The following is a 108,153-nucleotide window of genomic DNA, read 5'->3' as shown; positions in this document are numbered from 1 at the left end:
AGCGCTTCCTGTGGCTCGATCCGGAGTTGAAGCGGATCCAGGCCAAGATCGACAAAGCACTGCCCGCCACGGTCAACGAGATCGTCTCCCGCTCGCGCGACGAATCCAAGCTGCTGATCTATGCGAGCAGCGCATCCGATCCCGGCGCCTATTTCCTGCTCGATCCCAAGACCTTGCGGATGAGCATGATCTATGCCCCGCTGGGCCGGATCAATCCGGATCAGATGTCGGCGACCACTCATCTTCGCTACGCCGCCCGCGACGGCCTCAGCATTCCGGCCTATCTGACCCTGCCAAAGGGTTCGGCGGGCAAGAACCTGCCGACCATCGTCATGCCCCATGGCGGGCCCTTCGTTCGCGACAGCTGGGAATATGACGCCTTTGTGCAGTTCCTCGCCAGCCGCGGCTATGCGGTGTTCCAGCCGCAGTTCCGCGGCTCCACCGGCTATGGCAAGAGCTTCGTCGAGAAGGGCTATGGCCAATGGGGCCGCGCCATGCAGGACGATCTCGATGACGGCCTCGACCACCTGATCAAGACGGGCGTCGCCGATCGGGCACGGGTGTGCATCGTGGGTGCGTCCTATGGCGGTTATGCCGCGTTGTGGGGGGCGATCCGCAATCCGGAGCGCTATCGCTGCGCGGCCAGTCTTGCCGGGGTCACCGACCTCGACGCGCAGCTCAAGGCCAATCGCAAAAGCTTCAGCGCGACCCGCTATTTCCGCGAGTGGAAGACCAAGGTCGCGGGCGAAGAGAAGATCGATCTCGCCACCGTGTCGCCGTTGCAGCAGGCGGGCCGGCTCAGGGTGCCGGTGCTGATCGGGCATGGCGAAAAGGACGAGGTCGTCCCCGTGCGCCAGGGCCGCGCGATGGTGCAGGCGCTGCAGGGCGGACGGGCCGACGTCACCTCCGTCTTCTACGCCAAATCAGAGCACAATCTCGAGGGCGAAGGCGACCTTGCCGATTACCTTGCCCGGCTCGAGGCGTTCCTGCACAAGCATAATCCGGCCGGCTGACGTTCGGCGGGTTGTGGGCCAGGGAGTTAGTTTCCGCTTTCGACCCATTTGCGGACAGCCAGGCCGAACGGCCGGGTTCGACCCATTGCTGACATTCAGCCGGTCTGAAATGCTGACAAGATGACCGACGGCGATTGTCACTGGAGCTTATCAAATCCGGGTCCGTAGCCGCTTTCCGTCTGGCTTGAGCCATGGGCTGACGAAGTAGAGGTTCCGGCCCGTTCAACGATCACCCTGACCGTCGTGGGCGGTATGCAGGACTGTTTAGTCAGTGAGGTGGAATGGTCTCCTGACCATCTCGTCGTGTGGGCAAGAGCGCCCATGATCGAGGCGCATGTTGATGGCGTCCTACAGCACACTGGGTCGGCAATAATTCCCGCCCCAAAAGAACTGACTAGAGCTATGCTCGAGGTCGTCTTCCGCAGGCAGCCATCTGCGCGGCTCGCTGGTCGGCCTTTTCCCACATCCAACCGCCGGTCGTGGTGGCAGCGGGCACGGCGCGTGTTTAAGCTATGACCGGCGTGCAACGATCAGCCCCAAGGCAGCAATATCTTGCTCCGCTTCTAATGTCCGCTTTCCACCCATTGCTGATATTCGCGAGCGGCGTCCCTGGCGAGGGGGATGCCGGCCTTCGCAGGGTGGCGGACAGCGGGCACGCGTGCCGCCGGCTGCATCCGCTGCCGCGCCTGCTCCGTAGCTTCCCCTGACGGCGACGAGGCCGAACGGGAGATTGATACGATGACGATGTCGAAACTGGCGATGCTGAGTGTGATGGCGGCGGCGCTTCCGCTGGGAGCGTGCATGACGATGGCCGATGATGGATCGATGGCCTCGATGCAGTCCGCGCAGACGGTCACCGTCGGCGGGGCGCCGATGTATGCATCGCGCAACATCATCGAGAATGCGGTGAATTCGGCCGATCACACCACGCTGGTCGCGGCGGTCAAGGCGGCGGGGCTGGTCGATACGCTGTCGGGCCCGGGGCCCTTCACCGTGTTCGCGCCGACCAACGCCGCCTTTGCCGCGCTTCCGGCGGGCACGGTCGACATGCTGCTCAAGCCCGAGAACAAGGCGATGCTGCAGACCGTGCTGACCTATCATGTCGTGCCCGGCCGGGTCACCGCCGCCGATCTGATGCAGCAGATCCGCGCCGGCGGCGGCAGTGCGCGCCTGACCACCGTGCAGGGCGGCACGCTGACCGCGCGGATGCAGGGCAACAATATCGTGCTGGTCGATGCCAAGGGCGGCACCGCCACCGTGACGCAGGCCGACGTGATGCAGTCGAACGGCGTCATTCATGTCACCAACGCGGTCTCGCTTCCGGGCTGAGCCGCGCCGGGTGCCGGCCCGGCCTTCCTCCTGACGGGTCGGCACCCCTTGAAACTGCAAAATTGCCTTCCAAAATTCTCGTTGCCGGACGCCTCAATAAGGGTCCGGTGACGGGCCGGGGGCTTGTCGCTCTTTCGGTCCGCCTTGTTGCTCACTCAAGCAAAGGAGGACAAGAAATGCGTAGTGCGTTCGATTTCACGCCCTTCCGGCGCAGCGCCGTGGGGTTCGACCGGTTGTTCGACATGCTGGAAAGCAGCGCCGCATCCGGAGCGGGCGAAAATTATCCGCCATTCGATCTCATCCGGACCAGTGAGCATGAGTATCGTATCGAGCTTGCGGTGGCCGGGTTCCGGCGGGACGAGATCGAGATCACCAGCCATCAGAACGTGCTGATCATCCGCGGCCGCAAGGGCGAGGAAAGCAGCGCCGATTATATTCACCGCGGGATTGCCACCCGCAGCTTCGAGCGGCGCTTTGCGCTGGCGGATCATGTCAATGTGACCGGCGCGGCGCTTGCCGATGGCATGCTTGCGCTGACGCTCACGCGCGAAATCCCCGAGGCGATGAAGCCGCGGCGGATCGAGATCGGCGGCGCGGCGAGCGCTCCGCAGCATGACCGGATCGAGGCAAAGGCCGAGCCTGCGACCGAGGAACGGTCGCCCGAAAGCGTCTGATCTCAGTTGAAAAAAGGGCTCCGGAGGCAGATGCTTCCGGAGCCCATTTGTCGTTCGGTAAAGCCCGGATCAGCGAACCCGCGGACCGCCATAAGGCAGCGGCGGGGGCGGGCGGCGGTCGCGGCGGGGGAGCTGGGCCTGATAGGCGACGCCGCAATGCTGGACGCAATATGGATAGCCGGGATTGGCCTGCTGCCCGCAGAAATGAAAGTCGGGCTCACCCGGGTGGCCGAGCGGCCATTTGCAGATGCGATCGTTCAATTCGAGCAGGCCGGTCTTGTCCGCCATTTCGGGCGATGGCTTGGCCGGAACGAGGCGGCGCGGCGGGGCGGGCGGGATCGGCGGCTGCTGGTCGCCGGGGCCTTGGCGAACGAAGCCGCCCGGACCGATCGAGCGATACACCATGACCGGCTCGCCGGCCTTGCCGGAAGCGGGAGCGGGCGCGGCCGCAGCAGCAGCGGGCGCGGCGGCGGCAGGAGCTGCCGCGGCGGCGGGGGCCGGGGCGGGCTTCAGCTCATCCTCGGGCATCGGCGCGGCGGCTTCGAGAATGGCGGCGATGGGCGGCTTTTCGCGCACCCGCGACGGGGTCGCGCGCTCGGTCACCGGGGCAGCGGCGGCAGGGGTCGCGGCGGCTGAGGGAGCCGTCTTGTCCTCACCCGCCTTGACCGGCGACGGGCGCGAATCGAGGCCGAGGCGATGGGCCTTGCCGATCACCGCGTTGCGGCTGACCCCGCCAAGTTCCTCGGCGATGGCGCTGGCGGTCTTGCCCTCGGCCCACATGGCCTTCAGCCGATCGATGCGTTCGTCAGTCCAGCTCATTCTTGTTCCGTCGCTTTGCTTGTTCGGGTTAACCGTTGCCGTTCCAGCCCGCAGCCGATAGGCGCTGAAGGCGTGAACGACCAGCCCTCATCCCTTCGCATGATCCCAGGCCAGGCCCGTCTGACGGGCGTCAACTGGGGCGGGCTTCGGACTCTCTATGTCAAGGAAGTGCGCCGGTTTTTCAAGGTGCAGACCCAGACGGTGTGGGCGCCGGCGGTCACCACCCTCCTGTTTCTGGTGATCTTTTCGGTCGCTTTGGGGGGCGCCAAGCGCGAAGTCATGGGGGTGCCGTTCCCGAGCTTCATCGCGCCCGGCCTGATCATCATGGCGATGATCCAGAACGCGTTCGCCAATTCGAGCTTTTCGCTGCTGGTCGGCAAGATCCAGGGGACGATCGTCGATTATCTGATGCCGCCGCTGTCGGTCGGCGAGCTGATCGCCGGGCTGGTCGGGGCATCGGTGACCCGCGCGATCCTGGTCGGTTGCGCGGTGTGGCTGGCGATGGCGCTGTGGCCGGGCGTCGATGTGACGGTGCGGCATCCGCTGAGCCTGATCTGGTTCGGGCTGATGGGCTCGCTGCTGCTCAGTTTCCTCGGCCTCATCACCTCGATCTGGGCGGAGAAGTTCGATCATGCCGCGGCAGTGACCAATTTCGTGGTCGCGCCCTTGTCGCTGCTGTCCGGCACCTTTTATTCGGTCGAGGCGCTGAGCCCGCTGTTCCGGGCGATCAGCCATGCCAATCCGTTCTTCTACGTCATCTCGGGCTTCCGCCACGGGTTCCTCAGCGAAGCCGATTCGCCGATCCTGTTCGGGGCCGGGCTGCTGCTGGCGTTGAACCTGGCGCTGTTCGCCCTCTGCTACGGGCTGCTGAAGAGCGGGTGGAAGATCAAGAACTAGGCTTTTCAGCCACTTGGTCGTTTCGGTGCGTGAACGAGAGATAACCGCGGTGTTCAGCCTGCGGAATTGGGGCGGCGCGTAGAACCTCCTTCATCAAGCCTCGATGAGGGAGAAGACACGATGAAGAAGTTCCTGTTCGCCGCCGCCGGTCTTTCGATCCTCGGCGCCGCCGCTCCGGCCGCCGCCCAGGGTTACTATGGTCAGCAGCCGGGCTATTATCAGCAGTACGGTTATGGCCAGCCGGGTTATGGCTATGGCTATCAGAACCAGCGCCAGTTGACCGCGGTCTATCTGCAGCGCGCCGACCAGCTTCGCCGTCAGGTCGAGCGGTTCGACAACCGCGACCGGATCAGCGAGCGTGAGGCCCGCCGCCTGCGTGCCCAGGCGATCGACCTGCAGAACCGCACGCGTGCCTTTGCCCGCAACGGCATCGACCCGCGTGAGCAGCGCGATCTCGACCTGCGCTTTGCCCAGTTGCAGCAGCGGATCGCCTATCAGGCCCGCGACGGCAACAACCGCTACGGCAATGGCTGGGGCCAGGGCTATGGCGGCGGGCGTGATCGCGACCGGGATGGCGTCCGCGACGGCCGCGACGGCTGGGTCGACAACAACCGCAACGGCATCGACGATCGCCGCGAGGGTTATCCCTACCGCCGCTAAAGGCTGAGGCGGAGGGTTCAAACTTTCCGCCGCCCGGCTATAGAGAGGGCGCGGCTCCACGCACGGGGCCGCGCCCTTTTTCTTGTCCGTTCTTCAGGAGCCGTTTCATGGCCATCACGCCGCTTATGCCCGTCTATCCGCGCTGCGAGGTGCGGCCGGTCCGAGGCGAGGGCGTGTGGCTGATCGGCGAGGGCGGCGAGCGTTATCTCGATTTCGCCAGCGGCATTGCGGTGAACTTGCTTGGCCACAGTCATCCGCATCTGATCGGCGCGATCCAGAAGCAGACCGAAACCCTGATACATGTGTCGAACCTTTACGGGTCGCCGCAGGGCGAGGCGTTGGCGCAGCGGCTGGTCGACCTGACCTTTGCCGACACGGTATTCTTCACCAATTCGGGCGCCGAGGCGGTGGAATGCGCGATCAAGACCGCGCGGCGGTATCATCATGCGGCGGGCAATCCGCATAAGAACAAGCTGATCACCTTTTCGAACGCCTTTCACGGGCGGACGATGGCGACGATCTCGGCCACCGATCAGCTCAAGCTGCGCGACGGGTTCGCGCCGTTGCTCGAGGGCTTCGAGGTGGTGGCGTTCGATGATCTGGACGCGGCGCTGGCGGCGATCGACGACACGACCGCCGGCTTCCTGGTTGAGCCGGTGCAGGGCGAGGGCGGTATTCGCCCGGCTTCGCAGGAATTCATGAAGGGCCTGCGCACGGCGTGCGACGAGCATGATCTGATGCTGGTGCTGGACGAAGTGCAGTGCGGCGTGGCGCGGACGGGCAGCCTCTATGCTTACGAGCAGTACGGGATCGAGCCGGACATTCTGGCCACCGCCAAGGGCATCGGTGGCGGCTTCCCGCTCGGCGCTTGCCTTGCCACCGAAAAGGCCGCGAGCGGGATGGTGATCGGGACGCATGGCTCAACCTATGGCGGCAATCCGCTGGCGATGGCGGCGGGCAATGCGGTGCTCGACGTCGTGGCCAACCCTGAGTTCCTGGCGCAGGTGCGCGAGACCGGCCAGCGGCTGCGCGCGGCGCTGGAGCAGATGATCCCCAACCACGACGGCCTGTTCGAAAGCGTGCGGGGCATGGGCCTGATGCTCGGCATCAAGATGAAGACCGACAGCCGCGCCTTCGTCGGTTACCTGCGCACCCGCGGTATCCTGACGGTGGCGGCGGGCGACAATGTGGTGCGCGTGCTGCCGCCGCTGATCATCGACGACAATGACATCCGCGCGTTCGTAGATGGGCTGAGCGCGGCGTCGGCGGACTATGAGGTGCCGCAGGCGGCCTAAGCCAGCCGCGCTTCATCGTCGATGACGGTGAGGCGGGCGCCGTTGCCGGTCCAGCGCCACAGGACGATGTTAAGATCGTGCGCGTCCGCGCCGCGGGCGAAGCTTCGGACGAGGAGGCCGGGGTGGCCGGCGGCGATCAGCGCCAGGGCGAAGTCCTGCGTCGCGGCGCGGCCGCCCCTGCGCATCGCTTGGCGCCAGGCGGGATCGGCGAGGGTGTCGGCGGTCATGCCGAAATCAGCCAGCGCGGCCGTGTCGCGGCAGTCGAACAGGTTGGTCAACGTGGCGCGATAGGCGACCAGCGTGGTGGGCTGGAGGTCGCCGACCTGATTGGCCTCGCGGATGGCGGTGGCGATGGACAGCGCGGTGTAGAGCGCCGGAGTGCCCTTGGGATTGAAGCGACCGCCGAAGCGAGCGGCACCTTCGCCCGACAGCGGCTGGCGGGCGTAGAGCGGGTTCAGGGAGCGGTAGAGTAGCCCGTCGAAATCCACCTCAGGCGAACACCCCGGCGTCGACCGCATCGATGTAGGCGAGGACGTCGCCCGCGCGGCCTTGCTGGACCAGGGTCATCGCGGTCTGGTTGGCGAAGCCCGCGAGCGGTTCGGAGCGATACCAGGCGAACGCCATGAGGGGCGAGCCGAAGCGCGGTTCGACCTTGTTCAGGATCTCGATCATCTCGCGCAGGCGGCCTTGGGTCCGGGCGGACTTCAACCGCTCACGGCGCTGCACCGCGTCGCGGGCGAGACCGGCCGATGCCGCCACTTCCTGGCTGGTGGTGCGCAGCAGATCGGCAATCTTCGCGGGGGCAAACAGCCCTCCTTCGGCATATTGCGCTAGGCTCATGCGCCACCTCCTTTGACGCAATATAGCGTCAGTTCGCGTGGGAACAAGGAGGTGGCGGGTTGGAGCCGAGCTTACTTTTCGAAGGCGGCGGTGATCTCGAGGTTCACGTCGTCCGAGACGTTGGGCACCGCGTAGCCCAGGTTGAAGTCGCTGCGCTTCAGCTTGGCGGTGGCGGAGAAGCCGACGGTTTGTTTCTTGTTCATCGGGTTGGCGCCGGTGCCGTGGAGGCGGGCGGCGAGGGTCAAGGGCTTGGTGATGCCGCGCAGGGTGAGGTCGCCAAGGATGGTGGCCTGGTTACCGCGCACAGACACGCTGCGCGAGACGAAGCGGGCGGTCGGGAATTGCGCGACGTCGAAGAGGTCGGCGGTGGCGAGATGCTTGGCGAAACCGGGCGAGGTGACGGTAAGGCCCGACAAGGGGATGTCGATCGCGACCTTGGCGGCGGCGGGCCGGGCGGGGTCGATGTCGAGCGTCCCGCTCATCGAGCCGACCATGCCGTAGAGGCGCGAAAAGCCGAAGTGATCGACCGACCAGACCACCTGCGTATGGTTGGGATCGACCTTGTAGCTGCCGGCCTGGACCTTGGCGGGAGCGGCGGTGGCGGCCGGCGCCTTGGGCTGAGCGGCGAGGGCGGTTGTTCCGGCGAGGGCAAGGGCGGCGAGAAGGGCGAGGCTCTTGGTCATGGGATCGAGGCTCCTGTTGGGCGGTATGGATAAATGACCTTGTCACTGCGCGTGCCCGGGCGATCAGGCAAGAAGGCACAGGCTTGTGCCTCGGACCCGTAGCGCGCCGGTGGCCCCGAGGTTGTAATTTTTGCCGATTGGGCGCATATGGACAGGGCTATCAGTCGCAAGTTTTGACGGTCTACGGCGCTTTGCGGCTCCTTTTTCCTTCTCTCCTCGCTGCTCCTAGCGTGCTGCCCGGCACTCGGGTGGCGCTACGAGAAGGACTACCAAAATGATTACCGGAACCGTCAAATTCTTCAACGCCGACAAGGGCTATGGCTTTATCTCGCCCGAGGACGGAAGCGGCGACGCTTTTGTTCACATTTCGGCGGTGGAAGCAGCCGGCATGCGCACGCTCGATCGCGACCAGAAGGTCCAGTACGAGCTGCAGAGCGGCCGCGACGGCCGCGCGAGCGCAGTGAACCTGCAGAGCGCCTGACGCCAATTTTTGGGAGCGGCCCGCCTGCGTGATGGCGTGGCGGGCCGCTTCCCGATTTTTCGCCGCAACCCCCTAGCCCCGAAGGAAGACAGCCCCCGATGTCCACCCTCCAATTCTATGCTGAGCGCGCCGCCGAATGCCGCCGCGATGCCGCCGCAGCCAATCTCGAAAATGTGAAGCGCCGCAATCTCGAAGCCGCCGAGGCGTGGGAAGCCATGGCCAACCGGCTGGAGCGCACCAATGCGCACCGTGACGCCAACGAAGCCGCCCGCGAGGCGCGCGCCGTCTGAGACGGTGCCCGGCGTCCGTATCGGATTGACCGGTTGAGGTCGGGGGAGGGGGTTCCTATCTCCTTCCCATGACCCCTGACATCACTAATCTCGATTCCGCGCTTGGCGTGACCGTGCCGGCGCGCCACGCCCGTGGCCGGGCCGCCCGGATCGGCCCCTCGCTCGACGCCATCCTGTCCGCGCACAATTATCCCCCGCCGATCGAACGAATGCTGGCCGAAGCGCTGGTGCTGACCGCGCTGCTGGGCTCGCTCCTGAAGGATCCGGGCGGGCAACTGACGCTTCAGGCGCAGACGCAGGGCGGAGTCGTCGACCTGCTGGTCTGCGACTACAAGGGCGGCGAATTGCGCGGCTATGTCCGGCACGATCCGGTGAAGCTGGCCGACGCGGCGCATGCACCGACGCTCAAGACCCTGTTCGGCGAGGGCTATCTGGCAATTACCTTCGACCAGCCGGCGACCGACGAGCGTTATCAGGGCATCGTGCCGCTGGAAGGCGAAAGCCTGGCCGTCGCCGCGCAAAGCTATTTCGCCCAGTCCGAGCAGATCCCGTCGATCGTCCGCCTGGCCGCCGAGAAAAAGGCGGATGGCTGGGTGGCGGGCGGAATCCTGTTCCAGCATCTGCCCGAGGGCGAGGAAGGGCGCGAACGGCTACACACCCGGCTCGACAATCCCGAGTGGGACCATGTCGCGGTGCTGGCGGGCTCGGTAAAGGCCGAGGAATTGACCGACGAAAACCTGCCGCTCGACGGGCTGGTGTGGCGCCTATTCCACGAGGAAGAGGAGGTCCGTGTGCTGGCCGGCGCGGCGCTGAGCCGCGGCTGCCGCTGCGATCCCGATTATGTTCGCTCGGTTATCGCCCGCTTTCCGGAAGAGGAGCGCGAGGAGATGAAGGACGAGGAAGGCGTGATCCGGGTCAATTGCGAATTCTGTTCGACCAGCTTCCCGCTGTCGTTCGATTAAGGGCGGGCGTTTTAGAATGACCGCGATGAGAAGAGTCGCGCCTTTCGTGCTGCTGCTGTCGGCCGCCGCCGTGGCGCAGCCGGCGCAGGCGCCGAGCGTGCTTCCGGGGGTCGAGCCGGGCCTGTGGGAAGTGAGCCGCGATGCGACCGGCAATGGGGCGCGGCGGGGCTGCCTGAAGGACTTAACGCTGCTTGCTACCTATGCGCATGCCGGCGACCGCTGCCAGCGCACGATCCTTGTCAATTCGCCGCGGCGACTGCTGATGAGTCTCGAATGCGGGCAAGGCGAATTCGGGCGGTCGGAGATTACCGTGACGACGCCGCGTTCGCTCAAACTCGACACGCAGGGCTTCCGTAGGGGCGAGCCGTACGACTTTTCGGTTTATGCGCGGCGTGTCGGGGAATGTCCTCTTTCGTCAGGTCGTTAAGGCGTCGTTTAACCATAAGCGGATATAGAGGTGGCTGTGCCTGACCGATTGGAATGGCACGCTTTCCTCCCTGACGGGCCATCGCGCCCGAACCTGGGCCGCCTTTCGGGGCGGCCCTTCTTTTTTCGGCGTCCGCCGTTCGGGGCGGGCTTTCATTTTTTGCCTTTCGGAGAGCCTCGTCCTATGGGCGCGCGCGCCATGACCGACCCCCGTCCCATCGCCATTGTCCTGCTTTCGGGCGGGCTTGATTCCATGGTCTGCGCCGCGCTGGCGCGGGAGCGAGGCTTTTCGGTCTCGGCGCTGACGATCGATTACGGGCAGCGCCACCGAGTGGAATTGGAGGCGGCCAAGCGGATCGCCGCCGATCTGGCCGACCGGCACGTCATCCTGCCGATGGACCTGCGCGCATTCGGCGGGTCGGCGCTGACAAGCGATGTGGCGGTGCCCAAGGACGGCGTGGGCGAAGGCATTCCGGTAACCTATGTGCCGGCGCGCAACACGATTTTCCTGAGCCTCGCGCTCGGCCTTGCCGAGGCAAGCGGGGCGTGCGACCTGTTCGTAGGGGTCAATGCGCTCGACTATTCGGGCTATCCCGATTGCCGCCCCGATTTTGTCGCGGCGTTCGAGCGGCTGGCCAATCTCGCCACCAAGGCGGGGGTGGAAGGCGATCCCTTCACCATTCACGCGCCGTTGCAGGACATGACCAAGGCCGAGATCGCGCGCGAAGCGGCGCGGCTGGGGCTCGACGCGGGGCAGAGCCATAGTTGCTATGATCCAGGCGCCGACGGCGGCGCGTGCGGGACGTGCGATGCGTGCCGGCTGCGCGCGATGGGGTTCGAGCAGGCCGGGCTGCCCGACCCGACCCGCTACGCCGCCGCCCCATGACCTATGCGGTGAAGGAATGCTTCCTGACGCTGCAGGGTGAAGGCGTGCAGGCGGGGAGCCGCGCGGTTTTCTTGCGCTTTGCCGGGTGCAATCTGTGGAGCGGGCGCGAGCAGGATCGCGCCACCGCCCAGTGCCGGTTCTGCGATACCGATTTCGTCGGGACGGACGGGGTGAACGGCGGCAAGTTCAGGACCGCCGACGCGCTGGCCGATCAGGTCGAGCGCTTGTGGGGCGCTGGCGCCGAGCAGCGGCTGGTGGTGGTGACGGGGGGCGAGCCGATGCTTCAGCTCGACACCGCGCTGATCGATGCGCTGCACGCGCGAGGGTTTCGGGTCGCGGTGGAAAGCAACGGGACGCTGCCGGTGGTGGCGGGAATCGACTGGCTGTGCATCAGTCCCAAGGCCGGGACCGAGGTGGTGCAGCGGGCCGGCGACGAATTGAAGCTGGTGTGGCCGCAGGAGGGGATCGATCCGGCGGCGCTGGAAGGCTGGGACTTCGGCCATTTCCTGGTCCAGCCGATGGATGGGCCGGAGGGGTCGGTCGAAGCCGCGATCGCGCTGGCGATGGCCCGGCCGCGCTGGCGGCTCAGTCTTCAGGCGCACAAAGTGGTGGGCCTGGCCTGACCTTTGTCGTCAGGCTTCGTTGTCGCTCGAGTTGTTGCCGGCGCTGTTGTTGCCCTCCTCGTCGAGCGCGGGCGGGGCCATGTCGTTCGCCATTTGCGCATCGTCGGCGGTGGCGGCGTCGATTGCGGTGACGTCGCCGGCGACCACGTTCTCCTGTTCGAGCCCGCTGTCGCTGACGGCTTCGTTAACGGTGGCGGGCTGCTTGTCGCCGCAGGCCGCAAGAAGCAGCAGGGCGGCGAGCGGAGGGGCAAGGCGGATCATGCACACTGGGCTAGCGGCTTTACCGCCAACAGAAAAGGGGCCGCCGGCGTGATGCCAACGGCCCCTTTCCGTGAGAACTCCGGGTTCCGCAAAGGATCCCGGAAGCGACTTACATCGCGTTGTTCATCATCATGTTGCCGTCGTTCGACATCATGTTGGTGTCGTTCATCATCATGTTGCTGTCGGCAGCCATGTTGCTGTCCATGGTCATGTTCGAGTCCATGGTCATGTTGGCGTCCATGGCGTTCATGTCGGCGACGGCGTTGGTGTCGACGGCCATGTTCTCTTCCATGGCGGTGTTGTTGGCGGCTTCATTGCTGCTGCAAGCCGACAGAGCGAGGGCCGCGGTGGCGACCAGGATCAGAGCACGCATTCGAATCACTCCCTAGAAAATTCGATCTGGCGTGGCTGTCCCACGTCGCAAATCACCGCGCTGTGTAGTGAAAGGTCAGCCATCCGCCAAGAGGGGGATCGAAGGACCTAGTTTGGCGAGGAATTCGGGCAGCCGCTTTTCGAGCGCGTGATCGACGTCGGCAAGCGTGGCGGCGACCCCCAGGGCAGCCAGGCTGGTCACGCCGTGAGTGGCGATCCCGCACGGCACGATGCCGCCGAAGTGCGACAGGTCGGGATCGACGTTGATCGAAAAGCCGTGCAGCGTGACCCAGCGTTTCACCCGCACCCCGATGGCGCCGATCTTGGCTTCGGATGGGCCGCTGCCGGTCCAGATCCCGATTCGCCCTTCCGAGCGATGGGCGGCGACGCCGAGGTCGGCGAGGGTATCGATCACCCAGCCTTCGAGCGCATGTACGAAGCAGCGGATGTCCTTGCCGCGTTTGGCGAGGTCGAGGGTCAGATAGCCGACCCGCTGGCCCGGTCCGTGATAGGTATAGCGCCCGCCGCGCCCGGCTTCGAACACCGGAAAGCCTTGCGGATTGAACAGTTCGGCCGGGTCCGCGCTGGTGCCGGCGGTGAACAGGGGTGCGTGTTCGAGCAGCCATACGCGCTCGCCCGCTTCGCCCGCGCGGACGGCGGCGGCGCGGGCGTCCATGTCGGCGAGCGCTTGTTCGTAGGGGACGAGGTCGTGGCTGACCCGCCATTCGATGCCTTTCACGGTGCGCATGGGATCCCCAAGCCATGAAAAGTGGCCAAGGGGCAAGAGGGCGGCTAAGCCCCGCTCATTGGAAGCCAAGCAGGGTGGGACGCGGAATGAAGCTGTCGATCGGTCAGGCGTGGGACGAGGCGCGCGGCGTGTTCCGGGCCGACGGCGGGGCGATCTTCGCCGTTGCGCTGGCCTTGACGGTGGTGCCGGGCGCGATCCTCGAGACCTTTGTGCCGAGCAGTACGCGGACCGCGGACACGCATTGGGCGATCGGCTTGTTCGGCCTGATCGCGGCGCTGCTGAGCCTCACCAGCCAGATCGCGGTGAGCCGAATCGCGCTCGGCCATCCGTCCACCGTCGGCGGCGCGCTGGCGCACGCGTTCCGGCGGATGCCGTCGCTGCTCGGCGCGCTGATGCTGGCGATCCTGCCGTTTGCGCTGGCGATCAGCGTGCTGAGCATGTCGGCGGGCGTGACTCAGACGCTGGCCCCGGAGACCGTACCGGCACCGGTGCTTGCAGCGATGTTGATCCTGATCCTGGCGATGCTATTCGTGCTGGTGCGATTGGCCTTCATGACCCCGCTGGCGGCGGACTCCGACTTCGGTCCGATCAATCTCCTCAAGCAGACCTGGGCCAAGACCCGTGGGCACTTCCTCAAATTGTTAGGGCTGATCGTGCTGCTGATGGTGGTCGGCTTTCTGCTGCTCGGCGGGCTTGGCGGCGCCTTGTCGGCGGCGATCATCCTGGCGTTCGGCGCGATCGAGCCGGGCAGCCTCAGCGCAGCGCTGGTGGCGCTGATTCAGCAATTGCTGGCTGCCGCCGTGTCGGTATTGTTCGTGGTGGTCGCCTGCCGCCTGTATCTGCAGGCGACTGGCGGCGGCGAGGCCAATGTATCGGTGCCCCACGCGGGGCACGGCGAGGGCTAGGTCAGCTCCACTTTGCCAGCGGGGGCAGGCTCATCAGGATGGCGTCGACGTTGCCGCCGGTCTTGAGGCCGAAGATCGTGCCCCGGTCGTAGAGCAGGTTGAATTCGGCATAGCGGCCGCGAAACTCGAGCAGGCGGTTCATGTCGGCCTCGTCGAACGGTGTGTCCATGCGGGCGCGGACGATCTGCGGATAAGCGGCGAGAAAGGCTTCGCCGACGTCGCGGGTGAAGGCGAAATTGTCGGCGAAATCGCCTTCCAGTCGGTCGTAGAAAATTCCGCCTACCCCGCGCGCGACCTTGCGGTGGGGAAGCCAGAAATAGTCTTCGCACCATTTGGAATAGCGCTCGTAATAGTCGGCGCCGTGGGCATCGCAGGCGGCTTTCAGCGCGGCGTGAAAGCTTTGCGTATCTTGCGGGTAGGGAATCGCCGGGTTGAGGTCGGCGCCGCCCCCGAACCAGCGGCGGGCGGTGCACAGGAAGCGGGTGTTCATATGTACCGCGGGGACGTGCGGGTTGGCCATGTGCGCGACGAGGCTGATCCCGGTGGCGAAAAAGCGATTGCCGTTTTCGCTGGAGCCGGGAATCGACTTTGCGAATTCCTCGGTAAAGGTGCCGCCGACGGTAGAGACGTTGACGCCGACCTTTTCGAACACGCAGCCCTTCATGACGCCCCGAACGCCGCCGCCGCCCGGCTCGCCCGACGGATCTTCGCGATCCCACGGGGTGTATTCGAAGGAGGCGTCGGAGCCGGCTTCGCGCTCGATCGCTTCGAACTCGGCGCAGATTCGATTGCGCAGAGATTCGAACCAGGCGCGGGCGGCGGATTGTTGCTCGTCGAGGGCTTGCATGGCGCGCGTGGCTAGCCGGTCGGGGGGCGCTCGCCAAGAAACGAGATCACACCCCTTGGTCGTTTCGGCATTGAAGCGTCCATTGCACCCTTGAGGAGAGATGAACGCCCCGCTATCAGGCGCGGCGATTAGCCCGTTCCGCGTCGCCGGGGCGGCTTCACGTCATGCTCCCGTTTAGGGCGCCAACAAGCGAGCTCAAGGACCCGTTGATGGCCACCGTTGAACAAACCCAGCCGCGGATGCCCGGCGAGCCGACCCCGGCCGAAGCGGGCGATCCGGGCGTTCGCCGCCGCGATTTCATCAACATTGCCGCGGTGAGCTTTGCAGGCGTCGGCGCGGCGACCGCCGTGGCGCCGCTCCTGATGCAGGCCAGCCCCTCGGCCGACGTGCTCGCGCTGTCGTCGATCGAGGTCGACATCTCCAAGATCCAGCCGGGCCAGGGCATCAAGACCAGCTGGCGCAAGCAGCCGGTGTTCATCAAGCAGCTGACCCCGGCCGAAATCCAGGCTGCCAATGCGGTGCAGCTGAGCGAACTGCGCGATCCGCAGTCGCTCGCCGACCGCACCAAACCCGGCAAGAATCAGTGGTTGATCACGCTCGGCGTCTGCACCCACCTCGGCTGCGTGCCGCTCGGCATCGGCGAGGGGGAGACCAAGGGCGATTACGGCGGATATTTCTGCCCGTGCCACGGCTCGCACTACGACACGGCCGCACGCATCCGTAAGGGTCCGGCGCCGCTCAATCTCGTTGTGCCCGACTTTGAATTTGCTAGCGACACCGTTGTCCGGATCGGTTGAGGACTGACACCATGAGCTTTGCCTGGGCCAAGCCCTACGAACCCACCTCGCCGTTCATGAAGTGGATGGACCAGCGTCTGCCGGTCCCGCGCCTCGTTTATGGCGCCATCGGCGGCGGTTATCCCGTGCCGCGCAACCTCAACTATTTCTGGAACTTCGGCGTCCTCGCGGGGCTCGCGCTGATGATCCAGATCATCACCGGCATCGTGCTGGCGATGCATTATTACAGCTTTACCGGAGGCGCGTTCGACAGCGTCGAGCGCATCATGCGCGACGTGCCGGCGGGCTGGGTGCTGCGCTACGTTCACCAGAACGGCGCGAGCTTCTTCTTCGCCATCGTCTACATCCACATCTTCCGCGGGCTTTATTACGGTTCGTACAAGGCGCCGCGCGAGATGGTGTGGCTGCTGGGCCTCGTCATCTACCTTCTGATGATGGCGACCGCCTTCATGGGCTACGTCCTCCCCTGGGGCCAGATGAGCTACTGGGGCGCGCAGGTCATCACCGGCTTCTTCTCGGCCATTCCGGTGGTCGGCGAGCCGCTGCGCGTGTTCATTCTCGGCGGCTATGCCCCCGACCAGGCCGCGCTGACCCGCTTCTTCTCGCTCCACTATCTGCTGCCGTTCGTGATCGCGGGCGTCACCATATTGAAGATCTGGGCGCTTCACATCCCGGGGTCGTCGAACCCGACGGGCGTGGACGTCAAGAACGAGAAGGACACGCTGCCTTTCCACCCGTTCTACACGGCGAAGGACGGCTTCGGCATCGGCGTCGCGCTGATCATCTTCGCGCTGGTGGTCTATTTCTTCCCGTACAGCCTCGGCCACCCCGACAACTACATCGAGGCGAACCCGCTGGTGACCCCGGCGCACATCGTCCCCGAATGGTATTTCTGGCCGTTCTACGCGATCCTGCGCGCCTTCACCGTCGACTTCATCCTGCCCGCCAAGCTGTGGGGCGTGCTGGCGATGTTCGGCTCGATCCTGCTGTTGTTCTTCCTGACTTGGCTGGACCGCTCGCCGATCCGTTCGACCAGCTACCGCCCGGTCTACAAGATCTTCTTCTGGGTGCTGGTGGCGGACATCATGGTCCTCGGCCTGTGCGGCGTCATGCCGGCGGAGCAGCCGTGGATCGCGCTGAGCCAGATCTGCGCGGCTTATTATTTCGCGCACTTCCTGATCATCCTGCCGCTCGTCTCGAAGTTCGAGAAGCCGCGGCCGCTCCCCAACAGCATCTCCGAAAGCGTGCTGCACGGTGAAAAGGCGGAAAGCCGGCCCTATGGCCTGGCTCCGTCGGGTTCGACCACCGCGCCGCAGCCGGCCGAATAAGAAAGACATCAGACCCATGGTCCGCATCATCGGTTTCTTCGTCGGCGCAGGGTTCGTTTTCGTCCTGCTCTGGTCGCTGGTCGTCAACGGCTTGGATTATTTCCGCAATCCACCCGAGCACGCCGCTTATTATTACTTCCACAAGGACCCGCGCGACGCGGAGCTTCCTTCGGACGGCATGATGGGCAAGTTCGACCGCCAGCAGCTGCAACGCGGCTTCCAGGTCTACAAGGAAGTGTGCGCGGCCTGCCATGGCATGAAGTACGTCAGTTTTTACCAGCTGACCGACCTTGGCTATTCGGAAGCCGAAGTGAAGGCGATCGCCAATCAGTGGGCGATCGAGGTGCCGTCGGTGAATCCCGATACGGGTGAAGCGGCGACCCGCAAGGCGCTGGTGTCCGACCGCTTCCCCTCGCCGTATCCGAACGAGACGGCGGCGCGTGCGGCCAACAACAATGCCTATCCGCCCGATCTCAGCCTGATCACCGAAGCCCGGCACGACGGCGCGAACTACGTTTACTCGCTGCTGACCGGCTATGCGAACGCCGACACCTACCGCAATGCGGAAGGCAAGCCGGTGCCGAACGATGCGAAGCCGCCGCAGGGACTGCACTTCAACCCGTATTTCGCCAACCTCAACATCGCCATGCCGGCGCCGCTCGTGTCCGATGGGCAGGTGACTTATGCCGACGGCACCAAGGCGACCGTCGATCAGATGGCCAAGGACGTGTCGGCGTTCCTGGTCTGGACGGCCGAGCCGACCCTTGAGGCGCGTCATCGTGCGGGCTGGGCGGTGCTGGTGTTCCTGCTGATCGCCACGGTGCTGGCCTACATGGCGTATCGCAACATCTGGGCGAATGCGAAGCGCCAGGTATCGATCCGCGGCCCGCTGGACCCCGAGTTCCGCGAGCGGATGGACGAGGCCAAGGCCGACAGCGGCATCGCTGGCTAGGCCCTCCGCCACCGGCTTTCAAAAGAAAGGCCCTCGTCCGCGTGACGGGGGCCTTTCTTCTTTGGAAAGAGACACAAGCGATGACCCGAGACGAATTGCAGAGCCTGGTGCGGACCATCCCGGATCATCCCAAGCCCGGGATCCTGTTTCGCGACGTGACGACCTTACTGCTTCATGCGGAAGGCTTTGCGGCGGCGATCGATCATCTGGCCGACACCGTGGACGGGCGCCCCGATCTCGTCGCAGGAATGGAAGCGCGCGGTTTCGTCGTCGCCACTGCGCTGGCGCTGAAGCTGGGCGCCGGGCTGCTGCTGATCCGCAAGGACGGCAAGCTGCCCGGCGCCACCATCGCCGAGGATTACGCGCTGGAATATGGGACCGACCGGCTGGCGATGCACGTCGACGCCTGCGCGCCGGGTGCCACGGTGCTGCTGGCCGACGATCTGATCGCCACCGGCGGAACCGCGCTGGCCGCGGCGCGGCTGGTGCGCAGGGCGGGCGGGGTGGTGACCGGCGCGCGATTCCTGATTGACCTGCCTGATCTCGGCGGCGCGGCCAGTCTCGAGGCCGAGGGCGTGGCGACGCAGAGCCTGCTGGCGTTTCCCGGACACTGAGACGGCTTTCCGACCAGCGCTGAAGGGTTGCGGTTCGGGTTCGCCGAGCCATATGGAAGGGCAGGATCATGACCCTCTCGGACTCCAGCCGGCCAGCCGCGCACCGCAGCCTCGCGCTGCTGCTTGCCCTGTTCTACGGGATCCTGACGGGTGCCACCCTATCACCCGTACCGGTCGAAGCGCAGCCGCACGCTGCCTCGGCCTTTGCCAAGCGCCTCGTCATCGCGCCTGCCGGGAACGACGGCCGCGCGGCGATCAAGAACCAGCGGCACGATCCCGATCCCGTCATTCTCCCGCCGTTCGCCAGCGAGGTCAGGACGAGTGTCCTGCGTCCCGTCGGCGAGCAGGCTCTTGTCTCCCGCCGTGTCGACGCCGTCGCCGGCGGCGCGCCGTATCGCGCCAGGGCACCTCCAGCCGCCTGATCGATCCTTTCCAAGCATCGAACAGCCATGCCGCAGCCGATCGTGCTGACGGCAGCAATGGAGATTTGCCATGTCGACCCAGACCCTGCGGCTGACCACGCTCAGCTATGTCATCGACCGTGCGCTTGCGGGTGAACTGCGGCGTGAGCGGCCGAGCCCGCTTCGCGTGTTCCGGCTGCGGCGCCTGAAACAGGTGATCAGGAGCCGCTTCGAGCGTCTGCTTCGCCGCCGCCGCTGACGGCGCCCTTTTCTGACTGATTGAACCGGCCCGGGTGCGATGGCGCCCGGCGCCGCTGGAGTTTTGCATGTTATCGAACGAAGACGCAGGTCGCGCCCGGTGGGCGGACGACCTTCAATCCCTGACGCGCCTCGAAGAATTGCTGTTGCGCTATCCCGAGCTCGATCCCGAAGAGCATCGCGAGGTCGGCGAGCGGCTGGTGGCAACCGGCCCGCTCGACATGGGGTTGCTATCCGCCAACCGGGCGGCGTGGAATCAGGCCGAACAATATCGGGCGGACAATCCGCACGTATTCAGGATGAGCCTTGGCAAACGCCTGATGCTGACGGCGCTGGCGGTGATGGCAGGCGCCATCATTTGGTGGCTGTCGGATATTGGGCTGCCGTAGATTACTATCGGCAAGGGCAGGACAGGTCGGTTTTCGCGATCCGTAACAATAGTGCCGGATCGATCGCTCGGATCTCGACTGTTCCATTTTGGACAATACGATCAACTGGCGCTCGATTTCCGGTAATTATCACTTTACCACCCACTGTTGAACGATAGCGCACCATGCTCGGGGTCGCACTGTTGTGCACATGGGGATGGTGCTCGCGTATGACTCCGAGAATAAGTGCGGCTGGGCAATTCCAGGCGCCAAGACTTGAACTGATGACAGTGCGCGGGATCGCCTGTCTGGCGCTGGTTTTTTACCATGTCGTCGGGCCGACCAGCGACAACGGAATGCATTTGCCGGAAGGCAGTGCCTGGAGGCAGGCGATGAGCAGCCTCGACTTCCTGCGCATGCCGACCTTCGCCTTGCTTGCCGGTTTTCTTTACGGTTCCCGGCGAGTCACCTCGTCCAATCTCGGACATTTTCTTGGGAAAAGAGCGCAGAGGCTGGGATTGCCGCTGCTTTTCGCGACGCTCTTCACGGTTGTCGCGCGTCGAATGGTCTATGGGGATCAGACCGTCCCGCTGGAGGCGATCTTTTTCCATTACCAGCATTTCTGGTTCCTGCAGGCGATCCTTCTGATCTACTTCTGCATGGCGATCTGGGACAGCAAGAGCCGACCGGGATGGTCGACCCTGCTGATCGTCGGGTTCGCTGCGACAATGTTGTCGCGGACCTTCTTCACGACGACGTTTCTCAGCTTCAATGGTGCGCTGTACCTGCTGCCCTACTTTATCGTCGGGATGATCCTTCAGAATCATTTGCACCTGCTTGCCAGGGCGGAACTGAGCAGATTGGCAATTGCGCTGGTCGTGACGGTTCTTGTGCTCCAGTGGACAGCGCAAACGGCGGGAGGAACCGAGTTTCATCGCCGGATGCTGTCGGCGACCATGTGCGGGATTGCCGGCGCCTATCTGATGCTGGTGCACTGCCCCCGGATCGCATTCGCGCAGTGGATTGGCCGCTACAGCTATACGATCTTTCTGTGGCACTCGATTTCAGGTGCGGCGGTTCGGCATTTGCTTGAGCGGTTGGTCGTTCTGCCAACCGCGCTGACGTTTGTTGTGTTGTCTGCTGTGTCCATCCTTATCCCGGTCGCGATTCATCTGGTCGTGCAGCGACTTCCGGGGGTGTCGCTGCTGGTCGCCGGAATTCCGATCAAGAAGGCTGTGCCGGGCACCGGACGACGCTGGCTTGCGCCGACAAACTATCTTTCCGCCAGGTCATCAATGCGACTGAAGGACCAAAGCGTCGGTCAGCCGTTGAAGAAGGAGCAGCAGGCGGAAATTGTCGCGGCAGTCGCCCCGTAATCGTAACGGGGTTGGTTGATCAGTCGGCGAATCTCTGAGGAGCTCAAACGTTGAACTTGAAGTGCAGCACGTCGCCGTCTGCAACGACATATTCCTTGCCTTCCTGGCGCAGCTTGCCGGCGTCGCGGGCGCCCGCTTCGCCGCCCACGGCGACATAATCGTCGAAGGCGATGGTTTCGGCGCGGATGAAGCCGCGTTCGAAGTCGGAATGGATGACCCCCGCGGCCTGCGGGCCCTTGGCGCCTTTCTCGACCGTCCAGGCGCGGGCTTCCTTGGGGCCGACGGTGAAGAAGGTGATGAGGTGAAGCAGCTCGTAGCCAGCGCGGATCACGCGGGCGAGGCCGGTTTCCTTGAGGCCCATTTCGGCGAGGAATTCGAGGCGCTCAGCCTCGTCCATGCCGACCAGTTCGGATTCGATCGCGGCCGAGACGACCACCGCGGTGGCGCCTTCGGCCTTGGCCTTGGCGAACACCTGCGCCGACAGCGCGTTGCCGTTGGCGGCATCTTCTTCGTTGACGTTGCAGACGTAGAGGATCGGCTTGGCGGTGATCAGTTGGGCCTGCGCGAAGACACGCGCTTCTTCCTCGTCCTTCGGGACGGTGAGGCGCGCGGGCTTGCCGTCGCGGAGCAGTTCGAGCGCCTGGGTCAGGACACTAGCGGCGATCTTCGATTCCTTGTCGCCCTGCTGGCCCTTCTTGACGAGGTTGGGAACGCGCTTTTCAAGACTTTCGAGGTCGGCGAGCAGAAGTTCGGTTTCGACCACTTCGGCGTCGGCCAGCGGGTCGACCTTGTTTGCGACATGCTGAATGTCGTCATTCTCGAAGCAGCGCAGGACGTGGACGATGGCGTCCACCTCGCGGATGTTGCCAAGGAACTGATTGCCGAGCCCTTCGCCCTTGCTGGCGCCCTTCACCAGGCCGGCGATGTCGACGAAGCCCAATTGCGTGGCGATGATCTTGGCCGATTTGGCGATCTCGGCCAGCTTGTCGAGGCGGGGATCGGGTACCGCGACCTGGCCGACGTTGGGCTCGATCGTGCAGAAGGGATAATTGGCCGCTTGCGCCGCCTGCGTTTCGGTGAGCGCGTTGAAAAGGGTCGATTTGCCGACGTTCGGCAGGCCGACGATGCCGCAGCGGAAGCCCATGGGTGTTCTCGATTGTGAAGGAAGTCGCGGCCGTCTAGCTTGCAGCGGCGGGACGGGCAATGTCCGGTGCCAGTTTCATCCGAAATGGCTACTGATACTCACGCGCCATTAACTGCAATCCGCCATCACCCCCCTTGATGACTTCGACGACATTGCTTGCTCGCCAATGGATGCTGGCGCTCGGATATGCGCTGCTGGCGGGGCTGGCGGTGACGCTGACCCGGTTCGACGGCGGGGTCGCGTTCCTGTGGGGTGCAAGCGCGCTGCTGATCGCGGCGCTGGTGCGCACGTCCCGGCGCAACTGGTGGGCGCCGCTGCTGACCTGCGGCGTGGTGGGCGCGCTGGTCACCGGGACCCTTGGGCTCGGCTGGGCGATCGCGCCGTTCCTGCTGGTCGCCAATCTGGGCGAGGCGCTGATCGCCGGCTATCTCCTGAAGCGCGATCGCAGCAGCGGCGAATTGATGGCGAGCCTCAACTGGTTCGGGCGGTTCTTGATCGCGATGATCGTCGGACCGATCGTGATGGCGCCGGTCGCGGGGGCGATCCTGTGGGCGTTCGGCGGCAGCTTCGCCCCGACGATCAAGCATTTCGCGATCGGCCATGCGCTGGGCAATCTGGCGCTGACCCCGATTGCCTACATGATGACCGGCCGCGCCGCGCAACAGGAAACCCGGCGGATCCTGCAGCGGCACCGGACATCGGTCTTGTGGCTTCTGCCGACGGTCGGACTGATCGTTTTCTTCACCTTCTGGCAGACCAGCTGGCCGATCCTGTTCCTGCCGGTGATGTGGGTGGTACTGGTGACCTTCCGGCTCGGCCGCCTGGGCGCCGCGGTCAGCCTTGCGCTGCTGACGGGGATCGGCGGCCTGCTGACTGCCAAGGGTTATGGCCCGGTGTCGCTGACCGCCGCGTCGCTTGGCGACCGGATGCAATTCTTTCAATTCTATCTGGCGGCAACGGTGCTGACGGTGATCCCGATCGCGGCCGACCTGCATAACCGCCAGAAACTCCATCGCAGCCTGCGGCGAAGCGAAGCCGAGTTCCGGCTGCTGGCGGAGCATTGTACCGACGTCATCATGCGCATCTCGACCGACGGCCGGATCCTCTACGCCTCGCCTTCGGTCGAATTGGTCACCGGTTATCGTCCCGGTGAACTGATCGGTGGCCACAGCCGGATGCTGATCGACAAGGCGGATTTCGCCTACGTCCGGGATGAACATCGTGCCACGCTGGCCGCTGGGGGTGAGGCGCGGACCTACAGTTATCGCACGATAATCAAGAGCGGCGAGCAGCGCTGGTTCTCGACCCACGGGCGCGCGCTCCTGGACGAGGACGGCGAGCCGATCGAGCTATTATCCTACATTCGCGACATCACCGGCGCCAAGGCCGACGAGCGCGAATGGGTGCAGGCGGCGCTGACCGACAGCCTGACAGGGCTGCCCAATCGCCGGGCGTTCGAACGGGCCACGGCGAGACGCGTGGCGGACGGGGCGGCGGGGCGGACCTGCGTCGCCTTGTTCGATCTCGATCATTTCAAGACCATCAACGACCGCTTCGGCCACGATGTGGGCGACGAGGTGCTGAAGAATTTTGCCGCTCGGGCGCTACGGTCGACAAGGCCGGTCGACATGCTGGCACGGCTGGGCGGTGAGGAGTTCGCCCTGTTGATCGAGGACGCCGACATCGACCAGGCCTACGACATCTGCGAGCGGATCCGGCAGGACGTCGCGAACAGCCTTATTCCGGCGTCGCCCGGGGCAGTGCGGCTCACAGTCAGCGGCGGGGTGGCGGAGCTGGGTCCGGAGGGGCTGGGGGCCGCGCTCAAGGCCGCGGATGAGGCGCTCTACCGCGCCAAAAGGAGCGGGCGCGACCGGTTGCTGCTGGCCGCTTAGGCGAAGTTGAAGCTGACGCTCAGCCGCTCACCGCGGGCGGTGCCGGGCAGGACCTCGTGACGCAGCCAGCTTTCCCATAGCAGGAGCTGGCCCGGGCGAGGGTGCACGGTGACGAAGGGGCGCAGCGGTTCGTGCGCGTCGGGGCGGCGGGTCGGCGCGGCCATCATCATCGGCAGGCGCGGGTCCTCGAAACGGATTGCGCCGGCGCCGTCCGGGATCTCCACATAAAGCGTGCCCGACAGGATCGAGTGCGGGTGGATGTGCGCGCTGTGGTGGCCGCCGGGCTTCAGCTTGTTGACCCACAAGCTGTCGAGCTTGGGCTTCACGTCCCACGCGAGATCGCGGGCGAAGCTTGCGGCATGGCGGGTCAGCGCCTTGGCGAGGTCGGCGAAGACGGGGTCGCGGCGCGGCAGGTCATCTAGCGAGGCGTAGCTGGTGTAGCCCTTGTAGCCATGCTCCCTGGCCCAGCGGCGCCCGGCGCCGTCGTCTTCGGCGAGGCTGTGGATCGAGTGGGCGAGTTCGTCGATATCGAACTTCAGATCGGCTTCGTAAAGCGGTGTGGCGAAGAGCTGGCGCATCGTCAGTCGTGGTGCAGCCGCATGGCGACGTCGCTCATGAAACGGACATCGTCGCCTTTCGCCAGCCAGTCGGCTTCGGCGGCGAGGGCGGCGAGCAGGTCGGACAGGGGCTCCATCTCGCTCTTGGCGTAATTGCCGAGCACGTGGCCGGTCACCCGGTCCTTGTGGCCGGGGTGGCCGATGCCGATGCGCACGCGGCGGAAGTCGGGCCCGACCGAGGCGTTGATCGAGCGCAGGCCGTTGTGCCCGGCGAGGCCGCCGCCGACCCGGACCTTGACCTTCATCGGGGCGAGATCGAGCTCGTCATGCAGGACCGTGAGCGCGTCGACGTCGAGTTTGTAGAAGTGCAGCGCCTGCTGAACCGAGCCGCCGCTGTCGTTCATGAAGGTCTGAGGCTTGAGCAGCAGAACCTTCTGCCCGCCGATGCGGCCTTCGGAAATGAGGCCGCGATGCTTCTTCTGCCAGGGCGAGAAGCCGTGGATTTCGGCAATGGTGTCGACGGCCATGAAGCCGACATTGTGCCGATGCAGCGCATATTGCGCGCCGGGATTACCGAGGCCGGTCCAGATCTGCATCGAAAGGGAAACTCCCCTCCCGCGCGGACACGGGAGGGGAGGAACCGATTACTCGGCGTCGCCGGCGGCTTCTTCGCCTTCGCCGTCGACGGTGGTATCACCCTCGTCGCTCTTCAGCGCCGACGGAGCCACGATCGTCGCGATGGTGAAGTCGCGGTCGGTGATGGTCGGGGTCGCGCCCTCGGGCAGGGTGACGTTCGAGATGTGGATCGAATCGCCCACGTCGAGGCCCTTGAGGCTGACTTCGATGTCGTCGGCGATTTCCGACGCGTCGCAGACGAGCTCGATCTCGTGCTTGACGATGTTAAGCACGGCGCCGCGCTTGATGCCGGGGCTTTCCTCTTCGTCGGTGAAGCGCACGGGCACGTTGACGGTGACCTTGCTGTGCTCACCGATGCGCAGGAAGTCGACATGGACCGGGCGGCTGGTGACGGGGTGGAACTGCACGTCCTTGGGAAGGGTGCGCGTCGTCTTGCCGCCGGCGTCGATCATCACGACCGAGTTCATGAAGTGGCCGGTCGACAGCATCTTGGCGAGGACCTTTTCCTCGACGTGGATGCTCAGCGGCTCCTGGTTGGCGCCATAGACAACGGCGGGGACTCGGCCCGAGTTACGCAGCTCACGGGAGGCTCCCTTGCCAGCCCGGTCGCGCGTTTCGGCGGTCAGCGTCAGCTGTTCGCTCATACGTGCATTCCTTTGAAAAAGAGTGTTGTACCGCTCCCCACGCCTCCAGGGATGACCATGCAGGAGCGGGCGGGCGCATAGCGCGGGTAGGTCGCAAAGGCAACGTGCCCGCCCGCGATCAGGGCTGGCGCGAATCCTTTGTCGCCGGCGTCTTCAGCGTCTGGCGGAAGCGGAACAGTTCCTCGCGCTGGACTTCGCCGACCTGGCCGGGCTCGAGATCGAGCATGGTGAAGGGGCCATAGCTGACCCGGATCAGGCGGCTGACCTGAAGCCCGAGATGTTCGAGCACGCGGCGGACTTCGCGGTTCTTGCCTTCGGTCAGGGCCAGTTCGATCCAGCAATTGGCACCGGTACGGCGTTCGAGATTGGCGTCGATCGAGCCGTAGCGCATGCCCTCGATCTCGATTCCGTCGGCAAGCTCCTCGAGCTGGGCCTGGCTGATCTCCCCAAACGCGCGGGCGCGGTAGCGGCGGACGACGGCCGTGGCGGGAAGCTCTAGCTGGCGCTTCAGTTCACCGTCGTTGGTGAGGAGCAGCAGCCCTTCCGTCATATAGTCGAGCCGCCCGACCGGCATGACCCGCGGCAGGCCGCCCGGCAGGCGGTCGTAGATGGTCGGCCGGCCCTTGGGGTCGTTGGCGGCGGTGAGGCAGCCGGCGGGCTTGTAGAAGCGCCATAGCCGGGCCGCGGCGGGCGGAGCGACGGGCTTGCCGTCGACGGTCACGCCGCGCAGGTTTTCGAGCAGGGTAGCGGGCGTGGTCAGGATTTCGCCGTCGAGCGCGATCCGGCGTTCCTCAATCATCCGTTCAATATCGCGGCGCGAGGCGACGCCGGCGCGGGCCAGCAGCTTGGCGATACGCTGCGGGCCGGTTTCGCGCGGCGGTCCGGGCGGCTTGCCTCGCGGGCCGCTCGGAAATGGCCGCGCAGGCCGTGCGCCTGTGGCGGGCGGGGCACGACGAGAAGTTTTCGCGGGGCCTTGCGGCGGGCGGGGACCGCGGGGACCCGTCGGTCGTTGGGGGGGCACGATTCAATCCTCTTCGAAGGTAATGCGATGCTGTTCGGCACCCGGGAACGTCACGTCAAGCGCATCCTGATCGTCGAGGACGAGCCGCTGGTGGCGTTCGACAACGAGACCATGGTGGCCGCTGCGGGCTACACGGTCGTGGCGACGGTGGATAGCGTGCGCGAGGCGCTGGCCGTGCTGGAGCGCGAAGCTGCCCCTTCTGCCGAAGAAAGCGAGGAAGCCGAGGGCGGGGTCGATCTGATCCTCAGCGACATCCAACTGACGGGCAAGCGCACCGGCATCGATCTTGCGGCCGAAGCGCAGGCGCGGGGCATTCCCCTGTTGCTGGCGACCGCCAATCCGCCCGAAGTGGGCGATGGCAATTCGCTAGGCGTGTTGTGCAAACCCTATAACGAGCGGCGGCTGAAAGCGGCGCTGAAGATGGTCGAACAGATCCTCGGCGGCAAAGCCAAGGTGAAGGCGCCGGACGGGGTGATCCTTTACGCCCGGCCGCTCGCCGCCTGAGGATCAGTCCGACAGGGCCGTGTCGATCATGGCGTGGAATTCGGCGAGGCCATGCTCGAGCGTGCCGAGCGTGATGTCTTCGATCAGGCCGCTCGCCAATCCGCAGTGACAGAGCGCGGCGGCGCGGAAATCCTCGGCGGCGAAGGTGCCTTCGTCGAGCAGGGTCCAGCTCTTGTCCCAATGCCGCTCTTCTTCCGCGTCGCGCGGGGGCGCGGGGATCAGCATGATGTCCTCGACCGCCGTGTGCCCGACGTCCTGCGGCCAGCAGGTGAGGATGTTGAGATAGTCGGGGCTCATCACGAGGATGGCGTTGGGAAACAGGTGATAGGTGAAGGTCATCGCCCGCCGCAGCTGGCGCCAGTCGTCACGGTCGATGCGGCCGAGATAGTCGGTGCGCCCGACCGCCGCGCGCTGATGTGGGCCGATGCGATCGGCGACGGTGATGCCGTCGGCGAAGAACGGCGCGATGGTCTGCGCGTGGAGGCGCTGGACGTGATAGCTTTCGAGAAAGGCATCGACGATCAGCTTCCAGTTGGCGGCGACCTCGTGGGTGCGGCGACGGTAGAGGTGGAGGTCGGGAAGGCCGAAGGCATCGAGGTCTGGCGCTAGGGCCTCTGCCGAGGCGAAGTCGGCGGCGGGGTCCTGCGCAAACCAGATCAGGCCGCCGCTTTCGATGGCGGGGAAGCGGCGCAATCCCATGTCGCCTTTGTCGAGGCCGGGGAAGCAGTCGGCGCGGGGCAGCCCGGCGAGCGCGCCGTCGGGTCTGTAGGCCCAGGCGTGGTAGGGGCAGACGATCCGCTTGGCCGGGACGATGCCGGTGCCTTCGACTAGCCGGGTGCCGCGGTGGCGGCAGGCATTGGCGAGGATGTGGACCTGGCCATCCTCGTCGCGGCTGACGATCAGCGGGACCCCATAGCCGTCATGCGCGACTGCGGTGCGGGGAGAGGGCAGCATGGCCGAGGGGCCGAGCACCAGCGGCAGGCGAGCGAAGAGGCGTGTCCGCTCCGCCTCGAACCGCGCGTGGTCGGTGTAGACGCTGGCCGGAAGGCGGACGATCCCGTCGCCCAGCATCTCGCCGCCGCCCGCCAGCCGTTCGGCAAGAACGAGCTGGCCGGGGGTCGGGCGGATCGACTTGGCCGGGGCATCCATCGCGGCAGACTGCGCCTGAGGCCGGGCGGGCGCAAGCACTCACGGGCTGTTCAGGCGAAATGCGGCTGCTAGACGAGTGACAGGGCAAGAAGCGGGAAGGGAACGGTCCTTGGCGACAGCGGCGGCAGCGGACGACACGGCGAAGGTGGAGCAGCCCAAGGGCTGGCGGCTGATCAGGACGGCGCTGTCCAATCGCAAGACGGCGGTGATGCTGGCGTTCGGGTTCGGCGCGGGGCTTCCCTTCACGCTGCTGATCGGCACGCTGAACGCGTGGCTTGGCGAATGGCAGATCGACCTCGCCACCATCGGCGTGCTGTCGTGGATCGGCCTTGCCTATGCCTTTAAGTTCCTGTGGTCACCGCTGGTCGACCGGGTGCGCTTGCCGGGCCTGGAGCGGCTTGGGCGGCGGCGCGGGTGGCTGCTGCTGTGCCAGATCATCCTGACCCTGACCTTTTTCGGGCTGTCGCTGTCCGATCCGCGGCTGGCGCTTGGGACCTTTGCGCTGATCGCGGTGATCGGGGCGTTCGCCTCGGCGACGCAGGACGTGGTTATCGACGCTTGGCGGATCGACGTCGCCGACGAGGAAGCGCCGGTCGAGATCCTGTCCTCCATCTACCAGCTCGGCTTCCGCATCGCCGCGCTGATCGGCGGCGCGCTGGCACTGGTGTTGTCCGAACGGATGAGCTGGCCGGCGGTCTATGCGGTGATGGGCGTATTCATGGGGCTGACCCTGATCGCGACCTTGCTGGCGCCCGACACCCCGCGCACCGCGTCCGAAGAACAGCAATCGGCGCTTCGCCGCGCAGGCGCCATTTCGCCCAAACTGCGCGCGATCGGGCTTGGCATCGTCGGGCTCGGCTGGGCGTGGGCGATCTGGACGGTGGGCGCGTTCATGGCGGACATGCTGGGCGGCGCGGTCGATCCAGCAACCGGCAAGCCGCCGAGCGTCGGCGATTTCACCAAGACCTACGGCCCGCTGATCGTTGCCGCGACCGTGCTGATCCCGGCAATCGTGGCGGCGGTGTTCAACTGGCTGGCGGCGCGGCCGCATTATGTGCTGGAGCGCGATGTGCCGGCCTCGAGCGGGCTCGAGCGCACAGCCGACCATGCCTATGGCGCGCTGATCCTGCCGCTCGCCGAGCTGGTGCGCCGCATGGGCTGGGGCGTGATCATCGTGATGGGGCTGATCCTCAGCTACCGAATCACCGACAATATCTGGGGCAGCTTCGCCTTCCCATTCTATCTTCAGGAACTGCAGTACACCGGGGACGAGGTAGCGTTCGCGTCGAAGATCTTCGGCGTTTTCATGACCATGGCGGGGATCGCGATCGGCGGGATCATGTTCGCGACCGTGGGGCGGATGCCGACCCTGATGATCGGCGCGATCGTCGCGGCGGCGAGCAACCTTCTGTATGCTGACCTGGCGTCGGGCGCGCCGTATATCGATGCCTTTGCCCGGACCTTCGGGCTGGACGCGTTCGGGCATGACCTGCGGATGGTCCGGCTGCTGATCGCCATTTCGGGCGAGAATATCGCGGGCGGTCTCGCCGGGGCGGCGTTCGTCGCTTACCTGTCGTCGATAACCAGCCGCGAATTCAGCGCGGTGCAATATGCGCTATTGTCGTCGCTCACCTTCCTGATCGGCTCGCTCGGCCGGGCGGCCTTGGGCGAGATGATCGATCAGGTCGGTTATGCGCCGGTGTTCTACCTGACCGCGACGATCGGGCTGGTCGCCGTGGGGTTTGTCGCGCTGGAATGGGCACGCCAGGGCTGGACCGGGCGGCAGTCGCGGGCGAGCGGGCCGGTACCGGCAGGCGATGCGGCCCGCGCGGCGCAAGGCGATACGGCCTAGTCCGGGGCTTCGTCGTTGAGGGCGAGGACCTCGCCGGCGAGGTAGAGCGAGCCGGCGATCAGGATCGCGGCACCGGGCGGCACGCTGGCCAGAGCGGATCGGAAGTCGGCGTGGGCGTGCGCGGGAAGACCTTGCGCGGTGGCGGTGACGGCGAGGGCGTCGGCGGTCATCGCCAGCGGGTGGTCGAAGCCGATGGCGAGGACTTGGCTCACCAAGCCCCGGAAGGGGGCGAGGAGGCCGGCAGCATCCTTAGTGGTGAGCGCACCGACGATGAGGTGGAGCGGGCGGCCGGCGGTAAGCTCGGCGATGCTGGCGGCGAGGACCGCCGCGGCTTGCGCATTGTGGCCGCCGTCGAGCCAGACGTCGCGGATGCCGATCAGCGGACCGGGACGGAGCTTCTGGAGGCGAGCAGGCCAGCGGACATCGGGCATGGCGCGGGCGAGGGCGGCGTCGGGCATGGCCAGTGCCGACTGATGGCGCAACATGGCGATGGCCAGCGCGGCGTTGTCGGCCTGATGCGCGCCTGGGAGCGCGGGGAGGGGGAGGTCGAGGCTGCCCTGCGCGTCGCGATAATGGAGGCGGTCGTCGGCGACGCGGCTAAGCCAGTGTTCGCCTTGCACGAACAATGGCGCGCTGCGTGATTGTGCGACAGCGCGGACTCGAGCGGCGGCTTCGGGCGGAGACGAGAGCGTGACAAGTGGAACGCCTGCCTTGGCGATGCCGGCTTTCTCGGCCGCGATGTCCGCCAAGCTTTCGCCCAGCCATTGCTGGTGATCGAGGCCGAGCGCGGCGATTCCGGTGACGGCGGGGCGCTCGACCACGTTGGTCGCGTCGAGGCGGCCGCCCATGCCGACTTCCAGCACCAGGGCGTCGGCGGGGGTGCGGGCGAAGGCGAGCAAGGCGGCGGCAGCGGTGGCCTCAAAGAAGCTGGGGGCGATGTCGCTGCCCGCGTCGAGCACTTCGCCAAGCAGCGCGGCGAGCGCCTCGTCGTCGATCAGGTGGCCGGCGAGGCGGATGCGTTCGTTGAAGCGGACGAGGTGGGGCGAGGTGAAGACATGGACGCGCGCGCCCGCGGCTTCGAGCGCGGCGCGCAGGAACGCGCAGGTCGAGCCTTTGCCGTTGGTCCCGGCGACATGAAACACCGGCGGCAACGCCGCTTGCGGATTGCCGAGGCGGTCCAGCAGCTCGGTGATCCGCTCGAGCCCGAGGCGATCGCCGCCCGGGCTAAGCTGCGTCAGCCGGTCGAGCTCGGCCTGCACGCCCGGATGGTCCGAGCGGGCCCCGTCGGCCATCAGGCGGCCGCTTGGCTCGCCGGCGCGAGATAGTCGATCAGGCTGCCAAGCGTGGCGCGCAACTCGCGGCGATGGGTGACCATGTCGATCATCCCATGCTCGAGCAGATATTCGGCGCGCTGGAAGCCGTCGGGCAGCTTTTCGCGGATGGTCTGCTCGATGACGCGTTGGCCGGCGAAGCCGATCAGGGCGCCGGGCTCTGCCAGCTGCACATCGCCGAGCATCGCGTAGCTGGCGGTGACGCCGCCGGTGGTCGGGTCGGTCAGCACCACGATATAGGGGAGGCCCGCATCGCGCAGCATCTCAATCGCGACGGTGGCGCGGGGCATCTGCATCAGGCTCAGAATGCCTTCCTGCATGCGCGCGCCGCCGGCGGCGGTGAAGATGATGTAAGGCAGCTTGGCGGCGATCGCAGCCTTGATCCCGGCAACAAGGGCCGATCCGACCGCCACGCCCATCGATCCGCCCATGAAGGCGAAGTCCTGCACCCCGACGATCGCCTCACGCCCTTCGATCTTGCCGCGGGCGTTGAGAAAGGCGTCCTTCTCCTCGGTCGCGGTGCGGGCGGCCTTGATCCGGTCGGTGTATTTCTTGGTGTCGCGGAACTTGAGCGGATCCTCGCGCACGTCGGGGCTGGCGAGGAGCGTGTATTCGCCCTCGTCGAACAGCTGCGCGAAACGGGTGCGGGCGCGGATGCGGTCGTGATGGTCGCAGCGCGGGCAGACCTGCAGATTGTCTTCCCATTCCTTGGTGAAGACCATCGCGTCGCACTTCTTGCACTTGTGCCAGAGCGTGTCGGTAGTCTGGCGCTTGGGCAGGAAGGAAATGGAATTACGGACCCGGGTGAGCCAGCTCATAGGTTTGTCCTTGGGAAGAACGTCAGGCGCCGGCGGTTAGCGCGGGGCGTGAGAGGAGGGAAGCCGCGACGGATCGCGCGGCCTCGGCCGGGTCCGCGGCGGCGGTGATCGGACGGCCGATGACGAGAATGGAGGCGCCTCGGCCGAGGGCGTCGGCCGGGGTCAGAACGCGCTTCTGGTCGCCGAGGTCGCTTCCGGCGGGGCGGAGGCCGGGGACGACGAAGGTGCCGCCGGGCCAGCGGACGGCGGCACCCGCGACTTCTTCGCCCGAGCAGACGATCCCGTCGCAGCCCGCGTGGCGGGTGAGGTCGGCGAGACGCTCGACCTGCTCGGCGGGGGAAGAGGTTACGCCGATGTCGGCGAGGTCGGCCGAATCGAGGCTGGTCAGCACGGTCACCGCGACGACCTTGCAGCCTGCGGGCGCGGCGGCCTTGGCGGCTTCCAGCATGGCGCGGCCACCGGCGGCGTGAACGGTCAGCACGGCAGGCGAAAGCGGGGCGAGGGCGGCGACGGCCTTGCCGACGGTGTTGGGAATATCGTGGAGCTTGAGGTCGAGAAAAATCGGAAGCCCGGTCTCACCGAGCGCGCGGACCCCGGACGGGCCATTGGCGGCGAAGAATTCAAGGCCGAGTTTCAGCCCGCCGACGTGCGGCGCAACCGCCTTTGCCAGCGCTTGCGCGGCGGCGAGGTCGGGCGTGTCGATGGCGACGAAGACCGAATTGCTCACAGCGCGAAGTCCCTGTCGGCGGCGGCCACGGTGGGCGCGATCTGCGGGGCCGGGGGATTGGCGACCGACAGCCGCCGTTCGAGCCGCCATTGCCGCGCGCGCATCACGAGAAATGTCGGCAGGAAGCCGAGCAAAAGCGCGATCAGGACCAGCAGCGGCAGCTTCACGTCCGCTTGCAGTGAGCCCCACAGGTTGATCGTCACGTCGAACCAGTTGTTGCGGGCGATGATCGCCAGAAACACGGCCAGCACGACCCAGAAGAGCGTTCGCAGGAACTGCATGACGTTGCGACTTAATGGCGATGGCTCTTCTTGACCAGAGTTGCGCCGCTTCGTCGCTGACAGGCTTCGCTTCGCCGCAGCTGGCATGACCGGACAGTTGAGCGCCGCGCCCCTTGGCTCCAAGCCGCGACGCGGGGAGGACAGGTCACTGAAGAAGCGCGTCATCGCTGGCGCGGGCGCCGTCTTGTTGATGGGCGCCGCCATTGCCAGCATCCGGGTCGTCGAGCCCGTCGGCACCGCAGAAAGCAAGGCGGCGCAAGTGCGCGCCGCGAGCCTGCAGCTCGCCAAGGTCCAGCCGGCCGCGCGCCAGCGGGTCGATTATGCGCGTCTCGATGCGCGGCTGAAGCGGCTGGCCGAGAAGCCGACGGTGGTGGGTCTGGCGGTCGGCGTGGTCGAGAACGGCCGGATCACCTTTCTGTCGGGCTATGGCGAGACCCTGGAAGGGTCGGGCGAGAAGGTGACCCCAGACACGGTGTTCCGCTGGGCTTCGGTCAGCAAGGGCGTCGCGGGAACGATGGTCGCCAAGCTGGCCGAGCAGGGCAAGATCAGGCTCGACGCGCCGGTGGTGAATTATGCGCCGGGGCTGAAGCTTCCGGGCGGCAACGAGTATCGTGCCAGCGTAACCGACGTGCTGAGCCACCGGCTGGGCCTGTATCGCAACGCGCTCGACAACAAGCTGGAGGAAGGGCAGTCGCCGCAAATCCTGCGGGCACAGCTTGCCAGCCTCAACGCCATTTGCCCGCCCGATACCTGCTGGTCCTATCAGAATATCGCCTTCGACGCGGCGAGCGACATGGTCGCGCGGGCGACGGGCATCCCGTATCAGGAAGCGGTGCGGCAGCAGTTGTTCGGGCCGCTGGGCATGACCAGCGCGAGCTTGACCCGCGAGGGGCTGGTCAGCGCCAGGAGCTGGGCGCGGCCGCACACGGTCGGGCGCCGACCGCTGGAGGTACTGGAGCCTTATTACCGGGTGCCGGCGGCGGGCGGGGTCAACAGCAATATCAAGGACATGTCCTTGTGGATGATCGCGCAGATGGGCGGCATGCCCGCGGTGCTCGACCAGAAATTGCTCGACACCATTCACGCGCCGCTGGTGAAGACGCCGGGCGAACGGCAGCGGTTGCGCAAGTTCCTCGAGCGGATCGGCGAAGCGCAATATGGCCTCGGCTGGCGCTCCTATGATTATGCCGGGCGGCGGATCGTCGGCCATCGCGGCGGGGTCAACGGTTATCGTTCGCTGATCCTGTTCGATCCCGCGATGAAGAGTGGTGTGGTGGCGCTGTGGAACAGCAATACCAGCCAGCCGGGCGGGCTCGAATTCGAGGTGATGGACATGCTCCACGGCCTGCCGTTCCGCGACTGGATGGAGATCGACAAGGCAGGCGGCCCGGTGCCCGAACCGGCGAGCGAGGACACTGCCAGCGTGGGGAACGGCGACCGGCGCTAGAGCGCCGGAACCATCGCCTCGCCCGTCCTGTTTGCTCTTCTGAATCTATTCCGGAGAGAACTCATGGCCGACAAAGCCCCCGACGCGATCACCTTGCTCAAGAACGACCACCGTGAGGTGGAGGACCTGTTCAAGAAATACGAAAAGGAAGAAAGCGCCGCCGCCAAGCGCAAGATCGCGACCGAGATCGCTAGCGCGCTGATCGTCCACACCAAGATCGAGAACGATCATTTCTATCCGGCGTGCGAAGGCCATGTCGACGAAGCCAAGCTCAAGGAAGCCTATGTCGAGCATGATGCGGCGACCGTTCTGATCGCCGAGATCCTGGCGAGCGACAAGGGCGACGAATATGCCGAAGCCAAGGTCAAGGTGCTGAGCGAAGAGATCGAGCATCATGTCGGCGAGGAAGAGCGCTGGCTGACCGGCATCTTCAGCCAGGCCAAGCGGCATGGCGTCGACATGGACGCGCTGGGCGTCGAACTGGCCGAGGCCAAGACGCGCTATGAAGCCGAAATCGCCAAGGACGGCCCGCAGGCGCATCTCGACGCGTTGAAGAAAACCAAGCTGGCGACGGCTTGAGGGGAAACGTCATCCCGGTTTCAGCCGGGACGACGTTTTTGCATCAGGCGTGCGCGCTCAGGAATTTCTCGAGATCGCTGCACCCGCCGATGGTTTCGCCGTCGATGACGATCAGCGGCGTGGTCGACAGGCCGTGCTCGGCCTTGAAGGCATCGGTTTCTTCGCGGGTCGTGAGCTGATGCTCTTCGACCTCGAAGCCGTTGTCGTTCAGCAATTCGAGCGCACGGCGGCCGAATGGGCATTCATGGTCGGGAAGGACCATGCGGGTGATCTGGGCTTTGGGCATGGGAATGACTCTCCTTGAAAGAGCATCGAAGCGCCCGGAAGTCGCCCCCGGTTCCGCGCCGGTGGTCTTTCGCAACGTTTCGGCCTATGGGCGGCGCCATGCTTCATGAACATCTCCCTTCGGCGCTCGCCCGGGCGCTCGAAACGCGCGGCTATGAAACGCTGACCGAAGTCCAGGACGCGGTGTCCACGCCCGAAGCGGCGGGCCGCGATCTCCTCGTGTCCGCCCGCACCGGGTCGGGCAAGACCGTCGCCTTCGGCCTTGCGATGGCCGGCGACCTGCTGGGCGAGGCCGAGCGGCTGCCCTTTGCGCTAAAGCCGCTGGCGCTGGTGATCGCCCCGACCCGCGAGCTTGCGTTGCAGGTGTCGACCGAATTGCAGTGGCTGTACGAGCCCGCAGGCGGACGCGTGCTGACCTGCGTCGGCGGCATGGACCCGGTGCGCGAGCGCCGTGCGCTCGAAAATGGCACGCACATCGTGGTCGGCACGCCGGGCCGCCTGCGCGACCACCTTGAACGCGGGGCGCTCGACCTGTCGAGCCTCAAGGTCGTGGTGCTCGACGAAGCCGACGAGATGCTCGACATGGGCTTCCGCGAGGAGCTGGAGGAAATCCTCGATGGCGCTCCGGCCGAACGCCGGACTTTGTTGTTTTCCGCCACCCTGCCCAAACCGATCGTCGCGCTTGCCCGGCGTTACCAGCGCGACGCGTTGCGGATCAGCACGGTCGAGACCAGCGCCGGGCATGGCGACATTGCCTATCAGGCGGTGACCGTCCGCCCGACCGACGTAGAGCACGCGGTGGTCAACCTGCTTCGCTTCCACGAGGCGGAAACGGCGATCCTGTTCTGCGCGACGCGCGAAGCGGTTCGGCGGCTGCACGGCAGCCTCTCGGAGCGCGGCTTCACCGCCGTCGCCTTGTCGGGCGAGCATAGCCAGGCCGACCGCAACCGTGCGCTCCAGGCGCTGCGCGATAAGCGGGCGCGGGTGCTGGTCGCGACCGACGTCGCGGCGCGGGGCATCGATCTTCCTTCCGTCAGCCTCGTGATCCACGTCGAATTGCCGCGCGATGCGGAAGCCTTGCAGCACCGCTCAGGCCGCACCGGCCGTGCCGGACGCAAGGGCACGGCGGTGCTGATCGTTCCCAACATGCGCCGCCGGCGGGTCGAGGGCATGCTTCGCCTGGCCCGCATCCCGGTCGAATGGACCGAGGTGCCCAGCGCCGAGGCGATCCGCGATCAGGATCGGGCGCGCCTGCTGGCGCAGTTCGACGAGCCGCAGCCGCAGGACGAGGGCGACGCCAACCTGGCCGCCGCTTTGCTCGACCGGCTTGGGCCGCAGGGCGTGGCGCAGGCGCTGGTTGCGCGGCTTCATGCCGATCTGCCCGCTCCCGAAGATCTGCTCGAAGGGCCGGGCGACGACGGACCGCGTCATGGCGGGTTCGAAGGCGCGGGCTGGTTCAAGATCAATGCCGGGCGGCGGCAGGGCGGCGATCCCAAATGGCTGTTGCCGCTGATCTGCCGCATCGGCCACGTGCCGCGGACCGAGATCGGCGCGATCAAGGTTGCGGCAACCGAAAGCTTCTTCGAAGTCAGCCCGCGCGCATTGCAGACCTTTGTGAAAGCGCTGCGCAAGAACTCGGCCGCGATGGCCGAGGACGGCATCCTGGTCGAAGCCAGCACCAGTCCGGACGAGCATCATGCCGCCGGCGGCGGTCCGCCGAAGCCGCGGCAGGGCCCGCGCGGGCCACGTCCGCAGCGGCGTTAAGCGAGGGCTTTCTGGAGCTCGGCCTTAGTCATGGTCGAGCGGCCCTTGATGTCCTGCTTGCGCGCCTCGGCCATGAGATCGGCCTTGGTCGGCTCGCCGTGGCGCGCGGCTGAGGTCTTGCGCGCGACGTCCTTTGGCTGGGCGGAGAATTGTTTGCCCTTGCGGGTGTCGGCGCGCTTTTTGGCGGTGGTGCGCTTGTATTCGGAGTCGCTCAGCGCCTCGCGCGCCTTCTTCGGCAGATAGCGTTCGCCGGTCTCGCCGCTTTCCTTGCCGGACTTGGTGCCCCATTCCTCGCGGGTCCATTCGGCGAGGTGGTTGTCGGCGCTCTTCTTGCCGCGATGGCCGCCGCCGGCTTTCTTATATTCGGCGACCGCGAGCTGCGCCTTGCGGGCCGACCATTCGCCCTTGTCGCCGCCTTTATCACCGGCGGTGACCCGCTTCTTGATCTTTTCCCAAAGGGCAGGGTCGGTCTTTTCGGCGGTCTCGGACATGCCGAGAAAAACCGGCGGATGGCGGCGGCGGTTCCGTTCAACCGAGGCTGACAAAGCTGTCGAGCACGCGCTTGCGACCGGCATGCTCGAAATCGATCTCGAGCTTGTTGCCCTCGATCGCGGCGATGGCGCCGTAGCCGAACTTGCCGTGGAACACGCGCTGCCCGACGCTGAGATCGTCGCGGCCCTTGTTGCCGAGGCTGACCGCCGAGGCGCGTGCTTCGACGATGCGCTGGGGAACGGGGGTGAAGGTCTGCGCCGCGCGGCCGAAGCCGGGGCCGCGGGTCGACAGGCGGTCAGGGCGCTGGGCGGCGACATGGGCGAAGGGATCGCCATGCTCGCTCCACTGCGCGCGCCACAGCGATTCGCCGCCGGTCATGGTGGTCTCTTCCTCGATATGCTCCTTGGGCAGTTCGCCGACGAAGCGGCTCGGTATCGAGCTTGTCCACTGGCCATAGATGCGGCGGTTGGCGGCGTGGAAGATGGTCGCCTTTTCCCGCGCCCGGGTAATCGCGACATAGGCGAGCCGGCGTTCTTCCTCGAGGCTGGCGGTGCCGCCTTCGTCGAGCGCGCGCTGCGAAGGGAACACACCTTCTTCCCACCCGGCGAGATAGACGATCGGGAATTCGAGCCCCTTGGCGGCGTGGATGGTCATGATGGTGACCTTCTCGCCGGTCTTGTCGGCGTCATTGTCCATGACCAGGCTGACATGCTCGAGGAAGGAGGGAAGATTCTCATACTCCTCCATCGCGCGGGTCAGTTCGGCGAGATTTTCGAGCCGGCCGGTGGCTTCGGCGGTGCGCTCGTTTTGGAGCGCGGCGGTGTAGCCACTTTCGTCGAGCAATTGTCGGGCGAGCTCGGCATGGGCCGGCGGCGCGCCGAGCGGGGCGGGGGTGTCGGCCGCGGCCAGGTGCATCTGCCGCCAGCGCGCGAAGTCGCCGACGAAGCGGCCGAGGCTGCGCTTGGCCTGCGGGGTGAGTTCGTCCGAATCGAGCATTTGCGCGGCGGCGAGCAGGAGCGGCTGGCCTGAGGCGCGGGCATAGCGGTGGATGTTGGCCACCGCCTTGTCGCCGAGGCCGCGCTTGGGGGTGTTGACGATCCGCTCGAACGCGAGGTCGTCGGACGGACTTTGCACCAGGCGCAGATAGGCCAGCGCGTCGCGGATTTCGGCGCGTTCGTAAAAGCGAAAGCCGCCGACGATCTGGTAGGGGAGGCCGATCGCAATGAAGCGTTCTTCGAACTCGCGGGTCTGAAACTGGGCGCGCACGAGGATGGCGATATCGCTGAGACTGCCGCGGCGTTGGTGTTGTTCGGCCTCTTCGCCGACGCGGCGGGCTTCCTCCGGGCCGTCCCACACGCCGACCACCTTCACCTTTTCGCCCGTATCGACCTCGGTCCACAGGTCCTTGCCGAGGCGGCCCGAATTGTTAGCGATGAGGCCTGAGGCGGCGCCGAGAATATGCGGGGTGGAGCGGTAATTCTGCTCGAGCCGGATCACCGCCGCGCCCGGAAAATCGCGCTCGAAGCGGAGGATGTTAGCGACTTCGGCGCCGCGCCAGGAGTAGATCGACTGGTCGTCGTCACCGACGCAGCAGAGGTTGCGGCGCGGTTCGGCAAGAAGCTTGAGCCACTCATACTGGACCGCGTTGGTGTCCTGATATTCGTCCACCAGCAGATATTTGAAGCGGGTGCGATAGCGTTCCAGCACGTCCTCATGAGTGCGGAAGATGACCAGCATGTGCAGCAGCAGGTCGCCGAAATCGCAGGCGTTCACCGCCTTCAACCGGTCCTGATACTGCTTGTAGAGGTCGGCGCCCCGGCCATTGGCAAAGGCTTCGGATTCACCCGCGTCGACCTGCTCGGGGGTGAGGCCCTTGTTTTTCCAGCGGTCGATCAGGCCGGACAATTGGCGCGCGGGCCAGCGTTTTTCGTCGATCTCGGCCGCGACGATGAGCTGCTTCATCAGGCGGAGCTGATCGTCGGTGTCAAGGATGGTGAAGTTCGATTGCAGCCCGGCGAGTTCGGCATGGACGCGGAGCATCTTGGCGGCGATCGAGTGAAAGGTGCCGAGCCACGGCATGCCCTCGATCGCGCCGCCGCTGATCCGGCTGATCCGCTCGCGCATCTCGCGCGCGGCCTTGTTGGTGAAGGTGACCGCCAGGATCTCGCTCGGCCAGGCTTTGCGGGTGGCGATGAGGTGCGCGAGGCGTGCGGTCAGCGCGGCGGTCTTGCCGGTGCCCGCTCCGGCCAGCACCAGGACCGGGCCTTCGGTCGTCAGCACGGCTTCGCGCTGAGGCGCGTTCAGGCTGGCGAGATAGGCGGGCTCGGGCGACAGGGCGGCGGATTCGGACACGTCCAAGCAGGTAGGACGGGGAGAACGGAACGGCAACAGCGAGGGCCGAAACCTTTGCTCCCGATATCCCCGTTATCCACAGGCTGGGCGCCCAAGATTCCGCTTTGCGCGACTCGCGAAAGGAGTCATCTTCATCAGGTGATCGGGGGGCAACCGGCCCTCTCCTCCAAGGGACCCGCAAGGGTCAGGCGGCGGGAAAGGGAACGAACTTCCGATCTCCGCCGGCACGGCGACGAAGTGGAATTCGGTTTTGCTATGATTGGGCTTCCCCAGGATGCCCGGACGGAGCGAACCGGAGGATCTTCGAAGCGAAGCCGGCAAGAGGCGCCGGAAGAGATGATCGTCTCACCGCCGCAGGCCGGGCATTCCGCAAGGATTGTCAGGGCAGCGCGAAAGACGATGATCCCAAGAAGGGCCGCGAACGGACGGTTGGTGGCGACTTGAAACTGGAACTGGCTTGCCAGGGAAGGCGAGAGAAGCGGGTCCAGGACCGAGACCGAGGCTTGGAAGGTTGCAGCGTTCTTCGAAGCGCAGCGAATTCGAAGCGGAGGCGAGGACCAGGACCGTCGGAGCCGAACGGTGAGGGAAGCAACGGTCTTCGGACCAGCGCCGATCGATCCGGAAAGCGCTGGCAGAGCCGGGTGGACGCGACGGAAAGGCCGCAAGGCCGGACCAGAGCGGAAGCCGCGGGGAAGAGCCCGGGAGACCGGGCAGTCGATCGAGACCGACGCGACGCCTGAGCGAGTGCGCAAGGATCGTAGACCGCAGACGCTTTTCCTTCGGGATGGAGTGTCGGCAAGAACCGAAGACCGGCAATCTCACGCTCGGCGCAGTGGGGCTCGGCAGCAATGCCGGGCCCCATTTCTGTTTGGCGGTAGGGCCGCGTGCCCACCTGCCCCGAAGGCCAGCCGCACCAGCGCGGGATTCGTGCGTTCTCTTCCCCTCAAGAGGAGAAAACATGGCCGATACCATCGACGACAAAGAACGCACCGAGATCCGCAAGGAGTTCAAGGAAGCCGTCAACATGACCCCGTCCGAGCTCGAGAAATGGCTCGACACCGACGAAAGCAAGGACGTCGGCTGGAAGGGCGAGGACGGCAAGGGCTCGGGCGAAAGCGTCGGGCACAAATCGGGCAAGCGGATCGTCGAACTGCTGCGGACCAAGGTCGACGATCTGTCCGACGACGATCTCAAGCACATGAAAAAGGTGACCGGCTACGTCCATCGTCACATGAAGCAGAAGCCGGCGCATCCCGATGGATCGAAGTGGGAAGCCAGCCTCAAGAACTGGGGTCACGATCCGTCGAAGAAATGACGAACCCTGCTCGACACGCGCTTTTCTTCGGCTAGCCTCAAGCGGCCGAAAGAAAAGTGAGTGTCGATGTTCGTCATTGCCGTTGCCGCCGCCTTCGCCCAGGCCGCCAGCGCCCCCGCCGCGACCCCTCCCGTCAGCCGGGGGCCGCTCGAACGTTACATTTCCCCCGACGATTATCCGCAAGGCGCCCCCGCGTCGGCGGCGCGGTCGGTGTCGGTGGTTCTCGTCGTCGGCCCTGATGGGCGGGTGGCGAATTGCACTATTACGACCAGCAGCGGCAACGGCGCGCTCGATGCTACGACGTGCCGGCTGCTGCGGAGCCGCACCCGTTTCACGCCGGCCACGAGCGCGGCGGGGGTGCCGGTCGCCGGAGAGGTTGGCGCGACCATCGATTGGGCGGCGATCCGGCGGGGTACGCGCCCGGTTGCTGACAGCCCACCCCTGATTCGAACCTTGGCGCCACCGCCGGTGATCACGGCAACGGTTCCGCTGCCGCCTCCTGAAAGCGGTCCGGGCGGTGCGCGGGCTCGCTTCCCCCTTGGCATGCTCGTGACGTCGTCCGATTATCCGCCCGAAGCCATCCGGGCGGGAGAGCAGGGGACGACCGGCTTCAGGCTTGTCGTCGCCGCCGATGGCTCGGTCAGCGATTGCACCGTCACCCAGTCGAGTGGATCGGCAACGCTCGACGCGGCGACGTGCCGCTTGATGAGCAGCCGGGCCAAGTTCACTCCTGCGCTCGACACGAAGGGCAAGCCGTCGATCGATACGGTCAACGCCCGCATCGTTTGGCGCTTGCCGCCGCAAAGCGTGGTCGTGCCCGACGTTGCGCTGATCCGCTTTGTTCTCGGTGCGGACGGCAAGCCCCGGAATTGCACGGCCTTCTCCCAAAGCGTCGGGCGCACTCAGGAAACAAAAGCCCCGGACTGCGGGGACCGCCCGCCGCCCGGCGCGGTGATTGCCGTCTTGCGTAGCGCAGGCGGTGAGGGGACGCTGCGCGTGCGGTTCGAATCCCGTCTGCTGCGCGATGCGGCGGAGCCGTGGCCAAAGCTCGAACGCGCAGGCCTCAAGATCATCGGCTTCGATCTTGTACGGATGCGCGTGGCGCCGGGCGGGAAGGTGCTGGATTGCTTTGTGCTCGAACGACAATCGGGCGGGCTTCCGGCGAACAATCTTTGCCGTCCCAACATGCAGATCCAAGGCTATACCGCGGACGGGGACGCAGAGATGCGGATCGTTGCCTTTACCGCGCTGGAAACGGCGGCCTGAACAATAAGAAAGGGCGGCAGGGTGTTCGCCCTGCCGCCCTGTTCTTTGCCGAGGCCTTGGGTCAGTCGATGAAGCTGGCCGGTACGCGGCCCCCATTGGCAGCGAGCTGCTTCATGGTCGCTTTGTGCAGCCAGATGTTCATCTCCGCCGAGCCGTTGAGGTCACCGGCGTAGCCGAGTTCCTTGGCGAGCTCCTTGCGGTTTTCGAGGCTGGAATCGATTCCCAACAGCTTCATCAGATCGACGATCGACGTCTTGTAGTTGAGGTCGGGATTGCCGCGCTGGGTGCTGATGTCGGCCAGCACCTTCTCGACATCCACGTCCTGTGCGGCCGGCGCGGGAGCGGCTTGCGCCTGCGTGCCGGACTGACCGAGGGGCTGGCCCTGCGTCGGCTGCGGCGTCCCGCTCGGCGGACCGCCGGCCATGCCGGCCGGGATGGTCGGGCGATTGCCGGGGCCCGGATCCTTGTGGCCGAAGATCGCGCCCTTGATCTTGTCGAAGATACCCATCGTCTTACGCCTCCAGGCCGTGCTTCAGGCTGCTGATCTGGTCGTGGCCCTGGCGCACCGACTGATAAGCGCGTTCGATGATCGAACGGGTCTCGGGCGCGAGGTCGCTGGCGTTCAGCGCCGCTTCGAACTTCTCCTTGAGATAGTCCTCGCCGCGCTCGACCTCATTGATGATCGCCTTGTCGTCACGGCCGGTCACCGCCGCCTTGAGGTCAAGGAAACGCTGGTGGGTGGCGCCAAGGAAGCTGCCGTCGTCGGGCGCATTGCCGCCGAGACGGCGGATTTCGGCGCGAAGCTCTTCGGCGATCCGGCTGCGCTCGTCGGCGTTGCGGCGGAACAGCTCCTGAAACTTGGTTCCCTCGGCATTTTCGGCGGCATCGCGATAACCGTTGACGCTGTCGATAAGCGTGGTGGTCAGGGTTTCGAGCGTGCCCGTGCCCTTGTTGTCCGAACCGATCATGAAATGTCTCCTGGAAGATGAAGTTATGGGGCCTCAACGCATCGGAGTCGGCGCGGGTTCGCGGCACCGAAGTTTTTGAGCTGGAATGACGCCGCTGAGAGGGCGGTCGAGCTTTTCGGTTGCGGCACGATCGGCGGGGGCGACCTCTAGGCGGGCTTGCGTCGCCGCCCGGTGTCGCTAGCAAGGCCGGGCGTGCTCGTGCCTGGAGTTGAATGTGGATGGTTGACGCAAACGCTGCCCCGACGGCCCGGCCTGCCGGCCTCGGCGGCAAGAGTGCGCTGTTGCTGCTGGCCGCGCTGGTCGGCGGACTGGTGCTCGGCATCGCGGTTGCCGGAATGGGCGACGGCGTGAAGGAGCCGCTGGTGCAGGCCGCCGCGCTGATCGGCGGGCTGTGGCTCGACGCCTTGAGGATGACGGTGATCCCGCTGATCGTCGCCTTGCTTGTGGTCGGCGTGGTCGGCGGTGCGGATGCCGCGCGGGCAGGCGGGCTGGCGGCGAAGGCGGTGGCCTGGTTCGTCGGCTTTTATGTCTTTTCGGCGGTGTTCGGGGCGGTGATGACCCCAGCGCTGCTGGCGGTGTTTCCGTTGCCGCAAGCCGCGGCGCAGGCGCTTCAGGCGGGGCTTGCCGGCGTCGACCAGAGCGCGACCGCGGCCGCGGTGCCGACCGTGGCCGATTTCTTCAAGACCATCATTCCGCCCAATCCCATCGCCGCCGCCGCCAACGATCAAATCCTCCCCTTGGTCTTCTTCACCGCCATCTTCGCCTTCGCTTTGGCCAAGGTCGAGCCGGCGCGGCGGGTGGGCGTGCTCGGTTTCTTCGAAGGAGTGTCGGACGCGATGCTGCGAGTGATCGGCTGGGTGCTGTGGCTGGCGCCGGTGGGCGTGCTGGCGCTGGCCTTTGCGGTCGGCGCAGGCGCGGGCGGATCGGCGCTCGGCGCGGTGGTGCATTATGTGCTGATCATCTCGGCGCTGGGCGTGGTGCTGACGATCGTCGGGTTCGGGATCGCGATCCTGGTCGCGGGCTACGCACCGGGGCGGTTTTTCAAGGCGATCACCGGATCGATGGTGGTGGCGCTGTCTACCCGCTCGTCGCTCGCATCGCTTCCCGCCATGCTGCAAGGCGCCGCCGATCTGCGCATTCCCCAGCGCGATGCGGACGTGGTGCTGCCGCTTGCGGTGGCGCTGTTCCGGGCGACCGGGCCGGCGATGAACATCGGCGTGGCGCTGTATGTCGCGCATTGGCTTGGCGTGGAGATCAGCTGGACCGGCTACATCGCCGGGATCGCGGTGGCGGCGATGGCCTCGATCGGCGCGGTCAGCCTGCCGGGGCAGATCAGCTTCGTCACCTCGATCGCTCCGATTAGCATCGCACTCGGCGTGCCGATCGAGCCGCTCGCGCTACTTCTGGCGCTGGAAACCATTCCCGACACCTTCCGCACGCTGGGCAACGTGGTGCTGGACGTGGCGGTGACCGGCGCTGTGTCGGAGGAGCAGACGGAAGACAGCGGGGCCGCGGTCTAGCGCCCCGCGATCTCCCGCACGCAATCGGCGTAAAGGCGGCCGACCGGCTGCTCGGTCCCGTCCGCCAGCCGTGCGATCCATCGGCCCGAGGCATTACGCTGAAAGCCGCTGATGAAGTCGCGGCGCACGATTGCCGAGCGGTGCAGGCGGACGAACACGGCGGGATCGAGCCCTTCTTCGAGCGCGGCCATGCTGTGGTGGATGAGCCAGCTGCGCGGGCCGACGTGAAGCCGCATGTAGTCGCGCTCGGCCGATACCCGGTCGATGTCGATCGCGCGGATACGGACCAGCCCGCTGAGGTCGGAGGCCCAGAATTCGTCGAGATAGGTGCCGGCCGCGGGTGCGGTTTCAGCTGAGCCCTCGCGGCGCCGTGCGAGATGATCGCGGGCGCGCTCCAGGGCGCGCTCGAGCCGCTTGGGATCGACCGGCTTGACCAGATAGTCGACCGCCTCGACCTCGAAGGCCGAAACGGCGAACTGGTCGAAGGCGGTGACGAAGATCACCGCCGGCCGGGTGCCCGAGCGCCCCAGTTCGCGGGCGACGTCGATGCCGTCCATGCCCGGCATGGCGATATCGAGCAGCAGAAGATCGGGGCGTAGCGCTTCAGCCATGCGGCACGCGCTTTCGCCGTCGCTTGCAGTGCCGACGAGATCGATCCCGCCGATCCGCGCCAGCAGCAGTTGCAGCCGTTCGGTCGCCAGCGGTTCGTCATCGACGACGAGTGTCTTCAAAGCGGCTTCATCCATCGTTGCGGCTCGTTGGCAAGGTAAGGGCGACCTTGTAGCCGCCCCCGCTCAGCGGCCCATGCTCGACCCCTGCAGCACGGCCGAAGCGGGCGCTGAGGCGCTGCGCGACGTTGGCGAGGCCGACCTTGGTTCCGGCGGGCGGGGCAGGCTTGCGCGGCGACTTGAGCGCGGTCCCGCCGAAATTGGTGATCTCGATCCGCAGGCGCCCCGGCAGCGGCTCTTCCGCGGTGATCCGCAGCGTCACCTTGTCGCGGGTGTTGCCGAGGCCGTATTTGATCGCATTCTCGACGATCGGTTGCAGGATCAGCGCAGGCAGGCGTGCCGAGGCGAGGGCGTCGGGAACGTCGAACTCGACATTGAGGCGGCGGGGGAACCGGACCTGCTCGATATCGAGATAAAGGCGTTGGAGCTGGATCTCCTCGGCCAAGCTGACGTCGGCGGTCGGATCGGCCGAGAGGCTGGAGCGGAAAAAGGTCGACAGCTTCAGGATCATCTCCTCCGCTTCGGCCGAGCGACCGGTCATCACCAGGCTCGACAGGCTGTTCAGCGTATTGAACAGGAAATGCGGATTGACCTGATAGCGCAACGCCCGGACCTGCGCCTGCTGCGCTGCGCTTTCGGCGGCGGCGGCGCGCTTCTGGAGGTCGAGCGCCTGCTGCTGGCTCATTGCCGCGAGATAGACGGCGGACCAGGCGGCGAAGAAGAACAGCCAGACGACCGCGGTATCGGCGGCGACCCGGAACTGCTCGCGCTGGCCAAGGTCGGTGAGGCGCGGGGCGGCGAACACGACCGGGTCGGCGGCGCCGCGCTCGATCCGGACCTGATCGCCTTTTTGCACCAGCACCACGCCGTCGCGGGCCTGGATGCGGATCTCCTCGCGGCTGGTCTTGAGCGAGCCTTCGCTCATCACCAGGGTGCCGGCGAGCGCGATCGACGCGATCAGCGAGCCGATGCCGGCCGTCACCGCCTTGCGCCGCATCGACCGGCCGCGGCTGGCGGTGGCAATGGCAGCATAGAGCAGGATGGTGAGAACGATCCCGAGGGAGACGGTCAGCACCTTGTTGGCGAGCACGGTGCCGGGGTCGCTGCCAAGAAAGGCGCGGGCGACGATGGTGACGCAATAGATCGCCCAGAAGCCGAAGATCGTCTTCATCGCCAGCTTCCAGTCGGCGAAGCGCGGCGGCGAATGCGCATTGCTGCCGAAGACCAGGCGGTCGCTGGGAAGGGACATGTTCATCGCAGCCTAGAGTGCCGTTCGCCGCGCAACCGCGCAACCGCCTGCCTGCCGGTTGCCGAAGCGGCGGCGTCATTGGTCGAAGCGGGAACGGGCGCGGCGGGGAGAACGTTGTCGCGGCGAAAGGAAGATCACAGAATGACCGAGCAAAGGGGAACCGAGGCGCCGCCGGCCGTGCAAAGCGGCGATCCGGATCACGAACTGGAAAAGAAGCTGCGCCGCGACCCGACGAACGAAGATGCCAAGGTAGATGTCGGCAGCGATGAATCGATGGATGCGTCCGACCCGCCTTCGACTTCGCAGCCGGGCTCCAACGACAAGCCGGCGCCCTCGAACGGCTTTCCCGGCTGAGCGGCCACCCGCCGCCAGAGAAGTGATCACTTCCGTTGCAGGGATGTGACAGCTACCCGACTTTGTGGAGCTGCTCGAATAAGCACGTGCAATCGCCGCCCGAACCGGTTTCAATATGAACCGGGGTTAGGTCGATGGTTAAGCAAGTGGAAACGCTTGTGTCGGCATAACTTCCAGTCCGAGGTTAAGGAGCTGGGTGCCATGACGACGCGTTCGACGCAGCCTGCCGGTGGAGCGTTGCTGCTGAGCGAAATGAAGGAGTTTGCCGGGTTTCCGAAGGCGACCCAGCGCTACATTCGCCGCAGCCTCGACATCGCCTTTGGCCGCCGGGACGCGCTTGATTGCTGGGCGCGCGACGAAGGCGAAGCGGCGTCGATCCGCGCGCAGGGCCGGCTCTACAAGCAGCTCGACGCGCTGCGGATGCAGGTGCCGGACGACAGTGGGCTCGACACCATCGACCCGTTCATGGGCCTGCTGATCACGCTGACCGCGTTCGATCTCGGGCAGGATCGGATCCCGAACTTCGCGGCGTTCCGTTTCCTGTACGAGCGACTGCTCGGCGCCGCGGCGCGGCCGTGGCTGCCGGCGGCGTTCTGCGCGGCTGCCGCGCTGCCGCACTTGCATCCCGATCGCCGCCGGCTGCTCTTGCAATCGATCAGCGAAAGCGCGGCTACGGCGCCCGGCTGGTCGAACCGCGAAGCCGTCTTCTGGCCGGAATGGGTCGAGAAGGTCGACATGGCGGATGCCGCCTGAGGCGCTTCCGACTTTCGTCATTGCGAGTGTAGCGAAGCAATCTACTGCCCCGCAGCTGGATTGCGTCGTTGCTTTGCGCCTCGCAATGACGAGCTTTAGCGGGAGACTTCGACGCTCGGATAGATCTCCGCCAGCCGCGCGATGCTGTCGCGTGCGCTGGTGTGGAGCACGTAGATCCCGCCCGCTTCTTCCCACGCGTCCCTATGCCGCTCGCTGTCGTCGACCAGCACGTCGGCACCCGTCATGTGCCGATGCTTGTCGCGGGCCATGCAGGTGATGATGGGCACCCCGGGAAAGTGCTCGGCCGCCCAGGTGACCTTTTGCGGGGCGGCCCACTTGCCGATGGGGAGGCCGGTGAGGATGGTGGGCTTCAGATGCCGGACCGCGTCGAACAGCTCGTCCGCGTCGGGCATCTTGGGCAGCGAGGCGTAGAAATCGCCGGCGCGGGCGAGGCGCTTCCAGAACTCGCCTTTGCCGCGCGCCGCTTCAAACGACTTGGCATCGGTGCCAAGCAGCCTGCGCACGCCCGCATCGAAATCCGCCAGCACGCCGTCGCAATCGAGAAATAGCCTGGGCTCGGCCATCACAGCGTGGCGGGAGTGAGGGTGATCGGCACGGGGTGGTCGAGCTCCTTCCACCCGCGCTCCTTCAGCACCTCGTTGCTTTCCTTGGCGCGGCGGCCTTCGCCAAGCGACCATGTTATGTGAAAGGTCGAGCCGTCGGGCCGGTCGACGGTGCCGTCGATGGTCACCACCATCGCTTCGACCCCCTTGTCGTCATCGGTGCGCCCGACGATCGCGGCTTTGACCTCGTGCGGCGGCTCGTTCTTGCGGACGTCGAGGGTAACGTGGTCGGCCAAAACCTCGGCATAACGGGGCGGGTGGTCGCGGAGCAGGGTGTCGCGCTCGGCGCGGTCGAGTTTCCAGCCATTGGCCATGGCCGGATCAATCAGTCGCGAAGGCCCAAGTTCCCGACCAGCTCCGCTGCAAATTCGCTCAGCGTGTCGTCACGCGCGCCGAGGATGGCGATGGTGTCGCCGGGCCGCGCAAGCTTGAGCAGCCGGGCGGCGATGGCGGGACGCTCGGGCAGATGCTCGGCCGTGCCGCCCTGGGTGCGAACCGCCTCGACCAACCATTCCGATCCGCGCGAGCGGTCCACGGTGCCGCCCTGGTAGACGGGGTCGGAAAGGACCAGCACATCCCCGTCGCGGAGGCCTTCCGCGAAAGTGGCGGCAAGCTCGTCGCCCATCTTGGCGAGCGGGCCGTAGCCGTGTGGCTGGAACATGACGAGCAGTCGGCCGTCGCGCGCGGTCAGGGTGGCGAGGGTGGCGGCAATCTTGTCGGGGTTGTGGGCGAAGTCGTCGATCACGGTGACCCCTTTCGCGTTGCCGACGGTCTCCAACCGGCGCTTCAGGCCCTGGAAGGAGCTCAGAGCATCAGCGGCGGCGCCGAGGGGCACGCCCAGCGCACGGGTCGCGGCGATGGCGGCGAGTGCGTTCAGGGCATTGTGCCTCCCGGGGAGGGGGAGGCGCACCTCGGCCCGCTGGTCGCCCACGGTGACGGCGAAGGTACTGCCATCGGCCGCCAGGTACAGATCTGACCCTTGCACGGCAGCGACGCTGTCGAAGCCGAAGCCGATCACCCCGGCGGGTGCGATCGCCGCGCTTTCCGCATCGTCCATGTTTACGACCGCCGTCCCCGCCGCCGCGAGGAAGCCCCCGAACAGCGCACGCAGCTCGTCCATTTCCTTGTGGTCGAGGGACACGTTGTTTAGCACCGCGACCGATGGCCGATAGAGCGCGATCGAGCCGTCGCTTTCGTCGACCTCGCTCACGAACAGGTCGGGGTCGCCGACCAGCGCGCTGGCAAAGGGAGTTTCGGGCGAGACGAAATTCTTCATCACCGCGCCGTTCATCACCGTCGGCTTGCGGCCTGCACAATGGAGGATCCAGCCGATCATTCCGGTGACGGTGGATTTCCCCGAGGTCCCACCCACCGCGATGCTGGTCTTTGCATCGTTAAGAAGCTCGGCAAGCAGTTGCGGGCGGGTGAGGTGGGGGAGGCCGAGTTCCTTGGCGCGGGCGACGTCGGGGATGGTAGCTTCGACCGCCGCCGAGGTGACCAAAGTCATGCCGGGCGCGAGGCCGCTGCCGTCCTGCGGGTGGAGCGCTATTCCTTGCGCCTTCAGGAATTCGAACTTGGCACCGAGCCGGCCGGCATCGAGCGCCCGGTCGGAACCGGCGACATCGCCGCCGCGCGCGCGGACGATGCAGGCGAGGGGAAGCATGCCGCTGCCGCCGATGCCGCAGAAGAAGGTGCTGGAAGAGGTCATGCCGACCGCCCTATTGAGGAGCTGGGCGAAGGGCAACGGAGCAAGAGCGCGATGAGGATCGGAGTGGTGGCGCCGAGCTGCCCGTTGAAGGTCGAAGCGGCCGAACGCGTGCAGGCATTGGCGGCGGAAGTCGGGGCGAGCCTCGTCATTCACCCGCAATGCTTCCTCGAAGACGGGCATTTTGCCGGGCCCGATCACGTTCGCCTCGGCGCACTGCGCGAGATGCTTGCCGATCCCGAGATCGACGGGGTGTGGTTCGCGCGTGGCGGCTATGGCTCCAATCGTATCGCCGGCGCTCTTCTCGACGACCTACCCGAAGGCGCGCGGTGGAAGCGAGTCGTGGGCTATAGCGACGGTGGGTTCCTGCTGGCGGCGTTGCACAAGGCCGGGCTGGCGGTGGCGCACGGGCCGATGGCGCAGGACGTGTTGCGCGAAGGCGGCGCGGATGCGGCTCTCCGGACGCTGCGTTGGCTGGCGAAGAACGATTTCGGCGCGCTGGAGCCCGATCTCGACGGCCCGGCCTTCGCTTTCAACCTCGTAGTGCTGTCGAGCCTGATGGGAACGGTGCTCGAGCCCGATATGAGCGGGGCCGAGCTGCTGATCGAGGAAGTCGACGAGGAGCTGTACCGGATCGACCGGTTCCTGTTCCACGTCAGCAGTCAGCCGGGCTTCGCCAGGCTGCGCCGGCTGCGCCTCGGGCGCTGCGCGCTGAAGGCCAACGACCGGCCGTTCGGGGCCGAGCTGGAGGCGGTCGCGCGGCACTGGTGCGAGCTGTCGAGCGTGCCCTACGGCGGCCGCGCGGACATCGGTCACGACAGCGCGAATCGCGTGGTGCCCTTCCCTCTGCGGAACAGACCGGCCCCTCTCTCGTAACCACCTCTTGCAGAGGGGCGCGCTTTGCGCTCTATCTCGGTGCCGAAACCAACAGGAGGGCCACATGGCAAAAGAAGCGAGCGGGACTGGACGTAAGGCAGGGGGTGGTCTTGCGCGACCCGTTCAGCCGTCGCCGGACCTGGCGGAAATCGTCGGCAAGGATCCGCTTCCGCGCAGCGAAGTCGTTTCCAAGGTGTGGGATCACATTCGCAAGAACAACCTGCAGAATCCTGAGAATAAGCGCGAAATCGTTGCCGACGACAAGCTGAAGAAGATCTTCGGCAAGGACCGCTGCACCATGTTCGAAATGAACAAGCACCTGTCCAAGCATCTGTCGTAAGCGCGGCTCGCGACCTCGACTTGGCTAAGGGGCTCGCCGGTTCGGCGGGCCCCTTTTCGTTGATGGCGGGGGCGACTCGGCGACGCCTCAGCGGCAGGCGCGCCAGCCCGAGGGGCCGCGGTCGGCGGTGTCGAGGTGCAGGTGGTCGCGGTGCGCCGCATTGTGATCGGGCGAAAGCACGGTGCTGAATACCCGGCACGCCCCGTCGCGCGCCGCACGCAGGAAGGCGGCGTCTTCGGGCCGGCCGTCCCAGTCGCGCAGGACCGAGATGCGCCGGCCGTCGTTCAATTCGAAGCCGAGGATATCGACCGCATCGGCCGTGGCATGCTCGCTGAAGGGACCGTCGGCGCGATTGTAGAGGCGGCGACAGGAATAGCTGCCGGCATGGAGGAAGCGGCGCACGCCGGTGCCGAGCAACCGCTGCGCATCGGCTTCGACCTGCCGCTCCCACACGCTCAGGGCGGCGGCCACCGGGCAACTGGTGACGAGCCCGCCGGGCGAGGGGGCCATGGTGAGCGACAGCAAGGTACCGTCTTCGTAGCCGCAATTTTCGGACGGACGGCGCGAGGGGGCAGCACGCATCTCGTTGCCCGCCGCGGCGAGCAACGCCCGGCAGCGGGGTGCGTCATCGCCAAGTCCGGCGATCTTGGCGGCGGTGAAGCGGCCCGGTGGTTCCGTGAGGTCGAGTTCGGCCCACGGCAGGTCCTGCCGATGCCGCTGCATCCAGGCGGCGCCCTCGATGATGAGGACGGCCAGGACCGTGAAGGCCAGGAAGATCCGGATCGCGCCGCGCATGGCTCCTTAACGCGGCGGGCGCGGATCAGGCCCGAAGCGCGCGATCCAGTCTTTCGGCCGTAACCGGATAACCGAGGTGGTCGGGGATCACGAGGTGCGGCTCGCCGCCGCGCTCCTCGATCCACGGACTGATAATTTCCACCGGATGAGCGAGGGCATGGTCGCGGGCTTCGGCGAAGCTGCCGAATTGCGCCAGCCGCTCGAGGTTTCGGATGGTCGGAAAGATGGCGGCGGCGCGGGCAGCGGCGATGTCGTCGAGCATCGCGGCGGCCGTGGTCCACAACGCGCGCTCGCATTCGCCCGGTTGCGGGCGGAGCGGTCCGGCGTCGGCAGGGCAGGGGGCGAGAAAGAAAAAGGTGTCGAAGCGGCGGTGGCGGACGTTGTCGGGCCGCCAGCGCGCGAAGGGGACCAAGGTGTCGATTGTCACGTCCAGCCCGGTTTCCTCCGCCGTCTCGCGCACGGCTGCGCGGGCCGCGGCCCGATCCAGCGAATCGACGTCGGCCCAATCGGCGGGATCGATTCGCCCGCCCGGAAACACCATCGCGCCGCCGGCAAAGGCCATGGTTCGCGGCCGCTCGACCATCAGCATCTCGGGCGGTCCCGCCTCGCGGTCGCGCAGGACGACCAGGGTCGCGGCGGGAATGGCCTCGTTGTCGCTCATGGCGCCCGAGATGAGGCGGCGGGGGGCAAAAGAAAAGGCCGGCCTCCCGTTGGGGAGACCGGCCCGATCCATCAAACGCTTGCGCGCTTGATTACATCGCGTTGACGGCGGCAGTCGCAGCAGCGCCGTTAGCGGCGTTGACGTCGGCGTCGTCGATCGCCTCTTCCTTGCGATCGCCTTCGGCTTCGAGGGCGTCGGCCTGGTTTTCGAGGCTCGCGGCTTCAGCCGAGTTGGTGGTGTTGGCAGCCATCGCTTCCAGGTTGTCGGCGGCGGCTTCGTAGTTGTCGTTGACGTTGTCGCCGAGCGAATCATCGCCCTTGCCGCCGCAAGCGGCGAGAGCGAGAGCAGCAGCGCCAACCAGCGCGAACGAAAGCTTCTTCATGGTGTACACTCCCCTTATGGTTCTTGTGACCCACGGGTTCCTACCCGCTTGAGGGCGCCCAACGCCAGTGTTTTCCTTTCGGTTCCAATACGAGTCTCTTGGAAAGGCGTGTGCGAACGCCTACATTGGTCGGGCCGGGCAACCGGCTATGCTGGTAGAGTGTAGGTAGAAATAAACATTTCGGACCCGGGGGGCAGTACCCCGGCGCCTCCACCAGCAGCGGCCAAGATTTCACGATCATCGCCGTTGCTGATGGGGGCGAAACAGGATCGACGGATGCAGTAAAGTGCTTGCTGCCAGCGGGCTTGGATCGGCCCTAAAACGGTCATTCTCACAAGTGCCAACGATAACGAGGCGCTCGCGATTGCTGCGTAACTGACGGCCTAACGGTCAGAAGTTACAAAGCTTAAGCGCGGTTGGACCGAACCGGGCAACAGAATCGGATTCCAGCGGTACGGGGGGCACCGGGCAACAGAAGCCCCCCACTTTCCCTTCCTTCACGGTCGATGCTGCGGCGACTTGCGCGCGAACCCATTGCGGCGCGCCGGTGTCCCACCTACGTAACGCACCAGCAAACGACTTTCGGGGGAATGACGACCATGACGACTCTTCGCCGCCTCGGCCTCCTTGCGCCGCTCGCCGCTTTTTCGCTGGCCGGATGCGGCCTGAACTCAGTTCCGACCGCCGAGGAAAACGTCAACGCCAAGTGGGGCGACCTGCAGAGCGAATATCAGCGCCGGTCCGACCTCATTCCCAATCTGGTGAACACGGTGAAGGGCGCCGCGCAGCAGGAAAAAAGCGTGCTGGTCGAAGTGACCGAGGCGCGCGCCGGCGCCAACCGTATCCAGCTCAGCCCCGGCGACCTGTCGGACCCGGCCAAGGTCGGCGCCTTCAACGACGCGCAGAACCGCATCACGCTGAGCCTTCAGCGGCTGCAGGAAGCTTATCCCGAGCTCAAGACCAACCAGAACTTTCTGACGCTGCAGAGCCAGATCGAGGGCACGGAAAATAGCATTCTCGTCGCTCGCCGCGATTACAACGAGGCGGTGCAGGGGTATAACACGCGCATTCGCACCTTCCCCGACGCGGTGGGCGCGAAGATCTTCTACGGCGCCAAGCCCAAGGTCCCCTTCGAGGCCGCGGCGGCCGCGCAGAATGCGCCTACGGTCAATTTCAACGCGCAATAAGGTGCGGCTGCTCCCCTTTGCGGCGATCTTCGCCGTGTTCCTTACCGGCTGCGAAGTGAGGCAGTCGGAAGAAACATCGTCGTGGACCGTGACGGATGATGGGCAGGTCGTGGCCAGCACGCGCCCCGATGAGCAGCCTGCCAATCCGCCCAAACCCTCCGCGACAGGGAAGATCATTGATGAGGCGGGAGCATTACGGCCGACGCAAATGCGCGATCTCGCGATGGAACTGCGCGACCTCAATCAAGCCGGCGGGCCGCGCATGACTGTGGTGCTCGCCCGACCTGCCTCGGGCGAGAGCCTGGAGCATCTCGGGTGGGCAGTGGCTGGCCGACCTTCCGGCAGCGACCTGGTTCTGATGGTCGATCCCGAGGCGACGACCGTTCGGGTCGAGGGAGCGCTTGCACCGGAGCAAAAGGCTCGCATCGCGACAGCGATGCTGGATCATCTTCGCGCTGAGCAGCCGGCTGAGGCCATCAGGGCCGCCATCGGCATCGTCCGAGACGCATCATGATCCGCCGTCTTTTCGTTTTGCTGTTGCTGATGCTGGCTTCGCAGCCAATCGCTGCGCAGACGTTTCCGACGCTGACCGGCCAGGTCGTCGATAACGCCAATCTCCTCGATCCGGCGCAAGAGGCCGCGCTCACGCAGAAGCTTGCCGCGCTGGAGCAGCAGAGCGGACGGCAACTCGTTGTCGCGACCTTGCCCAGCCTCGAAGGCCGGACGATCGAGGATTACGGCTACCGGCTCGGCCGAGAGTGGGGGATCGGGTCGAAGGAGGAAGACGACGGCGTTCTTCTCATTGTCGCTCCCAACGAACGCAAGGTGCGGATCGAGACCGGTTATGGCGCGCGCGTCTTCCTGACGGATGCCCTCTCGAGCGTCATCATTCGCAACGCGATCACGCCGCGCTTCAAGGAAGGGGATTTCCCGGGCGGGATCGATGCTGGCGTCGATGCGATCGCTGAGCAGATGCGACTTCCGCCTGCGGAGGCGGCCAAGCGCGTTCAGGAGGCCGAGGCCAGTTCGGCGAATACTCGGCGCTCCGGCGATGGCGCAGGCTTCGTGCCGTTGGTTTTCTGGGGCCTCGTAGTCGCCTTCGTCTTTTTGAGCTTCGCGCGGCGATCGCAGGGCCGCAAATATCGCGGCAAGCGGCGGCGGGGCGGGGGGATCGATCCGATGGTCGTGCTGTGGGGGCTCGATGCGATCAGCCGTGCGTCGCGTAACGGCGGCGGCGGTGGTTTCGGCGGCTTCGGTGGCGGGGGCGGCGGCTTTGGCGGCGGCGGCGGCTTCTCCGGCGGCGGCGGAAGCTTCGGCGGCGGCGGAGCGTCGGGCTCATGGTGACTCTCAGCCTGCAACCGGAGGACCATCGCAAGGTCAGCGAAGCGATCGCCGCGGCCGAAGCGAGCAGCGACGGCGAGATCCTGACCATCGTGTCGGCCGACAGCGACAGCTATCATGATGTCGCCTTGCACTGGGCGGTGGCGGTGATGATCGGCGTGCTTGCGCTCTCCGCGTGGCAGGCAGCGGGTCTTGCCAGCTTGTGGGAGGCATTGTTCGGCTGGGGCGAAACCGCCAGCGCAGGCGAAGTGCTGTTCGCGGCGATGGTACTGGCGGTGCTCGGCTTTCTGCTGACGCTGTTGGTCCTCAAGCCGCAGGCGATCCGGGTGGCGCTGACCCCCGGCGCGACCAAGGGGCGCCGGGTTCGCCGCCGCGCCATTGCCTTGTTCCGCGCCGCGGCCGAAAGCCGCACCGTCGGGCGCACGGCGGTGCTCATCTACCTCAGCCTGGCCGAGCATCGCGCCGAGATCGTCGCAGACGAAGCGGTGACCAAGGTCACCACGCCCGAATGTTGGGGCGATGCGATGGCCGAGCTGATCGGCGAGATCAAGGCGGGGCGGCCCGGCGACGGCCTCGCGCTGGCGGTGGAGGAAGTGGGCGCGGTGCTGACCCGCCATTTCCCCAGGACTAGCGAGGACTTTAACGAGATACCCGACAAATTGATCGAGCTGTGAGCCGCGATCCCGACCTCGACCTGCCGCCCGAAACGATGTGGGCGGGGCGCTTCGTCCAGGTGCAGCGCAAGGGTCGGTGGGAATATGCCGGGCGGGTCCGAGGCATTCGCGCGGTGGTCGTGCTGGCCGAGCATGACGGCTGCTGGATCCTGGTCGAGCAGGCCCGCGCGCCGCTTGGCGGCCCGTGTCTCGAGCTTCCGGCCGGCTTGGTCGGCGATCATGGCGACGGCGCGGGCGTCGAGGACACTGCAATCAAGGAGCTGGAGGAAGAAACCGGCTTCACCGCAAGCCACGTCGAGCGGCTGGGCGATTTCCACGCTTCGCCCGGAATGCTCAGCGAAAGCTTCACCCTGGTCCGCGCCCATGGCGTTCGCCGGATCGGGGCGGGCGGGGGAGTCGCGGGAGAGGAAGACATTACGGTCCACCTCGTCCCAAAGCACGAGCTGGCCGATTTCGTCGCAGACCGCCGCGACGCCGGCGTTGCGGTGGACGTCAAACTGTTGCTTCCGCTGGCGAGCTTTCTTCTTTCCTGATCAAGGACTTGGCCATGCAGGGTTCAGCGGCCGCCTGATAAGACACGCCCCATGTTCCTCCATCCGTCGATTGCCCCCTTGGCCTGTCAGCGCAAGGGCGGCAGTGACACCTTTGCAATCACCATGAGGTTTCTCGTTGATGCTGAAGTCTGCCCTTCTCGCCGGTTCTTCCCTTCTGCTGCTCGCGGGCTGTGCCACCGTGCCGGCCGCTGAGCCCGCCGCGACCCCGTCCGCCGTCGCCGACGCCGCGCCGGTCGCGGCCGCGCCCGCGGTGCCGGACAATGTGCTGCTGGCCGAATGGACCGGCCCCTATGGCGGCGTTGTGCCGTGGGACAAGGTCAAGGTCAGCGACTTCCCCGAGGCACTGACCTTCGCGATCGACGAGCAGCGCCGCGAATATCGCGCCATCGCCGACAATCCCGAGGCGCCAACCTTCGCCAACACCGTCGAAGCGATGCAAAAGGCCGGTGAACGGCTGGACCGCGTGACCAGTGTGTTCGGGGTCTACACCGACAATCTGTCGACGCCCGAGATCCAGGCGCTCGACAAGGAGTGGAGCCCCAAGCTGTCGGCGGCGGGTGACGAGATCACGCTTGATCCCAAGCTCTTCGCCCGCATCGAGACGCTCTACAACAATCGCGCGGGCCTCGGCCTCGACGCGGTGCAGGACCGCCTGCTGACCCGCACCTACGAAAGCTTCGTGCGCAATGGCGCCAAGCTCGACGCGACGCAGAAGCAGCAATTGTCGGGCTATAACCAGCAGCTCGCTTCGCTTTTCAGCGAATTCAATGCCAAGCTGCTGGCTGACGAAGGCACCTTCATCCAGGCAACCGAGGCCGAAATGGCCGGCGTTCCTGCCGACATCAAGGCGGCCGCCGCCTCGGTGGCGAAGGACAAGGGCCTGCCCGCGGGCACCTATGCCATCCGCAACACCCGTTCGGCATTCGAGCCGGTGCAGACGTTCGGCACCAATCGCGCGCTTCGCGAGAAGGTGTGGACCGCGTTCGTCAACCGCGGCGACAACGGCAATGCCAACGACACCAACGGCTTGATCAGCCAGATCGTGAAGCTGCGCGCCGACCGCGCCAAGCTGCTCGGCTTCCCGACGCATGCCCACTGGCGGATGCAGGACACCATGGCCAAGAAGCCCGACCGGGCGATGGACCTGATGATGCGGGTGTGGCCGGCCGCCGTCGCCCGCGCCAAGGAAGAGATCGCCGACATGCGGCCGTTCGCCCGCGCGGCCGGCATCCGGACGATCGAGCCGTGGGACACGCGCTTCCTCAACGAGAAGGTGCGCAAGGCCAAGTACGACCTGTCGGAAGAGGAGATCAAACCCTACTTCCAGCTGGATAACCTCGTGCAGGGCATGTTCTACAGCGCGGGCCGCCTGTACGACCTGCAATTCAAGGAAAACACCGGCAGCGTCCCGGTCTTCCATCCGGACGTCCGGACCTTCGAGGTGACCCGTCTCGGCAAGCCGGTAGGCCTGTTCTACCTCGATACCTACGGCCGCGAGGGCAAGCGCTCGGGCGCGTGGATGACGAGCTATCGCCTGCCGAGCGATCTGACCGGCCGTGACCCGGCGCTGGTCAGCAACAACAACAATTTCAACAAGCCCGAAGCGGGTCAGCCGGTGCTGGTCAGCCTCGACGATGCCTCGACCCTGTTCCACGAGTTCGGGCACGCTATCCATTACCTGCTGTCGGATGTGCGCTATCCGAGCTTCAATGGCGCCCAGCGCGATTTCGTGGAATATCCGAGCCAGGTGAACGAGAATTGGCTGCTGACCCGGCCGATCCTCGACCGCTTCGCGCTGCATTATCAGACCAAGCAGCCGATGCCGAAGAGATTGGTCGACAAGATCGAGCGCGCCGACACCTTCGGTCAGGGCTTCCAGACGGTGGAATATCTGTCCTCCGCGCTGGTCGACATGAAGCTGCACCTGCAGCCTGGCGGCGTGGTGAATGCCGACACCTTCGAGCGGAACACCTTGACCGAGCTTGGCATGCCCAAGGAAATGACCATGCGGCACCGTCTGCCGCAATTCGGGCACCTGTTCAGCTCGGACGCCTATTCGGCGGGCTATTACAGCTATCTGTGGTCGGAAACGATGGACGCCGACACTTGGGCGGCGTTCGAGGAGACGGGCGATCCGTTCAACAAGCAGATCGCCGATCGCTTCCGGACGATTTTGCTGTCGACCGGCAACCAGACCGATCGCGCCGAGGCGTACCGCCAGTTCCGCGGGCGTGATCCGGACGTGACGGCGCTGCTGAAGCGCCGCGGCTTTCCGGTGAAGTAAGCCTCACAAAGGGCCGTCCCAGCGCAAGCCGGGGCGGCCTTTTTCTTTCAAAGCCGCGCAGTCTCGGCCTGCTTCCACGCCAGCGCGGCGAGCGGCTCCAGCGCCGCCACAGTCGCTTCCGCATGCGCGCTCGACGCATTGCCGCGGGCGAGCCGGCCCTTGATGCCGTGGATGATGGCGCCTAGCCGGAACAGGTTGAACACCATCAGATAGTCGTAGGCAGGGATGCTGGCGCGCCCCGTGCGGCGGCAATAAGCGGCGACATAATCGTCTTCGCTCGGGATGCCGAGGGCGGGGAGGTCGAGCCCGGCGAGACCGGTGAACAGCCCGGCGGGCATCCGGTACATCATGCAATGATAGACGAAGTCGCTTTCGGGATCGCCGAGGGTCGACAGCTCCCAGTCGAGTACCGCGCGGACCTGCGGCTGCTCGGCATCGAAGATCATGTTGTCGCAGCGAAAGTCTCCGTGGATGACGCGGCTGTCGCCGCTGTCGGCGGGCACATGCTTGCCCAGCCAGTCGACCAGCCGGTCCATGTCGGCGTTGCGGCCGGCCTCCACGTCGCCGAGATATTGCTTGGACCAGCGCGCCACCTGCCGTTCGACGAACCCGCCCGCCTTGCCATAATCGCCAAGACCGATCGCCGCCGGATCATAGTTGTGTAGCTGCGCGATGGTCGCATTCATCGCATCGAAGTGCGCGGCCCTGCTGCCGGGCGACAGGCCGGGGAATTGCGCTTCCCACACGATCCGTCCCGGCACCATGTCCATGACGAAGAAGGCGGTGCCGATGACGCCCTCGTCCTCGCACAGCCCGTGGACGCGGGGGACCGGGAAGCCCTGGCTCCCGAGCGCCGCCATGACCTTATATTCGCGGTCCACCGCATGCGCGCCCGGCAGCGTCTTGCCGGGCGGCTTGCGGCGCAGGACGTAGGAGGCGGCGGGCGTGTCGAGCTTGTAGGTCGGGTTCGACTGACCGCCTTTGAACTGGCTGACGCTGAGCGGCCCCGCGAACCCGGCGACATTGGCGCGGAGCCAGTTTTCCAGCGCGGCTTCATCGAAACGGAGGCGTTCGGACACCTCGCGGGTGCCGGTGTTGGCGGTGGTGCGATCCATCCCGGCACCCTAATCGTGGGCACGCACGAAACAAGCCGCGCCGTCAGGGCTTTATGTCGCCATGGCCCGTCTCGTACATCTTTCCGACCTGCACTTCGGCGCGCATGACGACAATATCGTCGCCGCCGTGCTTGCCGAGGTCGACACCGCCGCTCCCGATCTCGTCATCATCAGCGGCGATTTTACGCAGCGGGCCAAGACCGAACAATATCAGCAGGCGTGCGCCTTCCTCGAAAAACTGCGCGACGCGGGCCACGAAATGCTGGCGGTGCCGGGCAATCACGATGTTCCGTTGTACGACGTCTTCCGCCGCTTCCTGTCGCCGCTCGGCCGCTACAAGAAATATATCGATGAGACGCTTTGCCCCTGGCACCAGCTCGATGGCGTGTCGGTGCTCGGCCTCAACACCGCGCGGTCGCTGACGATCAAGGACGGGCGGATCAATTCGGAGCAGCGCGATTTCGTCTGCAAGCATTTCGAAGAAGCGCCGAAAGGTGACTTGAAGGTGCTGGTCACTCATCATCCCCTGTTCGCGCTGCCGGTCAGCGACGAGGGCATTCTGGGGCGTCCGGTCGGCAGGCAGGAAAAGGCGCTGGACGTGGTGAACGAGCTTGGCATCGACCTGCTGCTCGCCGGACACAATCACCGCGCCTCGACCCACCATGCGCGCGATCTCGTCACCCGGGCGGGCGGTGCGCTGGTGGTGCAGGCGGGTACTGCGACCTCGGTTCGCACGCGCGAGGAGGAGCAGAGCTTCAACATTCTGGAGGTCGAACCCGGCGCCGTCACGCTTGGCCTCAAGCGCTGGACCGGCGCCCAATTCGAGAGCGCCGAGCCGACCCGCTTCGTCAAGCAAGGGGACGCCTGGCACCGGGCGGAGGTCCTGGCCGATCCTGCCGAGGCTTGAGCCTGCGCGGCGCACGCTCCATGAGCCCTTCATGATCAACGGTTTCGACCTCGACGAGTTCGTCACCCGCACGCTTGCCGAGGATATGGGCGAGGGCGGGGACGTCACCTCCGCCGCGACCATTCCGGCGGACGCGCGCTTCACCGCGACGATGAATTGCCGCGAGGAGATCGTGGTCGCGGGCATCGACCTTGCCGCCGCGTTCTTCCGCCGCCTCGATCCCGAGGTGACGCTCGATCTCGAAGTCGCCGACGGCTCCCGCATTCCCGCCGGCACGGTGCTGATGCGGATCGAGGGCGGGGCCGCTAAGATGCTGACCGCCGAGCGGTCGGCGCTGAACACGCTGCAGCACCTGTCGGGCATCGCCACGCTGACCCGTCGCTATGTCGATGCGATCCAAGGCACCGGCGCGATCCTGCTCGATACGCGCAAGACCATCCCCGGCCTGCGCGTGCTGGAGAAATATGCGGCGCGGATGGGCGGGGCTGAGAACCACCGGATGCGGCTGGACGACGGGCTGCTGATCAAGGACAATCACGTCGCGGTGAACGGCTCGGTCGAAGCCGCCGTCGCCCGCGCCCGCGCTCATGGAAGCAGTCTGCCGATCCAGGTCGAGGTCGACCGGATCGAGCAGATCGAACCCGCGCTCGCCGCCGGGGCCGACCGGCTCCTCCTCGACAACATGCCGCCGCCGGTGCTGCGCGAAGCGGTCGCACTGGTCACCGGGCGCGTGCCGCTCGAAGCGTCGGGCGGGGTACGGCTCGACACCATCCGCGCGATTGCCGAGACGGGCGTCACCTACGTCTCGGTCGGGCGGATCACCCAATCGGCACCGGCGGTCGATATCGGGCTCGATTTTTCGTTGAGTTAGCTGAACGAACGCCAACGATGCGGTTCAGGCGAGCGACACCGCGACTCGTCCACAAGGGCTCCAACGCAAAGGAGCCCTGCTCATGAAGAAGTTTCTGTTCGCCGCCGCTGCCGCCTCGCTTGTCGCGATTCCGGGCGCTGCCAGCGCGCAATATTATCCGGGCTACGGCTATAACAACGGCTATCAGCGCGGGTACGAAAATTATAATCGTGGCTACAGCGGCCAGGGCTATTACGGCCAGAACTACGCCAACCGCTGTTCGGGCACGACCGGCACCATCATCGGCGGTGTCGCCGGGGCCGTGGTCGGCAGCAAGATCGCCGGCAGCCGCCAGCGCTACGATTATTACGGCAACCGCCGCGGCGGCAGCAATGCCACCGGCGCGATCATCGGCGGCGCGGTCGGCGCGCTTCTTGGCCGCAAGGTCGACAAGGACAGCTGCAACCGCCGCAACTACAATTACGGCTACCGCTACTAAGCGGCTAGCCGGGCAGGAGGGGCCGTCGGGCGAACAGCCTGGCGGCCCCTTTTTCGTTTGGGGCTGAGGGACGCCGGAGTATAGGCGCTGTTTCTCGTCAAATTTTGGGAGTGCCGACGTGTTCAAGGGTTTGTCGCCGATCAACTACCGCGGGCGCGAAGTGTGGCCGCTGGTCGAGGGCGGCAAGGGCGTGTCGGCGACCAATCACATGAGCTCGGGCGCGTGGGCGGCCGCCGGCGGCATCGGCACGGTCAGCGCGGTCAATGCCGACAGCTACGATCCCGAAGGCCGGATCATCCCCCAGGTCTATAACGGCATGACCCGCCGCGAGCGTCACGAAGAGCTGATCAAATACGGCATCGAGGGCGCCGTCGCGCAGGTCGAGCGCGCGTACGAGATGTCGGACGGCAAGGGCGCGATCAACATCAACGTGCTGTGGGAAATGGGCGGCGCGCAGCCAATCCTTCACGGTGTGCTGGAACGCACCCGGGGCAAGGTGGCGGGTGTCACCTGCGGTGCGGGCATGCCGTACAAGCTGAGCGAGATCGCCGCTTCGTACGGCGTTTCGTATCTGCCGATCGTCAGCTCCGGCCGCGCCTTCCGCGCGCTGTGGAAGCGGGCTTATTCCAAGTTCGCCGAGTTTCTCTCGGGCGTGGTCTACGAGGATCCCTGGCTTGCCGGCGGGCACAACGGCCTCAGCAACGCCGAGGATCCGCGCGTGCCCCAAGCGCCCTATCCGCGCGTCGCCGAGCTGCGCGCGATGATGCGCGAATGTGGCGTGCCCGACACCGTGCCGATCGTGATGGCGGGCGGCGTGTGGCGTTTGGACGAATGGGAAGACTGGATCGACAATCCTGAGCTGGGCGCGATCATGTTTCAGTTCGGCACCCGCCCATTGCTCACCCAGGAAAGCCCGATCCCGCCCGACTGGAAGGCGCGGCTGATGACGCTGGAGGAGGGCGACGTCCTGCTTCACAAATTTTCGCCGACGGGCTTCTACAGCTCGGCGGTGCGCAACCCGTTCCTGCGCAATTTGGAAGCGCGCAGCGAACGGCAGATCGCCTTCACCAAGGAGCAGGTCGGCGATCACGCCTTCGAGCTCGACGTAGGCATCGGCACCAAGAAGAATTACTGGGTCACGAAGGGCGATCTGCAGCACGCGCGCGAATGGTATGGCGCGGGCTATACCCAGGCGATGAAGACGCCGGACGACACACTCGTGTTCGTCACACCCGAGGAAGAAAAGATCATCCGCAAGGACCAGGCCGACTGCATGGGCTGCCTCAGCCAGTGCAGCTTCTCGAGTTGGTCGGACAATGAGAAGAACTCGACCGGCCGCCTCGCCGACCCGCGCAGCTTCTGCATCCAGAAAACGCTCCAGGACATCGCTCACGGCGGCCCGGTCGAGCAGAACCTCATGTTCGCCGGCCACGCCGCGTTCCGGTTCAAGAGCGATCCTTTCTACTCGAACGGCTTCGTGCCGACCGTGAAGCAGCTCGTCGATCGGATCCGGACGGGCGCGTGATGAAGCGGCTGGTCGCGATCGCATTGCTGGGTCTGGCAGCGCCCGCCGCGGCGCAGGATCGCGCCGTCCCTTATTGGGCCTCGTTGAAGAGCGGGCAGGCCATGATGCGATCCGGACCGGGAGAAAATTATCCCGGCGTCTGGCTTTACCAGCGCCAGGGGCTTCCGATGCGGGTGTTGAGGCGGCACGAGAATTGGCGGCTGGTTCAGGACAGTGAGGGCACACGGGGCTGGATGCTGTTTCGATTGCTGACCGAACAGCGCACCGTTCTAATCAAAGGCAACGGACCCCGTTCAGTTCACGCCAAGGCCGACGAAAGCAGCCGCGTCCGCTATCTCGCCGAGCCTGGCGTCGTCGGCCGCATCGACAATTGCGGCGAGGGCTGGTGCCACATCACCTTCGGCGCCCGCGAAGGTCATATCAAGGTCGCCGACATCTGGGGCGTCGACCCGGGCGAGACGGTCAAGGACTGAGCGGCTCCCCGACTTAAGGCCGGAGAGCCCCGTACGGATTAGACCAGCTCGACCGCCACGGCTGTCGCTTCGCCGCCGCCAATGCAGAGCGAGGCGATGCCGCGCTTCAGGCCTTTCTGCTTGAGCGCGTTGAGCAGCGTCACGATGATGCGGGTGCCGCTGGCGCCGATCGGGTGACCCAGCGCGGTCGCACCGCCGTGGACGTTGATCTTGTCGTGGCCGATGCCGAGGTCCTTCATCGCGAACATGGCGACGCAGGCGAAGGCTTCGTTGACCTCGAACAGGTCGACCTCGCCTATCGACCAGCCGGCCTTGTCGAGCACCTTGTGGATGGCGCCAACCGGGGCGATCGTGAATTCGGCCGGGGCCTGGGCGTGGGCGGCGGTGGCGACGATGCGGGCGACGGGGGTGAGCCCCTTGGCCGCCGCATCCGACTCGCGCGCCAGCACCACGGCGGCAGCGCCGTCGGAGATGGACGAACTAGTCGCGGCGGTGATGGTGCCTTCCTTGTCGAAGGCAGGTTTCAATTGCGGGATCTTGTCGGGACGGCCGCGGCCGGGTGCCTCGTCGGTATCGACTACCGTCTCACCCGCGCGGCTCTTTACCGTGACCGGGGCGATCTCGTCCTTGAACCCGCCATTGTCGATCGCCGACTTGGCGCGGTTGAGGCTTTCGATCGCGTAAGCGTCCATGCCCTGACGGGTCAGCTGATAATCGTTGGCGGTGGCCTGCGCGAAGCTGCCCATCGCGCGGCCTTCCTCGTAGGCGTCTTCCAGCCCGTCGAGGAACATGTGGTCGTAGATCTTGTCGTGGCCGATCCGCGCGCCGCTGCGGTGCTTCTTGAGCAGGTAAGGCGCGTTGGTCATGCTCTCCATGCCGCCCGCGACGATGAGGTCGGCATTGCCCGTGGCGATCGCTTCGGCGCCCATGATCACCGTCTGCATGCCCGAGCCGCAGACCTTGTTGACGGTGGTCGCCTGGACGCTGGTCGGAAGGCCCGCCTTGATCGCCGCCTGACGCGCCGGAGCTTGGCCGAGGCCTGCCGGAAGCACGCAGCCCATGTAGATGCGGTCGATGTCGCCGCCTTCAACTCCGGCCCGCTCGACCGCCGCTTTCACCGCGGTGGCGCCGAGATCGGTCGCGCTGACATCGGCCAGCGCCCCCTGCATCGCACCCATCGGGGTGCGCGCGTAAGAGAGAATGACGACGTTATCGGATGCGGTGGCCATGACTGCGGACTCCGTGAGAAAGATGTTGCACTGCAATAGGCATTCGGGCTGCCTTGTCCAAGCCTTGAGGCCTCTGTAACGCCGATCGCATGTCCGCACCGACCCTCGACTTCGACCTCGGCGAAATGGCCGACACCATCCGCGAATCCACTCAGCGCTTCGCGACCGACCGAATCCAGCCGATCGCGGCGGAGATCGATCACAACGACCGCTTCCCGATCGAACTGTGGCCCGAAATGGGCGAGCTCGGCCTGCACGGCATTACCGTCGAGGAAGAATGGGGCGGGCTGGGCCTCGGCTATCTCGAGCATGTCGTCGCGCAGGAAGAAGTCGCCCGCGCCTCGGCCTCGGTGGGCCTCAGCTACGGCGCGCATTCGAACCTGTGCGTCAATCAAATCCGCCGCTGGGCGAACGATGAGCAGAAGAAGAAATATCTCCCCGGCCTGATCGACGGCACCAAGGTCGGTGCGCTGGCGATGAGTGAGGCCGGCGCGGGTTCGGACGTCGTGTCGATGAAGCTGAAGGCCGAGAAATCGGGCAACGGTTATCGCCTCAATGGCACCAAATTCTGGATCACCAACGGCGCTTATGCCGATGTGCTGGTGGTCTATGCCAAAACCACGCCCGACGCGGGCAGCCGGGGCATCACCACCTTTCTGATCGAAAAGGGCATGGATGGTTTCTCCATCGGCCAGAAGATCGACAAGGTCGGCATGCGCGGCTCGCCCACGTCCGAGCTGGTGTTCGACGATTGCTTCGTTCCGGCCGAGAACATCATGGGCCCCGAGAATGGCGGCGTCGGCGTGCTGATGAGTGGCCTAGATTATGAGCGCACGGTGCTGGCGGGCATCCAGCTCGGCATCATGCAGGCGTGCCTCGATGTCGTGCTGCCGTTCGTCCGCGAACGGGTGCAGTTTGGGCGTCCGATCGGCGCACAGCAGCTGATGCAGGCCAAGATCGCCGACATGTATGTCGCGCTGAATTCGGCCCGCGCCTATGTCTACCAGGTCGCCAAGGCGTGCGACGCCGGCAAGACCACCCGCTTCGATGCGGCAGGCGCGATCCTGCTGGCGAGCGAGAGCGCGTTCAAGGTCGCGGGCGAAGCGGTCCAGGCACTGGGCGGCGCGGGCTATACCAAGGACTGGCCGGTCGAACGCTTCATGCGCGACGCCAAGCTGCTCGACATTGGCGCGGGAACCAACGAAATCCGCCGCATGCTGATCGGGCGGGAGCTGATCGGGGCCTAAGTTTCGGGGTCGAGCGCCCGCTTCGCCCTGAGCTGGCCTCGGAAAGAGGCATAGATCAAGAGCGGGAATGTGATCAGCACGCTCCTCACGTGCAGCAGGCTGGCGTGATACACCTCCGCACTGACCTCGTGATAGCGACCACGATTGCCGACGAAATAACGGCCGTCTTCGATCTTGCCACTGACTGCGTCGCCTCCGAGCCACATCGAGAGGGCGAAGAGGGCGACGAAGTTCAGCACCCCCACGACGAGCATTACCCACTCGGCGCGGGCGAGGTGAGCCCAGCGATCTTCCCAGGTGACGCGCCCGTCGGTCGAGAAGTGTCCGCGATAGCCCACCAGTCGCTCCTTGCGCGATTGCGCGAAGGCTAGCGGGCGGCCTGCTTGCCCACAACCTTGTCATAGGCGTTCAGCACCTTGTCGCAGGCCGAACGGACCACCGTCTCGACCTCGCCTCCCTCGGCGCTCGCCGCGACCGGCGCCAGATTTTCAGGCCTGACTTCGACCATGCAGCGATACTCCGGATTGTTGCCCCGGCTCTCCTTGACGTGGCCGAGATGAACTTCCGCGCGGGTGACCTTGTCGGTGATGCGGCCCAAGCGATCGGTGACCATGCGCTCGACCGCGTCGAGATCGGCTTCGCGATCTTCCATCTGATTGTCGCGGTTCACCTGTACGTACATGTCCATCTCCAATTCTTTGTCGGAAGGTGAACGTCCGCCGGGAGTCGCGGTTGCGGATTACTTGCCGCCGAACATGAACCCCACCGCGGCCATGATGCAGGCGAACGCAGCGAAGTGCCGCCAATGCAGCGGCTCGCCGAGCACCGTCACCATGAACCCGCCGAACACGATCAGCGTGATCGCCTCTTGCGCGATCTTGAGCTGCGCGCCGCTCCAGCCGTTGGCATAGCCGATCCGGTTGGCTGGCACTGCGAAGCAATATTCGACCAGCGCGATGCTCCAGCTGATGAAGATCACCAGCAGGATTGGTTTGCTCATCCCGCCTTTCAGATGCCAGTACCAGGCAGCGGTCATGAAGATGTTGGAGCAGATGAGCAGCAGGATCGTCGGCATGGGACGACCTGCTAGCTCATCCGGTGGGGCGCGGGGAGGGGCTTACCAGACCTTTAGGCTGCTCTTGGACCTTAGTGCTCGGGTTTCTCTCGCGGACCTGATCGGCGATGGAGAACGCGCCGATGCTGGAACGGTCGGCGGGGATTTCGGCGGTCTTCACCCACTCGGCGTTGGCATATCGGTAGAAATCGTCGCCAGGTAGCACCGACTTGTTGATCGCCCGCGGATTGATCCCGAGCGCCGTGCCCGGTTGTGCCGCGGCCGTTTCGGTCTGCTTACCCCCGACGGTGGTGACGTCGCATCCGCCCAGGCTCAGGACTAGCAGGGAAGCGGCGAGCGAGCCATCGAGAACCTCGTATCTGGACTGCAGTCGCGAACTCGCCGCGACTCCCCGATCGGCTTTGCAAGCGGGCGAGGGGCCGCTAGGCGCGGAGGCGAGATGTGTTTTCGACAAACGGGATGGCCACACGCATGAGCGCGCCGCGCCTCGATACCAAGATCCAGCCGGACAGCGCCGAATTCCAGGCCCGCGCCGCGCATAACCGCGCGCTGGCCGAGCGGCTGCGCGGCGACGTCGCCAAGGCCGCGCTCGGCGGCACCGAAAAGAGCCGCGACCGCCACGTGTCGCGCGGCAAATTGCTTCCGCGCGAGCGGGTCGAGCGGCTGCTCGATCCGGGCTCGCCGTTTCTCGAGATCGGACAGCTCGCCGCCTGCGACATGTATGACGGCGAGGTGCCGGGCGCCGGCATCATCTGCGGAATCGCGCGGGTGTCGGGGCGGCAGGTGATGATCGTCTGCAACGACGCCACGGTGAAGGGCGGCACCTATTATCCGCTGACGGTCAAGAAGCACCTCCGCGCCCAGGAAATCGCCGAGGCCAACCGCCTGCCGTGCATCTATCTGGTGGATTCGGGCGGCGCCAACCTGCCGCATCAGGCCGAGGTGTTTCCCGACCGCGACCATTTCGGCCGGATCTTCTTCAACCAGGCCAACATGAGCGCGCTTGGCATCCCGCAGATCGCTTGCGTGATGGGGTCGTGCACCGCGGGCGGCGCTTATGTGCCGGCGATGAGCGATGAAAGCGTGATCGTCGCCAACCAAGGCACCATCTTCCTCGGTGGCCCGCCGCTGGTGAAGGCCGCGACCGGCGAGGAGATCAGCGCCGAGGATCTTGGCGGCGGCGACCTTCATGCGCGCAAGTCGGGCGTGGTCGATCACCTCGCCGACAATGACGAGCATGCGCTGTCGATCGTCCGCGACATCGTCAGCACCTTCCAGTCGCAAGATGCGGAATTGGAAGGGATCGAACCGCGCGATCCCGCTTACGATCCGGCCGAGCTTTACGGCATCGTCCCCGAAGACGTCCGGGCGCCCTATGACGTGCACGAGGTCATCGCGCGGCTCGTCGACGCTAGCGAATTTCACGAGTTCAAACCGCTCTACGGCACCACCCTCGTCACCGGCTTCGCGCATATCCATGGGTCGCCGGTCGCCATCCTCGCCAATAACGGCGTCCTGTTCAGCGAAAGCGCGGTCAAGGGCGCGCATTTCATCGAGCTCGCCTGCCAGCGCCGCGTGCCGTTGCTGTTTCTCCAGAACATCTCGGGCTTCATGGTCGGCGGCAAGTTCGAGGCCGAAGGCATCGCCAAGCATGGCGCCAAGCTCGTCACCGCCGTCGCCACCGCGCAGGTGCCCAAGATCACCGTACTGATCGGCGGCAGCTTCGGCGCGGGCAATTACGGCATGTGCGGCCGCGCTTATTCGCCGCGCTTCCTGTTCAGTTGGCCCAACAGCCGGATCAGCGTGATGGGCGGCGAGCAGGCGGCAAGCGTGCTGGCCACCGTCCACCGCGATGCCGACAAATGGTCACCGGAAGAAGCCGAAGCCTTCAAGGCCCCGATCCGCGAGGATTACGAGGCGCAGGGCAACCCCTGGCACGCCACCGCGCGGCTGTGGGACGACGGCATCATCGACCCCGCCCAGACCCGCGACGTCCTCGGCCTCGCGCTCGCCGCCTGCCTCAACGCGCCGATTGCGGACCGCCCGCAGTTCGGCGTCTTCCGGATGTGATTTCCATGACCCGTACCGACTGGACCCGCCCCGAGATCGCGGACCTCTTCGACCTGCCGTTCACCGAATTGCTGTTCCGCGCCGCCGAAACGCACCGCGCGCATCACGCCGCGGGGGAGGTGCAGCTCTGCACGCTCCTGTCGATCAAGACCGGTGGTTGCCCGGAGGATTGCGGCTATTGCTCGCAGTCGGCGTTCGCCGAGAGCGGGCTTAAGGCCGAAAAGCTGATGGACGTCGATGCCGTCCTTGCGTCGGCTGCCGAGGCGAAGGCGGCGGGTTCGCAGCGCTTCTGCATGGGCGCGGCGTGGCGCAGCCCGAAGGATCGAGACATGGCGGCGGTCTGCCGCATGGTCGAGGGTGTCAAGGCGATGGGGCTTGAGACCTGTATGACGCTTGGCATGCTGAGCGGCGAGCAGGCGCGTCAGCTCAAGGCCGCCGGGCTCGATTATTACAACCATAACATCGACACCTCGCCCGAGCATTATGGCGAGATCATCTCCACCCGCACCTTCGCTGAGCGGCTCGACACCCTGGAGGAAGTGCGCGCTGCCGGGATCAGCGTCTGCTGCGGCGGGATCGTCGGAATGGGCGAAAGCCGCGACGACCGGGTCGGCTTCCTCCACGCGCTCGCCACCTTGCCGCGTCATCCCGAAAGCGTGCCGGTCAATGCGCTGGTCCCGGTCAAGGGAACGGTGCTCGGCGACATGTATGCGGGCGAGCGGCTCATCGACGATATCGAGTTCGTCCGCACCGTTGCGGTCGCACGCCTCACCATGCCGCGCTCGATGGTCCGCCTGTCGGCCGGGCGCGAGAGCATGAGCGAGGCGACCCAGGCTTTGTGCTTCCTCGCCGGCGCCAACAGCATTTTCACCGGCGACAAATTGCTGACCACCGCCAACGCCGGCGACAGCAAGGATGCGGCATTGTTCGCCAAGCTGGGGCTGACGCCGATGCAAGCCGAGGAACCGATGCGCGCGCTGGAGGCTGCCGAATGATCACCTCGCTTCTCATCGCCAATCGCGGCGAGATCGCCTGCCGCGTCATCCGCACTGCGCAGCACCTCGGCATCCGCACGGTCGCGGTGTATTCGGACGCCGACGCCAACGCGCTGCACGTCCGCATGGCCGACGAGGCGGTCCACATCGGCCCGTCACCCGCGCGCGAAAGCTATCTGGTCGGTGAGAAGCTCATCGCTGCGGCCAAGGACACGGGCGCGGAAGCGATCCATCCGGGCTACGGCTTCCTCTCCGAGAATGCCGAATTCGCGCAGGCGGTGCTTGATGCCGGCCTCATCTGGGTCGGCCCCAAGCCCGCCAGCATCCGCGCCATGGGCCTGAAGGACGCCGCCAAGAAACTGATGGCCGAGGCCGGGGTGCCGGTCACGCCGGGCTATATGGGCGACGACCAGTCGGCGGAGCGGCTCAAGGCCGAGGCCGACGCCATCGGCTATCCCGTCCTCATCAAGGCGGTCGCGGGCGGCGGCGGCAAGGGGATGCGCAAGGTCGATGCAGCCGAGGATTTCGCCGACGCGCTCGACAGCTGCCGGCGCGAGGCGGCGTCGAGCTTCGGCAACGACGTCGTGCTGCTCGAAAAGTGGATCGAAAGCCCGCGCCATATCGAGGTGCAGGTGTTCGGCGATAGTCACGGCAGCGTCGTCCACCTGTTCGAACGCGACTGCTCGCTCCAGCGCCGTCACCAGAAGGTGATCGAGGAAGCGCCTGCGCCAGGCATGGACGAGGAGACCCGGTCGGCGGTCTGCGGGGCTGCGGTCCGCGCGGCGCAGGCGGTCGATTACGAAGGCGCCGGCACCATCGAATTCATCGCCGACGGCAGCGAAGGCCTCCGCGCCGACCGCATCTGGTTCATGGAAATGAACACCCGGCTGCAGGTCGAGCATCCCGTCACCGAAGAGATCACCGGCCAGGATCTGGTCGAATGGCAGCTTCGCGTCGCCAGCGGCGAGCCATTGCCCAAGCGGCAGGACGAGCTTTCGATCACCGGCCACGCGATCGAAGCGCGGCTTTATGCCGAAGACCCCTCGACCGGTTTCCTGCCCAGCACCGGGCGGCTCGACCATTTCGATCTTGGCGCGGAAGGCCGGGTCGAAACCGGGGTCGAGGAAGGCGATGCGATTTCGCCTTTCTACGACCCGATGATCGCCAAGCTCGTTGCCCATGGCGACGACCGGGGCGAGGCGATCGACTCGCTGGCCGCCATGCTTGACGGGGTCGAGGTTTGGCCGGTGCGGACCAACGCCGGTTTCCTCGTCAACTGCCTGCTCGACGAGGATTTCGAAGACGCCGCGCTCGACACCGGCTTCATCGGCCGCAAGCTCGACACGCTGGTGCCCGACAATGCGCCCGACGAGGCGCTGTGGCGGGCCGCCGCGGTGGTCGCGCTGGCGGCGGAAGAGCAGCCGGCGCTGGCCGGGTTCCGCCTCAACGCGCCGTCGGCCCCCGCTGCCACCCTGAGCTTCGGCACCGACCGCCGCCGCATCGTTCTTGACGATACCGAGGACTATGCGCCCGCGTCGGGCTTCGCAGACGACGCGCAGGTCGTTCTGTTCGAAGGCGGGCAGGCTTATGCCTTCGAGAGACGCGCGCGGGGCGGGGGTGCGGGGAGTGCCGGGAACGGCAGCTTGCTGGCGCCGATGCCGGGCAAGGTCACCAGCGTCGATGTCGCCGAAGGGGAGCGGGTCGAGAAAGGCCAGCGCCTCCTGACGCTCGAAGCGATGAAGATGGAGCATGCGATGCTTGCCCCTTTCGATGGCGTGGTCGCCGAGCTTACCGTCAAAGCCGGCGCGCAGGTGCAGGTCGAAGCGCTGCTGGCGCGGGTCGAGGCGGCCGAATAATCCTGTCCTACGGACGAGGCTTTCGATAGACCCGCCGCAGTCATCCAGCGTGCCTGAATCCGCCGAAGTGGACGAAGTGGACGCTATCAGTTTTCTTCTCGGGAGAGGCTCGAAACATGAACATCAACGGCATTGCGGCAGTGGTCACCGGCGGCGCGTCGGGGCTTGGTGAGGCAACCGCCCGGGCGCTCGCCGCCAAGGGCGCCAAGGTCGCCATCTTCGACCGCAATGAGGAGCAGGGCCAGAAGGTCGCGGCCGAGATCGGCGGCATCTTCTGCGAAGTGGACGTCACCAACGACGACACCGTCGCCGCCGGCTTCGAAAAGGCCCGCGCCGCCCACGGGCAGGAGCGCGTGCTGGTCAACTGTGCCGGTGTCGCCAACGCCGTGAAGACCGTCGGCCGCGACCGCGAGACCAAGGCGGTGAAGAAGTATCCGCTCCACCAGTTCGAACTGGTGATCGGCATCAACCTCATCGGCACCTTCCGCTGCATTGCCCATTCGGCGGCCGGCATGGTCGACGGAGAGCCGGGCGACGACGGCGAAAAGGGCGTGATCATCAACACCGCCTCGGTCGCCGCCGAGGACGGCCAGATCGGCCAGGCGGCCTACTCGGCGTCCAAGGGCGGCGTGCTGGCAATGACCCTGCCGATCGCCCGCGATCTCATGAACGAGGGCGTCCGGGTCAACACCATCCTGCCGGGTGTGTTCAAGACCCCGATGGTCGCGATGATGCCGCCGCAGGTCCAGGATGCGCTGGGCGCGCAGGTGCCGTTTCCCAAGCGCCTCGGCCGGCCGGAGGAATATGCCAATCTCGCCGTATTCATGGTCGAAAGCGGTTACATGAATGCCGAGCATGTCAGGCTCGACGGCGGCATTCGGATGGCGCCCAAGTAACGTGGATCTGGCCGCGCTGCTGGACCCGCTCGGCCTCGCTTGCCGCGAGGCGGGAGAGGCGATCCGGGCGGTCCGTAGCCGGGGTTTTGCGGTCGAGCACAAAGGCGATCTGTCGCCTGTCACCGAGGCCGACCGCGCCGCCGAAGCGATCATCCTCGCCGCGCTGGCGCGGCACGCTCCCGGCGTGCCGGTGGTGGCCGAAGAGGAAGTGGCCGCCGGTCGCATCCCCGCGCTTGGCGAGAGCTTCTTCCTGGTCGACCCGCTCGACGGCACCCGCGAGTTCGTCCGCGGCGGCGACGATTACACCGCCAACATTGGGCTGGTCGTCGCCGGCACTCCGGTTCTCGGACTGGTGCTGGCCCCCGAGCAGGGCCGCTTGTGGGCGGGCGTGGTGGGCGGGGTGGCGTGGGTGGAGAGCCACGACGGAACGCGCGCTCCGCTAGCGGTTCGCACGCCAGGCGAAAGGCTGACCGTGGTCGCTTCCAAATCGCACATGAACCAGGCGACCCGCGATTTTCTCACCACCGAATTGCCCGATGCAGAGCTGGTCTCGGTCGGTTCAAGCCTCAAATTCTGCCTGCTGGCACAAGGCAAGGCGGATTATTACCCGCGCCTGTCCCCGACTTCCGAATGGGACACGGCGGCCGGCCATGCAGTGCTGCTGGCCGCGGGCGGGCAAGTCGATGGGCCGGGCGGGGCGCCGCTCGGCTATGGCAAGCCCGGCTTCCTCAATCCTGGATTCGCCGCCTCGGCCGGATGGAAGGGGCCGAAACTCGCGCCCTACATGCCACTGTGACCGGACGCTTCCCGAAGAAACGGATGCGGGGGCTGGTTCCAGAATGGATCGTTGTTGGCGAGGCGGAAGTCGGGATCCGGCCGGGCAATATCATCCAGTTCGGAGTCAATTGCCTTCAACCGGCCAAGCAATCCGAGCGCTTCCTGCCCGATAAGCGCGTCACCGGCGAGCTCCCTCGCTAGCCGGGAAGACTGGCGAATGCCTTGACGCAGCGTAACGAGGACGGTGCCTCTGAACAGAATGTCGTCGTTGTCGGTGTCAGTCATTTCGCCCACGTCTCTAATCGCTCAATCCCGAAACAGATACTCAGCCGGCTTGCCGCCGGATGACACTAATCTCAAATATGGACAAAGTTTTCGCTGACTTGGCGCCGATTTGCAGTGTAGTCTGCTCGGGCTCGGTTAAATTGGCTCCCACAGGATGGTGTCATGACCGTTGCCACGTCTTCTTTCGCTTACGACGCTTCGGAGCCGATGCGCGCTCCGATCATGGTGGTGGGCGACACGCCCGCCGCCCGCGAGCGAGCCCGTCATACGTCCGAGCTAAGCGGGCTCCGCACCCTGTCGGAGCTCAGTCCCGCCGAAGCGATCGAGGCGCTGGAGGAGCGGGCGACGCTTTCGGCCTTGTGGATCGAAATCGACGAAGAACCGACGCTTCCGGTCCGCCGCCTGCTCGAGCGGGCAGGACGTGAGGCGGCGCGCAAGCGGTTCGGCGTCGTGGTTGCCGCACGCATCGAGCAACTCGATTCCGTCATGGCCGATCTTGCCGACGCCGACGTCGAATTGCTGGTCAATGCGGACGAGATGGAGCGGCTGGCAGGGCTGTCGCTGGCGATCGGGCCGCAGCATATCGGCGGGGCACGAGATGTCGCCTCCGATGCCAGCGCAGCGCGGCTCCGCCAATTGAGCGAGGAAGTCAGCCGGATCGCCTCGACCCTTGCCCGTCTGAGCCTGGCGTCGGCTGCCCCCCCGCTTTCCCCGGAGACGATGGCACCGCCGCGGACCGACGTACCCAATGTCTCGGCGGAGGCGCTTCGCGCCATGATAAGGGCGCGGCGGTTGCGGGCGAGCTTTCTCCCCGCCGATCTGTTCGCCGACCCGGCCTGGGACATGCTCCTCGACCTCCTGCAGGCGGAGATCGTCCAGCACCGCGTGCCGGTTTCCAGCCTGTGCATCGCCGCTGCCGTGCCGGCGACCACCGCGCTTCGCTGGATCAAGTCGATGACCGATCGCGGGCTGCTGGTGCGCCGCGGCGATCCGCACGACGGTCGGCGCGTCTTTATCGAGATGGCGCCGACGACCAGTGCCGGCTTGCGTCGTTATTTCCAGGAAGTCGGGATGGCAGCGATCTGAGGCGGGCTCGATCGGGCATCAGTGTCGAGGTAAGAATGGTGGGCGCTGACGGGTTCGAACCGCCGACCTACTCGGTGTAAACGAGCCGCTCTACCAGCTGAGCTAAGCGCCCCCGTAGGGAAAGTTTCGGCTTTTCCAGTGATTTCGCTCAGCGTCAACTGCTGCAAGGCGGAACGAAGGGGTAACGTGAGACATCACGCGGCCGGGAGAGTCCCGGAATAGTCCCGAAGAACCAATGGGCGATCCCCTTGGCAGTCAGGATGTCCGCTTTGCGCCCAATGCGGACGCTCAGGGCTGCGGGGCGCTCACCCGTAAGCGGACAAACGTTCAGCTAAGTGGCTTATGCCTGCTTCCGACCCAAAGCGGACGTTCGCGACTATCGAGGGCTGCCGTTAGCAACTTGGATCGAGAAGGGCGGCGGCTTCATTGTTACGACACAGCTGGTATCCAGACCCTTCGCATCTCCGCTCATGAGAAAGCGCAAGATCAGTGGGTCAAGGCAGCTGTCCACTCCGCTCATGCCATCGAACATGTGACCGCTTGCCGGTATCACGACGTGCTTTGAGTTGGGCAGGCCTCTTGCCACCTCATCTGCCCACTCGGGCGGAGTCACAGGATCCAGCTCTCCTGACACGAGCAGCACCGGAATGTTGGATCGAATGGGCTTCAGGTGATCGGCCGACACCTTTGCACGAGGCCATTCCGCACAGGCCTCCTGCTGTCGCCGCAGCCGATAGTCGCCAAATATTGTGTTCTTGGCGGCAGTGCGGGCTTTGGCCACATCCATCAGCGCCATGCTTTCGGAGCAGATGACCGTGAATGCCATCCCGTCAGCATACATGAAGGGCGATGCCTTCGTGGCCGCGTAAAAGGGAGCGAGGTCTCCGGCGGCCGCCCGGCTCAGGATCAGCGGTACGCGCCGCGCTCCTGCCGGTTGGTACATGAGCGAGCGGAGTTTCTCGAAGAACACTTCCTCAGATGGTGCACCTGCTATGTCTTTCAGCATAGTTCGGGCACGGTCGAGATCCGCCGGCGGGTCGAAAGCGGCGGAACACGCCGGCTCGAGTCTGCACTGCACAGCCAACTTCCTAAAGGCTTGCTGGCCGGCAGCCCCATGTCCCCTTGGCGGCAGTGAGCTGGCCGGTGCGACCCCAATCAGCACGGCTGCGCGGACCCGATCAGGAAAGCTTGCCAGATAACGCTGCGCCACGATCGACCCGTAGGAAAGGCCGAATAGGTCGATCTGCTCGTACCCCAGAGCTGCTCTCACTGCGTCGAGATCAGCGATAGCTTCTGCCGTTCCGTACTTGGTCAGGTCTGCCTTCTGCTCCAACGATTGGCGGCAGCGGCGAACTTCCTCAACGGGATACAAAGGGCGGTAGGTAGCCTCGGGCTTGTAGAACGTCGGACAGTGCAGCGCATTGGATCCGCCCGTACCGCGCTGGTCGATCAGGACGATGTCGCGGCCGGCGCGGTAAGCGGCACCGTCAGTCGCATAAAAAGCGACATTCTTAGTAACGGGCAGGCCCGGCCCGCCGTCTATGTCGAAAAGCGGAGGCTGACTGACACTCGCTGGAGTTGCAGGCATTACGATCACGTTCAGCGCGATCGTACGCCCGTCAGGCCGCTCGCGGTCTTCCGCCACCGCGACCGTTCCGCACCGGGCTAGCTTGGCCAGACGACTGTCGGTGCATGGCTTCTCGGAAAAGACTGGAGCAGTTGTTGCGACTAGCAAGGCAGCGACTGCGGCAAGAACACTCATGCGCTATCCCCCGGATCAGATGGGCAGAGCAGTTGTATGCCAATCAGCTTGGAGTGCCTAACGTCCGCTTCCGACCCGAAGCGGACATCAGGAAGGTGAGCAGCAGCCTGCAACCCCGGTCTCCCGTGCTTCCTGTATGGGCGGGCATGGAACGTCACCGTATGAGCAGTAAACGCAGCAATCGCCCTTGAGTGGGCGAAGGACGGCGCTGCAATGCTTGCAATCGTAGAAAAACTGACAAGCGTCGGTGGGCATCTCGTCGGTGGAAGCTCCCCCACATTCAGGGCAGGTGAGTGTCGATGCTAGAAGAGTCATGTGCCAACTACTTTCGTGAGCGGCGCTTCAATGAACGGCCACGCCGCTGCAATGACCACGAGAAGCGAGGCCACTATCAAAAGCAGAAACGTCGTTTTCGATGGAAGCGCGCAATCAACGCCCACGGCACATGCCCGACGGCGGCGCAGATAAAGAAACCATCCAGTCGCGACCGCAACAAGAGCGATGACCGACAGTGGCCAATGGAATGGCACCATCGGCGTCAAGGCGCCCGCGCCGACGCCGACACCGGCGAGCATCAACGGAAGCACGCAGCATGCCGCGCCTGCGGTTGTAGCTCCAAGGCCGGTTGCCGCCGCAATCGCAGCGAAAGTTGTTTCCGAGAACTTCATGCCGCTGCTCTAGATGTCAGGGTAGGCTTGAGCAACGTCGACAGTCGCCCCCATTGCGATCAAGGAGGAGCGGGCGTTATGCTACTCAGGGAGACCGCTAGATGGATCACGCGACGCCGAACCTGCCGAGCCGGGACTTCGAAGCGACATCGCAGTTCTATCGGAAGCTAGGTTTCGACGAGGGCTGGCGTGACGACGGGTGGATGATCCTGAAGCGCGGCGGCTCGACGCTGGAGTTCTTTCCTCATCCGGATCTGGACCCTGCAACGGGCAACTTTAGCTGCTGCCTGCGTCTAGATGACATGCAAGAACTCTACGAAATCTGCAAAGCTGCTGGATTGCCAGAGCAGTGTTGGGGGTGGCCTCGCCTTCATCCGCCAACCGAAGAAGATAGCGGTAAAACCATCGCCTACATGGTCGATCTAGACGGAACGCTCGTTCGCCTCATTCAAAACTGACGAAATGTCTGCTTTCCACCCATTGCGGACATATGGCTCTGCCGCCATTCTAGACCGATGAGCGAACTTCCCTGCATCGTTTGCCCACACGTCTTCGCTCACCAGCGGAGCGTTCGAGTGCTCATCCATCACTACGATAAGACATGGCAGGCTGTTTGCGGAGAGCATGATCACCAAGACGATTGCGGTGATTTTCGGCCAGTCGGACTGAGCCACATCATCGACCGTCAACCGGACCTGCAACCGCTACAAGCATTGCCAACCTCGTCGATCGCAGAGCTCAGCGGTGACGGATGGCAGGTCTCGAGATTTGACGAATGACGGCGACGCCAAAGGTCCGCTTTCCACCCACTGCAGACATAAGTGATTGTCATTGACGTGGACTGAGGAAGCTTGGTTCAATAGCCTGGTCGGCCTGCTTCCGCTGGAGGTGCTTGGTGCAATTGCTATTGTATCTGACTGTCGCCACGATGGCGGCGGCAGCCGGTAACTACTCCAGCTCGGAACCATCGAAAGACATTCCGGCACTGCCTTCTTTGAGATTATGCTCAGACGTATCTGTGATCCGCGCGGACGAGAAGTGCCTACCCCGTCTTCATTCCTCCAAAACCGACTACGGCATTCGGCCCGAAGTCACATTGGTTATCTCCTGTGGAGCGCCACCAAGAATGACGACGGAAGAGCTGATCGAGAACACTCTCTACAAAGGCGGCTTCGACGTTCTCAATGCGCGACGCGCAGGCCCCGACATTGGTGAGACCTTCACTCGAGGCATGACCATCTATGCGATCGACGGACAAAGCATGGTTTGGGTCAGCGGAGCGCCGACCATCCATCGGCCGCCTGACCCGTTCTTTGTAAGCGTGATGCTAATCAGTCGCCCACCCACCGCGGCTGCCCAACGGTTAAAACGAAACCTGTCGATTCTGGCCGCGCAACTTGAGCAAGATTCATGTAAACTGGTGAAGAACGAAAGCGCTGAGAATGGTCCTGATAGTGCAGGAACCTATGACACCTTGGCTTTCTATGTCCGCCATTCTCTAGAGGAGGCGCAACGTAAGGCGCCAAGCTCAAAAGCTTTCAAAGTGCACCGTCCGTAAGCCACAAGTCCGGTTTCCGCCCACTGCGGACATTAGCCGCCTGAACGCATAAGGGGCGTATGGACGTAAGTCTCACGAGTGCCTTCACCGGCTTGCTCATCGCGAGCGCCATCCTGTGGGGACCCATTTTCGCGTTTGCGTATTACCGCCGCTCTTTCGGTGGCGCGGCTCGAAACTACCTCTTGGGATTTGCTGGGACGTGGGCCGCGACAGCGACTTTCTTCGTTCTCTGGACCGTTTGGGAGAATTCTTGATTGTCCGCCTTCCACCCATTGCGGTCATTACGTCCGCCACGCATCATGACCTCATGGAACGACACGTAACCACGCTCACAGCCGCCATCCTGATGGTGTCATGCTCGCTTGAAGGGCAAAGCCTGTGCGCAGCAATGTGGCGCATGGGGCAAAATGAATGGCTATGAACCGGCTCGTTCTGCCTATCCTTTTATGTTGCTGGCTCACTGGTTGCAGCAGCAACCGGCAACCGGCGCTGGAAGCGGACAACAGCACCGGTGTCGTCCTCGTGCGCGAAATGACGAGTGCGCCTGAACTACTCCGTAACGCCACAGTCCAAAACGGCCGGTTTGCTATTCGCAACGGTTGCCTCAGCGTCCTCGTGAACGGCAAGCGCTACACGCCGGTCCTACCGCATACCTCTCGCTTCCTGCCGGGGAACGAGCAACTCCACGTGGGTGGCGCTGAGGTTCACCTTGGCCCCCTCTACTCGTTACCATTTGCGAACGAGGTGATGAGGGGTAAGAACGAACTTCTGCGTGGTGTCGACCTACCGGTCGAATGCGAGCGCAGACTGATGAGAATGGGGCAGCCCACTCCGCTCTGAGCAATGTCGGCTTTCACCCATAGTGGACATGAGAGTAGAATCTGGAGCTTTGCCGTTGCTAGGTCCGCTAATGGTGGGAAGCGGACTGACCGCTTTCGGGCGAAACTGGCGGGATCCTGACATCCATTCATGCTCGGCCGGCCGTCGACCTAGCGCCCACTTCAGTCATTTGCAGCAATTCGCCTGCACCGTAAGGCAGTCGTACAGCCTTCACGGGCCGTTGACGGCTGACCTTGATAAATATTTAGCCAAGTCGGCGGATTCGACCCTAGGCGAGCCTGTCATTGGCCGGGCTGCGTCGAACTCATTGTCATTCTGTCCAGTAGATGATCGCGTTTGACGAACTGGTGACGAAGCGCGGCGGCGATGTGGCCGAGGACGAGCAGCCCGAAAGCGATCCCCAAGGCACTGTGGATGGCCTTCGCCGGCGCATAGGCGGCAGGATCGAGCTGCAGAAAGGGAAGATCGAACAGCCCGAACCAGGTCAGCGGCCGCAGCTCGCTTGCATTCGAGACCATGATCCAGCCGGCGAGTGGCACCGCGATCATCAGCCCGTAGAGGATGGCATGGACCACGCCCGCGAGCCGGCGCTCGGCCGGCGAGGTGTCCGCGGGGAGTGGCGGGGGGCGGTGTGCGAGCCGCCAAGCGAGACGGACAAGGGCAAGCGCGAGGACCGTCAGCCCGATCGCCTTGTGCGCGCGGATGCTTCCGATCGCTCCGTCACTGAGCCCGATGACGAGATTGGCGATGATCAGCGCCGCCATCACCCAATGCAGCCACGCCGCAGTTTGCGTGTAGCGCGCGGTCATCGCAGCCGCAGCCCGATCCACAAGGTGCGGGGCAGGGCTCGCTCGATCACGCCATCCGCGCTCACTGCTGCCTCCACCGTCTTGTTGAAGAGATTTTCGGCGCGCATCTCCACCGCGATCCGCCTTCCCAGAGGTGCCGAAGCAAAGCCATCGAGTGTCACCGCGGGTCTGAGCGCGCGAAGATTGAGATCATCCTCGAACTGCGAGGACAGTGCTCGGACGGTCCCGGACAGGCGCCACTCGGACGGTCCGCGCCAACCCAGCGTCGCCGATGCCTGCTGGCGCGGCGTCTGCGCGGGACGCTTCCCATCGAGCGACAAAGCGGCGCCGGAACTGCGCACCCGTGCATCGACCAGCGAATAGGACAGGCGCGCCTCGAGCGGGCCGAGGTCGCCGCCGAGATCGGCTTCCAGCCCGCGCGAATGGATCGCGTCGAGGTTCTGGCGCTGGCGATAGGTCCCGCCCGCCGCGACGAAGCCGACGATCGGAAAGGTCCCCGGGCCTCGCCCTTGCGTGACATTGGCGATGGCACCATCGAGCCGCGCTTCGTAGGCGGTGAACGACATCGTCCAGCCGCCCCGCAACGTGATGTCGCCGCCGATTTCGCCGCCGATCATCGTTTCCGGCCGCAAGTCGGGATTGGGGCCGGTGGCATCGGCGCCCGCGCGGAACGGACGATAAAGCTCATTCAACGTCGGCAGGCGCCAGCCGCGATAGGCCGCCGCGCGAAGCTTGAGCGGCCGGCCGACCCTGACCTCGCCGGCTACCCGGCCGCTGCCCTGCCATCCGCTGCGATCGGCGAACGCCGTGTCAGTGAGGGTTGGCCCGTTCAACGTCTGCTGGAAGAATGTGCCGTCCCTGATGCTCCAGCGATCGGCCCGGCCGCTCACGCTCAGCGTCGCTGGGCCGGCTGGCACCGTCGCGGCGGCAAACAGGCCGAGCGTGTCCGAGCGCCCTCCCGCCACGCGCCGCCGGGTCGGCGCTCCGCCCACGAACTGGTAGAGCTCCTTGGTCTGCCCAGAGACGAACCGGCCATCGACGCCGATCCTGAGGTCGGCGGTCCCGACCCGGGGCAGGAGTTCGCCGCGGAAACCGTAGCCACGCGAGGGCACGCTATACTGGTCGAGAGTCTGCGTGCTGGTGGTCCGGGCCGCGTTGATGCTGCTGAAGTCGGACTCGAAGTTGCGGAGCTGCGCATAGCCGAGCGCCGACCAGCGCGTTCGTCCCTTGCCGACCAACCGCAGCGACGTATCGACCCCGCGCCCGCGATTGGCGGTGAACGGGACGCCGCGATCGCGCTTGTCGGAGAAGGCGCTGACATTGACCTGGGCTTCGGTGGAGGCTTCCACTTCCTGCACCAGCCGGGCCGCGCCCGACGCCTGGCGGTAGGGGGCCCGGCGGTCGATCGGGCCGCGATCCTCGGCGACGATGGGAATGAAGCCGTCGCCACGGGCGAACGCTCCCGAGACGGTGACGAAGCGTCGGGAGGAGGAAAGCAGCAGGCTGGCCCGGCCGTCGAGGCTGTCGCGACTACCATAGGCGAAGGCGCCTCGCGCCGTGTCGCCCTCGGCGGGCACCGCGCTTTCCAGCTCGACCGTCCCGGCCAGCGCACCCGGCCCAAAATAAGCACTTCCCCCACCACGGCGGATGCGCACCTCGCCGATCCGGTCGGTGGCGTAGGCGGGAAAGGTGATCCACCCCCCGAACGGATCGCCCTGCGGCACCCCGTCGAGCAGCAGCAGCGCCCGCGACGAAGCATTGCCGCCAAGCCCGCGAAGCGTGATCGACTGATTGGTGGCGTGGCTCGACCGGGAATCCGAGCGGCGAAAGCTCTGCACCCCGGCTGCATCGCGAAACACGTCCTCGAGCCGCCCGCTGGGCGACTGCCGGATGCGATTCTGGTCGAGCACCACGACCGCCGCCCCCGCCGTCTCACCGGCGGAAAGCCCGCGGCCGGTGACGATGATGGTCGCGGGCTCGGCCGCCGCAAGTCCAAGAAATAGGGAAAGCATTACCTGCGTCCTTCGCCGAATGGCCGGACGACCTCAAGCGACTGGCCATTCTCCGCCCAGCCGTCGGTGCCGGGACCGTACCAGAATATGTTGCGGATGCCCGACGAGCGAAGCCGGCGCGCGGCATTCCAGCTCATCCAGCAATCGGCCCGGCAGAAGACGACAAGCGGCGCGCCTGGTCGATTGCGGCGGAGCGCGGCGACGCCGCTGCGGAACCAGTCGGCGATAACCGGATCGAGCGGCGAACGGCCAGCCTCGGGAAACCAGCGGGCGCCCGAGATCGAACGGCGCTCCTCCGCCAGTCGCCACTGCCCCGTGGCGAGACGTGTGCCACCCTCGGCGGGCATGACGTCGATGAACAGCCCTTTCCCCTTGCGGTGGAGTGCGATCGCTTCGCGGTCGGTCAGGCTGCGTATCCCTTCGGGCGGGGAGGGCACGACCGCGCGGTAATGCGAGGTCCGGTAGCCCGAACGGTCGAACAGCGCCGGATCTGCGGGCGCGGCTGCGGCAAGCAACATGGCAGCAAGCATCGGCATCGGCTCCTCCCTTGGTTGAATAGTAGAGGGCCTGCCGCCGCTGTAGATACCACCAAAGTAGTATGCCAAGATCGATCATCCTCCTTCTCGCCGCGATGGCGGCGACGCCGGCAGCGGCGCTTCCCGCCGATCCGCTGAGGTCGCCCATGTGGGATTTTGTCGGCGAACGTATCTTCGGTCCGGATGCGGTGGTGCGCTTCGATCCGAGGGTAAAGGTCGTGTTCCCCCAAATCGCGGAGAACCAGCGGGTCTTTCCGGTCACCGTCGACGCGCGCGGGATCGAGGGCGTGAAGCGCATGATCGTGATGATCGACCTCAATCCGATCCAGCAGGCGGTCGACTATCGTCCGGAAGCCGCCGAGCCCTACCTCTCGCTTCGGGTCAAGCTCGACCAGCGCACGCCGGTGCGCGGCGCGGTACAGCTTGCGGACGGCAGCTGGCTGGTCGGCGGCGGCTGGATCGACGCGGCGGGCGGCGGCTGCTCCGCACCCCCAGTCAGCCGAGTGAAGGGTGACTGGGCCCAGCATCTCGGCGAGGTCCGCGGTGAACAATGGCAGGCGGCGCAGGGAAATACCCTGCGGCTCGCCTTCCGCCACCCCATGGACACCGGGTTCGTTGACAACATCCCCGCCTACTTCCTCGAGCGCTTCGCCATCACCGCCGCCGACGGATCGAGGGTCGGAACGCTCGACCTGCAGGCCGCCGTATCGGAGGATCCGGTCTTCACCCTGCGTCCCACGACGTCCGGCAAGACGCTGACGGTCGAGGGCCGCGATACCAATGGCGTGGAGTATCGCGCCACGGTGGCGAGCGCCAAGGGCTGATCCGCCGGCGCGCCTTTCTAGGTGGAGCACTCGCCGCCGTCGCTGCTCCGCCGGCGCTGGCGCAACCTTTTGGCTACCGCATTCGCCCCGAGCCGGTCGGTGACGGGATCTGGATCGTTCGCGGCGCGGATGAACCGATTGCTAGCAGCAATGGCGGCGCCATCGCCAATCTCGCGATCATTGCGACCGATGCCGGTGCGGTGGTGGTCGATGCGGGCCCGTCGCTGCGCTACGGGACCGAGCTCAAGGCGGTGGCGGCAAGGCTGGGCGGCGGCACGGTTGCCCGCGTCTACCTCACGCACTTCCACCCCGACCACGATTATGGCGCAGCGGCCTTCGACCCCGCCATTGTCGCTGCCACCCGCCAATTCCGCGACCTGCCGCTCACCGAGCACCAGGGCTTTGCCGACGGCATGTACCGATTGCTCGGTGACTGGATGCGGGGGACCGAATTCAACTTACCGGGACGAACGGCCGCTGCCGGGGTCGAGACGATCGGAGGACGTCCCTTGCGCCTGCTGCCACTCGGCGGGCACAGCGCCAGCGACCTTGTCATCATGGACGAGAAAAGCGGCGTCCTGATCGCCGGTGACCTAGTGTTCAACGGGCGCGCCGCGTCGACCCCTCATGCGGACGTTGCGCGCTGGAAGCAGTCGCTCGCGACCCTTCGTGCTCTTCCGCATAGGTCGGTACTCCCGGGGCACGGCCCATTCGATCCGACCCCGACCCTGGCAATCGATCAGACCGAGGCCTGGATCGACTGGGTCCAGGAAAACCTTCGCGGGTCGCTGGCAGCAGGGCTCGACATGGTCGAGGCCGGCAACGTGCCGATCCCCGCGCGCTTCGCCTCGCTCAAGGCGGCCCGCTACGAACTGCAACGCTCGGTGGCGCATTTCTACCCGGCGCTTGAAGCCACGCAGCTGCCACGGGTGGACGCGCGCTAGGCGACCCGCTGCGCGACCAGCGCGTCGACCACCCCCGGTTCGGCCAGCGTCGAGGTATCGCCGAAATTGGCGAAATCCCCCTCAGCCACCTTGCGCAGGATCCGCCGCATGATCTTGCCCGAACGGGTCTTGGGAAGCCCCGGCGCGAACTGGATGCGGTCGGGGGTGGCGATCGGGCCGATCTCCTTGCGCACCCACTGGCGAAGCTGCTCGCTCTCCGCCGCCGAGCCCGCGTTGAGGATGACGTAGGCGTGGATGCCCTGGCCTTTGAGGTCGTGGGGAAAGCCGACCACGGCGGCTTCCGCTACGGCGGGATGAAGGACCAGCGCGCTTTCGATCTCGGCGGTGCCGAGCCGGTGGCCGGAGACATTGATGACATCGTCGACGCGCCCGGTGATCCAGTAATAGCCGTCCTCGTCGCGGCGGCACCCGTCGCCCGTGAAATAAAGGCCGCGAAAAGTCGAGAAGTAGGTCTGGAAGAAGCGCTCGTGATCATTCCACACGGTGCGCATCTGCCCCGGCCAGCTACGCACGATGCACAGATTGCCTTCGGTCGCTCCCTCCAGCCGCCGGCCCTCGCCATCGACGATGACCGGCTCGACGCCCATGAAGGGAAGGGTGGCGGATCCAGGCTTCTGCGGCCAGGCGCCGGGCAGCGGCATGATCATGCCTCCGCCGGTCTCGGTCTGCCACCACATGTCGACGATCGGGCAGCGACCTCCGCCCGGAACCTCGTGAAACCAGCGCCAGGCTTCCGGGTTGATCGGCTCTCCAACCGAGCCGAGCAGCCGCAAGCTGATGCGCGAGGTCGACGTCACGTGATGATCGCCCTCGCGCATCAGCGCGCGCAGCACCGTCGGTGCGGTGAACAGCGTCGTCACCTGGTGGCGGTCTACCACCTCCCAGAAGCGCGCCGGGGTCGGCCAGGTCGGCACGCCTTCGAACATCAGCGTGGTCGCGCCGTTCGCGAGCGGGCCATAGACGATGTAGCTGTGTCCCGTGATCCAGCCGACGTCGGCCGCGCACCAGAATACTTCGCCGCGGCGATAGTCGAACGCGGTCTGATGGGTGAGGCTGGCCCACAGCAGATAACCGCCGCTCGAATGCACCACCCCCTTGGGCTTCCCGGTCGATCCCGAGGTGTAGAGGATGAACAACGGATCCTCCGCGTTCATCGGCTCGGGCGGGCAGTCGTCGTCGACGTCGGCGACCAGCACCGCATACTCGTGTTCGCCCGGCTCGAGCACCAGCGGCGCATCGGCGGTGCGAATGATCAGGCGGGTGGTCAGCGACGGCGCAAGCTTGGCGGCGGCCGCGACATTGGCCTGCAGTGGCACCACTTTCCCGCCGCGCAGCCCCTGATCGGCGGTGATGCAGATGCTGCTGTCGCAATCGACGATCCGCTGCGCGATGCTTTCGGGCGAGAATCCCCCGAACACCACCGAGTGGATCGCCCCGATCCGCGCGCAGGCGAGCATCGCCATCGCCGCCTCGGGGATCATCGGCAGGTAGAGGGTGACCCTGTCGCCGCGCTTCACGCCAAGGCGTTTGAGCACATTGGCGAAGCGGCAGATCTCCCGATGGAGCTCGCGATAGGTGAGGGTGCGGGACGCGGCGGAGGGGTCGTCCGGCTCCCAGATGATCGCCGGCGTGTCGCCGAGTTCGTCGAGGTGCCGGTCGAGACAATTGGCGCTGACGTTCAGCAGGCCGTCGGCGAACCAGCGGACCTGGAAGTCGGCTTCGTCGAAGCTGCTTTCGTCGAAACGGGTGGGACGCCTGATCCAGTCGAGTCGGTCGACTTCAGCGTTCCAATAGGCTTCGCCGTCCCCGATCGACCGGCGGTAGGCCTCGGCATAGCCTTTCGCGTCAAGCGCGGCGGGGTGCGATAGCTCGGAATCCGGGTCGAAGAATGTGCTGGCCATGACGGCTCCGAACAAAAAAGGGGTGCGCCGCCGCTGTTCGGACGGCGCACCTAGGAGGCGATCAGAAGAAGATGATCGAACCCAGCGATATCGCGTCGCTTTCGGCCTGGTTGCCGCCGGTCGCGACCGAGGTGGTGCGGGTATATTCGCCGATCAGCGTGACCCAGCCGGTCAGGCCATAGCGAAGCTGCCCGACATAGCTCGAATTATGGTCGACCAGCAGCGGTGAGTAGAGGCCGGTGGTGGTCCGGCGATCGCGATTGGCTCGCTCGGCGCCGGTCAAGTCGAGATTGCTTCGGCCATAGCTGGCGCCCGCCGTGAACTTGCCGAGACCCACCGTGCCTTGGAGGTAATAGCCGTCCGACTTGCGGCGGTTGCCCGCGCCGTCGGTGGCGAACAGGAACAGCGCCGTCGTGCCGACCCCCTTCCCGGTGTAGTAATAGCCGGTCAAGGCGGCCGGCCCGAAGCTCAGCTTTGCGCCGGCGTCGACGGCCCGGCCGGTGTAGGTGCCGAGCGCGCCGTTGCGGTGCTTCTGCGACAGCCCGCTCACCCACAGGCTCGCGCCGACGTCGCCGACCTTGGCGTCGTAGGTGACCTTGCCCTGGAAGCCGGGCGCCCCATTGGTCTCGAACGCGGTGCTGCCAAGTGTCTGCAGCGGCTGGAACATCCCCGCCGACACCTGAAGTCCGCCGAACTTCGGCGAGGTGTAGGTGATCTGCGGCTGGAAGTCGGTGTAGATGTAGCCGACGCCGATCCGCCCAAGCGAGGTGTTGGACGGCGCCGGATTGTTGCCCGGCGTGCCGACCGCCAGCAGGGTGATGTCATTGAGGATCGCGCCCGATGCGAACAGCCCGATGTCGCGGCCGAGCTTGAACTCGCCGACTTCGGGGCGTCCAACCGTGATGTAGGTCTGACGGAAATCGATCCCGGCGGTCGACAGTGCCTGCGGCGATCCCGCGCTGTTGGCGCCGCCAACCCCGGACACGCTGTTGATGCCGGGATACATGCCGAAATGCGCGCCAACGTCCCATCCGGCCTGGTTTGTGGTCAGGTCGAACTTGAGGAAGCCCGGAAGCAGCCCGTTGCGCACCGCGGAGGTGTTGCTGCCGACCGATGCGAGACCGCCGACGACGGTCGTGCGAGCGCCCGGCGTATCGGCATTCTCGTGGGTGTAGAAGGCGTTGACGCTGCCCGAAACCTTGAGGTTGACGCCCCCGACGTTGAGGCCGACGCCGCCGCCGTCCATCACCCGCACCAGCTTCTTGTCGTCGAGCGCGGCGGCTGCCGCGGCCTGCGGTTCGCCCGGCGCTCCGGACGTCGGCGTGACGCTGGTGGCTGCGGCGGCCTCGGTCTTGAGGCCGGCCATCAGCTCGTTATACTCCTCGTCGGAAAGGATTCCCTTTTCCTTGAGCCGCAGCAGCAGCGCGGCGGACGTATCGCCGGCCGCATAGGCGGGTGTCGCGACGCCCAGCGCCAGCGAAAGCGCGGTTCCCGCGAGCAGAGTCTTGGATAGGGTCTTCATGGTGCCTCCCCCGTTCGTGCCGGCCACAGCCTGGCGATGGGGGCAAAAGCTGATTTAAGTGGATTGGCGCGAATATTGGACTTTCGGGCGGGCCGCAGATCAGGGCGCGATCGCGACGCCCCATGCTCCTTCCTCTGCGGGAACGGTTGCGACGACCTTTTCGGTGGGGAGGTCAATGACCGAGACATTGGCCGAAAGTCCGTTGGCCGCGAAGGCGCGCTTTCCATCGGCGGTGATCGCGAGATGCCAGACGCGCTTGCCGACCGGCACATAGTTGCGCGGCGCAAGGCTCGCGACATCGACCATGGCGACAACATTGGCCCGGCCGAGCGCGACGATCGCGGTCTTTCCGTCCGGAGTGAAGCGGATCCCGTCGGGAAGGATTTTCTCCTCCGCCACCCCGGGCGGGGCGAAGCGGATCACCTTGTCGATCGTGCGAGTCGCGACGTCGACCACCTGCACCTCGCCCGCAATCTCGGAACTGATCCAGACCTTGCGACCATCGGCGGTGAATTCCGCATGCCGCGGCCGCTCGCTCACCGCCAGCGTGCTGACGACCTTGTGCGTCGCCATGTCGATAAACGCGACTTCGTTGCTTTCTTCGGCAGTCGATACGACCAGCTTGCCGTCGGGACTGATGGCGATTCCCTCCGGCTCCCCGCCAACGCCGGTCTGCCAGGCAACGCTTCCGCTCGGCAGGTCGATCGCGGTGACCTGGCTTTCCCGTTCGTTGGACGTGACGATCGTCCGCCCGTCCGGCGAAAGAGCGAACTGTTCGGGATCTTCGCCGGCGGGATAAATCTTCAGCAGCGCGCCGGTCCTGGGATCGAGCTCGAGCACGGCATTGTCGTCGCTGGCGCAGACGTACAGTTTTTTGAAGTCGTGGCTGAGCATGATTCCGCGTGGCCGCTTGCCGACCTTCCAGGTCGCGATCGGTTTCAGCGTGTCGCCATCGAACACGGTGACGCTGCCGGCCCTCTCGTTGGAAACATAGACCGTCGTCGCGGCGGCGGGGAGGGGAAGGGCGGCAAGCGCCAGCAGGCTTAAGACTTTCATAGCCGCTTTATCCCCCGTGTCGCGCCGACCTTCTCTACTACCAAAGTCTAATGGGGGGCGACGGGCGGACAATCCATAAGGTCTTGAACGGATTTAGATTTCGCGCGGAATTGGAGAAAGTGGATATGCGTCACCTTGCGAGCCTCGCGTTGATGGCAAGCGTTGCCACCCTCGCCGCCGCCGTCACGTCGCGGGTCACCGCGCACGGCAACGTGGTTCTGCAGGCGGTGGACACCAGCGCGCTGCCCGACATCGGCGAAGCCTGGATCGAGAAGAACCCGTATCGCGGCAATCCCAAAGCGATCGCGATCGGCAAGTCGGCCTACAACCAGAATTGCGCGCGCTGTCATGGCCTCGAAGGGATCAGCGGCGGGATCGCTCCCGACCTTCGCTACCTCGACGTGGGCGAAGCGGGGGATGCCTGGTACATCCAGCGCTACCACAAGGGGTCGAGCCGCGACGGCAAGGTCTACATGCCCCCGATCGGCGATGTGCTCGGCCAGAAAGCCGGCTGGGCGATCCGCAGCTGGCTCGACACCGTTCACGAAGAATAGGATGCTTTCCCGCCGCGCCTTCGTTGCAGGAGGTCTCGCCGCCGCCAGCACCCTTTCGGTTTCCACCGCCTTCGCCGCCCCGCTTCGAAAAGTGCGCGAGACAGGTGTGCTCAAGGTCGCGGTCTATCGCGACTTCGCGCCCTGGTCATGGAAGGAGGGCGAGGCCTTCACCGGCATCGACGTCGACTTGGGCAAGGCGCTCGCCGCCAGGCTTGGGCTCAAAGCCGAGATCATGGATTTCATGGCGGACGAAAGCGCCGATGACGACCTTCGCAACATGATCTGGCGTGGCTCGCTGATCGGCGGGGGCGTCGCCGACATCATGCTTCACGTTCCCTACGATCCGCAGTTCGCCAAGCAGAACGACCGGGTCGCGATCGTCGCGCCTTATTACCGCGAAGGCTTCGCGCTCGCCTGCTCACGCGAGGTCGATTGCGAAGTGCCGCCGCCGCAGTTCAAGGGCAAGCGGCTGGCGGCGGAGCTCGATTCGATTCCCGATTTTTACCTGACGGGAAGTTTCGGCGGCGTGCTTCGCGGCGACGTTCGCCACGAGATGAGCGCCAAGGCTGCGCTCGATCTCATCCCCGCGGACAAGGCCGACGTGGTGATGGCGTCCCGCGCCCAGGTCGAGTTCGCAATGGCCCAGCCGTCGGGCAAGTCCTTCATCCCGCGCAAGGGACCGCTGCCCGCGCTGCCGAGTGCGGGCTGGGATGTCGGGATCGCCGTTCGGGACGACAGCCGCGACCTTGGCGACGCGGTCGAGGAACTGATCGTCGCGATGCGCGCGGACAGGAGCCTCGATCCGATCTTCGCCCGCTACGGGGTGACGCCCAAGGCACCGCTTCGGGGCTAGGCCCAAGGTGCAATATGCCGCCTCGCTCAACCAAGTAGCCTGACCGGGTCTTAACAGGGGTAGCGCCAGGCAAAGTGCGCGAGCCGCTGCAACGGAGGGGTGTGATGTTCAAGATCATGATGCGCTCGACCACGATTCTGGCGGCTGCAACGCTGGGGCTGACCGGCCCGCTAAGCGCGCAATCCGCAGGCCCCGGCGATGCGGAGCTGATGAACGACGCCGCGACTCCCGGCGACGTCCTGACCTATGGCATGGGGCCGCAAGGCCAGCGCTTCAGCACGCTGACGAAGATCAACGCCGACAACGTCGGCCGGATGGTCCCGGCCTACACCGCCTCGCTCGGCGGCGAAAAGCAGCGCGGCCAGGAATCGCAGCCGATCGTCTATGACGGCATGATCTACGTCACCGGTTCGTACAGCCGGGTGTTCGCCTTCGACGCCCGCACCGGGGAAGAGAAATGGCAGTATGACGCCCGCCTCCCAGACGGAATCATGCCGTGCTGCGACGTCGTCAATCGCGGTGCCGCCATCTACGGTGACAAGATCATCTTCGGAACGCTCGATGCGCATCTCGTCGCGCTCAACCGCCAGACCGGGAAGGTGATCTGGAACAAAACCCTCGCGCCCTACGACGCCGGCTACAGCTTCACGGCCGCTCCGCTGATCGTGAAGGGCAAGGTCATCTACGGCAATTCGGGCGGCGAGTTCGGCATCGTCGGCAAGGTCGAGGCCCGCGACGTCAACACCGGCGAACTGGTCTGGTCGCGGCCGACCGTCGAGGGCCATGTGGGACAATTGAACGGCAAGCCCTCGACCATGACCGGCAAGCTCAATGCAAGCTGGCAGGGCGACCTGTGGAAGAGCGGCGGCGGCGCCACCTGGCTCGGCGGCACCTACGATCCGGGCACCAACCTGCTCTATTTCGGCACCGGCAACCCGGCTCCCTGGAACAGCCACCTTCGCCCGGGCGACAACCTCTATACCTCGTCGACCGTCGCGCTCGATCCCGACAGTGGCGAGATCAAGTGGCATTATCAGACCACGCCGCACGACGGCTGGGACTTCGACGGGGTGAACGAATTCATCCCGTTCGACGCCGGCGGCCGCAAGCTCGGCGCCAAAGCCGATCGCAACGGCTATTTCTTCGTCCTCGACCGCACCAACGGCAAGTTTATCTCGGCCAATCCGTTCGTTTCGAAGACCACCTGGGCGAATGGCTTCAACAAGCAGGGGCGGCCCAATTTCGTCGCCGCCAACCGTCCCAGCGCGCCGACCGCGGAAAAGGGCAGCACGGTGTTCTCCGCGCCGAGCTTCCTCGGCGGCAAGAACTGGATGCCGATGAGCTACAGCAAGCAGACCGGCATGTTCTACATTCCATCCAACGAATGGGGCATGGACATCTGGAACGAGCCCGTCGCCTACAAGAAGGGCGCGGCTTACCTTGGCGCCGGATTCACCATCAAACCGCTCTACGAAGACCACATCGGCGTGCTTCGCGCGATGGATCCGGCGACCGGCAAGATCAAATGGGAATATAAGAACAAGGCGCCGCTGTGGGGCGGGGTGCTGTCGACCGCCGGCAACCTCGTCTTCACCGGAACGCCAGAAGGCTATCTCAAGGCCTTCGACGCGCAGACCGGCAAGGAATTGTGGAAGTTCAACACCGGGTCGGGCGTGGTCGGCTCGCCGGTCACCTGGGAGCAGGACGGCCAGCAATATGTCGCGGTGATGAGCGGCTGGGGCGGCGCGGTTCCGCTGTGGGGCGGCGAGGTCGCCAAGGCCGTCCAGCATATCAATCAGGGCGGCTCGCTCTGGGTCTTCAAGCTGCCGTCATGATCCGTTGGCAGGGCGCTCGCCCCGAGCGGGCGCCCGGCCCTTTGACGACGCTTGCGGCCGCGCTAGGCTCCGCAGGCAGGGAGCCGGTGACCGTGACCCAAGTGTTGATTGTCGACGATCATCCGCTGATGCGCGACGGCCTCCGGTCGCTGATCAGTGCCGGCTTCGACGATTGCACCGTCCATGAGGCAAGCTCGATCGCCGAAGCGCTCGACTGCATGAACCGCGCGGACGACCTCGATTTCGTCCTGCTCGACCTTCATGTCCCCGACGCCTCGGCGTTCGATGGCCTGACCCGGATCCGCGACCATCATCCGGCGGTTCCGGTGATCATGGTCTCGGCCGCGACCGACCGCCAGAATATCCGCGGAGCGCTTGATGCCGGCGCGTCGGGCTTCATCGTCAAGTCGATGAAACGCAGCGCCATCATCTCGGCCGTGAATGCGGTGCTGTCGGGCGACGTCTACGTCCCGGACGAACTGCACGCGCCCGATGCGGTGGATCAGGAACGCGACACCATACTCGCCAAGATCGCCTCGCTGACGCCGCAGCAGACGGTCGTGCTCGGCCTGATCGTTGCCGGCAAGCTCAACAAGCAGATTGCCTTCGACCTCGACGTATCGATGACCACGGTGAAGGCCCACGTGTCGGCCATCCTCGCCAAGCTCAACGTCTTCAGCCGGACCCAGGCGGTGATCCTCTCCAACAAGGTCGGCTTTCCCGGCAACGCGTCACCCCACGGACATCACTGAGCGTCCTCACCCCGCTGTGAGACGGGTCATCAGGGCGCGGAGCTGGGCTGGCTTGATCGGCTTGTGGAGGATGCGCAGGCCTTTGGCCTGGAGCTCGTCGCGCAATTCCTGGCCGCGGTCGGCGGTGATGATGATGGCCGGAATGGACAGGGCGGCGCGTTTCCACAGCCGCGCCACCACCGCGTCCCCTAGTTCGTCATTGTCGAGGTGATAGTCGGCGATGATCAGGTCAGGCGGGACCGCCATGGCGGCCAACTCGGCCTCGGCTTCGTCACCGCATTGCGTCGCGGCAATCTCGCAATCCCAGCCTTCCAGCAGCGCCGACATCCCCGACAGGATGGTCTCGTCATTGTCGATCACCAGAACGCGCCGGGCAATCGAAGAGCCCGTGGCTAGAAGCGCGACCTCGGACTCGGCGGCCTGCGGTCCGTGATAGAGCGGTAGCTCGATCTCGAATCTGCTGCCCCGGCCAAGGCTGGAGTCGAGGCGAAGCGGATGCCCAAGCATGCCGATCGCCCGCTGGACGATGGCAAGGCCGAGGCCCATGCCCCGGCTTCGCCCGCCGTCGAAGCGACGGAATTCCTCGAAGATCAGGGCATGGTTTTCGGGCGCGATGCCCGAACCGGTGTCGGAGACACTGATCACCACCTTGGACCCGTCGTCCACGGCCCGCAGGGTGACTGATCCCTGGTCGGTGTAGCGGACGGCATTGGAAAGAAAATTCTGGATGACGCGGCGAAGAAGGCGGGAATCCGACAATACCCGCAGGTTCGACATCTCGACATCGAGGGTGAGACCGCTCTTCGCAGCGAGGGGCGCAAACTCCGCCCGCATGGCGCCGAACAGGTCGGCAAGCGGAACGACGGTGACTTCAGGGGTGATCGCTCCGGCATCCAGCTTGGAGATTTCGAGCAGGGCCTCGAGCAGATCTTCGACGCTGTTCAGCGCACTTTCGGTCTGCTCGATCAGCCGGCCGGTGTCGGGATCGACCTTGCGATCGTGCAAGGCCGAGACGAACAGCCGCGCGGCGTTCAGTGGCTGCAGCAGGTCGTGGCTGGCGGCGGCAAGGAAGCGCGTCTTGGACAGGTTCGCCTGTTCCGCGGCGGTCTTCGCCTCCAGCATCGCGGCGGTCCGCTCGGCGACACGCCGCTCTAGCGTTGCCGCATTGCGGCGGACCTGGGTGACGTCGGCAATGCTCAGCACCATCCCCGCATTGGGCAGGGGGACTCGGCGCACTTCGAACGTCTGGCTGTTCTCCAGCTTATATTCCTGCCGGTGACTGCGGCTGGCCTGGTCGCGCCAGCCGAGGCTGAGGCCCGGAGTGGTGGCGCCCACGAAGCTGACCAGGCTGGAATGGTCGGTGATCAGCTCGCCCATGCTCAGGGGATCGATCTTGAGCAGGGTCAGGAGGGCGCCATTCCACGCCACCAGTTGGCGATCCTGATCGAACAGGGCCGCGCCTTCCGGCATGGCATCCAGAGTCGCCTGCAGGATGCCTGCGCGCTGGGCATATTCCCGGGTCCGCTCGCGGACGCTTTCGGCCTTGATGTCGGTGATGTCGGTATAGATGCCGACGATCCCGCCCTCCGACGTCCGAAGCTCGTTGATCTGGATCCAGCGTCCGTCGGCCAGCGACTGAACGTGCGCATTATCAGCAACCCGGTGCCGGCGCATTCGCTCGCTGACCCAGCGGTCGGGAGCGATGATCTGCGTCAGCGCCCGGCCATCGTCGGAGATCAGCCGGATGATGTCCGCGAATTGCATCCCCGGCCTGATGCGGTCGGCGACCTCGGGCCAGAAGCCGAGATAGGTCTGGTTGCACATCACCAGGCGGTCGTCGGCGTCGAATAGCGCAAAGCCTTCGTTGATGCTCTCCACCGCGTCGTTTAGCCGGCGCCCGGCCGCTTCGGCCAATTCCTTGGCTTCGCGTGCCGCCGCATGGCTGATCGCCAGCCTAGCCAGAGCATCCTCGAGCTCGTGGGTGCGGTGCCGCACCTTGTCTTCGAGCGAAATTGCCGTCTCGAACAGCGAAAAGGCATTGCCCTGGAGTTCGGTCGACCGCTCGACCCGGCTCATCAGCGCCGCATTGATCTTCTTGAGCTTCTCGATCTCCCGCCGGGCCCGGTCGAGCTCGCTGCTCTCGTCATTGGCGGGCGTGACGGTCATCGCCCGATCGCCAGCCCACTCAGCGTCTGGTTCACGTGCAGAGCGTGGAATTGCTCGCCATAGGTGTTGAAGCCGATTACCCCGGCCTCCGCATAAATGGCCGAAACCGCCCCGCGCAGCTGCCGCCGCTCAACCTCGACCAGGTTGAGCACGCAGTCGAAGCCAATCACCCGGTCTATCGGTCCGACCTTACCCTCAAGATCGGCAAACAGTTCGGACAGGTTGGCGACGACGTCGGTCTGTTCGCCGAGCGTCAGCACAAGTCCCTCGTCGATCGCGCAGTAAAAGGTCAGGCTTCCGTCCGCGTTCGCGGCCTGGACCGAGCGCACATAATATTCGCCGCCGGCGCGAACCATCGGGGGATGCGCGGCGAAGATTCCGGGTTCGAGATCCTCGACCCGCAGTCCGACCAGCCGGGCATACTCTTCGGCGGCAGGCTCGGCATTGATCTCGAACACCACCCGGCTTTGCGAGTCTGCCTTGGTGATGACCATCTTGGTCTCGCCGGGGCGATGATGCTGAGCGCGAAAGACATGCATCGGGCGCGACGATGTCAGCACCGCAATTACCGCCGCATCGCGCCGGAACGCTCCATCCCAGAAGACAAAGGTTTCCCGAAAGGCCAGTCCGTCGCCCGACGATCCACCGATCAGCGGAATGTCGCCAAGCGCATCCTGCAAGGTGACCGTCAGCATCTCTTCGCGGTGCGACAGCCCGTCGATCAGGAAGATGGCGGCGCGGTGCAGATCGCTGCCGAGGCAGGCGGCGTCTTCCCTTGCCTCGGCCGCGAGCAGGCGCACCTCGCGCTGTGCCCCGGCACTGTCGAAGCGCTCGAGATCCTGAAGGCAGATCGCCTTCATCCGGAATGCGCTGGCTGGGAAGCCGATGGCGGTGATAGTGTCTTCGGCAAGGCCGTCGGGGGACAGTTCGCCCGATGAGGTGCAACCGATGATGGTCAGGTCGTCGGCACGCTTCTTCAGGGCCTCGGCAAGCTGGTCGAGCGGGTAGCGGCTGGAGCAGAAACAGATCACGCCGGCGAGCTCGGGCAACGGAAAGTCGCGGAACAGTTCGCGCACCGCTTGCTCGGGATCGTTCTCGACGGTCGAGGCGACATGGATGCGGTCGGAAACGTCCGCGGCGGCTCTGGCGATACAATCCATGGCGAGTCAGACTGTGTCACCGGGCGGAGCGTTCGTCACGCCTTTTCGTCCCGCGATTAGGCGCCGCGCGCGGGCGGCTCCGAGGCTTCGAGTGCAGCCGATTCCTCGTCGCTGAAAACACGGCTGCGGATCACGAACCTGACGCCCTCCGGCCCTTCGAGCGAGAAGCCGGCGCCGCGTCCCGACACGACGTCGATCGTGACCTGCGTGTGCTGCCAATATTCGAATTGCGCGGCTCCGATCCACACCGGAATGTCGTTGCCGACATGGCCGAGCAGGACATCCTGCGTGCCGACCTTAAATTCGCCGGCGGGGTAGCACATCGGCGCGCTGCCGTCGCAGCAGCCGCCGGACTGGTGGAACATCAATGGCCCATGCTGCCCGGCGAGCCGGTCCATCACGACGACCGCCTCGGACGTGGCGAGAATGCGCGGCGGCAAGGGGTCACCGCCGCGCATCCGGACGTCCGCAGTCGAGCCTGCAGCCGCCACCGCCTCAGAAAAACCCAAGGGCCTTAGGGCTGTAGCTGACCAGCAGGTTCTTGGTGTTCTGGTAATGGTCGAGCATCATGCGATGATTCTCACGGCCAATGCCCGACTGCTTGTAGCCGCCGAACGCCGCGTGCGCCGGATAGGCATGATAGCAATTGGTCCACACCCGCCCCGCCTGGATCGCCCGCCCAAAGCGATAGGCCCGGGTCCCGTCGCGGGTCCACACTCCGGCGCCAAGACCGTAGAGGGTGTCGTTGGCTATCTCGAGCGCTTCGGCTTCGTCCTTGAAGGTGGTGACCGCGACGACCGGGCCGAAAATCTCCTCCTGAAAGACCCGCATCTTGTTGTGGCCTTTGAGGATGGTCGGCTGGACATAATAGCCCTCCGCATTGTCGCCCTCATGGACCTGGCGCTCGCCACCGGTCAGCACCTCGGCGCCCTCTTCCCTGCCGATCGCGATGTAGCTGAGGATCTTCTCGAGCTGGTCGTTCGATGCCTGGGCGCCGATCATCGTGTCGGCGTCGAGCGGATTGCCCATCTTGATCGCCTGGACCCGCTTGATCGCGCGTTCGATGAAGCGTTCGTAGATGCTTTCCTGGATCAGCGCGCGGCTCGGGCAGGTGCAGACCTCGCCCTGGTTGAGCGCGAACATCGCGAAGCCTTCGAGGCACTTGTCGAAATAATCGTCGTCGGCGTCCATCACGTCCGCGAAGAAGATGTTGGGAGATTTTCCGCCGAGCTCGAGAGTGACGGGGATCAGATTCTCCGTCGCATATTGCATGATCAGGCGGCCGGTCGTGGTTTCGCCGGTAAAGGCGATCTTGGCGATCCGGTTGGACTGGGCAAGCGGCTTGCCGGCCTCGATCCCGAACCCGTTAACGATGTTGAGGACACCCGGCGGAAGCAGGTCGCCGATCATCTCCGCCAAGACCATAATCGACATGGGGGTCTGTTCGGCCGGCTTCAGCACCACGCAATTGCCGGCGGCGAGGGCCGGGGCGAGTTTCCACACCGCCATCAGCAGCGGGAAATTCCACGGGATGATCTGTCCGACCACTCCGAGCGGCTCGTGGAAATGATAGGCGATGGTGTCGTGATCGATCTCGCTGATCGAGCCTTCCTGAGCACGCAGGCAGCCGGCGAAGTAGCGGAAGTGATCGATCGCCAGCGGCAGGTCGGCATGAGTGGTCTCGCGGATCGGCTTGCCGTTGTCGATGGTTTCCACCAGCGCCAACGTCGGGAGACGTTCTTCAAGCCGATCCGCGATCTTGTTGAGGATATTGGCGCGGACGGCGGGGGAGGTCTTGCCCCACTCGTCCTTCGCCGCATGGGCAGCATCAAGCGCGAGCTCGATATCTTCCTTGGTGCCACGGGCGATGCGGCACACCGTCTTGCCGGTGATCGGGGAAGGATTGTCGAAATACTCGCCCTTCACCGGGGGCACGAACTTGCCGCCGATATAATTGTCGTAGGTCGACCGCATCGTGACGTCGCCCTTGAGATTGTCGAGTGCCTGCTGAAGCATGTGCGTATCTCCCACGCTTTGGCCCCATCACGTCGACTCGCTCGCAATGAGGACCTTCCGTCAACTCTTTTCGACCCCGCTGCGCTCGCAAGCCATTCTACCAAGGACCAATTGCGGGGGGTGTGCGCCTGCTGTTCCTGCTGGTCCCTGCATGGTGCGGCGCCGGAGTAGGGGGCTGCACGCCAACAGGAGTGTCCGTCGTGAAGCTTTCCCGCCTTTGCCTTGTCGCAACCTTTCTTGGCGTGGCGACATCCGCTGCAGCCAAGGACATTCCGGTTCAGATGCTGACCAGCGGGCCCGGCGGGGCAATGGTCTTCTCGCCGGCAGTCGTGAAAGCCAACGTCGGCGACACCATCCGCTTCATCGCATCGCCCAGCCACAATGCCGAGTTGATCCCCGGATTGGTCCCGGCCGGTGTCCCGATCAGCGGCGGTAAGATGAACCAGGGGTTCGATCTCAAGGTCACGGCGGCCGGCCTCTACGGCATCAAGTGCAAGCCGCATTTCGCGATGGGGATGGTCGCGCTGATTAAAGTCGGCAAAGGCCCGGCGCCGAACGCTGCGAGCGCGGCTGCGGTCAAGCTTCCGGGCCTCGCGGCCAAACGCATGGCGGGCTATCTCACCAAAGCGAAGTGAGCAACAGTTTCGGCGATCGCGACGGGGCATGGAGCCGGCGATCCGATCCGGCGCTTTGGCACAAAGCTCGGCGAACAGGTGCTCGGACGGCGACCCTGGTGCGGGGTCTGCAGCGCCGCCATGCTGTTCTCGCCTGTTCGCTATGTCTCGGGACCAACTTGCCTGCCCTGGCTCAGCAGCCCACGGCAGATGAGGGCAATAGCGGCAGCACCATCATCGTCACTGCGCCCGGCGGCACCCGCTCGGACGATGCCCAACTTTCCCTCGACGAGGACAGGCTGGGCGAGGCTGCAAGGCCCGATCTTCTATCTGCAATCAGCCGATCGGTGGCCGCCGTCGGCTTGCAGGACGCGCAGGGAAATCCGTTCCAGCCCAACCTCTCCTATCGTGGGTTCGTGGCGTCGCCTCTGCAGGGACAAGCACAGGGTCTGGCCGTCTACCTCGATGGGGCACGCTTCAACCAGCCGTTCGGAGACACCGTACAATTCGATCTCCTGCCCGAGGTGGCCATTCAGAAGCTCGAGATATTCGAATCCAATCCCTTGTACGGCCTGAATGCGCTCGGTGGCGCGATCGTCCTCCAGACGAAAACCGGACGGACGAGCCCGGGCATAGCCGTGACTGCCGCAGGCGGCGCCTTTGGCGAACGTGAAGTCGCGGGCGAAGCCGGTTGGCGTGGCAGACGCGCAAGCATCTACGCTGCCGTGCAACAGACCCGGGACCGTGGTTGGCGTTACTTTTCGCCGTCGCGTCTTCGCAGCAGCTTTGCCGATCTCGGCTGGGATGGAGAGCGCGCGGGACTGCACCTCAAATTGGTGGGGGCGGACAATGACCTGACCGGCAATGGCAGTGTGCCGGTAGAGCTTTACGCGCTCGATCGTCGCGCCGTCTTCACTCACCCCGACATCACCCTCAACCGCTTCGTCCGCGGGAGCGTTCATCCCTGGCTGATGCTCGGCAATTCGGGGGATCGTCTCGAAGGCGTCATGTACCTTCAACGCCTTCGTCAGGACACCCTCAACGGAGACCACGCTGACATCGAGGTCTGCGAAGCGGCGACGGATTTGCTTTGCCTGGAAGGAAGAAGTGACGGGGAGGAGCCTCTCTTCGATGAACTCGGCAAGGCAATCGGCGCCTCCTCGAGTGAGGGAGGCTATGGCCTGGTCAATCGCAGCAAAAGCAGGGGACAGGCGGGCGGCATCCTTGTCCAGTTCGTCCGGGAACGGGAAACGTCGGCCGGCAAGGGTCGGCTGGTCGTAGGCTTCAGCCATGATGCCAGCCGTACCCAGTTCAACAGCAGCAGCGAACTTGGAATGCTGACCGACGATCGCGGCGTGGAGGGGCTTGGTCCCATCGTCTCGCAATTAGACGGGTCGATCACACCGGTATCGCTGTCAGCGCGCACGAGCTACGGTGGGCTGTTTCTGGCTCACACGATTCCGCTCAAACCTATGCTGGCGGCAGAACTCGATGCGCGCTGGAACCGTCAGCTTGTCCGCCTTGACGACCAACTCGGAACCGCACTTGATGGCAGGCACCTGTTCAAGCGACTTAATCTCGCGGCGAGGCTGAAGTGGCAGCCAGCTTCCGGCATCGTGCTGCGTGCGGGTCTTGCAACCAACAGCCGTGCTCCAACTCCGGCCGAGTTGGCCTGCGCCGATGAGGAGGCGCCTTGCAGCCTGACCAACTTCTTCGTCGGCGACCCTCCCTTGAATCAGGTGGTGACGCATACTTACAGCGCGGATGCCAACGGCCGGACGGGAAGGCTGAATTGGCAGATTGCCGCGTACCGGTCAGTGAACCGCGACGACATCCAATTCGTTTCCTCGGCCGTGCGCGGGCGGGCTTATTTTCGCAATGTGGGCTCCACCCGGAGGCAAGGTGCAGAAGCCCATGCCATCTATGAAAATGGTCCTTTCCGGGCAGCGGTCGGATATGCTTTCACCGACGCCACCTTCAGGACGCCCACCATTCTCAACTCACCCCTCAATCCGGGCGCAGATGACAGCGGCCGCATCAATGTGGAGCCGGGTGATCAAATTCCTGGCGTCCCGCGTCATCGCTTCACAGTGCAGGCTAAGTTGCAGCGTAGGGCTTGGTCGATTGGCGCAGATGTTTCCTTCTCATCCGGCCAACATTTCTTCGGCGATGAAAACAATGCTGACGCCCGGACACCCCGGTATAGCGTTTTAAACTTACGAGGGTCGGCAACGGTGACCCGCCAGCTCCGACTCTTCGGCGAAGTACGCAACGCTCTCGACGTTCCGTTTGCGACATTTGGGACTTACACGGAAGTTGACGACATCTACTTAAAAGAAGCCCCGAATGCGACGAATCCTCGAAGCATCGGCCCCGGCACCCCAAGACGAGTAACAGTTGGGATGAGTGCGGAGTTCTAGTCATTCCGCCAGCTCTCACACCGCCGCGCTCTAAGCCAAAACGTTCGAACGCCAATTTGCGGTAGGCCGCTCTCCCTAGCCGCTTTCGAGGCTTCACAGCGGAAATTGGACCGTCTCCTTTCGGCCACCTGCGGCGGTAGGGCGCGCATGAATGATCGTCCGCTTACGGGCAGCGGTCACCCGATCCTGAACGTCTGAGAGTGGGTCTTTTCAGACGCGGGAGTTTGCTGAACGGGAGTCGCTACTCATCTTCGAGTGGCCGAGTGGTCCGCCGCGCCCCTATCCCGAGCGGGCGCGGCGCCACTTAACGCTTTCGGGGGCGGAGGGGGAGCTTGCGAGGAGACACGAACTCCCCGCAAGACACCTTTCTTCACTTCCACTTGACTCCGAGTTTGGCCAGACCGAAGTCAGCGTCGTCTGGTAGCACAGCCATAACCCAATCCAGCGCTACCTCGTGACGCGCCCCGCCCGGTTTGGGCGCCAGCGCGCCCACAAACTCGAACGCCTTAGAGCGACCCTTGAACAACTTATGGAGCTGCTCAGTAATCGGGCCATTCTCCACGTACCAGTCATGAAGGCCGTAGATGTTGTCCAATAAGGGTGGGCTGCCAACCATCTTGATGTTCAAGCCGCGTCGAGCGATGAACCTTTCGAATGACGTGACGTACGTGGCGTATTCCTGGTGCATCAGCCAGTCGGTGAAAGTAGAGTCTCTCAACTCGCCTTGAATCTCGACGTCGGTGAGCTTCACCTGGTTGTCGTAGAGCAGAATGCCCGAGTAGTGGGCACGATCCACAGTCGCGACGATGCGTACACCACGTTTGTAACGAGGGCACTTATACCTCGACATGCTCACCGCCTTGAAGTCGGCAACGGGAATGTGAGTTCAGGGAAGCCACAATCACGGGAGCACTCCCGCGCGCGTGTTTGGGAAATGCGATGGCCGCAACGAGCACGTTCGTGCCAAAGGCCCGGGCGCTCATTGCTGCATCACACGCGATGCGAAGGGAACAGGCTCGGGTACATCGCCCTCGAGTACGAAGTGGATCCATTCATGCTCGGCGAAGATGTAGGCTGGGTGATAGAGCTCACTACCGGCAAGCACCTCATCCAGATGCAGCATAGCCAACGCCATGTAGGTATGACGGCCATCCACGATAACGAGGCCGTCATGAGTCTCAACACCCAGCATTGGACGTGCGCGGGTGGGGATGCCAAGAGCGCTGTGCCTTAAGATCACGTCAGCGAAACGTTCGACTCGCTGGGCTTCGATGTACCCATCAGCTTCGAACTCTCTGCAGATCTCTTTGCAGAGAGGGATTTCAAAATTGCACGCCCCGGTGAGTCCATTCCAGTATTCGTTCATGGCAGTGATATCAAAGCTTAGTTTCGAACCATCTGCCAATGGTACGCAGAATATCTCGCTTTTGGGATTTTTGGGAATCACCGCAAAGAGCTCGATGGTATCTACGGAAGGCGAATAAACAGTACTGTTGTAAGTCATATTAGTCTTTCTTGGTTGCGGGCCTGTTGTTGCCCATGCCCAAGAATTAGACTGCTAGTCGCCTGACCCGCATTATTTTTCTTTTACGGATTTAGTTATCGAACAGGAGTTCGGGCGATCCTCTCGACGTATGGATTGCTGTCCATCCAGTGCAGCGTCGGGGGACCGCGATGCTGCCGCTCGAAGATGAACCAGCCGCAGTATATTTGTGCCGGCTTAAAGCGATCAGCAAAGGGGTCTGTACCAACAAAATCGATGCCGCGGGTGAGCACATGCACTCGCGCTAAGGGAAAGCCAGGATCGCTCCAGATGTCCGAGTGCCTCTGAGCCCCCACGAGATAATTCAAAGGCAGCAGGAAGCAAAACTTGTTAGCCACGATGCGTTTCGCGTGCTTTATGAACTCCTGATGCAAGCGGAATGGCGGATTGGTGATGACGGTGTGGTGCTGTTGGTGAATGTCGAAGAAGTCACGACACTCGTCCCCGCGTCCGTGCAGATCGGAGCAGACAACCTGATAGCCTCGTTCGAGTAGAACTCTCTCAATTATCCGCGCCTCTCCGACTGCGGGTTCCAGGACCGGGTGAGCTCGGTCAATCACCTCGTGATCAAGAAGCAGACGTACGATCGGTGCGGGAGTGACGTAGTGATCGGCTCGTCTGCGTACTCGCTCGGACGACCACCCTACGACCGCTATGCCTCTCCGGTTGTGCCCCTCGCTCACGGCTCGAGCACGTGCGGCTGGCGCGAGCACACTGGCAAGTCGATGCAGAGGCCCCAGCGTACCTCGGCCCGCCTCAATTTCGCGAACGGTATTCACCGCAATTTCCGCCCGCTCTGCTGCGGCACGAAGGGAGAGCGATTTCGAGATGCGTGCCAAGCGGAGGCGCTCCCCGATCCTTCGTGCGCCCATCGGAAGGCCGGTAACGGAAATTGGAATGTGCTTTTCCAAGGCAAGGAAATTACTCACTCGCCCAGTGTTGCCTTCAATTTCCGCAACGGCCTGCCGACTTAGGCCAGCAAGCTTACCAAGCTCGGTTTGCGTGAACTTGCGCGCCATGCGTCCTGATCGCAGAGCCTGACCCAGATTCACGCGGATACCCCCACATTTTGTGTAAGCGTATCTGACACGCTCTCTTGCTGTATCAAACCCGATAAATAGGTGATGCGCTACAAAGACCTTTTCGACGCTAAAGCTTGGCGAAAATACGCGGGGCGTGACCGTCTCTGTCGTCTCGTGCCACTGACGTCTGACCAGTCTGTCCCGACCGACATCATCGAAGTGCCCGTCCAGAGCGGCACGGTGAGCACTGGGCGAGCCCGTGTGTTCGCGGGCTGGTTCTGCTCCGTGGGCCTTCCCACAGGCGAGATGGTGCTTGCCGAAGACCCGCACAATTTAGGGCAAGCGCTGAGGAATCTTGAGGAGCGACTGAACGCAACTGGCTGGAGCCTCGACGCAATCGGGCTTGATGAACGCTGGGAGGAGACCGGATTGAGCAGCAACACTGGGTGGGGCTACCATCCTCAGGTCCACGGTGCGGCCCATATGCTCGATCCCAAGCTCTGACTCTGTAGTTCGCGCAGCAGCCTCAGTGGCACCTGCGAAGTCGTGATGAGAGGCGGCGAAGGATGTGCGCGGGTTAGCTGGTTCGCCCTTTCCCGTTCACCGTGACCTCACAAGTTGAGGTCACGAAGAGAGATCCGCATAGGTCTTTGGCGCTCAGCTAGCGCTGATCGCACTCGCTCAGCCATCTGCTCCGCTGCGCTCGCATCTGTCTGGCTCGCCAATCCATCTATGAACTAGAACCTTACTTGGCCTTCATCCATCGAGAACATAGCTTTATAGTCCCCCTGTGAAAGACACATAGAATATGCGTCTATCACAAGGGGAAATATGTCTTCATCCATCGGAGTTTCTAACCTTCTGTCACTGGCGTGTCCTCGTAAGAGGAGGGTGCTTGGTCTGCGCTTCAACCCTAATCACGGTTATTTCCGGCTCTACCAACTCGCTGCCCTAGTGTGTCTATCGACGGTGTGTCTTGACTGGTGTCTTGTGTCCAAGGGTGCGGAAGGCGTCATCGCCCAAACGGTGTCCACGGGAGCCAATGACAGAAAGTCTCGTCGTGGGTGCATGATGTCACGCGCAATGCTCAGCGCGTCATGCTCAAGTAGCTATACCTGCCCAAAGGCTTCAAATGCGGTGGTCACTAGCGGAGGGTTAAAGCGGCTTATTGCATGATCTCCGATGATCCGCTGCGAGCTTCCGTCTCGACTACCGCCCCCCTTCTGCCGGGAGGTGGGCTTGGTTGGCGAGCAAGGCTCGCGGAAGAGCATGTCTTCGACTCTACTTTAGTAAGAGTCCTTCTGCATTATTTATCAGTCGGATCATTGGTCGGGCTGACTAGCCCTTCCATCGTCTGTGGACCGTCCCAGACGCTTGTATCGACCCACACATCGATATTCCCGGCGATAGATCGGAGCCATCTGTCTGTTCGGGGGGAGCCTTGGGAGCGGGTTCTACAGGGAATTGGATCGTACCGTCTTTACGGGGACGATCACGACCACGCTTGGGAAATTCCTCCATTAGCGATTGTCCAACATCGTGGTGAAGTTCGTCAATATCAAAGTTTTCTATAATGCGTGGTCAAAGTAGTGACGCTAAGTATCTCCAATCAGCAAGGAGAATACTGATGAGTCACCGTGAACGAATGAACAAACTACTCGAAGCGTCTTTGAACCGTCACTTGACGACCATCGAATATCGTGACCTCTACTGGATGCACATTGT

118 protein-coding genes, 1 tRNA gene and 1 other RNA gene (2 of these 120 cut by a window edge) are annotated in these 108,153 nt (G+C 65.1%); 65 read left to right on the top strand and 55 right to left on the bottom strand.

The window, feature by feature from the left end; genetic code table 11:
- The 3 genes from V6R86_RS13700 to V6R86_RS13690 form a co-directional block, all read left to right on the top strand.
- Window positions 1–1,013 carry the 3' portion of an alpha/beta hydrolase family protein gene (locus tag V6R86_RS13700; protein WP_338505304.1) on the top strand. The gene continues 901 nt to the left of window position 1, outside the view, so only the last 1,013 of its 1,914 coding nucleotides appear in the window; the start codon falls outside the window, past its left edge; its stop codon occupies window positions 1,011–1,013.
- 744 nt (window positions 1,014–1,757) lie between these two features.
- Window positions 1,758–2,342 (top strand): fasciclin domain-containing protein, encoded by a 585-nt coding sequence (locus V6R86_RS13695; RefSeq protein WP_425335995.1) that lies wholly within the window; start codon window positions 1,758–1,760, stop codon window positions 2,340–2,342.
- Between the two features lie 176 nt (window positions 2,343–2,518).
- On the top strand, window positions 2,519–3,016 hold the full coding sequence (locus V6R86_RS13690) for an Hsp20 family protein (RefSeq protein ID WP_338505303.1): 498 nt from the start codon (window positions 2,519–2,521) through the stop codon (window positions 3,014–3,016).
- A 69-nt stretch (window positions 3,017–3,085) separates the two neighbouring features.
- Here the strand turns inward: V6R86_RS13690 and V6R86_RS13685 are convergent, their stop codons facing one another.
- Window positions 3,086–3,835, bottom strand: coding sequence for a GcrA family cell cycle regulator (locus V6R86_RS13685; protein ID WP_338505301.1), 750 nt, complete (start codon window positions 3,833–3,835; stop codon window positions 3,086–3,088).
- Between the two features lie 99 nt (window positions 3,836–3,934).
- On the opposite strand from V6R86_RS13685, the gene V6R86_RS13680 reads away from it, so the two are divergent.
- The 3 genes from V6R86_RS13680 (at window position 3,935) to V6R86_RS13670 (ending at window position 6,687) form a co-directional block, all read left to right on the top strand.
- Window positions 3,935–4,732, top strand: coding sequence for an ABC transporter permease (locus V6R86_RS13680; protein WP_338505506.1), 798 nt, complete (start codon window positions 3,935–3,937; stop codon window positions 4,730–4,732).
- A 120-nt stretch (window positions 4,733–4,852) separates the two neighbouring features.
- Complete coding sequence (locus V6R86_RS13675) at window positions 4,853–5,392, top strand: hypothetical protein (protein ID WP_338505299.1); 540 nt, start codon at window positions 4,853–4,855, stop codon at window positions 5,390–5,392.
- Window positions 5,393–5,499: 107 nt separating this feature from the next.
- Entirely contained in the window at window positions 5,500–6,687 is a 1,188-nt protein-coding gene (locus tag V6R86_RS13670; RefSeq protein ID WP_338505297.1) for an aspartate aminotransferase family protein, read from the top strand.
- Here the strand turns inward: V6R86_RS13670 and V6R86_RS13665 are convergent.
- The 3 genes from V6R86_RS13665 to V6R86_RS13655 all read right to left on the bottom strand — a co-directional run bounded on the left by V6R86_RS13665 (window position 6,684) and on the right by V6R86_RS13655 (window position 8,210).
- On the bottom strand, window positions 6,684–7,175 hold the full coding sequence (locus V6R86_RS13665) for an RES family NAD+ phosphorylase (RefSeq protein WP_338505295.1): 492 nt from the start codon (window positions 7,173–7,175) through the stop codon (window positions 6,684–6,686). The genes V6R86_RS13670 and V6R86_RS13665 overlap by 4 nt on opposite strands.
- Before the next feature lies 1 nt (window position 7,176).
- Entirely contained in the window at window positions 7,177–7,527 is a 351-nt protein-coding gene (locus V6R86_RS13660; protein ID WP_338505294.1) for a hypothetical protein, read from the bottom strand.
- A 71-nt stretch (window positions 7,528–7,598) separates the two neighbouring features.
- Complete coding sequence (locus tag V6R86_RS13655; RefSeq protein WP_338505292.1) at window positions 7,599–8,210, bottom strand: YceI family protein; 612 nt, start codon at window positions 8,208–8,210, stop codon at window positions 7,599–7,601.
- A 274-nt stretch (window positions 8,211–8,484) separates the two neighbouring features.
- On the opposite strand from V6R86_RS13655, the gene V6R86_RS13650 reads away from it, so the two are divergent.
- The 6 genes from V6R86_RS13650 to queE all read left to right on the top strand — a co-directional run bounded on the left by V6R86_RS13650 (window position 8,485) and on the right by queE (window position 11,878).
- Window positions 8,485–8,691, top strand: a complete 207-nt coding sequence (locus V6R86_RS13650) for a cold-shock protein (protein ID WP_168067087.1) — start codon at window positions 8,485–8,487, stop codon at window positions 8,689–8,691.
- Window positions 8,692–8,789: 98 nt separating this feature from the next.
- A complete protein-coding gene (locus V6R86_RS13645) occupies window positions 8,790–8,981 on the top strand; it encodes a hypothetical protein (RefSeq protein WP_338505288.1) in 192 nt (63 codons plus the stop codon).
- A 68-nt stretch (window positions 8,982–9,049) separates the two neighbouring features.
- Complete coding sequence (locus V6R86_RS13640; protein WP_338505286.1) at window positions 9,050–9,943, top strand: Hsp33 family molecular chaperone HslO; 894 nt, start codon at window positions 9,050–9,052, stop codon at window positions 9,941–9,943.
- 25 nt (window positions 9,944–9,968) lie between these two features.
- On the top strand, window positions 9,969–10,370 hold the full coding sequence (locus V6R86_RS13635) for a DUF3617 domain-containing protein (RefSeq protein ID WP_338505284.1): 402 nt from the start codon (window positions 9,969–9,971) through the stop codon (window positions 10,368–10,370).
- Between the two features lie 198 nt (window positions 10,371–10,568).
- Window positions 10,569–11,255, top strand: coding sequence for a 7-cyano-7-deazaguanine synthase QueC (gene queC / locus V6R86_RS13630; RefSeq protein ID WP_338505282.1), 687 nt, complete (start codon window positions 10,569–10,571; stop codon window positions 11,253–11,255).
- Entirely contained in the window at window positions 11,252–11,878 is a 627-nt protein-coding gene (queE, locus tag V6R86_RS13625) for a 7-carboxy-7-deazaguanine synthase (RefSeq protein ID WP_338505280.1), read from the top strand. Before queC ends, queE begins: the two co-directional genes overlap by 4 nt.
- Window positions 11,879–11,887: 9 nt before the next feature.
- Here the strand turns inward: queE and V6R86_RS13620 are convergent, their stop codons facing one another.
- From V6R86_RS13620 to lipB, 3 genes are all read right to left on the bottom strand, one after another.
- Entirely contained in the window at window positions 11,888–12,139 is a 252-nt protein-coding gene (locus tag V6R86_RS13620) for a hypothetical protein (protein ID WP_338505278.1), read from the bottom strand.
- A 109-nt stretch (window positions 12,140–12,248) separates the two neighbouring features.
- Window positions 12,249–12,512, bottom strand: coding sequence for a hypothetical protein (locus tag V6R86_RS13615; protein ID WP_338505271.1), 264 nt, complete (start codon window positions 12,510–12,512; stop codon window positions 12,249–12,251).
- A gap of 75 nt (window positions 12,513–12,587) precedes the next feature.
- Complete coding sequence (gene lipB / locus V6R86_RS13610; protein ID WP_338505268.1) at window positions 12,588–13,259, bottom strand: lipoyl(octanoyl) transferase LipB; 672 nt, start codon at window positions 13,257–13,259, stop codon at window positions 12,588–12,590.
- Between the two features lie 86 nt (window positions 13,260–13,345).
- Between lipB and V6R86_RS13605 the strand changes: the two genes are divergently transcribed.
- Entirely contained in the window at window positions 13,346–14,164 is an 819-nt protein-coding gene (locus V6R86_RS13605; protein ID WP_338505265.1) for a hypothetical protein, read from the top strand.
- A 1-nt stretch (window position 14,165) separates the two neighbouring features.
- Here the strand turns inward: V6R86_RS13605 and hemF are convergent, their stop codons facing one another.
- Window positions 14,166–15,011, bottom strand: coding sequence for an oxygen-dependent coproporphyrinogen oxidase (gene hemF, locus V6R86_RS13600; RefSeq protein WP_338505261.1), 846 nt, complete (start codon window positions 15,009–15,011; stop codon window positions 14,166–14,168).
- Between the two features lie 209 nt (window positions 15,012–15,220).
- On the opposite strand from hemF, the gene petA reads away from it, so the two are divergent.
- The 8 genes from petA to V6R86_RS13560 all read left to right on the top strand — a co-directional run bounded on the left by petA (window position 15,221) and on the right by V6R86_RS13560 (window position 21,105).
- A complete protein-coding gene (gene petA / locus V6R86_RS13595; RefSeq protein WP_425335966.1) occupies window positions 15,221–15,808 on the top strand; it encodes a ubiquinol-cytochrome c reductase iron-sulfur subunit in 588 nt (195 codons plus the stop codon).
- Between the two features lie 11 nt (window positions 15,809–15,819).
- Complete coding sequence (locus tag V6R86_RS13590; RefSeq protein ID WP_338505258.1) at window positions 15,820–17,136, top strand: cytochrome b; 1,317 nt, start codon at window positions 15,820–15,822, stop codon at window positions 17,134–17,136.
- A gap of 16 nt (window positions 17,137–17,152) precedes the next feature.
- Entirely contained in the window at window positions 17,153–18,088 is a 936-nt protein-coding gene (locus V6R86_RS13585) for a cytochrome c1 (RefSeq protein ID WP_338505255.1), read from the top strand.
- A gap of 80 nt (window positions 18,089–18,168) precedes the next feature.
- Entirely contained in the window at window positions 18,169–18,702 is a 534-nt protein-coding gene (locus tag V6R86_RS13580; RefSeq protein ID WP_338505252.1) for an adenine phosphoribosyltransferase, read from the top strand.
- A 68-nt stretch (window positions 18,703–18,770) separates the two neighbouring features.
- Window positions 18,771–19,124, top strand: a complete 354-nt coding sequence (locus V6R86_RS13575) for a hypothetical protein (RefSeq protein WP_338505249.1) — start codon at window positions 18,771–18,773, stop codon at window positions 19,122–19,124.
- A gap of 70 nt (window positions 19,125–19,194) precedes the next feature.
- Window positions 19,195–19,362, top strand: coding sequence for a hypothetical protein (locus V6R86_RS13570; RefSeq protein ID WP_338505246.1), 168 nt, complete (start codon window positions 19,195–19,197; stop codon window positions 19,360–19,362).
- A 67-nt stretch (window positions 19,363–19,429) separates the two neighbouring features.
- Entirely contained in the window at window positions 19,430–19,750 is a 321-nt protein-coding gene (locus tag V6R86_RS13565) for a hypothetical protein (protein WP_338505244.1), read from the top strand.
- A 263-nt stretch (window positions 19,751–20,013) separates the two neighbouring features.
- Window positions 20,014–21,105, top strand: coding sequence for an acyltransferase (locus tag V6R86_RS13560; RefSeq protein ID WP_338505241.1), 1,092 nt, complete (start codon window positions 20,014–20,016; stop codon window positions 21,103–21,105).
- A 43-nt stretch (window positions 21,106–21,148) separates the two neighbouring features.
- On the opposite strand, the gene ychF is transcribed toward V6R86_RS13560, so the two are convergent.
- A complete protein-coding gene (gene ychF / locus V6R86_RS13555) occupies window positions 21,149–22,249 on the bottom strand; it encodes a redox-regulated ATPase YchF (protein ID WP_338505238.1) in 1,101 nt (366 codons plus the stop codon).
- A 137-nt stretch (window positions 22,250–22,386) separates the two neighbouring features.
- On the opposite strand from ychF, the gene V6R86_RS13550 reads away from it, so the two are divergent.
- The gene (locus V6R86_RS13550; RefSeq protein ID WP_338505235.1) at window positions 22,387–24,141 is read left to right on the top strand and encodes a diguanylate cyclase; all 1,755 of its coding nucleotides are present in this window, start codon (window positions 22,387–22,389) and stop codon (window positions 24,139–24,141) included.
- Here the strand turns inward: V6R86_RS13550 and V6R86_RS13545 are convergent.
- The 4 genes from V6R86_RS13545 to V6R86_RS13530 all read right to left on the bottom strand — a co-directional run bounded on the left by V6R86_RS13545 (window position 24,138) and on the right by V6R86_RS13530 (window position 27,002).
- Window positions 24,138–24,725: a TIGR02466 family protein gene (locus V6R86_RS13545; protein WP_338505503.1), complete on the bottom strand. Its 588-nt coding sequence runs from the start codon at window positions 24,723–24,725 to the stop codon at window positions 24,138–24,140. The genes V6R86_RS13550 and V6R86_RS13545 overlap by 4 nt on opposite strands.
- Entirely contained in the window at window positions 24,722–25,294 is a 573-nt protein-coding gene (gene pth, locus V6R86_RS13540) for an aminoacyl-tRNA hydrolase (RefSeq protein WP_338505232.1), read from the bottom strand. Before pth ends, V6R86_RS13545 begins: the two co-directional genes overlap by 4 nt.
- A gap of 48 nt (window positions 25,295–25,342) precedes the next feature.
- Window positions 25,343–25,978 (bottom strand): 50S ribosomal protein L25/general stress protein Ctc, encoded by a 636-nt coding sequence (locus tag V6R86_RS13535; protein WP_338505229.1) that lies wholly within the window; start codon window positions 25,976–25,978, stop codon window positions 25,343–25,345.
- A 118-nt stretch (window positions 25,979–26,096) separates the two neighbouring features.
- Window positions 26,097–27,002: a pseudouridine synthase gene (locus tag V6R86_RS13530; protein WP_425335994.1), complete on the bottom strand. Its 906-nt coding sequence runs from the start codon at window positions 27,000–27,002 to the stop codon at window positions 26,097–26,099.
- A 24-nt stretch (window positions 27,003–27,026) separates the two neighbouring features.
- Between V6R86_RS13530 and V6R86_RS13525 the strand changes: the two genes are divergently transcribed.
- The gene (locus V6R86_RS13525; RefSeq protein ID WP_338505227.1) at window positions 27,027–27,503 is read left to right on the top strand and encodes a response regulator; all 477 of its coding nucleotides are present in this window, start codon (window positions 27,027–27,029) and stop codon (window positions 27,501–27,503) included.
- A gap of 3 nt (window positions 27,504–27,506) precedes the next feature.
- Here V6R86_RS13525 and V6R86_RS13520 read toward each other — a convergent pair whose 3' ends face one another.
- Entirely contained in the window at window positions 27,507–28,691 is a 1,185-nt protein-coding gene (locus V6R86_RS13520; RefSeq protein ID WP_338505224.1) for an aromatic ring-hydroxylating dioxygenase subunit alpha, read from the bottom strand.
- A gap of 70 nt (window positions 28,692–28,761) precedes the next feature.
- On the opposite strand from V6R86_RS13520, the gene V6R86_RS13515 reads away from it, so the two are divergent.
- On the top strand, window positions 28,762–30,504 hold the full coding sequence (locus tag V6R86_RS13515) for an AmpG family muropeptide MFS transporter (RefSeq protein ID WP_338505221.1): 1,743 nt from the start codon (window positions 28,762–28,764) through the stop codon (window positions 30,502–30,504).
- Here the strand turns inward: V6R86_RS13515 and V6R86_RS13510 are convergent.
- The 4 genes from V6R86_RS13510 to V6R86_RS13495 are packed head-to-tail and all read right to left on the bottom strand — an operon-like array spanning window position 30,501 to window position 33,865.
- Complete coding sequence (locus tag V6R86_RS13510; protein ID WP_338505219.1) at window positions 30,501–31,796, bottom strand: folylpolyglutamate synthase/dihydrofolate synthase family protein; 1,296 nt, start codon at window positions 31,794–31,796, stop codon at window positions 30,501–30,503. The genes V6R86_RS13515 and V6R86_RS13510 overlap by 4 nt on opposite strands.
- The gene (gene accD, locus V6R86_RS13505) at window positions 31,796–32,653 is read right to left on the bottom strand and encodes an acetyl-CoA carboxylase, carboxyltransferase subunit beta (RefSeq protein ID WP_338505215.1); all 858 of its coding nucleotides are present in this window, start codon (window positions 32,651–32,653) and stop codon (window positions 31,796–31,798) included. The genes V6R86_RS13510 and accD overlap by 1 nt, the downstream gene beginning before the upstream one ends.
- A gap of 22 nt (window positions 32,654–32,675) precedes the next feature.
- Entirely contained in the window at window positions 32,676–33,380 is a 705-nt protein-coding gene (gene pyrF, locus V6R86_RS13500) for an orotidine-5'-phosphate decarboxylase (protein WP_338505212.1), read from the bottom strand.
- Window positions 33,377–33,865: a hypothetical protein gene (locus V6R86_RS13495; RefSeq protein ID WP_338505209.1), complete on the bottom strand. Its 489-nt coding sequence runs from the start codon at window positions 33,863–33,865 to the stop codon at window positions 33,377–33,379. The genes pyrF and V6R86_RS13495 overlap by 4 nt, the downstream gene beginning before the upstream one ends.
- On the opposite strand from V6R86_RS13495, the gene V6R86_RS13490 reads away from it, so the two are divergent.
- Both V6R86_RS13490 and V6R86_RS13485 read left to right on the top strand, forming a co-directional pair.
- Complete coding sequence (locus V6R86_RS13490) at window positions 33,852–35,108, top strand: serine hydrolase domain-containing protein (protein ID WP_338505206.1); 1,257 nt, start codon at window positions 33,852–33,854, stop codon at window positions 35,106–35,108. The genes V6R86_RS13495 and V6R86_RS13490 overlap by 14 nt on opposite strands.
- Window positions 35,109–35,171: 63 nt before the next feature.
- Complete coding sequence (locus V6R86_RS13485; protein WP_338505202.1) at window positions 35,172–35,687, top strand: hemerythrin domain-containing protein; 516 nt, start codon at window positions 35,172–35,174, stop codon at window positions 35,685–35,687.
- 43 nt (window positions 35,688–35,730) lie between these two features.
- Here V6R86_RS13485 and V6R86_RS13480 read toward each other — a convergent pair whose 3' ends face one another.
- Entirely contained in the window at window positions 35,731–35,973 is a 243-nt protein-coding gene (locus tag V6R86_RS13480) for a glutaredoxin (RefSeq protein ID WP_338505199.1), read from the bottom strand.
- A 98-nt stretch (window positions 35,974–36,071) separates the two neighbouring features.
- Here V6R86_RS13480 and V6R86_RS13475 point away from each other — a divergent pair, with 98 nt between their 5' ends.
- On the top strand, window positions 36,072–37,736 hold the full coding sequence (locus V6R86_RS13475; protein ID WP_338505196.1) for a DEAD/DEAH box helicase: 1,665 nt from the start codon (window positions 36,072–36,074) through the stop codon (window positions 37,734–37,736).
- Here the strand turns inward: V6R86_RS13475 and V6R86_RS13470 are convergent.
- Together V6R86_RS13470 and V6R86_RS13465 are read right to left on the bottom strand one after the other, a co-directional pair.
- Entirely contained in the window at window positions 37,733–38,227 is a 495-nt protein-coding gene (locus V6R86_RS13470; protein ID WP_338505193.1) for a hypothetical protein, read from the bottom strand. The genes V6R86_RS13475 and V6R86_RS13470 overlap by 4 nt on opposite strands.
- Window positions 38,228–38,264: 37 nt before the next feature.
- Window positions 38,265–40,580, bottom strand: coding sequence for an ATP-dependent helicase (locus V6R86_RS13465; RefSeq protein ID WP_338505190.1), 2,316 nt, complete (start codon window positions 40,578–40,580; stop codon window positions 38,265–38,267).
- Window positions 40,581–41,538: 958 nt separating this feature from the next.
- Here V6R86_RS13465 and V6R86_RS13460 point away from each other — a divergent pair.
- Window positions 41,539–41,895 (top strand): DUF3140 domain-containing protein, encoded by a 357-nt coding sequence (locus V6R86_RS13460; protein WP_338505188.1) that lies wholly within the window; start codon window positions 41,539–41,541, stop codon window positions 41,893–41,895.
- A gap of 66 nt (window positions 41,896–41,961) precedes the next feature.
- Window positions 41,962–43,161, top strand: coding sequence for an energy transducer TonB (locus tag V6R86_RS13455; RefSeq protein WP_338505502.1), 1,200 nt, complete (start codon window positions 41,962–41,964; stop codon window positions 43,159–43,161).
- Window positions 43,162–43,222: 61 nt separating this feature from the next.
- Here the strand turns inward: V6R86_RS13455 and V6R86_RS13450 are convergent, their stop codons facing one another.
- Window positions 43,223–43,669 (bottom strand): DUF3597 domain-containing protein, encoded by a 447-nt coding sequence (locus tag V6R86_RS13450; protein WP_338505185.1) that lies wholly within the window; start codon window positions 43,667–43,669, stop codon window positions 43,223–43,225.
- A gap of 4 nt (window positions 43,670–43,673) precedes the next feature.
- Window positions 43,674–44,129 carry a PA2169 family four-helix-bundle protein gene (locus V6R86_RS13445; RefSeq protein WP_338505183.1) on the bottom strand — a complete coding sequence of 152 codons (456 nt, stop codon included), beginning with the start codon at window positions 44,127–44,129 and terminating at the stop codon, window positions 43,674–43,676.
- 218 nt (window positions 44,130–44,347) lie between these two features.
- Here V6R86_RS13445 and V6R86_RS13440 point away from each other — a divergent pair, with 218 nt between their 5' ends.
- Complete coding sequence (locus tag V6R86_RS13440; protein ID WP_338505180.1) at window positions 44,348–45,649, top strand: dicarboxylate/amino acid:cation symporter; 1,302 nt, start codon at window positions 44,348–44,350, stop codon at window positions 45,647–45,649.
- On the opposite strand, the gene V6R86_RS13435 is transcribed toward V6R86_RS13440, so the two are convergent.
- On the bottom strand, window positions 45,646–46,395 hold the full coding sequence (locus V6R86_RS13435; protein ID WP_338505177.1) for a LytTR family DNA-binding domain-containing protein: 750 nt from the start codon (window positions 46,393–46,395) through the stop codon (window positions 45,646–45,648). The genes V6R86_RS13440 and V6R86_RS13435 overlap by 4 nt on opposite strands.
- Window positions 46,388–47,626, bottom strand: a complete 1,239-nt coding sequence (locus V6R86_RS13430) for a sensor histidine kinase (protein ID WP_338505174.1) — start codon at window positions 47,624–47,626, stop codon at window positions 46,388–46,390. Before V6R86_RS13430 ends, V6R86_RS13435 begins: the two co-directional genes overlap by 8 nt.
- A gap of 78 nt (window positions 47,627–47,704) precedes the next feature.
- Between V6R86_RS13430 and V6R86_RS13425 the strand changes: the two genes are divergently transcribed.
- Window positions 47,705–47,980 carry a hypothetical protein gene (locus tag V6R86_RS13425; protein ID WP_338505172.1) on the top strand — a complete coding sequence of 92 codons (276 nt, stop codon included), beginning with the start codon at window positions 47,705–47,707 and terminating at the stop codon, window positions 47,978–47,980.
- A 201-nt stretch (window positions 47,981–48,181) separates the two neighbouring features.
- Window positions 48,182–48,733 (top strand): hypothetical protein, encoded by a 552-nt coding sequence (locus tag V6R86_RS13420; protein WP_338505169.1) that lies wholly within the window; start codon window positions 48,182–48,184, stop codon window positions 48,731–48,733.
- A 95-nt stretch (window positions 48,734–48,828) separates the two neighbouring features.
- On the opposite strand, the gene V6R86_RS13415 is transcribed toward V6R86_RS13420, so the two are convergent.
- From V6R86_RS13415 to V6R86_RS13405, 3 genes are read right to left on the bottom strand one after another with little or no spacing between them, the layout of a single operon-like run.
- A complete protein-coding gene (locus V6R86_RS13415) occupies window positions 48,829–49,317 on the bottom strand; it encodes a 5' nucleotidase, NT5C type (protein WP_338505167.1) in 489 nt (162 codons plus the stop codon).
- A complete protein-coding gene (locus V6R86_RS13410; protein WP_338505164.1) occupies window positions 49,317–49,670 on the bottom strand; it encodes a hypothetical protein in 354 nt (117 codons plus the stop codon). The genes V6R86_RS13415 and V6R86_RS13410 overlap by 1 nt, the downstream gene beginning before the upstream one ends.
- A gap of 11 nt (window positions 49,671–49,681) precedes the next feature.
- Window positions 49,682–51,064, bottom strand: coding sequence for a UDP-N-acetylmuramate--L-alanine ligase (locus tag V6R86_RS13405; protein ID WP_338505161.1), 1,383 nt, complete (start codon window positions 51,062–51,064; stop codon window positions 49,682–49,684).
- 51 nt (window positions 51,065–51,115) lie between these two features.
- Here V6R86_RS13405 and V6R86_RS13400 point away from each other — a divergent pair, with 51 nt between their 5' ends.
- Together V6R86_RS13400 and V6R86_RS13395 are read left to right on the top strand one after the other, a co-directional pair.
- Window positions 51,116–51,937, top strand: coding sequence for an LD-carboxypeptidase (locus V6R86_RS13400; protein ID WP_338505159.1), 822 nt, complete (start codon window positions 51,116–51,118; stop codon window positions 51,935–51,937).
- A 64-nt stretch (window positions 51,938–52,001) separates the two neighbouring features.
- On the top strand, window positions 52,002–52,277 hold the full coding sequence (locus tag V6R86_RS13395; protein ID WP_338505156.1) for an SWIB/MDM2 domain-containing protein: 276 nt from the start codon (window positions 52,002–52,004) through the stop codon (window positions 52,275–52,277).
- Between the two features lie 87 nt (window positions 52,278–52,364).
- Here the strand turns inward: V6R86_RS13395 and V6R86_RS13390 are convergent, their stop codons facing one another.
- From V6R86_RS13390 to V6R86_RS13380, 3 genes are all read right to left on the bottom strand, one after another.
- Window positions 52,365–53,072, bottom strand: coding sequence for an extensin family protein (locus tag V6R86_RS13390; RefSeq protein ID WP_338505153.1), 708 nt, complete (start codon window positions 53,070–53,072; stop codon window positions 52,365–52,367).
- 25 nt (window positions 53,073–53,097) lie between these two features.
- Complete coding sequence (locus tag V6R86_RS13385) at window positions 53,098–53,733, bottom strand: NUDIX hydrolase (protein ID WP_338505151.1); 636 nt, start codon at window positions 53,731–53,733, stop codon at window positions 53,098–53,100.
- Between the two features lie 91 nt (window positions 53,734–53,824).
- Window positions 53,825–54,115 carry a hypothetical protein gene (locus V6R86_RS13380; RefSeq protein ID WP_338505149.1) on the bottom strand — a complete coding sequence of 97 codons (291 nt, stop codon included), beginning with the start codon at window positions 54,113–54,115 and terminating at the stop codon, window positions 53,825–53,827.
- Between the two features lie 94 nt (window positions 54,116–54,209).
- Between V6R86_RS13380 and ssrA the strand changes: the two genes are divergently transcribed.
- From ssrA to V6R86_RS13345, 7 genes are all read left to right on the top strand, one after another.
- Window positions 54,210–54,563, top strand: a transfer-messenger RNA (tmRNA) gene (gene ssrA / locus V6R86_RS13375).
- Window positions 54,564–54,714: 151 nt separating this feature from the next.
- Window positions 54,715–55,302, top strand: a complete 588-nt coding sequence (locus tag V6R86_RS13370; RefSeq protein ID WP_338505147.1) for a LemA family protein — start codon at window positions 54,715–54,717, stop codon at window positions 55,300–55,302.
- 1 nt (window position 55,303) lies between these two features.
- On the top strand, window positions 55,304–55,816 hold the full coding sequence (locus V6R86_RS13365) for a TPM domain-containing protein (protein ID WP_338505144.1): 513 nt from the start codon (window positions 55,304–55,306) through the stop codon (window positions 55,814–55,816).
- Complete coding sequence (locus V6R86_RS13360) at window positions 55,813–56,646, top strand: TPM domain-containing protein (RefSeq protein ID WP_338505142.1); 834 nt, start codon at window positions 55,813–55,815, stop codon at window positions 56,644–56,646. Before V6R86_RS13365 ends, V6R86_RS13360 begins: the two co-directional genes overlap by 4 nt.
- Window positions 56,640–57,317 (top strand): hypothetical protein, encoded by a 678-nt coding sequence (locus tag V6R86_RS13355; RefSeq protein ID WP_338505139.1) that lies wholly within the window; start codon window positions 56,640–56,642, stop codon window positions 57,315–57,317. The genes V6R86_RS13360 and V6R86_RS13355 overlap by 7 nt, the downstream gene beginning before the upstream one ends.
- Complete coding sequence (locus tag V6R86_RS13350; protein WP_338505136.1) at window positions 57,314–57,850, top strand: NUDIX hydrolase; 537 nt, start codon at window positions 57,314–57,316, stop codon at window positions 57,848–57,850. The genes V6R86_RS13355 and V6R86_RS13350 overlap by 4 nt, the downstream gene beginning before the upstream one ends.
- A gap of 139 nt (window positions 57,851–57,989) precedes the next feature.
- Window positions 57,990–60,155, top strand: coding sequence for a M3 family metallopeptidase (locus tag V6R86_RS13345; RefSeq protein ID WP_338505134.1), 2,166 nt, complete (start codon window positions 57,990–57,992; stop codon window positions 60,153–60,155).
- Window positions 60,156–60,202: 47 nt separating this feature from the next.
- Here the strand turns inward: V6R86_RS13345 and V6R86_RS13340 are convergent, their stop codons facing one another.
- Window positions 60,203–61,270 carry a phosphotransferase family protein gene (locus V6R86_RS13340; protein ID WP_338505132.1) on the bottom strand — a complete coding sequence of 356 codons (1,068 nt, stop codon included), beginning with the start codon at window positions 61,268–61,270 and terminating at the stop codon, window positions 60,203–60,205.
- Window positions 61,271–61,331: 61 nt separating this feature from the next.
- Here V6R86_RS13340 and V6R86_RS13335 point away from each other — a divergent pair, with 61 nt between their 5' ends.
- The 5 genes from V6R86_RS13335 to V6R86_RS13315 all read left to right on the top strand — a co-directional run bounded on the left by V6R86_RS13335 (window position 61,332) and on the right by V6R86_RS13315 (window position 65,524).
- Window positions 61,332–62,177, top strand: coding sequence for a metallophosphoesterase (locus V6R86_RS13335; RefSeq protein ID WP_338505129.1), 846 nt, complete (start codon window positions 61,332–61,334; stop codon window positions 62,175–62,177).
- A gap of 31 nt (window positions 62,178–62,208) precedes the next feature.
- Window positions 62,209–63,048 carry a carboxylating nicotinate-nucleotide diphosphorylase gene (gene nadC, locus V6R86_RS13330; protein WP_338505127.1) on the top strand — a complete coding sequence of 280 codons (840 nt, stop codon included), beginning with the start codon at window positions 62,209–62,211 and terminating at the stop codon, window positions 63,046–63,048.
- Window positions 63,049–63,130: 82 nt separating this feature from the next.
- A complete protein-coding gene (locus V6R86_RS13325; RefSeq protein WP_338505124.1) occupies window positions 63,131–63,526 on the top strand; it encodes a glycine zipper 2TM domain-containing protein in 396 nt (131 codons plus the stop codon).
- Window positions 63,527–63,644: 118 nt separating this feature from the next.
- Window positions 63,645–65,051, top strand: a complete 1,407-nt coding sequence (locus V6R86_RS13320) for an NAD(P)H-dependent flavin oxidoreductase (protein WP_338505121.1) — start codon at window positions 63,645–63,647, stop codon at window positions 65,049–65,051.
- A complete protein-coding gene (locus V6R86_RS13315) occupies window positions 65,051–65,524 on the top strand; it encodes an SH3 domain-containing protein (protein ID WP_338505118.1) in 474 nt (157 codons plus the stop codon). Before V6R86_RS13320 ends, V6R86_RS13315 begins: the two co-directional genes overlap by 1 nt.
- A gap of 38 nt (window positions 65,525–65,562) precedes the next feature.
- Here the strand turns inward: V6R86_RS13315 and V6R86_RS13310 are convergent, their stop codons facing one another.
- Window positions 65,563–66,753 (bottom strand): acetyl-CoA C-acyltransferase, encoded by a 1,191-nt coding sequence (locus tag V6R86_RS13310; protein ID WP_338505115.1) that lies wholly within the window; start codon window positions 66,751–66,753, stop codon window positions 65,563–65,565.
- An 89-nt stretch (window positions 66,754–66,842) separates the two neighbouring features.
- On the opposite strand from V6R86_RS13310, the gene V6R86_RS13305 reads away from it, so the two are divergent.
- The gene (locus tag V6R86_RS13305) at window positions 66,843–68,000 is read left to right on the top strand and encodes an acyl-CoA dehydrogenase family protein (protein WP_338505112.1); all 1,158 of its coding nucleotides are present in this window, start codon (window positions 66,843–66,845) and stop codon (window positions 67,998–68,000) included.
- Here the strand turns inward: V6R86_RS13305 and V6R86_RS13300 are convergent.
- Genes V6R86_RS13300 through V6R86_RS13285 form a run of 4 tightly spaced genes read right to left on the bottom strand, consistent with a single transcriptional unit; the run spans window position 67,997 to window position 69,529 of the window.
- Window positions 67,997–68,338 carry a hypothetical protein gene (locus tag V6R86_RS13300; protein ID WP_338505109.1) on the bottom strand — a complete coding sequence of 114 codons (342 nt, stop codon included), beginning with the start codon at window positions 68,336–68,338 and terminating at the stop codon, window positions 67,997–67,999. The genes V6R86_RS13305 and V6R86_RS13300 overlap by 4 nt on opposite strands.
- Window positions 68,339–68,367: 29 nt before the next feature.
- A complete protein-coding gene (locus tag V6R86_RS13295) occupies window positions 68,368–68,688 on the bottom strand; it encodes a hypothetical protein (protein WP_338505107.1) in 321 nt (106 codons plus the stop codon).
- Between the two features lie 51 nt (window positions 68,689–68,739).
- Complete coding sequence (locus V6R86_RS13290; protein ID WP_338505104.1) at window positions 68,740–69,075, bottom strand: DMT family protein; 336 nt, start codon at window positions 69,073–69,075, stop codon at window positions 68,740–68,742.
- A 16-nt stretch (window positions 69,076–69,091) separates the two neighbouring features.
- Window positions 69,092–69,529: a hypothetical protein gene (locus V6R86_RS13285; RefSeq protein WP_338505102.1), complete on the bottom strand. Its 438-nt coding sequence runs from the start codon at window positions 69,527–69,529 to the stop codon at window positions 69,092–69,094.
- Window positions 69,530–69,546: 17 nt separating this feature from the next.
- On the opposite strand from V6R86_RS13285, the gene V6R86_RS13280 reads away from it, so the two are divergent.
- The 5 genes from V6R86_RS13280 to cysQ all read left to right on the top strand — a co-directional run bounded on the left by V6R86_RS13280 (window position 69,547) and on the right by cysQ (window position 75,688).
- On the top strand, window positions 69,547–71,145 hold the full coding sequence (locus V6R86_RS13280; RefSeq protein WP_338505101.1) for a carboxyl transferase domain-containing protein: 1,599 nt from the start codon (window positions 69,547–69,549) through the stop codon (window positions 71,143–71,145).
- A 5-nt stretch (window positions 71,146–71,150) separates the two neighbouring features.
- Window positions 71,151–72,140 (top strand): biotin synthase BioB, encoded by a 990-nt coding sequence (bioB, locus tag V6R86_RS13275; protein WP_338505099.1) that lies wholly within the window; start codon window positions 71,151–71,153, stop codon window positions 72,138–72,140.
- Complete coding sequence (locus V6R86_RS13270) at window positions 72,137–73,996, top strand: acetyl/propionyl/methylcrotonyl-CoA carboxylase subunit alpha (RefSeq protein WP_338505098.1); 1,860 nt, start codon at window positions 72,137–72,139, stop codon at window positions 73,994–73,996. Before bioB ends, V6R86_RS13270 begins: the two co-directional genes overlap by 4 nt.
- 116 nt (window positions 73,997–74,112) lie before the next feature.
- The gene (locus V6R86_RS13265; RefSeq protein WP_338505096.1) at window positions 74,113–74,892 is read left to right on the top strand and encodes an SDR family oxidoreductase; all 780 of its coding nucleotides are present in this window, start codon (window positions 74,113–74,115) and stop codon (window positions 74,890–74,892) included.
- A 1-nt stretch (window position 74,893) separates the two neighbouring features.
- Complete coding sequence (cysQ, locus tag V6R86_RS13260) at window positions 74,894–75,688, top strand: 3'(2'),5'-bisphosphate nucleotidase CysQ (RefSeq protein WP_338505094.1); 795 nt, start codon at window positions 74,894–74,896, stop codon at window positions 75,686–75,688.
- Here the strand turns inward: cysQ and V6R86_RS13255 are convergent.
- Window positions 75,673–75,954: a hypothetical protein gene (locus V6R86_RS13255; protein WP_338505093.1), complete on the bottom strand. Its 282-nt coding sequence runs from the start codon at window positions 75,952–75,954 to the stop codon at window positions 75,673–75,675. The two genes, cysQ and V6R86_RS13255, sit on opposite strands and share 16 nt — an antisense overlap.
- 162 nt (window positions 75,955–76,116) lie before the next feature.
- On the opposite strand from V6R86_RS13255, the gene V6R86_RS13250 reads away from it, so the two are divergent.
- Entirely contained in the window at window positions 76,117–77,040 is a 924-nt protein-coding gene (locus tag V6R86_RS13250) for a winged helix DNA-binding protein (RefSeq protein ID WP_338505091.1), read from the top strand.
- Window positions 77,041–77,076: 36 nt separating this feature from the next.
- Here V6R86_RS13250 and V6R86_RS13245 read toward each other — a convergent pair.
- The 4 genes from V6R86_RS13245 to V6R86_RS13230 form a co-directional block, all read right to left on the bottom strand.
- Window positions 77,077–77,152 (bottom strand) — tRNA-Val (locus tag V6R86_RS13245).
- A gap of 264 nt (window positions 77,153–77,416) precedes the next feature.
- A complete protein-coding gene (locus V6R86_RS13240) occupies window positions 77,417–78,802 on the bottom strand; it encodes an alpha/beta hydrolase (RefSeq protein WP_338505089.1) in 1,386 nt (461 codons plus the stop codon).
- Between the two features lie 87 nt (window positions 78,803–78,889).
- Window positions 78,890–79,117 carry a GDCCVxC domain-containing (seleno)protein gene (locus tag V6R86_RS13235; protein WP_168067879.1) on the bottom strand — a complete coding sequence of 76 codons (228 nt, stop codon included), beginning with the start codon at window positions 79,115–79,117 and terminating at the stop codon, window positions 78,890–78,892.
- Window positions 79,114–79,470, bottom strand: coding sequence for a hypothetical protein (locus V6R86_RS13230; RefSeq protein ID WP_338505086.1), 357 nt, complete (start codon window positions 79,468–79,470; stop codon window positions 79,114–79,116). Before V6R86_RS13230 ends, V6R86_RS13235 begins: the two co-directional genes overlap by 4 nt.
- A 101-nt stretch (window positions 79,471–79,571) precedes the next feature.
- Here V6R86_RS13230 and V6R86_RS13225 point away from each other — a divergent pair, with 101 nt between their 5' ends.
- Both V6R86_RS13225 and V6R86_RS13220 read left to right on the top strand, forming a co-directional pair.
- The gene (locus V6R86_RS13225) at window positions 79,572–79,928 is read left to right on the top strand and encodes a bleomycin resistance protein (RefSeq protein ID WP_168067877.1); all 357 of its coding nucleotides are present in this window, start codon (window positions 79,572–79,574) and stop codon (window positions 79,926–79,928) included.
- 437 nt (window positions 79,929–80,365) lie between these two features.
- Window positions 80,366–81,028, top strand: coding sequence for a hypothetical protein (locus tag V6R86_RS13220; protein WP_338505082.1), 663 nt, complete (start codon window positions 80,366–80,368; stop codon window positions 81,026–81,028).
- A gap of 1,121 nt (window positions 81,029–82,149) precedes the next feature.
- Here the strand turns inward: V6R86_RS13220 and V6R86_RS13215 are convergent.
- Genes V6R86_RS13215 through V6R86_RS13205 form a run of 3 tightly spaced genes read right to left on the bottom strand, consistent with a single transcriptional unit; the run spans window position 82,150 to window position 85,225 of the window.
- Complete coding sequence (locus V6R86_RS13215; protein ID WP_338505080.1) at window positions 82,150–82,677, bottom strand: cytochrome b; 528 nt, start codon at window positions 82,675–82,677, stop codon at window positions 82,150–82,152.
- On the bottom strand, window positions 82,674–84,689 hold the full coding sequence (locus V6R86_RS13210; protein ID WP_338505078.1) for a TonB-dependent receptor: 2,016 nt from the start codon (window positions 84,687–84,689) through the stop codon (window positions 82,674–82,676). Before V6R86_RS13210 ends, V6R86_RS13215 begins: the two co-directional genes overlap by 4 nt.
- On the bottom strand, window positions 84,689–85,225 hold the full coding sequence (locus tag V6R86_RS13205; protein WP_338505076.1) for a rhodanese: 537 nt from the start codon (window positions 85,223–85,225) through the stop codon (window positions 84,689–84,691). Before V6R86_RS13205 ends, V6R86_RS13210 begins: the two co-directional genes overlap by 1 nt.
- 62 nt (window positions 85,226–85,287) lie before the next feature.
- Here V6R86_RS13205 and V6R86_RS13200 point away from each other — a divergent pair, with 62 nt between their 5' ends.
- Window positions 85,288–86,049 (top strand): quinoprotein dehydrogenase-associated SoxYZ-like carrier, encoded by a 762-nt coding sequence (locus tag V6R86_RS13200; protein WP_338505074.1) that lies wholly within the window; start codon window positions 85,288–85,290, stop codon window positions 86,047–86,049.
- Window positions 86,046–86,993 carry a quinoprotein relay system zinc metallohydrolase 1 gene (locus tag V6R86_RS13195; protein WP_338505500.1) on the top strand — a complete coding sequence of 316 codons (948 nt, stop codon included), beginning with the start codon at window positions 86,046–86,048 and terminating at the stop codon, window positions 86,991–86,993. The genes V6R86_RS13200 and V6R86_RS13195 overlap by 4 nt, the downstream gene beginning before the upstream one ends.
- Here V6R86_RS13195 and acs read toward each other — a convergent pair.
- The 3 genes from acs to V6R86_RS13180 all read right to left on the bottom strand — a co-directional run bounded on the left by acs (window position 86,990) and on the right by V6R86_RS13180 (window position 91,493).
- On the bottom strand, window positions 86,990–88,915 hold the full coding sequence (acs, locus tag V6R86_RS13190) for an acetate--CoA ligase (RefSeq protein ID WP_338505072.1): 1,926 nt from the start codon (window positions 88,913–88,915) through the stop codon (window positions 86,990–86,992). The two genes, V6R86_RS13195 and acs, sit on opposite strands and share 4 nt — an antisense overlap.
- A 61-nt stretch (window positions 88,916–88,976) precedes the next feature.
- Window positions 88,977–90,437 (bottom strand): porin, encoded by a 1,461-nt coding sequence (locus V6R86_RS13185; protein WP_338505071.1) that lies wholly within the window; start codon window positions 90,435–90,437, stop codon window positions 88,977–88,979.
- 99 nt (window positions 90,438–90,536) lie between these two features.
- On the bottom strand, window positions 90,537–91,493 hold the full coding sequence (locus tag V6R86_RS13180; RefSeq protein ID WP_338505069.1) for a PQQ-dependent catabolism-associated beta-propeller protein: 957 nt from the start codon (window positions 91,491–91,493) through the stop codon (window positions 90,537–90,539).
- A 152-nt stretch (window positions 91,494–91,645) separates the two neighbouring features.
- On the opposite strand from V6R86_RS13180, the gene pedF reads away from it, so the two are divergent.
- From pedF to V6R86_RS13160, 4 genes are all read left to right on the top strand, one after another.
- The gene (gene pedF / locus V6R86_RS13175) at window positions 91,646–92,047 is read left to right on the top strand and encodes a cytochrome c-550 PedF (RefSeq protein WP_425335993.1); all 402 of its coding nucleotides are present in this window, start codon (window positions 91,646–91,648) and stop codon (window positions 92,045–92,047) included.
- Between the two features lies 1 nt (window position 92,048).
- On the top strand, window positions 92,049–92,900 hold the full coding sequence (locus V6R86_RS13170) for a substrate-binding periplasmic protein (protein WP_338505065.1): 852 nt from the start codon (window positions 92,049–92,051) through the stop codon (window positions 92,898–92,900).
- A 116-nt stretch (window positions 92,901–93,016) separates the two neighbouring features.
- On the top strand, window positions 93,017–94,735 hold the full coding sequence (locus V6R86_RS13165; RefSeq protein WP_425335992.1) for a methanol/ethanol family PQQ-dependent dehydrogenase: 1,719 nt from the start codon (window positions 93,017–93,019) through the stop codon (window positions 94,733–94,735).
- 92 nt (window positions 94,736–94,827) lie between these two features.
- The gene (locus tag V6R86_RS13160; RefSeq protein ID WP_338505064.1) at window positions 94,828–95,487 is read left to right on the top strand and encodes a response regulator transcription factor; all 660 of its coding nucleotides are present in this window, start codon (window positions 94,828–94,830) and stop codon (window positions 95,485–95,487) included.
- A gap of 6 nt (window positions 95,488–95,493) precedes the next feature.
- Here V6R86_RS13160 and V6R86_RS13155 read toward each other — a convergent pair whose 3' ends face one another.
- From V6R86_RS13155 to adh, 4 genes are read right to left on the bottom strand one after another with little or no spacing between them, the layout of a single operon-like run.
- Window positions 95,494–97,653, bottom strand: coding sequence for a NahK/ErcS family hybrid sensor histidine kinase/response regulator (locus V6R86_RS13155; RefSeq protein WP_338505061.1), 2,160 nt, complete (start codon window positions 97,651–97,653; stop codon window positions 95,494–95,496).
- A complete protein-coding gene (locus tag V6R86_RS13150; protein ID WP_338505060.1) occupies window positions 97,650–98,813 on the bottom strand; it encodes an FIST N-terminal domain-containing protein in 1,164 nt (387 codons plus the stop codon). The genes V6R86_RS13155 and V6R86_RS13150 overlap by 4 nt, the downstream gene beginning before the upstream one ends.
- A gap of 56 nt (window positions 98,814–98,869) precedes the next feature.
- On the bottom strand, window positions 98,870–99,271 hold the full coding sequence (locus V6R86_RS13145; RefSeq protein WP_338505059.1) for a DUF779 domain-containing protein: 402 nt from the start codon (window positions 99,269–99,271) through the stop codon (window positions 98,870–98,872).
- Window positions 99,272–99,308: 37 nt separating this feature from the next.
- Window positions 99,309–100,829 (bottom strand): aldehyde dehydrogenase, encoded by a 1,521-nt coding sequence (gene adh, locus V6R86_RS13140; protein ID WP_338505057.1) that lies wholly within the window; start codon window positions 100,827–100,829, stop codon window positions 99,309–99,311.
- A gap of 200 nt (window positions 100,830–101,029) precedes the next feature.
- Between adh and V6R86_RS13135 the strand changes: the two genes are divergently transcribed.
- Together V6R86_RS13135 and V6R86_RS13130 are read left to right on the top strand one after the other, a co-directional pair.
- Window positions 101,030–101,464, top strand: a complete 435-nt coding sequence (locus tag V6R86_RS13135; RefSeq protein ID WP_338505055.1) for a pseudoazurin — start codon at window positions 101,030–101,032, stop codon at window positions 101,462–101,464.
- Window positions 101,461–103,863 (top strand): TonB-dependent receptor, encoded by a 2,403-nt coding sequence (locus tag V6R86_RS13130; RefSeq protein ID WP_338505053.1) that lies wholly within the window; start codon window positions 101,461–101,463, stop codon window positions 103,861–103,863. The genes V6R86_RS13135 and V6R86_RS13130 overlap by 4 nt, the downstream gene beginning before the upstream one ends.
- A gap of 370 nt (window positions 103,864–104,233) precedes the next feature.
- Here V6R86_RS13130 and V6R86_RS13125 read toward each other — a convergent pair whose 3' ends face one another.
- The 3 genes from V6R86_RS13125 to V6R86_RS13115 all read right to left on the bottom strand — a co-directional run bounded on the left by V6R86_RS13125 (window position 104,234) and on the right by V6R86_RS13115 (window position 106,425).
- Window positions 104,234–104,713 (bottom strand): hypothetical protein, encoded by a 480-nt coding sequence (locus V6R86_RS13125; protein ID WP_338505051.1) that lies wholly within the window; start codon window positions 104,711–104,713, stop codon window positions 104,234–104,236.
- Window positions 104,714–104,842: 129 nt separating this feature from the next.
- The gene (locus V6R86_RS13120; RefSeq protein WP_338505050.1) at window positions 104,843–105,367 is read right to left on the bottom strand and encodes a hypothetical protein; all 525 of its coding nucleotides are present in this window, start codon (window positions 105,365–105,367) and stop codon (window positions 104,843–104,845) included.
- Window positions 105,368–105,462: 95 nt separating this feature from the next.
- Entirely contained in the window at window positions 105,463–106,425 is a 963-nt protein-coding gene (locus tag V6R86_RS13115; RefSeq protein WP_338505048.1) for a helix-turn-helix transcriptional regulator, read from the bottom strand.
- Window positions 106,426–106,530: 105 nt separating this feature from the next.
- On the opposite strand from V6R86_RS13115, the gene V6R86_RS13110 reads away from it, so the two are divergent.
- Both V6R86_RS13110 and V6R86_RS13105 read left to right on the top strand, forming a co-directional pair.
- A complete protein-coding gene (locus V6R86_RS13110; protein WP_338505046.1) occupies window positions 106,531–106,932 on the top strand; it encodes a hypothetical protein in 402 nt (133 codons plus the stop codon).
- A 1,123-nt stretch (window positions 106,933–108,055) separates the two neighbouring features.
- Window positions 108,056–108,153, top strand: the 5' end (the start) of a protein-coding gene (locus tag V6R86_RS13105) for a hypothetical protein (protein ID WP_338505045.1). Its footprint extends 217 nt past the window's final position; the window shows 98 of its 315 coding nt (coding positions 1–98); the start codon lies at window positions 108,056–108,058; the stop codon falls past the right edge of the window.

The organism is Sphingomonas kaistensis (genome assembly GCF_036884275.1).
GTDB classification, from domain to species: Bacteria; Pseudomonadota; Alphaproteobacteria; order Sphingomonadales; family Sphingomonadaceae; genus Sphingomicrobium; species Sphingomicrobium kaistense_A.
The sequence above is the reverse complement of the archived record's forward strand: the minus strand, read 5'-3'. Positions and strand labels throughout refer to the sequence as shown.

Bases quoted from the DNA above. Each gene is read 5' to 3' on its own strand.
- V6R86_RS13525 (WP_338505227.1), top strand. From the start codon at position 27,027: ATGCTGTTCGGCACCCGGGAACGTCACGTCAAGCGCATCCTGATCGTC.
- V6R86_RS13615 (WP_338505271.1), bottom strand. From the start codon at position 12,512: ATGCGTGCTCTGATCCTGGTCGCCACCGCGGCCCTCGCTCTGTCGGCT.
- V6R86_RS13560 (WP_338505241.1), top strand. From the start codon at position 20,014: ATGACAGTGCGCGGGATCGCCTGTCTGGCGCTGGTTTTTTACCATGTC.
- V6R86_RS13265 (WP_338505096.1), top strand. From the start codon at position 74,113: ATGAACATCAACGGCATTGCGGCAGTGGTCACCGGCGGCGCGTCGGGG.
- V6R86_RS13655 (WP_338505292.1), bottom strand. From the start codon at position 8,210: ATGACCAAGAGCCTCGCCCTTCTCGCCGCCCTTGCCCTCGCCGGAACA.
- V6R86_RS13680 (WP_338505506.1), top strand. From the start codon at position 3,935: ATGATCCCAGGCCAGGCCCGTCTGACGGGCGTCAACTGGGGCGGGCTT.
- V6R86_RS13405 (WP_338505161.1), bottom strand. From the start codon at position 51,064: ATGACCTCTTCCAGCACCTTCTTCTGCGGCATCGGCGGCAGCGGCATG.
- V6R86_RS13420 (WP_338505169.1), top strand. From the start codon at position 48,182: ATGACGACGCGTTCGACGCAGCCTGCCGGTGGAGCGTTGCTGCTGAGC.
- hemF (WP_338505261.1), bottom strand. From the start codon at position 15,011: ATGCAAGCCCTCGACGAGCAACAATCCGCCGCCCGCGCCTGGTTCGAA.
- V6R86_RS13470 (WP_338505193.1), bottom strand. From the start codon at position 38,227: ATGTCCGAGACCGCCGAAAAGACCGACCCTGCCCTTTGGGAAAAGATC.
- V6R86_RS13460 (WP_338505188.1), top strand. From the start codon at position 41,539: ATGGCCGATACCATCGACGACAAAGAACGCACCGAGATCCGCAAGGAG.
- V6R86_RS13475 (WP_338505196.1), top strand. From the start codon at position 36,072: ATGCTTCATGAACATCTCCCTTCGGCGCTCGCCCGGGCGCTCGAAACG.
- petA (WP_425335966.1), top strand. From the start codon at position 15,221: ATGGCCACCGTTGAACAAACCCAGCCGCGGATGCCCGGCGAGCCGACC.
- V6R86_RS13390 (WP_338505153.1), bottom strand. From the start codon at position 53,072: ATGCGCGGCGCGATCCGGATCTTCCTGGCCTTCACGGTCCTGGCCGTC.
- V6R86_RS13145 (WP_338505059.1), bottom strand. From the start codon at position 99,271: ATGCGCGGCGGTGACCCCTTGCCGCCGCGCATTCTCGCCACGTCCGAG.
- V6R86_RS13235 (WP_168067879.1), bottom strand. From the start codon at position 79,117: ATGACTCTTCTAGCATCGACACTCACCTGCCCTGAATGTGGGGGAGCT.
- V6R86_RS13110 (WP_338505046.1), top strand. From the start codon at position 106,531: ATGCGCTACAAAGACCTTTTCGACGCTAAAGCTTGGCGAAAATACGCG.
- V6R86_RS13435 (WP_338505177.1), bottom strand. From the start codon at position 46,395: ATGGATGAAGCCGCTTTGAAGACACTCGTCGTCGATGACGAACCGCTG.
- V6R86_RS13180 (WP_338505069.1), bottom strand. From the start codon at position 91,493: ATGAAAGTCTTAAGCCTGCTGGCGCTTGCCGCCCTTCCCCTCCCCGCC.
- V6R86_RS13660 (WP_338505294.1), bottom strand. From the start codon at position 7,527: ATGAGCCTAGCGCAATATGCCGAAGGAGGGCTGTTTGCCCCCGCGAAG.
- V6R86_RS13590 (WP_338505258.1), top strand. From the start codon at position 15,820: ATGAGCTTTGCCTGGGCCAAGCCCTACGAACCCACCTCGCCGTTCATG.
- bioB (WP_338505099.1), top strand. From the start codon at position 71,151: ATGACCCGTACCGACTGGACCCGCCCCGAGATCGCGGACCTCTTCGAC.
- V6R86_RS13345 (WP_338505134.1), top strand. From the start codon at position 57,990: ATGCTGAAGTCTGCCCTTCTCGCCGGTTCTTCCCTTCTGCTGCTCGCG.
- V6R86_RS13640 (WP_338505286.1), top strand. From the start codon at position 9,050: ATGACCCCTGACATCACTAATCTCGATTCCGCGCTTGGCGTGACCGTG.
- V6R86_RS13385 (WP_338505151.1), bottom strand. From the start codon at position 53,733: ATGAGCGACAACGAGGCCATTCCCGCCGCGACCCTGGTCGTCCTGCGC.
- V6R86_RS13430 (WP_338505174.1), bottom strand. From the start codon at position 47,626: ATGTCCCTTCCCAGCGACCGCCTGGTCTTCGGCAGCAATGCGCATTCG.
- V6R86_RS13310 (WP_338505115.1), bottom strand. From the start codon at position 66,753: ATGGCCACCGCATCCGATAACGTCGTCATTCTCTCTTACGCGCGCACC.
- V6R86_RS13120 (WP_338505050.1), bottom strand. From the start codon at position 105,367: ATGACTTACAACAGTACTGTTTATTCGCCTTCCGTAGATACCATCGAG.
- V6R86_RS13125 (WP_338505051.1), bottom strand. From the start codon at position 104,713: ATGTCGAGGTATAAGTGCCCTCGTTACAAACGTGGTGTACGCATCGTC.
- accD (WP_338505215.1), bottom strand. From the start codon at position 32,653: ATGAGCTGGCTCACCCGGGTCCGTAATTCCATTTCCTTCCTGCCCAAG.
- V6R86_RS13490 (WP_338505206.1), top strand. From the start codon at position 33,852: ATGGGCGCCGCCATTGCCAGCATCCGGGTCGTCGAGCCCGTCGGCACC.
- V6R86_RS13170 (WP_338505065.1), top strand. From the start codon at position 92,049: ATGCTTTCCCGCCGCGCCTTCGTTGCAGGAGGTCTCGCCGCCGCCAGC.
- pedF (WP_425335993.1), top strand. From the start codon at position 91,646: ATGGCAAGCGTTGCCACCCTCGCCGCCGCCGTCACGTCGCGGGTCACC.
- V6R86_RS13670 (WP_338505297.1), top strand. From the start codon at position 5,500: ATGGCCATCACGCCGCTTATGCCCGTCTATCCGCGCTGCGAGGTGCGG.
- V6R86_RS13270 (WP_338505098.1), top strand. From the start codon at position 72,137: ATGATCACCTCGCTTCTCATCGCCAATCGCGGCGAGATCGCCTGCCGC.
- V6R86_RS13355 (WP_338505139.1), top strand. From the start codon at position 56,640: ATGGTGACTCTCAGCCTGCAACCGGAGGACCATCGCAAGGTCAGCGAA.
- adh (WP_338505057.1), bottom strand. From the start codon at position 100,829: ATGCTTCAGCAGGCACTCGACAATCTCAAGGGCGACGTCACGATGCGG.
- V6R86_RS13150 (WP_338505060.1), bottom strand. From the start codon at position 98,813: ATGGATTGTATCGCCAGAGCCGCCGCGGACGTTTCCGACCGCATCCAT.
- V6R86_RS13115 (WP_338505048.1), bottom strand. From the start codon at position 106,425: ATGGCGCGCAAGTTCACGCAAACCGAGCTTGGTAAGCTTGCTGGCCTA.
- V6R86_RS13215 (WP_338505080.1), bottom strand. From the start codon at position 82,677: ATGACCGCGCGCTACACGCAAACTGCGGCGTGGCTGCATTGGGTGATG.
- lipB (WP_338505268.1), bottom strand. From the start codon at position 13,259: ATGCGCACCGTGAAAGGCATCGAATGGCGGGTCAGCCACGACCTCGTC.
- V6R86_RS13185 (WP_338505071.1), bottom strand. From the start codon at position 90,437: ATGAAGACCCTATCCAAGACTCTGCTCGCGGGAACCGCGCTTTCGCTG.
- V6R86_RS13280 (WP_338505101.1), top strand. From the start codon at position 69,547: ATGAGCGCGCCGCGCCTCGATACCAAGATCCAGCCGGACAGCGCCGAA.
- V6R86_RS13205 (WP_338505076.1), bottom strand. From the start codon at position 85,225: ATGCCGATGCTTGCTGCCATGTTGCTTGCCGCAGCCGCGCCCGCAGAT.
- V6R86_RS13395 (WP_338505156.1), top strand. From the start codon at position 52,002: ATGGCAAAAGAAGCGAGCGGGACTGGACGTAAGGCAGGGGGTGGTCTT.
- V6R86_RS13575 (WP_338505249.1), top strand. From the start codon at position 18,771: ATGACCCTCTCGGACTCCAGCCGGCCAGCCGCGCACCGCAGCCTCGCG.
- V6R86_RS13645 (WP_338505288.1), top strand. From the start codon at position 8,790: ATGTCCACCCTCCAATTCTATGCTGAGCGCGCCGCCGAATGCCGCCGC.
- V6R86_RS13400 (WP_338505159.1), top strand. From the start codon at position 51,116: ATGAGGATCGGAGTGGTGGCGCCGAGCTGCCCGTTGAAGGTCGAAGCG.
- V6R86_RS13155 (WP_338505061.1), bottom strand. From the start codon at position 97,653: ATGACCGTCACGCCCGCCAATGACGAGAGCAGCGAGCTCGACCGGGCC.
- V6R86_RS13620 (WP_338505278.1), bottom strand. From the start codon at position 12,139: ATGATCCGCCTTGCCCCTCCGCTCGCCGCCCTGCTGCTTCTTGCGGCC.
- V6R86_RS13415 (WP_338505167.1), bottom strand. From the start codon at position 49,317: ATGGCCGAGCCCAGGCTATTTCTCGATTGCGACGGCGTGCTGGCGGAT.
- V6R86_RS13370 (WP_338505147.1), top strand. From the start codon at position 54,715: ATGACGACTCTTCGCCGCCTCGGCCTCCTTGCGCCGCTCGCCGCTTTT.
- V6R86_RS13210 (WP_338505078.1), bottom strand. From the start codon at position 84,689: ATGCTTTCCCTATTTCTTGGACTTGCGGCGGCCGAGCCCGCGACCATC.
- V6R86_RS13410 (WP_338505164.1), bottom strand. From the start codon at position 49,670: ATGGCCAATGGCTGGAAACTCGACCGCGCCGAGCGCGACACCCTGCTC.
- pth (WP_338505232.1), bottom strand. From the start codon at position 25,294: ATGCAGATCTGGACCGGCCTCGGTAATCCCGGCGCGCAATATGCGCTG.
- V6R86_RS13635 (WP_338505284.1), top strand. From the start codon at position 9,969: ATGAGAAGAGTCGCGCCTTTCGTGCTGCTGCTGTCGGCCGCCGCCGTG.
- V6R86_RS13250 (WP_338505091.1), top strand. From the start codon at position 76,117: ATGACCGTTGCCACGTCTTCTTTCGCTTACGACGCTTCGGAGCCGATG.
- V6R86_RS13690 (WP_338505303.1), top strand. From the start codon at position 2,519: ATGCGTAGTGCGTTCGATTTCACGCCCTTCCGGCGCAGCGCCGTGGGG.
- V6R86_RS13380 (WP_338505149.1), bottom strand. From the start codon at position 54,115: ATGAAGAAGCTTTCGTTCGCGCTGGTTGGCGCTGCTGCTCTCGCTCTC.
- V6R86_RS13290 (WP_338505104.1), bottom strand. From the start codon at position 69,075: ATGCCGACGATCCTGCTGCTCATCTGCTCCAACATCTTCATGACCGCT.
- V6R86_RS13225 (WP_168067877.1), top strand. From the start codon at position 79,572: ATGGATCACGCGACGCCGAACCTGCCGAGCCGGGACTTCGAAGCGACA.
- V6R86_RS13200 (WP_338505074.1), top strand. From the start codon at position 85,288: ATGCCAAGATCGATCATCCTCCTTCTCGCCGCGATGGCGGCGACGCCG.
- V6R86_RS13230 (WP_338505086.1), bottom strand. From the start codon at position 79,470: ATGAAGTTCTCGGAAACAACTTTCGCTGCGATTGCGGCGGCAACCGGC.
- V6R86_RS13315 (WP_338505118.1), top strand. From the start codon at position 65,051: ATGAAGCGGCTGGTCGCGATCGCATTGCTGGGTCTGGCAGCGCCCGCC.
- V6R86_RS13535 (WP_338505229.1), bottom strand. From the start codon at position 25,978: ATGAGCGAACAGCTGACGCTGACCGCCGAAACGCGCGACCGGGCTGGC.
- V6R86_RS13495 (WP_338505209.1), bottom strand. From the start codon at position 33,865: ATGGCGGCGCCCATCAACAAGACGGCGCCCGCGCCAGCGATGACGCGC.
- V6R86_RS13675 (WP_338505299.1), top strand. From the start codon at position 4,853: ATGAAGAAGTTCCTGTTCGCCGCCGCCGGTCTTTCGATCCTCGGCGCC.
- V6R86_RS13455 (WP_338505502.1), top strand. From the start codon at position 41,962: ATGTTCGTCATTGCCGTTGCCGCCGCCTTCGCCCAGGCCGCCAGCGCC.
- V6R86_RS13165 (WP_425335992.1), top strand. From the start codon at position 93,017: ATGATGCGCTCGACCACGATTCTGGCGGCTGCAACGCTGGGGCTGACC.
- V6R86_RS13605 (WP_338505265.1), top strand. From the start codon at position 13,346: ATGAAGCTGTCGATCGGTCAGGCGTGGGACGAGGCGCGCGGCGTGTTC.
- V6R86_RS13510 (WP_338505219.1), bottom strand. From the start codon at position 31,796: ATGGCCGACGGGGCCCGCTCGGACCATCCGGGCGTGCAGGCCGAGCTC.
- V6R86_RS13695 (WP_425335995.1), top strand. From the start codon at position 1,758: ATGTCGAAACTGGCGATGCTGAGTGTGATGGCGGCGGCGCTTCCGCTG.
- V6R86_RS13305 (WP_338505112.1), top strand. From the start codon at position 66,843: ATGTCCGCACCGACCCTCGACTTCGACCTCGGCGAAATGGCCGACACC.
- V6R86_RS13255 (WP_338505093.1), bottom strand. From the start codon at position 75,954: ATGACTGACACCGACAACGACGACATTCTGTTCAGAGGCACCGTCCTC.
- V6R86_RS13295 (WP_338505107.1), bottom strand. From the start codon at position 68,688: ATGGACATGTACGTACAGGTGAACCGCGACAATCAGATGGAAGATCGC.
- ychF (WP_338505238.1), bottom strand. From the start codon at position 22,249: ATGGGCTTCCGCTGCGGCATCGTCGGCCTGCCGAACGTCGGCAAATCG.
- V6R86_RS13445 (WP_338505183.1), bottom strand. From the start codon at position 44,129: ATGATCGGTTCGGACAACAAGGGCACGGGCACGCTCGAAACCCTGACC.
- V6R86_RS13580 (WP_338505252.1), top strand. From the start codon at position 18,169: ATGACCCGAGACGAATTGCAGAGCCTGGTGCGGACCATCCCGGATCAT.
- V6R86_RS13440 (WP_338505180.1), top strand. From the start codon at position 44,348: ATGGTTGACGCAAACGCTGCCCCGACGGCCCGGCCTGCCGGCCTCGGC.
- V6R86_RS13585 (WP_338505255.1), top strand. From the start codon at position 17,153: ATGGTCCGCATCATCGGTTTCTTCGTCGGCGCAGGGTTCGTTTTCGTC.
- nadC (WP_338505127.1), top strand. From the start codon at position 62,209: ATGATCAACGGTTTCGACCTCGACGAGTTCGTCACCCGCACGCTTGCC.
- V6R86_RS13485 (WP_338505202.1), top strand. From the start codon at position 35,172: ATGGCCGACAAAGCCCCCGACGCGATCACCTTGCTCAAGAACGACCAC.
- V6R86_RS13570 (WP_338505246.1), top strand. From the start codon at position 19,195: ATGTCGACCCAGACCCTGCGGCTGACCACGCTCAGCTATGTCATCGAC.
- V6R86_RS13480 (WP_338505199.1), bottom strand. From the start codon at position 35,973: ATGCCCAAAGCCCAGATCACCCGCATGGTCCTTCCCGACCATGAATGC.
- V6R86_RS13360 (WP_338505142.1), top strand. From the start codon at position 55,813: ATGATCCGCCGTCTTTTCGTTTTGCTGTTGCTGATGCTGGCTTCGCAG.
- V6R86_RS13340 (WP_338505132.1), bottom strand. From the start codon at position 61,270: ATGGATCGCACCACCGCCAACACCGGCACCCGCGAGGTGTCCGAACGC.
- V6R86_RS13240 (WP_338505089.1), bottom strand. From the start codon at position 78,802: ATGAGTGTTCTTGCCGCAGTCGCTGCCTTGCTAGTCGCAACAACTGCT.
- V6R86_RS13650 (WP_168067087.1), top strand. From the start codon at position 8,485: ATGATTACCGGAACCGTCAAATTCTTCAACGCCGACAAGGGCTATGGC.
- V6R86_RS13685 (WP_338505301.1), bottom strand. From the start codon at position 3,835: ATGAGCTGGACTGACGAACGCATCGATCGGCTGAAGGCCATGTGGGCC.
- acs (WP_338505072.1), bottom strand. From the start codon at position 88,915: ATGGCCAGCACATTCTTCGACCCGGATTCCGAGCTATCGCACCCCGCC.
- V6R86_RS13450 (WP_338505185.1), bottom strand. From the start codon at position 43,669: ATGGGTATCTTCGACAAGATCAAGGGCGCGATCTTCGGCCACAAGGAT.
- queC (WP_338505282.1), top strand. From the start codon at position 10,569: ATGACCGACCCCCGTCCCATCGCCATTGTCCTGCTTTCGGGCGGGCTT.
- V6R86_RS13335 (WP_338505129.1), top strand. From the start codon at position 61,332: ATGGCCCGTCTCGTACATCTTTCCGACCTGCACTTCGGCGCGCATGAC.
- V6R86_RS13325 (WP_338505124.1), top strand. From the start codon at position 63,131: ATGAAGAAGTTTCTGTTCGCCGCCGCTGCCGCCTCGCTTGTCGCGATT.
- V6R86_RS13550 (WP_338505235.1), top strand. From the start codon at position 22,387: ATGACTTCGACGACATTGCTTGCTCGCCAATGGATGCTGGCGCTCGGA.
- queE (WP_338505280.1), top strand. From the start codon at position 11,252: ATGACCTATGCGGTGAAGGAATGCTTCCTGACGCTGCAGGGTGAAGGC.
- V6R86_RS13565 (WP_338505244.1), top strand. From the start codon at position 19,430: ATGTTATCGAACGAAGACGCAGGTCGCGCCCGGTGGGCGGACGACCTT.